The following is a 115,343-nucleotide window of genomic DNA, read 5'->3' on the forward strand; positions in this document are numbered from 1 at the left end:
GTCTCTTGTAATGACGTGCAGACGGCCAGCCTGTTTACGCAACGAGACGACGTCGGAAATGGCAATCCAGTGGGAACGGTGCACCTGCAAGCCTTCCGTGAGGCCTATTTCTTTCAGCGCATCGGCAAAACGCAGCAGAACGAGCTGATGGCCGCGCGTGGTGACGATTTCGGTATAGTGGTCCTGCACCGACAGCCGCAGCAATTCTCCGCGCTTTTGCGGCGGCAGCCGCTCCAGCAGCGGCGCGATGCTTTTCACCTCACCTTTGGCATCTCCATTCGGGTCCGCAACGGCATCCGTTGCCGTTGCGCGTGACTGGCAGGCCGTGAGGTAGCTCAGCAGGCAAAAGATGGCGCAGAGCGGCAGGGCCGACAGGCTGCTTTTCAGAAAGGCAGCGAAACCCATTTCCCTGCCGGAAAAGATTTGGTTCATGATGGAAAGCAGCAGCCCGATGGGCAGGGCTGCCGTCAGCGAGCCGATCATCATGCGTGTCAGCATATTTTCAATGCTGCTGGCAAGGATGGTGTTGGCGAGGATGGAAAAGGATATTGCGAACGTCCATGCGCCAGCCTGAACGATTGTCCAGTAAAGCAGCCGGTCGGCGAAACTCATGGTCTCACTTGTCCCGAAAGGGCCGGTCAGAATGAAGATCGCCAATATGGCAAGGAAGGTCAGCCACAGTCTGCGCGATTGCAGGATGGCGTGCATTTCACGAAGCGTGGACTGCAAAGAGAGGTGATCCACGAAGTTTTCCTGCGGTTGACGCCAATGCGTTTTTCTTTCGCGCATGTTTTGCCGAAGTTAGCGATAATTTCAACCGGGTCAAAACGCTTCACCATGTCACTCCAGCCTTTGCTAGACGCACCGCTTGCCGTGCAATTCCATGTCGCCACCGTTGTTCCGGCCGCGATTCTCGGTGCCTTCATTTTTCTTCGCCCAAAAGGAACCGCCATCCACCGGCTACTCGGCAGGATTTGGGTGACGCTGATGGTCATGACGTCCGTTTCGACCTTCTTCATTCATGAATTGAGGGTGTTTTACGGTTTCAGCCCGATTCATCTTTTATCGATTCTCACCATATATGGCTGTCTGCAATCGGTCCTTTTCGCGCGCAGGGGCGAAATCAGGCGCCATATGAGGATCATGCAGAGTGTTTATTTCGGCGGTATCGTCATCGCAGGCGGTTTCACCTTCGTTCCGGGGCGGATCATTCACGAGGTTGCTTTCGGTGACGGCCAGCCGGGTCTTGTGGTGCTTTTCGCGGGCGTGTTCGTGTTTGCCCTGCTGTCTCTGACCGTCTTCACGCAAAGGCGGCGAGCCTCCTGAACGAATGCACCCACCTCCGCTTTCTTCCGGAACAAGATGTATTATAGTGCCGTTATAAGGTTGCCTGTTGAGGCGACGTTTGCGGAGAGAAAAGCATGGAATGGAGAGGGCGCCGCCAGTCGGACAATATCGAGGATCGGCGCGGCATGTCGGCGGGATCGGGGCCATCCGGCAACGATCCTTTTTCGCGTGGCGGAATGCGCGTGCCGATCGGGCGCCGCGGCGGCGGCATCGGCATTGGCGGTCTTCTGCTGATCCTGCTGATCAGCTGGGTGCTTGGCATCAATCCGCTGACGCTGCTTTCGGGCGGAGACATTTCACTGGATGGGGGCGGTACCACGCAGCAATCCGGCCAGCAGGCGGGCACTCGGCCGCAGGGCCAATCGTCCGACGAGACGACGGCTTTCGTGCGCACCGTGCTGGCTGAGACGGAAGATACGTGGAGCGGCATTTTCCAGTCCGCCGGCGAGACCTATCAGAAACCGACCCTTGTGCTGTTTTCCGGGCAGGTTGCGTCTGCCTGCGGTTCTGCCTCTGCGGCCAGCGGCCCGTTCTATTGCCCTGGTGACCGCAAGGTCTATCTCGACACCAGTTTCTTCAGTGAACTGGACAAGCGTTTCGGCGCGTCTGGCGATTTCGCGCAGGCTTACGTTATTGCGCATGAGGTGGGCCACCACGTCCAGAACCTGACCGGTGTCCTGCCGGAGTTCAACCGCCGCCGCCAGTCCATGAGCCAGGTGGATGCCAACAAGATGTCGGTGCGTGTGGAGCTTCAGGCCGATTGTTATGCCGGTATCTGGGGCAAGTTCACCGAACAGAAGGGAATTCTGGAAACCGGTGACCTTGAGGAAGCGCTCAACGCTGCCCACCAGATCGGCGACGACACCCTGCAGAAGCAGACTCAAGGATATGTGGTGCCTGACAGTTTCAACCACGGTACGTCGGCGCAGCGCATGGAATGGTTCAAGCGCGGCTTCCAGAACGGACGCGTCGAGGACTGCGACACCTTTTCGGCGAATATCTGATAATCAAATGAACGAGGGGGCTTTTCAGCCCCCTTTTTATTCAGCGCATCAACAGCGCCACGGCATACATGCCAAGCGCGAAGATCGTATGGGCAACGAGGTTGAGAAAGCGAACCTTGTTCGGGTTCGGCGTCTTCGATGCCGCCCAGCCGATGCCGAGGCCAGGTTGCAGCAGGAACCAGCCCGCGCCGACCGTGACGATGCCCACGATCCAAGGCTGAATGAAGGACGGCTCTGAAAACCACGAGGCCGGCACTATCAGGGCGAGAATGATGCCGTAGAGAATGCCGACGGCATAATGCGAGACCCAGCCGAGCGCCAGTTCATGCTCGTAAGGTGCGGCCGTCGCTATAGTATCGTGGAATATCCTGCCCTTCGGCACATGCCAGAACCAGCGGCCGACCGGCGCCCAGTTCGGGGCGGACTGGCCAAAAAACCGGTGCAGCACAATCGCCCATATATCCATAAACACGGTGCCACCAACCCCCATGGCAATACCGCGCCAAATCAAATCCAGCATAGATCCCTCCGCAAATCATGATCGACCAAGCTCTAGCTGATCGTGTGAGTGGCGTGAACAGGGTTTTTCGCGTGCTGAGGGCGGACAAGAAAAATGGCCGGATCGCTCCGGCCATAATGAATACTGAAACGTCTCCTCCGTCATGCCGGACTGGATCCGGGGTAACGGTGCGATTGTCTCACCAGTGAGCTATTTTCGGTCTACGCAGCACGCCCATATTCAGCCTGCCGCCGTGTTGCCGTGGCGAGCTGGAACTGCGCAAGCAATTCGTTGAGCGCCGCCGCTTCCGAGGCGAGGCCGTGGCTTGCCGCAGTCTGTTCTTCGACCATGGCGGCATTCTGCTGGGTGCCCTGATCGATGGTGTTGATGGCGGTGTTGATTTCCTGAAGTCCGGTGGACTGTTCGCGCGACGACGTTACGATGGCGTCGATGTGGCGGTTGATCTCCTGGACTTCGCGGACGATGGTTTCCAGCGCCTTGCCGGCATTGCCGACGAGATCGACACCGGATTGCACCTGCGATGTTGAGGCGTTGATCAGCGTCTTGATCTCCTTCGCGGCATTTGCAGAGCGCTGGGCAAGCTCGCGCACTTCCTGTGCGACGACGGCAAAACCCTTGCCTGCCTCACCGGCGCGGGCGGCTTCCACGCCGGCATTCAGCGCAAGCAGGTTCGTCTGGAAAGCGATTTCGTCGATCACGCCAATGATGTTGCTGATCTCCGACGACGATTTTTCGATGCCTTCCATGGCACGAACAGCGTCCTCGACGATGATGCCGGACTGCTCGGCATTGTTGCGCGTGCGGTCGACCAGACGGCCTACCTCTTCGGCACGGCGGGCTGAATCCTTGACCGTCGTGGTTATTTCCTCAAGCGCGGCCGCAGTCTCCTCGACAGAGGCGGCCTGCTGCTCGGTGCGCTTGGCCAGGTCGTCGGCAGACTGGCGGATTTCTCCAGCACCGGCATCGATTGCGCGTGCATTCTGGCCGACTGTGCTCAAGGCAACGTTCAGCTTGGCGACGGAGTTGTTGAAGTCGTCGCGCAAGCGGTCGATGCGGGTCACGAAAGGTGTCTCGATCCGGTAGTTGAGGTCGCCGTTCGAAAGGTGCGTCAGTCCCTTTGCTAGCGAATCGACTGCGAACTGGATGTCGGCCGCGTCTTTCGCCGCCAGTCGTTCGCGGTCGTTGCGCTCCTGTTCGGAAAGCGTGCGGTTCTGTTCGGCGTCGCCTTCAAGACGCAGACGTTCCGTGGCGTTCGATTTGAATACGGCAACCGCCGCAGCCATCGAGCCGATCTGGTCACTGCGCTCCTGGCCGGGAATGGCGACATCGAGATTGCCGGCGGCAAGCCTTTCCATGGCAGCAGTCATCTGCGTGACGGGGCGAACAATGAAACGGCTGAGAACGGTTGCCAGCAGGGCGATCATGATCGCGGCGGCAAGGATTGTCGCGATGGTTGCCGCGAGGCGAAATTGGCCGATCGCGCTGTAGGCGACGTCGGAATCGACAACGAAACCGAGATACCAATCGACCGAGGGCAGACCGGCGACGGGAATGAAGCTGGTGATCTTGCCCTTGCCGTCGATCTCGGTTTGCGAAATCGCGGAAGAAATTGCCGGTGTATCAACCTTGAAGAGATCGGTCAGCGGCTTGTCGACGAATTTCGCATCGGGATGCATGAGGATCTTGCCGTCCTTGCTGACGAGGAAGGCGTATCCATCCTTGCCGGCATCCACCGACTTGATCATCGATACCAGCGAATCCAGCGAGAAGTCGCTACCCGTCACGCCGGCCAGCTTGCCGTTGATGGACACGGGAATGGCGGCAGTGATGATAAGGCCGCCGGTCGACGCATCGCTATAGGGCTCGGTCAGTACTGGCTTGCCGGCCTTGACGGCGTCCAGATACCAGGGGCGCTTGCGCGGGTCATACCCTTCCGGCAATGGCAATTTCGGGAAAGTCGTGAAACTGCCGCTTTCGGCATTGCCGAAATAGGTGGACATGAACTGAGCCGTCAGCACGTCGTTCTGGAGGAACTGCAGCTTGGCGTCGTCATCTGGGAGCTTGGCGAGCGTCTTTGCAACCGTTTCGGTCAGCATGATGCGCCCGTTCAGCCAGTTGGCGATGCTTTGCGCTGCCTGCTTGCCGGACGAATCGATATTTTCCGCCACGGCTTGCGTTGTCACCTGGTGCTGAAGACTGTCGATATAGAAGGAAAAGCCGGCAAAAGCGGCGACGACAAGCGATGACGCCGCAAACAGAATGCGCGTCATGAGATTGGTTTTTTTGGGCAAGCTACACGTCCTTGGAACCAGATGTGCCCATTCGGCTCATCTTGGAAAATAATGGGAAAGACATGCCTCAATGGCGGGAACATTCTGCGTCATGCAGCTTATGGTTTGAAAGAACTTCGCGATATTCTAATGCGTAAAGTGAAATGGTAAAATTCGGCTAAATTTGTTTTATGTCACGCCGTTTCGGCCCAAGTGGACGTAAAATTGCCGTTCTGCGTAAATTTTGATCATTGATCCGCAAAGGTTGCGTGCAGGAAGGGAATATTTTATTCATCACCTGCTGCCATTGCGCAATTCGCGGGCAATGGCCAAAATTCAGGTGAATTACAATGTCTTCGTCGGTTGTTGCAGAAACCGTTCCCTCTGGATCGGGGTCGTGGCTTTCGCATTTCAAGGCTACGCTTGCGCTTGGAATTCCGCTTGTCGGTGCGCAGCTCGCGCAGCTTGGCATCCACACTACAGATATGGTCATCGTTGGTCAGCTCGGAGCTGAGAAGCTGGCGGCCATGGTGCTGGCCGGGCAGTTCTTCTTCGTTGTCTTCATTTTCGGCTCGGGATTTTCCGTGGCCGTGGTGCCAATGGTAGCGCAGGCTTACGGGCAGGGCGATGCGACAGCTGCCCGCCGCTCGCTGCGCATGGGCATGTGGGTTGCAATCGCGTACTGGATTCTTGCCCTGCCGATATTCTTCAACGCCGAGCGCATTCTGGTCTATCTCGGGCAAAACCCCGAAGTTGCGGCGTTGACCGGCCATTATCTCGCCATCGCCAAGTTCGGCCTTTTGCCGGCGCTGCTTTTTTACGTGCTGCGCGGGCTTGTCAGTGCCATCGGCCGTGCCGGTATCATTCTGTATGTCACCATCATCATGTTGGTGCTGAACGGCTTGATGGCCTATGCGCTGGTCTTCGGCCATTTCGGATTGCCGGTGATGGGCATGAACGGCGCGGCCGTCGTCGCCGTCATCGTCAATGCCTTCAGCTTCATCTTCATCGTCGCTTATGTGCAGACGCGTGAGGAAACCAGGAAATACGAGCTGTTCGTGCGCTTCTGGCGGCCGGACTGGCATGCGCTGTTCGAAGTGCTGCGCCTTGGCCTGCCTATCAGCATCACCATCCTTGCCGAAGTGACGCTGTTTGCGGCCGCTTCGATCCTGATGGGACAGATTGGCACCGTGCAGCTTGCGGCGCATGGCATCGCCCTGCAGCTTGCCTCCATCGCTTTCATGATCCCGCTCGGCCTGTCGCAGGCGGCGACCGTGAGGGTCGGTGTCGCGTTCGGTCAGGGTGATTTCAGGAACCTCGTGCGCGCCGCCATCATGGTCTACGCGATTGCCTGCGGCATTGCCGTTTGCGGCGGCATCCTGTTTGCGGCTGTTCCGGAATTTCTGGCGAAGTGGTTTCTTGACGCGAAGTTGCCGGAAGCGGCGGAAGTGCTTGCCTACGCAAGCAGCCTCGTGGTGATCGCCGGCATCTTCCAGTTGGTCGATGGTATCCAGGCTGTGACAGCAGGTTTGCTGCGCGGATTGAAGGATGCGCGCATTCCGGCGATGCTGGCGCTGATTTCCTATTGGCCGATCGGGCTAGCGCTGGCCTGGACCATGGCCTTTCCGCTCGGCTTTGGCGGACGCGGCGTCTGGTTCGGTTTCGTGATCGGCCTTTCGACGGCGGCCGTTCTCCTGACTATACGTTTCGTCATTCTGGTGAAGCGTGAAATGAAAACGGCCCGCTGAAAGCGGGCCGTATATCTTTCCTGATTTTCCGAAGATGTCTCAGCGCTCGGCGAGCGCTGCCTCACCTTGTCTCTCGCGCAGCAGGTTGACGAAGCGGCGGAAGAGATAGTGGCTGTCCTGCGGGCCGGGCGATGCTTCCGGATGGTGCTGGACGGAGAAGACCGGCTTGCCGACGATGCGGAGGCCGCAATTGGTGCCGTCGAACAGCGACGTGTGGGTTTCTTCGACGCCATCAGGCAGCGACTTGGCGTCAACCGCAAAACCATGGTTCATGGAAACGATTTCCACCTTGCCGGTGGTGAAGTCCTTGACCGGATGGTTGGCGCCGTGGTGGCCCTGGTGCATCTTTTCAGTCTTGGCGCCGACGGCCAGGCCAAGCATCTGGTGGCCGAGGCAGATGCCGAAGATCGGCAGGTCGCTGTTGATGAGGTTCTGAATGACCGGTACGGCATATTCGCCTGTCGCGGCCGGATCTCCCGGACCGTTGGAAAGGAAAACGCCATCCGGCTTCAATGCCAGAATGTCTTCGGCGGATGTCTGGGCCGGAACCACCGTGACCTTGCAATCGAGACCGGCGAAGAGGCGCAGGATGTTGCGCTTGACGCCGAAATCCACGCAGACGACATGGTACTTCGCATCGGCTTCATTCAGCGTGCCGTAACCCTCGTTCCAAACCCAAGGCGTTTCCGTCCAGGTGGAGGATTGGCCGGATGTGGCTTCGATGGCGAGGTCGAGGCCGACGAGACCGCTCCATGCCTTGGCTTCCGCCTTCAGCGCCTCGATGTCGAATACGCCGTTGGGATCATGGGCGATCACCGCGTTCGGTGCACCGTTTTCGCGTATCCATGCCGTCAGCGCGCGCGTGTCGATGCCGCAAAGGCCGATGACGCCGCGGGCTTTCAGCCAGGCATCCAGATGTTTGGCGGCGCGGAAGTTCGAAGGGTCGGTGATGTCGGCCTTGAAGATGACGCCGACTGCGCCGCGGCGGGCGGCTGGCGTCAGGTCTTCGATGTCTTCCTCATTGGTGCCGACATTGCCGATATGCGGGAAGGTGAAGGTGACGATCTGGCCGAGATAGGACGGATCGGTCAGGATTTCTTCGTAACCGGTCAGTGCGGTGTTGAAGCAGACTTCGGCCTGTACCTTGCCGGTTGCGCCGATCCCCGTTCCCTCGATCACTGTGCCATCGGCAAGAACAAGCATTGCGGTCGGTTTGCGGGTAGTCCAGGGCGCTGTCTCGGTCATCTCGTTCCGTTTCTGCCGCTTCGCACCCCGCCTCTTGAAAGGCAGGGGGAGAGGGGCCATTTTTTGTCGCAGGCTTCGTGACATAAAGGGGCGCGCGAAAAACTCGCGTTTTGACCCTTCGTTAAAATCTCGTGCAGGTGCCGGAAAATAACGAAAGCTGCTTAAACGGTCAACCGCAGGCTCAAGATTTACGCGGAATTAAACCTTCGCACATTCAAGGGCTTATGCATTTGATTTGCTTGAGCGGGTTTGCTCGGTTATGTCGTTTCGAAAAATAAGGTGGAAAGTTTCCGTGTCGAGAAGCTGCGGAATGCACTTTCCCAAGGAGAAGAAGAAATGATGCGCGACACGTTCGCTAATACTCTGAAAGACGCGCTGAAGGCTCGTGACGCCCGGCGTACATCGACCGTGCGTCTCATCCAGGCGGCCATCAAGGATCGCGATATTGCCAATCGCGGCGTGGGCAAGGACCCCGTCACCGACGACGAGATCATGCAGATCCTGACCAAGATGGTGAAGCAGCGGGAAGAGTCCGCCAGCATCTATGATGGCGCCGGTCGCGCCGAGCTTGCCGCTCAGGAGCGCGAGGAAATCGTCATCATCAAGGAATTCATGCCGGAAGAGATTCCGGCCGAAAAGGTGCGCGAATTGTGCCAGGCCGTCATCAGCGAAACCGGCGCCTCCGGCCTGCGTGACATGGGCAAGTGCATGAATGCGCTCAAGGAGCGTTATCCCGGCCAGATCGACTTCGCGAAAGCCTCCGGCGTCGTCAAGGATTTGCTGAAGTAGGTCTCGCCCGTTCGGAAAAAGTAAAGGCAGGGTAGCCATGGCTACCCTGCCTTTTTGCTGCCGACGAAGGCGCATTTCGGCGGATCAAAATGCGGTCACGCGCAGGCGTTTTTCGGGGGACGTGCCTGCGGGCGTCAGCAGCTTTATGAGAATGTCCGGGCGCTGCCTTTGAATATGTTTTATACCTCCGCGACGGTTGGCTCAAATTACAAAAACATAATTTTTTGTGATGATGCGCTGCCATAAATTTGCCCGAAGCGGGCGACAGCGGCGATGCGGTTTTAGTGCGATGGCCTGTGAATATCGGGTATTCCGGTTCTTTGGGTTTGGTACTGACCCCTTTCTGCGCTTATATGAAAGACTGGCCTCGAACAGGTAACCCATGCGATTTTCCAATTCTTTTCTCGATGAGATACGCGACCGCGTGAACATCTCCGATGTGATCGGCAGACGTGTGTCCTGGGATAAGAAGAAGACCAATACGCCGCGGGGCGATTATTGGGCCTGCTGCCCGTTCCATGGCGAAAAAAGCCCGAGTTTTCATTGCGAGGATCGCAAGGGGCGATACCATTGTTTTGGTTGCGGTGTTTCCGGCGATCATTTCCGGTTTCTCACCGATCTCGAGGGGTTGAGTTTCCCCGAAGCCGTTCAGCAGATCGCCGACATGGCCGGCATCTCCATGCCGCAGCCCGATCCGCAGGCTGAGAAGCGCGAGCGCGAGCGCACCTCGTTGCAGGACGTCATGGAAATGGCGACGCTGTTCTTTCAGGATCAGTTGCAGACCGCGCTTGGTGCGCGGGCGCGGGCTTACCTGCGCGATCGCGGGCTGACTGGGCGCACCATCGAGACATTCAGGCTCGGTTTTGCACCAGATAGCCGCAATGCGCTGAAGGAGCATCTGGCGAGCAAGGGTGTGGCGCGCGAACAGATGGAAGCCTGCGGGCTGGTGGTGCATGAAAACGTGCCGGTTTCCTATGACCGCTTCCGCGACCGCATCATGTTCCCGATCCTGTCGTCGCGCGAAAAGGTGATCGCTTTCGGCGGCCGCGCCATGGCGGCGGATGCAGTGGCCAAATATCTGAACTCCAACGAGACCGAGCTTTTTCACAAGGGCAATGTTCTCTACAATTTCGCCCGCGCGCGGCGCGCCTCGCAGGCTTCCGGTGGGACCGTCATTGCCGTCGAAGGTTATATGGATGTCATTGCGCTTTATCAGGCGGGTGTCGAAAATGCTGTCGCCCCGCTCGGCACGGCGCTGACGGAAAGCCAGCTTGAGCTCCTGTGGAAAATGTCGCCGCAGCCGATCCTCTGCTTTGATGGCGACGGCGCCGGCATTCGTGCCGCCAACCGCGCAGCCGATCTCGCCCTGCCGCATATCAAGCCTGATCGTTCGGTGAGCTTTGCGCTTTTGCCCGACGGAAAAGACCCTGATGATCTCGTGCGGCTGGAGGGGCGTGCGCCTTTTGACCGTGTGCTTTCCGAGGCAAAACCGCTCGCGGCGATGATCTGGAGCCGCGAGACGTCTTCGGTGACTTTCGATACGCCTGAAAAGCGTGCCCAGCTTGAAAGCCGGCTGCGGCAGATCGTTGCCGTCATCGGCGACGAGGCGGTGCGGCGTTTTTACCAGCAGGATATGCGCGACAGGCTGAATGCCTTCTTCCAGCCGCGTTTTCAGCAGGGCGGTTCGCAGGGTGGAAATTTCCGTCGCGATGGCCAGCAGGGTAATGGGCGCGGGTTCCAGAGGAACGCTTCCGGACGGGGTGGAGCCATGGCTGCGCCGGCCAGTAACATTTCCGACCGGCTTACCCAGTCGGGTCTGGTCAGGGGGCACCAGACCAAGCCTTCACTTCGCGAAAGCGTTCTCGCAATCACCATCGTCAATCATCCCGAACTGCTGCTTGAGGAATATGACGAGATCGCCGCGATCGATTACGAAAACCGCGATCTGCAACGCCTGTGGTCGACTGTGCTGACCTTTGCTGCGGAAAGTGCGGCCGAGATTTCGCGGGCAGGGCTGATCGAGCGCCTGTCGCAGCAGGGTTTCGAGGTGCTTTTGAAAACCATGGACCAGCAGGTGCGCAATGCGCGCCTGTGGACGGCCACGGAACAGGCGGCGCTGGAAGATGCGCGTGAGGGATATGTGCAGGCGCTTTCCCTGCACAAGAGGACGAAATCCCTGCTCTGGCAGAAGCGCGAGCTGGAGCGGGAAATAGGCGAGGCGACGGACGACGAACGCGGCACGCTTCTGGTGCGGGCGCTGGCCGAAGTTCAGCTGGAAATCGGCCGAATGGAAAATCAGGAAGCGATCATCGATGGTTTCGGCGTTATGTCCGGCCGGGTAAAGGGTCCGGCTGTCGGCCATGGCTGAGGACTGCGGCCAAGAATAGAAAGACGTGTGGGGTTGCCTTTTGCTGCAAGCGCCCTAAATAGGGGGTAGTCTGGTGATAACTCGCAAAATGCGGCCCTTTTTATGAATTTCCGTGGCTGTCTCGCCCTCAAAGGCTTGACGGGGCGGGAAATAGCGGGAATCACCAATTCAGGAATAGTAAGGTGGAATGAGCCTTGGCGGATAGAAATTGCATGAGCAAGCATTTTCGGGTGCACTGTCTTTGCATTCTGCCTGAGGCTGCCGTGGTTAATCGGCAATTAAAGATCACTCCGTTAGGTGTCTGACAGTGATTCGCTGTTATCAGCCGGATGCTCTCAAGGCGAACGGCGATGCGGCGGAACAGGTGTTAGCGTCAGGGAAAGCGACGAGATAGATGGCAACCAAAGTCAAAGAAAACGAAGAAGCAGAAAACGAACGCGACGGTGCGACGGACGGTCCGCTTCTCGATCTTTCGGATGACGCGGTCAAAAAGATGATCAAGGCCGCCAAGAAGCGCGGCTATGTGACGATGGACGAGCTGAATTCCGTCCTGCCGTCCGAAGAAGTGACGTCCGAGCAGATCGAAGACACGATGGCGATGCTGTCCGATATGGGCATCAACGTTATCGAGGACGAGGATGCCGAGGAAGCGCCGGGCGAAGCCGAAAGCGACGATTCCGATAACGAAGAGTCCGAAGGCGGGGAACTGGCACCTTCCGGCGGTACCGCGCTTGCGACCGCGAAGAAAAAAGAACCGACCGACCGTACCGACGATCCTGTGCGCATGTATCTGCGCGAAATGGGTTCCGTAGAGCTTCTGTCGCGCGAAGGCGAAATCGCCATCGCCAAGCGCATCGAGGCCGGCCGCGAAACGATGATCTCCGGCCTTTGCGAAAGCCCGTTGACGTTCCAGGCGCTGATCATCTGGCGCGACGAACTCAACGAAGGCACGACGCTTCTGCGCGAGATCATCGATCTCGAAACCACTTATTCCGGCCCGGAAGCCAAGGCTGCCCCGCAGTTCCAGAGCCCGGAAAAGATCGAGGCGGACCGCAAGGCCGCCGAAGAGAAGGAAAAGACCCGCAGACTGCGTGCGCCCTCCGGTGACGAGGATGTGACTGACGTGGGTGGCGATGGCCTGCCGCCGGAAGAGGAAGAAGAGGACGACGACGAGTCCAACCTTTCGCTTGCCGCGATGGAAGCCGAGCTGCGTCCGCAGGTCATGGAAACGCTCGACACCATTGCCGACACCTACAAGAAGCTGCGCAAGCTTCAGGACCAGCAGGTCGAGGCTCGCCTTGCCTGCACGGGAACCCTGTCCTCCGGTCAGGAGCGCCGCTACAAGGACCTCAAGGACCAGTTGATCACGGCTGTGAAGTCGCTGTCGCTGAACCAGAACCGTGTCGACAGCCTTGTCGAGCAGCTTTACGATATTTCCAAGCGTCTGATGCAGAACGAAGGCCGGCTGCTGCGCCTTGCCGAATCCTATGGCGTAAAGCGCGACAGCTTCCTCGAGCAGTATCACGGTGCGGAACTCGATCCGAACTGGATGAAGTCGATTGCCAATCTGGCCGCCCGCGGCTGGAAGGAATTCGCCCGCGAGGAAAGCAACACGATCCGCGAGATCCGTCAGGAAATCCAGAATCTGTCGACGGAAACCGGTATTTCCATCGCCGAATTCCGCCGTATCGTTTCCATGGTACAGAAGGGTGAGCGCGAAGCGCGTATCGCCAAGAAGGAGATGGTCGAGGCCAACCTGCGTCTCGTGATCTCCATCGCCAAGAAATACACCAACCGCGGCCTGCAGTTCCTCGATCTCATTCAGGAAGGCAATATTGGCCTGATGAAGGCGGTGGACAAGTTCGAATATCGCCGTGGTTACAAGTTCTCGACCTATGCGACATGGTGGATCAGACAGGCGATCACCCGTTCTATTGCCGACCAGGCGCGCACGATCCGTATTCCGGTTCACATGATCGAGACGATCAACAAGATCGTTCGCACCTCGCGCCAGATGCTGCACGAGATCGGCCGCGAGCCGACCCCGGAAGAGCTGGCGGAAAAGCTGGCCATGCCGCTTGAAAAGGTGCGCAAGGTTCTGAAAATCGCCAAGGAGCCGATTTCGCTCGAAACCCCTGTGGGTGACGAAGAGGATTCGCATCTCGGCGACTTCATCGAGGACAAGAACGCGCTGCTGCCGATCGACGCCGCCATTCAGGCCAACTTGCGCGAGACGACGACCCGCGTTCTCGCCTCGCTGACGCCGCGTGAAGAACGTGTTCTGCGCATGCGTTTCGGCATCGGCATGAACACCGACCATACGCTGGAAGAAGTCGGCCAGCAGTTCTCGGTTACGCGCGAACGTATTCGCCAGATCGAGGCCAAGGCACTGCGCAAGCTGAAGCATCCGAGCCGCTCCAGAAAGCTCAGAAGCTTCCTCGACAGCTAAGCCTTTGCCTGCTTTAAAATTGAACCCGGTCAGTCACCTCTGGCCGGGTTTTTTGTTTCCTGCACTGGCGATCTCTGCGACAAGCCTTATGTGTGAAAACAAAGCGTTCCGCTTTTTCGGAAATGCTCAGGTTCGATTTGGCTCGATAACATGCAACAGGTTTCGGCAAGCAGATGGCGAGGGAAGGGATGGGCGGTGCCCGTCTCCGTGTTGCTGCATCTGGCTGTGGTCGCGATCTTTCTTTTTGAACTGCCCGAACGCATAGCCGAACCGCAGGAGCCGGAAAGCATCAGCGTCGATCTGGTGCCGCCGCCTGAGGAAAAGAAGCCGGAAGAAGCCAAGCCTCCCGCCGCCGAGCAGGCAAAGCAAGAAAAGCCGCAGCCTCCACCGCCGCCGCCCGCTCCGCCGGCAGAGGAGCCGAAACCTTCGCCGCCCTTGCAGGCGACGCTGCCGGCCATCGCCATGCGGCCGGAGGAGACGCAGGCGGACCCAGAGGACAAGCCAGGTAAGGCGGAGGAAGCGGACAAGGCCGAGCCTTCCAAGGAGCCTGAAAGCCAGCCTGAAAAGACGGCTGAGGACAAGCCCGCGCCATCTGCCGCCAACGGCGATCTCAAGGCGTCCGCCGAGCAGGGAGAAATTGCGGTTTCACCCGTCAAGCAAGAGGCTGAGCCGGAAAAGGCGCCTGTGCCGCAGGAGAAACCGGCTGACGAAAAACCTGCCGAGGTGGCAAAGGAGAAGCCCGCGAAACTTCCGGCCGCCAAACAATTATTGTCTTCGTCGCTGCTTTCTCCGGCCCAAAGACGCCAGATGTTTGGTGATTTGCCGCCCCGCCGCCGCATTGTTCAGCTTTGCAGCACGGAGGCTCTGGCGCAAATTCAGGGCGCGGGTTTTGCCGCCCGTGGCATGATACCCTATTCGGATACTGGCGGGAGGATATCGGGGAATTCGATTGATGCTTCCGGCGGCGCATTCAACACCGGCAATAGCTGGCACGATGTGTCTTTTCAGTGCGAGGTCGATCTGGATAACTACGCCGTTACGGCCTTCCGGTTTAAAATTGGGAACGCCTTAACACCGGATGAGGCGAAAAAGCGGGGCTTCACCCGATTTCAATGAAGGTTAGGTTTTTTAAACTTTTGGTTTGCTGACGAAGGTTTCCGTCCGCCACTCCGTCTTCCTCGGGCTTGTCCCGAGGATATGCAACCGACCGATTTTGTAGACGTGTTTAAATCCTTGGGACAAGCCCAAGGATAACGTCGAGTCTGGACATATGTCGGTCAGCAGGGCTGGGAGCTTACACCCTCTCCGTATCCCCGACCAACAGCCCGATACCCGCCATCAGCGCATCCTCGTCGTACGGCTTCCTGATAACAGGCACGTTGCCGAAGTCGTCAGGCACCATGCTGGCATCGGCATAGCCGGTGGCGAACAGGAAGGGGATGCCGCGGCGGTGAAGCTCGCGTGCGACGGCGATGGATGTGTCGGAACCGAGATTGATGTCGAGGATAGCCACATCCGGCACATAGCTCTTCAGCTTCTCGATGGCCATTGCCGAGGAGGTCGCGGTTTCGATTGTCTTGATGCCGTTGTCTTCCAGCATGTTCTCCACATCCATGGCGATCAGCATCTGGTCTTCTACGAGCAATATTTTCAACGTTTCCTCCCGGTTGGACCGTCTGGGTTGTGGTACGGTGTCATCCTCCGTCTTCATCTCGGAAGCTGTCATGACTGCTGAGATATGGCGGGAGGGCAGGAGAATTTCCACCTCCAGTCCATCAGGCAAATACCGAATGGTGCTGCGTCCGCCCAGATCGTAGGGGATGCTGCGGCTGATGAGCGCCGTGCCGAACCCGGAGCGTGATGGTGTGGGCAGCTTGGTAGGCAGAGTTTCGCGCCAATGTATCAGGCAATCGCGGTTTTCGTCGACTTCCCAGCGCAGATCCAGTTTTCCGCCGGTCTGCGCAAGCGCGCCGTATTTGGCAGCATTCGTCGCCAGTTCATGCAGTACGAGGGCCATGACGGAAAATGCGCGCGAATCGAGCGTGACCTGTGGTCCGGCGAGATCAACAATAGCCTCGGCTGAACGGTGCGGCGACAATTCGGCGTCTAGCAGGTCGCGCAACGACCCGCCGCCTTCACCGCGAATGATCTGGTCATGGGCAAAGGACAATGCCTGGATACGACCCTTCAGCGCACCGACATATTCCTGCAGGGTTTTACCCTCCTGCGAGGGATTGCCGACCAGCGATTTGATAATGGCGAGAACGTTCTTGACGCGGTGGTTGAGTTCCTCGTTCAGCATGCGCTGGCGCACTTCCGCGCGCTCCCTTTCGCCCGCCATCAGCTCGCTGTGATGGAATGCGACCTCGACCAACGCTATTCTTGCGGCTTCGGCAATTTCCCGGTCCGCATCGGACCATGGCTGCGCCTGCAGGCGCACGGTCTCCTTCCAGATCGCGAAGCTCTTGCGCGGCGTGAGACGATCGCCGAGCGGACCGGTCTCATAGGATTTTTCCGGGTTGCCGGCCCAGTTCAGGTTCTGCACGATCTCCCTGCGGAAAAACAGCAGATAGTCGTTTTTGACCTGCGACAGCGGAATGGCGAGCATTCCGGCTGCGATATCCGCATAAATCTCCGCTTCCGGTATGGCTTGCGAGATGGCATGGGTTGCCCAGACCCTTCCCTCACTGACAGAGGTTACGAAGCGCGCCAGCCTGGGAATGGCATCCGCGGGCGGCGTTGCGCCGTGGCCGTGCCAGTTGTTGTCCACCCAAAGCCCGACGCCGTCGCATGGCATCAGATCGGCAAAATCCTGGAAACTGTCGATCAGCAGTTCCTCGATGTGCGCGTGATGGGCGGCGAGCCGCAGGAAGCGGTCTAGAGCTGCATGGGCGTGGTTGACGGTATCGAGTTTGCGCTTCTGCTTAAGGACCTGCAAATGCATGGAGAAAAACTCTCCAAACATTTCTGCGGCGATCCTGACTGACATCGTCAGAACGCGTGGCGAATAATGGTGGCAGGCGATAAGACCCCACAGGGCGCCATCGACGATCACCGAAATCGACATGGAGGCACCAACGCCCATATTGCGAAGATATTCGCAATGGATGGGAGAAACGCTGCGCAAATGCGCAAATGACAGATCAAGCGGTTCACCAGACACATCGATGGCGGGCAATACGGGAACTCGTATTCCGCTGGCGTCGGAGATGATGCGCAGTGTGTTTTTAAGATAGAGCGTGCGGGCCTGCTGCGGTATGTCGCTCGCCGGAAAATATTGTCCGAGAAAGCTTTCCAGTTCCGGCTGCTTTGCCTCCGACACGACCTTGCCTGCACCGTCATCCTCGAAACGGTAGATCATCACCCGGTCGTAACCCAAGGTCGCCTTTACCAGCCGGGTTGTTCTCGAAATCAGGCTTTCGACCGTGTCTGCCTCGCGAATGCGGTCCACCATCTTACGTGCGGTGCCAAGCGGCTGGGTCTCGCTCCCCGACGGTTCGAATTCGATGATCGTCGTGGATTTATAGCGGTGGAGCGCAATATCGAAGCTGCGACCATCGCGCAGTTCCATATTGGGCAGCATGGCAGGGCGGGTGGTTCTGCCAGTTACCGTGAGTGCGTTGCGAAGGTCATGGACGAGATTTTTACCAAGCACTTCTTCGGCGGTTCTGCCGTTGATATCGCCATCGACGCGCAAAATCTCGCGACAGTTTTCCGAGTGTCGCAGGACCATGCGCATGGCGTTATCGCAAGCGATCAGGCAGCCGTGCGATTGAATATAACCTGGAATGTGGATGGGTTCGCGGTCGCAATTTGTCAGGTCGACATTATAATCAGTGGATGCCATGAATCTATCTCTCGCACCCTCTGCCTGTCTTGCACTGAAAATAGTTTAGTCGTCCGCAGACGGGAAAGCCTGAATGGTTCATTCTGATAGTGCCAATCCTTCCCCGTTTTTTGCAACCGTGACGCCGGTATTCCGTTCTATTAAAGGCAGCAGCCATGTCATGGAAGCACGCCTTTTCGCCATCAGTTACAATTCGACATGGTCCAACGTTTGCAGTGCCTAATTTGTTCCGAATTTTCTAAAGGAAATAACGTGCCGCAGAAGAAAATGACCATTACCACCACCCACGGGCAGGGGCTCTACGAATTTACGTCCGAGGCCGAGCGCTTTGTGAAGGAGGCAGGCGTGGACGAAGGCCTTTTGACCGTCTTCGTCAGGCACACATCCTGCTCCCTGCTTATCCAGGAAAATGCCGATCCGGATGTTCGGCGCGATCTGGCGATATTTTTTTCCCGCCTCGTGCCACCTTCCGACGATGTCTCCATGCGCTGGGTCGTCCACACGCTCGAAGGCCCTGATGACATGCCTGCTCACATCAAATCGGCCCTGACCGCGGTTTCCATCGGAGTACCGATCAGCGATGGCAGGCTTACCCTTGGCACATGGCAGGGCCTTTATCTTTTCGAACATCGCGACCGGCCGCACCGCCGTGAAATCGTTCTGCATATCTCCCCATGATTCCCGTCAAAAGCCCTGCCTTTTCCTTTCGTTTTCCCGTTAATATCTCTGAACGTCTGCTGAACATGCGGTTCTGTCGGCGTTCAGGCGGGCGGGTCTAGGGTCTCGTCAATCGCCGGGGGACGTCCCTGCCGGCGCAGAAACAAACGGAGTGAGTTCATGTTCAGTACCTTCGCAAAAGCCGGCCTGGCTGCCCTCATCGCCCTCGGCGGAATTTCCGTCACCGCTCCAGCTGCTTCGGCTGGCCCGGATGTTCAGCTCAGAGTTCAGGTTCAGGATGGATACGGTCATGACAGAGGCCGCGGCCCGGGCTGGGGTCGTCCCGATCGTCCTGGTCCGGGTTGGGGCCGTCCTGACCGCCCGCGTTACGGTTGCTCGCCGCGGCTTGCGGAGGAAAAGGCTAGCCGCATGGGTCTTCGCCGCGCGCGCGTTGTCGATGTGTCGCCGCGCCGTGTCGTGGTTGCAGGCTTCGACCGTCGTGGCCCTGACCGCATCTTCTTCGCCAATGAGCGTGGTTGCCCGGTGATCCGTCGCTAAACGGCTGATATTGATCCGCGGAAATCCCCCGCCCTTCGCGCGGATCAAAAAAAATGCCCCTCGCTTGTTATGACAGGCGGGGGGCGTTTCTTTTTGTGGCCTCTCGGGTGGCGGTTGCGCGCAGCCGTTCGGCAAATGCGGGCGGCGGGCAATGCCGCCGCTCCGACTGTTTTATTCGCCCAGGGCGAAGGTGACGTTGACCACCACGCTGTAGCTGTTCTCACCCGAAGCGATCGGCACGCTGTCGGCCTCCTTCGCCATCGAAGCGCGCATCATGGCCTGCGGCACCGGCATGGGGCGCTGCATGTTCTCGCTTATCTGGATCACGCGTCCAAGCTTCACGCCCGCCGCTTCCGTCAGCGTTTTCGCTTTGGCCAGCGCATCGGCAACCGCCTGCTTGCGGGCCTCGGTTACGGTTGCTTCCGGCTTGTCATTGGTGAAGGTAATATCGCCGCCCTGGTTGATACCGAGCTTGACGGAGGTATCGAGTATCTCGCCCAGCTTCTTCAGGTCGCGTACGCGCACGGTCAGTCCGTTGGAAACTTGATAGCCGGTAATTTCCGGTGCAACGTAAACGCCGTCTTTCGGCTCATAATGCTTGTAAAGCGGCTGCACGGAGAAATTGCTCGTCTGCAGGTCGCGGTCTTCGATGGCGGACGCCTTCAGCGATTTCAGAACCTCGGCGAGCGCCTTGGAATTCTCTGTCAGAGCCGCAGCCGCCGTTTCCGCCTGCTTGACGACACTGAATGACAGGATCGCCATATCGGGCGCGATTGCCGACTGGCCTTCGCCGGAAACACTGATGGTTGCTTCGCGCGGAGTGGCATCCTGCGCAAGGGCATTACCGGCAAGCGGCATCATTGCTGCTGCGGTCAATGCACTAAGTGCGAAAAGGCGGGCCTTTGTCGTCGTCATGGTGTTTCCTCGTTGATTGTGTCCCTTTGCAGGGTATTGCCTTAGATTGTGAAGCTAATACGGCAACGGCAGCTTGCGATAGCATCAATGGCTTGTCGGGCCGTAAAAATTACGTTAGAGCGTGACCCACCGGATTCGAACCATTGCGAAGCCGGTGTTTCGGATAATTTTTCCGAAAGGGCCTGTAGCTCAATGGTTAGAGCCGGCGGCTCATAACCGCTTGGTTGGGAGTTCGAGTCTCTCCGGGCCCACCATTTTCCTTATATTTTGAACGAGTTGGTGCGATTCCGTATAGCAAGTCGATACATCATCGATCATTGCGCATTCCTTGGATTTTGCTCATCCAACAAAAAATCCGACCAGCCATTCAGACTGATCGGATTGTTCATTACGGATTTTCAGCTATGGGGTCAGTCGCAGACCCGCATGCTTTCGGTGTGCCAGCCGCCATCATAGGAATTGGGAACGCGGCGGTCTTCGAACCAGCAGCGTGGGCGGGGCGGCGGTGGTGGCTCGTAGTAGCGGGGACCGCTGTTGCCGCCGTTGGCGATTGCGCCGCCGATCAGGCCGCCGATAACGCCTGCAGCCAGTCCGCCGGCAATCGCAGCACCATCATTGTGGCGGCGGTGTTCGCGATAGGGAGGTGGGGGCGGGCCGCCACGGTCGTAGCGCGGACGATAGGGATAGTCCTGCGCGGCAGCGGTGCCGTAGGACGCGAAGACGCTGCCGGTGGCAACCAGCGCGGCAAGGGTTGTAAGAATGATCTTTTTCATCGAGGGCTACTCCATAAGCCTGCTTCGGGAGATAGAGGCTCATTATGCCCGCATGATGGCACGGGCCGGCTGAACGGTCCGTGAATATCTCATTTTTGCGATGTTCACATTTTCCACGTTTTTACAGTCTCAGGGCGAAGCTGGTGCGGCGTTCCGACAAAGAAAAAGCCCGGCACTTGGCCGGGCTCTTTTGCTGACGTTTGTCGACGCTATCAGAACTTCACACCAAGGCCGACCTTGACGGTGCTCTGGTCGAAATCGGTGTTGACGCCGAAGATGTCCTTGTCGCCATAGTCATTGTAGCGATATTCAATCCTGCCGAACACATTGTCGGTGAAGGCATAGTCAAGGCCAGCGCCGACGGTGTAACCGTTGAACGTGGTGCTATCCTTGCCGGCGCCAGGCGTTTCGATGAAGCCGCGCGTCGCTGTCCAGCCGGCGGTACCATAGATCAAGGCACGGTCGAAAGCGTAACCGACACGGCCACGAACAGAGCCCTGCCAGTCGGTGCCGATGTTCACGCCGGCATAGTCATTGTCGTTCCAGTTATAATCGACATCGCCTTCGATACCGAGGACGAAATTATTGTCGAACTGGTAATTGTAACCGGCAAAAGCGCCCAGAATGCCGCCATCGAAACTATCCGACGCGACGGGGCCGCCAGCTGAAAAATCGCCGTTCGCCCAGCCTGCGCCGCCTTGAATACCAAGATACGGACCAGACCAGGTAAATACCGGCAGGGTTTCCTGCGCGACCGGAGGCGCCGGGGTTTCGTAGACGGCATCCGCAGCCATCGCGGTGCTGGCGGACAGGGCCAAGAGTGACGTTACGATCAGCGTTTTCATCGTTTTTCTCCCTGAGCTGATTGACTTCTATAACATATATTAGGTGCATTTAATATGGGTTGGAGATCGGCGGTTCCAAGGGGCACATTGTTCCCTCGAGTTGCCGGCCTCCCTTGCCCAAATCGCGACGTTTTTACCGCCCCGTCATGCTGTTCTGATGCGGCGAACGCCTTCAACGGCGTTTGGTTCCTTTCGCCGCCTTGTCAAAGCGACGGAAGCGGGGTCACGCTTGGTTGTCTTGACAGCGGGGGGCACGACCATAGAGTTGTGCCGGTCTGCGGCAATGCCGGTGCTTCGGCACCTGGATAGGGCTGATGTTGCGGGCAGGAATGGGTAAGGGAGGACAGGATCGCATGCGGGTTAGTTTTCATGGGGGAGGGGCGACGTGATTGTCGGAGCCGTTCTCAGTGCCATTCTTCTTCTCACCCTCATCGCGTTTCCGCGGCACCTTAAACCGGTCGTCATCTGCCTGCTGTTGATCTGGGGAACCACTGCCGCCTTTGTCATTTACGACTGGCAGCGCGGTAGCCAGCGGCTCGACCATGTCATTGCGACGGCTAGCTTCGATGCGGCGTGCACGGATGCGGCATTGCCGATCCGCGTCAGCTTCCGCAACGACAATAATGTTGCCGTGCAGCGCCTGACCTATACGCTTGAAGGGTTCGAGCCTGCCTTCCGCGCCTCCGTCGCCTTCGATCCCTATCAGGTGAGTGAAAGGCGGATCGAGGCCGGGGAGACCTTTGCCGCTTGCCGCTCTTTCCGACTGCGCAACAATGAAACGGTAGATCCGCAACGGCTGGAATGGCGCGTCACCATCGTTTCTGCAGAATTCGATTGAACGGCTGTCGCTGCTTCCGACCCTCACGGTTTCTTGAACATTTTCGGGCTGTCGCCTGAATCCCTTGTTTCGCAAGGGGTTCGTAAAGGTGCCCGCGTCGTTGCCGGCCACGCCGAGGCCGCTTTCGCCGTTGCGGGACTTGTTTTCGCCGATTTGCAATGCCACCTGCCCACCTGTCCGATGAATGTTGCGGGTTTAGGTTTTGCGTATAGTTCTGAAGTTTCTGAAAATTGCCGCCATTGGCCTGGTGGCTCTGCCGGTTCTGGCCGGCGCGCATATGGGCATCGGCCAGCTGACCGGAAATTTTCACGAGGTCATTCCCGGCGAACTTTATCGTTCGGCCCAGCCGAGCGGCAAGGACATCACTGCCTATGCCAAGGCCTACGGCATCAAGACGATTATCAATCTGCGCGATGAAAAGCGTGAAGGCTGGTATGACGCCGAAAGCCAGGCAGCGAAAAACAACGGCGTCCGGCTGGTCGATTATCCGCTGAGTTCAAGCGAGAAGGTCTCGGTGGAGGAAGCGGAAACGCTCGTCGCTGTGCTGCGCAACGCTGAAAAACCGATCCTCATCCATTGCGAACACGGCGCCAACCGAACCGGGCTCGCCTCCGCGATCTATGTGAGCGCTATTGCCGGCAAAAGCGAGGCTGCCGCCGAGTTCCAGCTTTCACCCTATTACGGACATGTGCCGATCCCGGGTATCGGCCGTTATGAAATGTACCAGTCCTGGGATGATTTCGAGGAAACTATCGGATTTTGAGGCGCCTCGATATGCCGACACCCCGGATTTGATCCGGGGTCCAGCATGATCACGTCCGGTATGACGGAGCGTGTCAGATGCTTCATTCTTGCAGCGGCCTCAATAGGAGCCGCCGCCTTCCTTGATCACTTTCGTCAAACTTCCCGTTGCCGGAAATAGCGGGATCAGGCAGGCCTGAAGCGCGTGGTAGATGTCGCCCTTGCCGGGGAATAGCGTGTTGGCTGGAATCAGATTTTCCGTCAGCTCCTCGTGCCAGCCGCCATTGTCGTGGTCGATGAAATTGTTGGCGATCGTGCTCCAGATGCGGCGGTAGCTGTCTTCGTAGAATTCGTCCGCCGGCAGATTTTCGTTGAGGAAGTGGGCTGCACCCGCCGCCTCGCACATGGGCCACCAGAGCTTTGCCGTCTTGTCGGGATTGTCGTGCCAGTCGAGCGTATAAAAGAAGCCGCCTTTTTCGCGGTCCCAGCCAAGCGCCATGGATTGCACGAAGAGCGATTTTGCCGCCACCGGCATCCAGTCGTGGCGGCGTTCGCCCAGCACCCACAATTGCAGGATGAGGCGCGCCCATTCCAGCCAGTGGCCGGGAGTGGAGCCGGAGGGGCGGAACATTTCGTTGCCACGATACTCCTTGTCGAGCGTCCAGTTCTCGTCAAAATGCTCCGGCACGCGGAAATCCAGCTCACCGGCGCGGCGGCGGATGACGAGATCGGCGATGCGTTCGGCCTTTGTCAGGTAATTGCTGTCGCCGGTCGCCTCATAGGCGGCCATCAGCGCTTCGGTCAGATGCATGTTGGAATTCTGGCCGCGATAATTGTCGACGGGTGACCAGTCGCGGTTGAATTCCTCGGCGATAGCGCCGTGTTTTTCTTCCCAGAAACGGGTTTCCAGAACCTCGGTAATATCGGCCAGCATCTTGTCAGCAAGCGGGTGGCCGACAGTTTTGGCGGAGGAAGCTGCCAGAAGCACGAAGGCGTGGCCATAACCCTGTTTGGTGGCGTCCACCGGGCCGCCATCGTTGACCTGCCAGAAATAACCGCCGTGCTCGCTGTCACGATGATTGTCCCAGAGGTAGGTCATGCCGTGGTCGACGATATCGCCGCAGCCCGGTCGTCCGAGCAGGTGGCCGATGGAGAAGCAATGCACCATGCGTGCCGAGGCATGGATGCCGCGCACGGGATCGTTTTTCTGCAGCGGTGCGCCCTTGGCGTCGAGATCGAAGAAGCCGCCGGCCGGATTGACGGCGCGGTACTGGAAGAAGTCGAAAAGCCCATCGGCCTGTTTGACCAGCCACTGGCGATGCCATGGCAAGGTGTTCCAGTTCCGGTTGTTGTGGTCGTCCTCGGGCATTTCGTCCTCCATACGGTTTGCTGCTTCGGCTTATATCCTTGCTGCATAAACCTGTCATCTGTCAGTGAAATTTCGTAGTCTGCCGCAACGACGCAAAGCCATACCTATACCTTGAAGATATATTGACATAAACATATCTTTATGTGACTTGACGGCTTGCGATCTTGCAAATCGAAATGAGGAGTGCGCCCGTGTTTGACGATCTGTTCGGCCCTGAAGGGGCAAAGCGCGACGGCGCGGAAATTTTGCGCGCGCTGCGCCAGGCCGCCAGCGAACGTATCCTCATTCTCGATGGCGCAATGGGCACGCAGATTCAAGGACTGGGGTTTGATGAAGATCATTTTCGCGGTGATCGTTTTATCGGCTGCGCCTGTCACCAGCAGGGCAATAACGACCTTCTGATCCTGACCCAGCCGGATGCCATCGAAGAAATCCATTATCGCTATGCGATGGCGGGCGCGGATATTCTCGAAACCAACACGTTTTCGTCGACGCGCATCGCGCAGGCGGACTACGAGATGGAAAATGCCGTCTACGATCTCAACCGCGAAGGGGCGCAGATCGTCCGCCGTGCTGCCCAGCGGGCTGAGCGCGAAGATGGCCGCCGCCGTTTCGTTGCGGGCGCTATCGGCCCGACCAACCGCACCGCCTCGATTTCGCCTGATGTCAACAATCCTGGTTACCGTGCCGTCAGTTTCGACGATCTGCGCATCGCCTATGGCGAGCAGATCGACGGGCTGATCGATGGCGGCGCGGATATCATCCTCATCGAGACGATCTTCGATACGCTGAACGCCAAGGCCGCAATCTTCGCCTGCGAGGAGCGCTTCGAGGCAAAGGGCATCCGTCTGCCGGTGATGATATCAGGCACGATCACGGACCTTTCCGGCCGCACGCTGTCCGGCCAGACGCCGTCTGCTTTCTGGAACTCGGTGCGACACGCCAACCCCTTCACCATCGGCCTCAACTGCGCTCTTGGTGCAGATGCCATGCGTCCGCATCTGCAGGAGCTTTCGGATGTGGCCGACACCTTCGTCTGCGCCTATCCGAATGCCGGCCTGCCGAACGAATTCGGGCAATATGACGAAACACCCGAGATGATGGCGCGCCAGGTGCAGGGTTTTGCCCGCGACGGTCTTGTCAACATCGTCGGCGGTTGCTGCGGCTCGACGCCCGAGCATATCCGGGCGATTGCCGAAGCCGTCAAGGATTACAAGCCGCGCCCCATTCCCGAGCACAAGCCCTTTATGTCGCTTTCGGGTCTCGAACCCTTCGTGCTGACCAAGGACATTCCCTTCGTCAACGTGGGCGAACGTACCAACGTCACCGGCTCGGCCCGCTTCCGCAAGCTGATCACCGCCGGCGATTACACGGCGGCGCTGGCTGTTGCCCGCGATCAGGTGGAAAACGGTGCGCAGATCATCGACATCAACATGGATGAGGGCCTGATCGACTCGCAAAAGGCGATGGTGGAGTTCCTGAACCTCATTGCCGCCGAGCCTGATATTGCCCGCGTGCCTGTGATGATCGACTCATCCAAGTTCGAAATCATCGAAGCCGGTCTGAAATGCGTGCAGGGCAAATCGATCGTCAATTCGATTTCGCTGAAGGAAGGCGAGGAGAAGTTTCTCCAGCAGGCGCGGCTCGTCCACAATTACGGTGCTGCGGTCGTAGTCATGGCCTTTGACGAGGTCGGGCAGGCGGATACCTATCAGCGCAAGGTGGAAATCTGCACGCGCGCCTACAAGCTTTTGACCGAAAAGGCGGGCCTGTCGCCGGAAGACATCATCTTCGATCCAAACGTGTTTGCGGTGGCCACGGGTATCGAGGAGCACAATAATTACGGCGTGGACTTCATTGAAGCAACCAAGACCATCCGCGAAACCATGCCGCTCACGCATATTTCCGGTGGCGTTTCCAACCTGTCCTTCTCCTTCCGCGGCAATGAGCCGGTGCGTGAGGCGATGCATGCCGTGTTCCTCTACCACGCCATCCAGGTCGGCATGGATATGGGCATCGTCAATGCCGGGCAGCTTGCGGTTTACGACAACATCGATGCGGAATTGCGTGAGGCCTGCGAAGATGTGGTGCTGAACCGCCGCGACGACGCGACGGAGCGGCTGCTTGACGTGGCGGAGCGTTTCCGCGGCACGGGTGAAAAACAGGCGAAGGTGCAGGATCTTTCCTGGCGCGAGCTTTCCGTCGAAAAGCGGCTGCAACACGCGCTGGTCAACGGCATTACCGAATTCATCGAGGCCGATACGGAAGAGGCGCGCCAGCAGGCCGCCCGCCCGCTGCATGTCATCGAAGGGCCGCTGATGGCGGGCATGAACGTGGTCGGTGACCTGTTCGGCTCTGGCAAGATGTTTCTGCCGCAGGTGGTGAAATCCGCCCGCGTGATGAAGCAGGCCGTCGCCGTTCTGCTTCCTTACATGGAAGAGGAAAAGCGCCTGAATGGCGGTGAACAGAACAAGGCCGCCGGCAAGGTGCTGATGGCGACCGTGAAGGGTGATGTGCACGATATCGGCAAGAATATCGTCGGCGTCGTTCTTGCCTGCAACAATTACGAGATCATCGATCTCGGCGTGATGGTGCCGACGACGAAAATCCTTGAAACGGCGATTGCCGAAAAGGTCGATGTGATCGGTCTTTCCGGTCTCATCACGCCATCGCTTGATGAAATGGTGCATGTGGCGGCGGAAATGGAGCGGCAGGGTTTCAACATCCCGCTGCTGATCGGCGGCGCAACGACGAGCCGCGTGCATACGGCGGTGAAAATCCATCCGCGCTACGAACAGGGCCAGGCGATCTATGTCACCGATGCCTCGCGTGCGGTGGGCGTCGTCTCCGCACTTCTCTCCGCCGAGCAGAAGCCAGCCTATATCGACGGCATCCGGGCTGAATATGCCAAGGTGGCGGAGGCGCATGCCCGCAATGAGCGCGAAAAGCAGCGTCTGCCGCTTTCCCGCGCCCGCGAGAATGCGCACAAGATCGACTGGTCGACCTATAGTGTCGTGAAGCCGCAATTCTTCGGCACCAAGGTGTTCGAGACCTATGACCTTGAGGAGCTGTCCCGTTACATCGACTGGACGCCGTTCTTCCAGACCTGGGAGCTGAAGGGTCGTTATCCCGCTATCCTTGAAGACGAGAAGCAGGGTGAGGCCGCGCGGCAGCTTTATGCCGATGCGCAGGCGATGCTGAAGAAGATCATCGAGGAAAAATGGTTCCGGCCGCGGGCTGTTATCGGCTTCTGGCCCGCCAATGCGGTGGGCGACGACATCAGGCTGTTCACGGATGAAAACCGTTCCGAAGAACTGGCGACCTTCTTCACGCTGCGCCAGCAGCTTTCCAAGCGTGACGGACGCCCCAATGTGGCGCTTTCCGATTTCGTCGCGCCTGTCGATAGCGGCGTTGCGGATTATGTCGGCGGCTTCGTCGTCACGGCGGGTATCGAGGAGGTGGCGATTGCTGAACGCTTCGAGCGGGCCAATGACGATTATTCGTCGATTCTCGTCAAGGCGCTGGCCGACCGTTTTGCGGAAGCCTTTGCCGAACGTATGCATGAGCGGGTGCGCAAGGAATTCTGGGGTTATGCGCCCGAAGAAGCTCTTGCCGGCGATGAGCTGATCGGTGAGGCCTATGCCGGTATCCGCCCTGCGCCGGGTTATCCGGCCCAGCCTGATCATACCGAAAAGAAAACCCTGTTCTCCCTGCTCGACGCCACCAACGCGGCGGGCGTGGAACTGACGGAGAGTTATGCCATGTGGCCCGGCTCCTCCGTCTCCGGCCTCTATATCGGCCATCCCGAGAGCTATTATTTCGGTGTTGCCAAGGTGGAACGCGATCAGGTGCTGGACTATGCGCGTCGCAAGGACATGCCGTTGGTAGAGGTAGAGCGCTGGCTCGGACCGGTGCTCAACTACGTACCGGTAAACGGTGCCGAGGAGATCGACAGCGCGGCCTGACGTTTCGGCCACCGTTGTTGCAATAAAAAGCGCGGGTCCTGCCCGCGCTTTTTTGTGTCGTCTTTGGGCTTACGACCTTAAGGCCGCCAGTTCCTCTATGCCGACATGGCTTTCGATCTCGCTGCCGCGCAGATAGAGGTAAACGCCGATGCAGAAGGCGAGGACGGCGATGAACACCAGATACCACGCATGCGCCATTGGATTGACGGCCAGCGCCATCGTTACGCCAATCGGTGTCAGCCCGCCGAAGATGGCATAGGAGACGTTGTAGGCGAAGGAGAGGCCCGAGAAGCGGACCGAGGCCGGGAAGGCGCGCACCATGACATAGGGCACTGCACCCGCCATGCCAACCGACAGGCCCATGACGCCGTAAAGCACGAACATGGTTTCTAGCGATGTGCCGGCATAGCTGTAGAAAGTGAAGGTGGCGATGCCGAAGAAGATGCTGGCGGCGATGAAGAAAATGCCGGAGCCGACACGATCGATCAATGCGCCGGCGATGATGACGCCGAAGATGAGGAACAGCGTGCCGAAGCTGGTGCCTGCTAGCGCCTGCGTCGGTGTGTAGCCATAGAGCTTCTGCAGGAAGGTTGCCGTCATCAGCGTGGTAACGACGATGGCTGCGGACAGAACCCAGGTCAGCAGCGCGGAAATGATCACGCCGCGCATATGGTGCTTCAGCACGAGGCCAAGCGGAAGCTTGTCCGTCAGCGACTTCGACTTTTTCATCTCCATGAAGATCGGAGTCTCTTCCAGCCAGCGGCGCAGATACACGGCAATCAGGCCGAATATGCCGCCGAGCAGGAAGGGAATGCGCCATGCATAGGCCGCCACATCTTCTGCTGAGAAGAGGGAATTGATGGCAAAGGCAATCAGCGAACCGAGCATGATGCCGAACGAGAGGCCGGACGTCAGAAAACCGCAGGCGAGCCCGACGCGGCGAAAGGGCACGTGCTCCGCAACGAAGGTCCAGGCACCCGGCACTTCGCCGCCAATGGCCGCACCCTGCAGCATGCGCAGGACGATGAGCAGTATGGGGGCCGCAACGCCGATGGTGGCATAGGTCGGCATCAGCGCCATGCCGAGCGTCGAAAGCGCCATGAGCAGGATGGAGAAGGCGAAGACGCGTTTGCGGCCATAACGATCGCCATAATGCGCGAGAACGATGCCGCCCAGCGGCCGCACCAGATAACCGGCGGCGAAGATGCCGAAGGTCTGGATCATCACCAGCCAATCGGGCATTTCCGGCGGGAAGAACAGATGGCCGATGACGGTGGCGAAAAACACGAAAATGATGAAATCGTAGAACTCCAGCGCGCCGCCGAGGGCCGAAAGGCCGAGAGTTCTGTAGTCCTGCCTGTTCAGGGGCCGGGCAGCTGCCGGTGTGGTGGTGGGAGACATAAGCCTGCTTCTTTTTCTAATTCACATGTTGCTAATGGGCATGAGGCAAGCGATGCGCGATTTCAAGCCTTATCAGCTCCTAATCGCTCATGAATTTTGATGGACGATCAAGAAAGCGCCGCAGGAAACTGATGTTTTCCAGCTCATCATAAAGACGCTCGGTGATGCCGTTCTCGTCGAAGTAATAAATCGTCGCTTCGGGAATGGCCAAGAGCACCGGCGAATGGGTTGCGATGATCAACTGCCCACCACTATCTGCCGTGTGACGGACGAGGGCTGCAAGCTCCAGCTGCTTTTGCGGTGAAAGAGGACTTTCCGGTTCATCGAGAAAATAAAGGCCGGCGCCGTGCAGGCGCTGCTGCATGATATCGAGAAATCCCTCGCCATGCGAACGCCGGTCTATGACGTTGCTTCTGACGATATGCCTGAAAGTGTCCGGTGTTTCCTCGGGAAAATCTTCGCCTCTTTTCAGGGCTTTTTCCCGCTCCCAGCGAAAGTCATCCAGGGTCTCTTCATTCTGCTTGCGGATGTAGCCAAGCACGTCTTCGGCGCGCATGAACATGCGGATTTTCGGGTATTTCTTGCGGGCGAAATAGAATGCCTTCGCCACGGTTTCCGCATGCTGAAGATAGAGGTCGCCGGCAACCTGTCCATGATTGCCGATGGCATAGGCCGTCATTCCGGCCGCCAGCCCTTCCAGCAGCGTGGATTTGCCGGAGCCGTTATTGCCGGCGAAAAAGGTGATCGGCGTCTTGAATTCGAGGCGTTCCAGCTGGCGCAGCGCCGGAACGGTAAAGGGGTATTCGTCCCTTCGGTCCGGAGTTTCCTTCATGGTCACGCTGTCGAGAAACAGCATTTTCAATCCTCTTTATCGATGCTTCTTTTTCTGTGCGTCCGTTTCCCGCGGAAGAGGAATATATTATATTGGTGTATATTATAAGTATCAAAATTACATCTGTGTATTTTCAAAGTAATTAAATGAATAGTCATCGATTAAATTTTATATTAAGGCGATTGTAGAAATATATCCCGATATTTTTGTATTGCGGGGAAGATATGAATCAGATTGCGCTGGTTTACGTCGCCATCATATTTTTGTTCGCGTCTGCTGTGGATGCCGATGCCAAGCGTTTTCGGTTTTTTGCGGTGCCTGGCTTCAGTCGCGGTGAGACGATCGACAGGGTCTACGACTTGCCCAATCAAACGACTTTCGTGGTGGAAGGGAAGTTCTTTGACCTCGGCTATCTGAACAGCAGTAGTGGCGACGCTTATGTTCTTTATAATGGCGACCAATACGTGAAGTTGGACGAGGTGGGCCTTAAGGGCATTTCCAGTATGCTTGGATTTGACCCTACCGTCGACGACCGCAAAAAACGTGCGGCGGCTTCGGAGGCGGCTGAGCCTATAGGGAGACTGATAGGTGGGTTTGTGCTGCTCGTGGGCCTGTTCGTGCTCCTGCGCAGGGGTATTCGCTGGTACTATCGGTCGGGTAGCAGAAACGCTCGTCTCGAGCGGGAAGATATCGAGGAGGTCGTCGAATTACCGGAACCCCGTCCGCCGACCATACGTCAGCAACGTGCTCCAGTTACCCAGGATTATACGCCCGCTCTCAATGAGGTTGCACCGCCGACCAGAAGACCGGAGGCCGCGCCAAATCGCGCGGGGATGGCAGCACGGCCATTCGGACGCAGGAATCCCTGATGCCGTCTAGACAAACGGCATTTTCCGGGACGTTCCGGCTGTGACTGTTATTCGAACCGGTCGATGATGCTGATGCCACTTTCCTGGAAACGGTCCATGGCGGGAAGGGCGGTGATGGCATCGGAAAGGGTGATGTGGCGGCCGATCAGTTTTTCGGGCGCGAGCTTGCCGCTCTCGATCATCGCCAGCATGTCTTCGTAGCGCCATGCCTGCATGCCGTGGCTGCCGTAAATCTCCAGCTCGTGGGCAATAACCCGGGCCATGGGGATGGCTGGCATGGCGTGATCGGCCAGCATCAGCCCTACCTGAACGTGGCGCCCGCGCCGGCGCAGGTTATTGATGGAATTGCAGCAGGTCTGCGGGTGGCCAAGCGCGTCGATAGAGACATGCGCGCCGCCGCCGGTCACTTCGCGCACCGCCTCCGTGACGTCGGCAACCGAGCGGCTGTTGATGGTGGCGGTTGCGCCCAGTTGGCGGGCAAGTTCGAGCTTGTCTTCCGCAATGTCGATGGCGACGACCTGAGCGCCGAGGCCTGCGCCAATCATGATGGCGGAGAGGCCGACGCCGCCGCAGCCATGTACCGCCAGCCACTCGCCGCCTTTCAGGCGACCCTGGTCCGTCACAGCCCGGAAGGACGTGGCGAAACGGCAGCCGAGACCGGCGGCAGTGGCGTAGCTCATCGTATCAGGCAGATGAACAAGGTTCTGGTCCGCGTAATCGATGGCGACATATTCGGCGAAAGAACCCCAATGGGTGAAGCCGGGCTGGAACTGCGTCTCACACACCTGTTGATTGCCGGAGCGGCATTCATGGCAACGGCCGCAGCCGGAAACGAAGGGAACGGTGACACGGTCGCCTGTCTTGAACCTGGTAACGTTCTTTCCGACCGCGGCGATAACGCCGGCGAATTCGTGGCCGGGGACATGCGGCAGGCGAATATCCGTATCGTGGCCCATCCAGCCATGCCAGTCGCTGCGGCAGAGGCCCGTCGCCTTCACCTCGATGACCACGCCGCCGTCGGTCGGTTCCGGATCAGGCAGGGATGCCACAATCGGGGTCTCGCCGAACAGTTCGTAAAAAAGCGCGCGCATCCTGGCCTCACATTGTCGGTAAGCAGATTTGAATTATACCTGCTCTATCTGCTTCCGACGCTGGAGAAAAGCCATTTAATCTTTGATCACCATAAGATCACCAGCCGCGAATTTAAGCGTTACTTGTTCTCCCAGGGCGGGCGGTGCGGTTCCGGGATCATTGAACATGTCGAAAGACAAGGTCGAACCGCCGAGATCAAGACGGGTTCGGATGACCGAACCCAGGAACTGGCTTGAGGTGACGATACCGGAAATAGCGACGTCTCCCTTCGCGTCAGCGCCGAGAGCTCCTGCTTCCGGGCGCAATGCGAGGGTGATTTTTTCACCGTTTGCAACATCGACCGGCTTGTGGAGGGTCACGTTCTGCTCCCCGACACGAATTGTGCTGGTAGAGGAATCGACGACGGTTGCGTCGATCAGGTTCAGCGTGCCGACGAAGGAGGCGACAAACCGGGTCGCGGGTTTGTTGTAGATATCGAAGGGCGAACCGATCTGGTCGGCGCGGCCGGAATTCATGACAACGATACGGTCGGAGATCGACAGGGCCTCTTCCTGATCGTGGGTCACGAAAATCGTGGTGATGCCGAGCTTTCTCTGGATCTGGCGGATTTCTTCGCGCAGCGATACGCGGATCTTGGCATCGAGCGCGGAAAGCGGCTCGTCCAGCAGAAGCACTTCCGGCTTCGGGGCCAATGCGCGGGCAAGCGCCACGCGCTGCTGCTGGCCGCCTGACATCTGGTAGGGGTAACGATCCGCCAAATGCTCCAGATGGATGAGCTGAAGCATTTCCTTCACGCGTGCATCGATCTCGGCTTTCGGCTTGCCGGCGACTTTGAGCCCGAAGGCGACATTTTCGTAGACGTTCATGTTGGGGAACAGCGCATAGGCCTGAAACACCATGCCGATATTGCGCTGGTTGGGCCTGAGCGTCGTCTGGTCCTTGCCGTTGATGACGATCGATCCGCCGGTCGGGATTTCGAAACCGGCGATCATGCGCAGCACGGTGGTCTTGCCGCAGCCCGACGGGCCTAGAAAGGAGACGAACTCGCCCTTTTCGATGGCCATGTTGAAATCATGGACGACCTGTACGGAGCCGAAGGATTTCTTGATATTGCTAAGTGTCAAAAAGCTCATGAAAATCTTGTCCTCAGGCCTTGGGAGGCGCGCCCTTCTGGTAGCGTGAAACGAGTTGGATCAACCCAAGGCAACCCCAGGTGATGCCGAAGGAGATCACGGCAAGTGCAGCCGGTTCATAGGCGCGGTTGGCGCCAAGCAGCTGCATATAGGGGCCAAAGGCCGGGCGGTTCAAAAGGGCGGCCATGGTGAATTCACCAATGACGATGGCGAAGGTCAAAAACGCACCTGACAGCACGGCGACCAGAACATTGGGCAGGATGATGCGCGACAGAATGGTCGTCCACCCCGCGCCAAGGCTCTGCGCCGCTTCCGTCAGCGTCGAGACGTCGATGGTCCTCAGACCAGTATCGACGGCGCGGTACATGTAGGGCAAGGCTAGCGTGGCATAACCGAACATCAAAAGCAGGTTGGTGCCGAAGGTCGTGCCGGTCAGCGGAAGCCAGCTAGAGGTGTTGTAAAGCCTGATATAACCGAACACGATGACGATGGCCGGGATGACCAGCGGCAGGAGCGTGATGAATTCGATATAGGGGCGCAGGCCCGGCAGTTTTAGGCGGACCCAATAGGCCGTGGGCACCACCAGCAGCACACCGAAAACGATGGTGAAGAGAGCCATCACCACCGAATAGCTGAAGGTTTCCTGAAAACGCGGGTCGGTGAGCACCTTGCCATAGGCGTCGAAGGAATATTCACCGCGGCGCATTTTCAGCGAGAAGTTGGTCATGCCGATCAGCGGCAGGGCGAAATAGAGCAGGCCAAAGATCAGCGCGCCCCAGGCGAAGAATTTCTTCATTTGAGCCACCTTTCGCTACGGGCGCGCAGCCAGATGTAAAGCGCATTGGCAATGCCGGTGACGACGATCATGCCGAAGGCGAGAGCGTAACCCAGATGCGGATTGCCGAGAACGTCGCCGCGGATCTGCGCGAAAAGCAGAATGGGCACGATGTTGAGCGACGAGCCGGTAAGCGCGATCGCGGTGGCCACCGCACCGAATGCATTGGCAAACAGCAGCGACATGGTGCCAAGCAACGATGGCAGGAGGATGGGGAAGGCCACCATGCGCCAATATTGCACGCCGGTCGCGCCAAGGATTTCCGCAGCTTCGCGCCACTCGCGCTTCAATCCGTCAAGCGCCGGCGTGATGATGAGGATCATCAGCGGAATCTGGAAGAACAGATAGGTGACTGTCAGGCCCCAGAAGGACAGGATGTTGAAGCCGAGGAGTCTCAGATCAATGCCGATCTGCGTCTTCAAAAACACGGTGAGTAGGCCGACCGGGCCGAGTGTGGCGATGAAGGCGAAGGCGAGCGGCACGCCGGCAAATTGCGATGCGACGCCCGAAAATGTCAGGAGTGGTCCGCGAATGCGCTGCGGCAGCCCGCCCAGAACCACGGCGGCGGCGACGGCAAAACCAATCAGGCAGCCAAGAGCCGCCGAGGCGAGGCTGATCTTGATCGAAATCCAGTAGGCCGCGAGGATGGACGAGGTGAAAAGCCCGGCGACGTTTTCCAGCGTCAGGCTGCCATCGGGACGCTGGAACGCACCGACCACGATTTTCATCGTCGGAAAAATCAGAAACAGCAGAACAAAAACAGCAAAAGGTACGACGCCTAACCAATGAAGCGGCAACTTTCTGCCCGCATCGGATGGTCCGCCGGTGTTGGTTGATGGCATGCCTGGTCCCCAAACGCCGTTTTCAAACGGTCTGTCTATAAAGTTCTGTATTATCGCACGTCCGGTAAAAACGGAATCGTCAGACGCACTTTCGATCTTTGTTTTGTGCAATTTCCGGGGGTAAAACCTAGGGAGTTTTACCTGAAATGCTGTCAAAGAAGCACCCCGGCTTTTTGAAAAGCCGGGGTGTATTTTTCAAAGGTTACTTCACGTTCGCGCCGACGACGCTGTCCCAGCCGCCGGTAACGGCGGCCTTGTTGGCGTCGACATCTTCGAGCGTCGGGAAGATTGCCTTTTCATAGGCTGCTGCCGGCGGCAGGCTGTCGATCAGTTCCTGCGGAACCTTGCCGGCCTTGACCATCGCGTTGAAGCGGATCGGGTGGCAATAACCCTTCAGCCAGCCGAGCTGACCGTCGTCGGAATAAAGATGTTCCATCCAGAGCTTGGCAGCGTTCGGATGCGGGGCGTAAGCGGAAATGCCCTGAACGTAAACGCCAGCCAGAACGCCTTTTTCCGGAACCACGACTTCCGTGGGCGGGTTGTCGTTCAGCGTCTTCTTCCAGGAGAGCGCGTTATAGTCCCAGGCGACGATGATCGGGGTAGCACCCTGTGCCAGCGTGCCGGCCTTGCCGATGACTGGCAGGAAGTTGCCAGCCTTGTTGAGCTCGGCGAAATATTTCAGGCCTGCCTCACCGGCTTCCTTGCCGGACTTCGCACCGCTGGCAAGACCGGCGGCGAGAACGCCGAGGATAGCCTGGTTGGAAGCGCGCGGATCGCCGGCAAGCGCTACCTGACCGGAATATTCCGGCTTCTGCAGGTCGGCCCAATCCTTCGGCACGTTCTTGACGAGGTCCTTGTTCACGAAGAAGGACATCACGCCGTAATAGTCGCCGTACCAGTAACCTTCCGGATCCTTGACGTTGTCAGGGATTTCGTCCCAGGTGGAGACCTTGTAAGGCTGCAGCAGGCCTTCGGCCTTCATCTGCGGGCCGAAAGCGAGACCGACGTCGACAACGTCAGGAGCCTGCGGGCCCTTGTTGTCCTTGTTCGCCTTTACCGCTTCAACTTCATCGGCAGAGCCGGCGTCGGGGTTGAGTTCGTTGACGGTGATTTCCGGATATTTCGCCTTGAAAGCGGCGATGACGTCGCCGTAACCACACCAGTCGTGCGGCAGCGCGACGGTGGTCAGCATGCCTTCCTTCTTGGCGGCAGCGATCAGTTCGGCGCTTGGCGCAGCGGCAGCGATCGCGGTGGAGGCCATTACCAGAGCGGTGGTGGCAGCAAGCAGTCGACGGCAATGAGAGATCACTTTTTTCTCCTCTTCGTGTTCTCGTATTACGGACGCTGATACGGATTCTGGATGAAGCTAATGTGACGGCTGGATTGCAATTTATTTATCCGGATTCCGTCACTTTACGCCCATTTTCCGCCATCACCCGGCTTTGTGCCTGCAATCGCGGGGTAATCCCATCATCATTCGTGTTGGACAGATATGTTCCCCAGCTTGTTTTTATCCCGCTTTATCGCGCTGGTAGCGATTTCAGGTATCCAATCAGCCGGCGGTTTCCGCGTCAAGCACTGTGCCGGCTACTAATGTTCATGTCCGGTCCGGTCTGCGGAACAGACGCGTCTGCTCGAACAGGCCTTCCAGCGCGTTCATGCGCTCCTTGGTTTCATCCCAGGTGCTGCTCTGCACCGCTTCGATCAGCGCTTCGACGACAAACAATGTAACGACCGATGAATCCCATGCCGAGGGGGCTTCGATCTTCACACGGAAGGTGTGCAGCGCGTGGCGCGCCACCGGCGATGTCCATTGATCCGTGAAAAGAATGATCTGTACGCCGTTTGCCTTCGCCACCTCGGCAAGCGTCGTCATGTCGTGCTCATAGCGGCGGATGTCGAAGATTACCAGCACATCGCCGGCGCTCATATTCAACATATATTGAGGCCAGGCGCTGGAGTTGGACGACATCAGCGTCGTCTTCGGCCGGATCACCTGCATATGCGTGAAAAAATATTCGGCAATCGCGCCGGTGATGCGCCCGCCGACGAAATAGATGCTGCGTTTGCGGTCCGAGAGCAGCCTTGCGGCATTGTCGAAGACCGCGGTGTCGAGATCGCTCAAAGTGTCGCGCAGATTGCCCGTTATGGCGTCGGCGAAACGGTTGAGAATATGCAGACCCGGCGCATTGGTTGCCCAGCGGTCATGTTTGGCAACCGGGCCGGAGATCGTCGCTTCCAGTTCCTGGTGCAGATGGGCCTGAAACTCCGGGTAACCTTTGTATCCGAGCTTCTGCACCATGCGCGCCACCGTCGGCGTCGAAACACCGGCATTTTCGGCAATCGTGGTGATGCTGCCGAGGCCCGAGACGGGGTAGTTGCCGAGAAGGCTCTCCGCCAGCCGTTTTTCCGAACGGGTCAGCGCGTCATAGTGGGCATGGATGACATCCGACACGGTGGCCGTCGTACTGCGCAAATCTTTCCCCTTCCGGTCTTTTTGCCGGTGTATTGGCGAATATAAGCATCTGTGCCAGCTATCGAGTCAATGGGGAAAATGAAGAGAAAATTTCAAAATTCCATTTGACACTCGCGATAATGTGAAGAATTCTTTTCGTCATCGGCGGAATGGCAGGTTTCGGGGCGGGATGCGTGCATGACGGTGCGTTCACGGTTTTTCACGGAAGCGGAAGGACAGGCTGTCGGCGTCGAGAACGCCGCAGCAAAGGGCGACGTCGTTCTGGTCTGCGAACATGCTTCAGCCACCATACCGGAAAAACTCGGTACGCTCGGTCTTTCGCCGGACGTGCTTTCGAGCCATGCGGCCTGGGATCCGGGCGCCTTGGCGGTTGCAAGGCTGCTTTCGCAGAAGCTTGATGCCACGCTCATTCATCAGCGGTTTTCGCGCCTGGTCTATGATTGCAACCGGCCGCCGGAATCGCCTTCTGCCATGCCGGTCAAAAGCGAGATTTACAATATTTCCGGCAATCTCGATCTGAGCGAGGCGGAACGGTTTGCCCGAACCTCGGCGCTTTACGTGCCGTTTCACGACCGTGTCAGTGAGATTATTGCCGAGCGGCAGGACCGCGGCCGCGAGGTGGTGGTGGTGACCATTCACAGTTTCACGCCGGTCTATCACGGTCAGTTCCGTGAAGTGCAGATCGGCATCCTGCACGATACTGACAGCCGGCTGGCCGATGCGATGCTGGTGGGCGCCGAGGGTTCTGCGCTCACGGTAAAGCGCAACGATCCCTACGGTCCGGAAGACGGTGTAACGCATACATTGCGGCTGCATGCGCTGCCGGACGGACTTTTGAACGTCATGATCGAGATCCGCAACGATCTGATCGCCAATGAAGGAGACCAATCGGCAATTGCCGATTTTCTCCACGAGCTTATGGGGAAGGCGCTCTCATCAATCGATGAGTGAGGGAGCAATGGGGCGGCTTATGGTGAAAACACCGCGGCCGACCGTCAATGAGACTGCCGCAATCGACAAAAGCCGGAACGGCATGAAGCGGCAAGGGAACAGCAGATGCGTGCGGCGCAGTGCGGGAAACCTCCCGGGCGATGCCGGAAACTGGGGGCACAATCGGCCAATAACGGCTGGCTGGCTTTTTTTTCTATTAAGGAGAGAAGGGCATGGACGGTTCATCATCAGGCGTCAGCTACAAGAAGGCTGATGCATCCTATTTCGAAAAACGTGGACTATCCCGATACGCGGGCGTGTGGTCGCTGTGGTCGCTTGGCGTCGGCGCGGTCATATCAGGGCATTTTTCCGGATGGAATTTCGGCTTTTCCACCGGCGGCTGGGGCGGCATGCTGGTGGCGGGCATCATTATCGCCATCATGTATCTCGGGCTGACATTCTCGATTGCGGAAATGAGCCCGGCGCTGCCGCACACGGGTGCCGCCTATTCCTTCGCCCGCACGGCCATGGGCCCGTGGGGCGGTTTCGTCACCGGACTTTGCGAGAATGTCGAATATGTGCTGACGCCGGCGGTCGTCGTTACCTTCATCACCGCCTATGTGAACTCCATTCTCGGCCTCGATCCGGCCTATTCACCCTTCGTGTGGATAGCCTTCTACGCGATCTTCCTTGCTCTCAACGTCTTCGGACTTGAGCTTTCTTTCAAGGTCACCCTGGTCATCACGCTGATTTCACTCGGCGTTCTGGTGTTCTTCTGGGTCAGCGCCATTCCGAACATGGATTTTTCGCGTTACGCGCTTAATATCGGTGTCGGACCCGACGGTAAGGCTGTGGAGCTGCCGGAAGGCAACGGTTCCTTTTTCCCATTCGGTTTTTCGGGCGTTCTTGCCACGCTGCCTTTTGCGGTCTGGCTGTTCCTCGCCATCGAGCAGCTGCCGCTGGCGGCTGAAGAATCCGTTGATCCGAAACGCGATATGCCCAAGGGTATCATTCTCGGTGTCATCACGCTGATGGTTTCGGCCTTCATGATCGTGTTGCTGAACCCGTCACTACCGGGCGTCGGCGCCTTTCATCTCAGCTCTTCGCTTGAACCGCTGCTGGATGGCTTCAAGGCGATCTACGGCGATGGCGGCGTGGTGCTGCTCGGTCTCGTGGCGCTGACCGGCCTGATTGCCAGCTTCCATACGATCCTCTATGCGCAGGGCCGCCAGATCTATTCGCTGTCGCGTGCGGGTTACTTCCCGACAGTGCTGTCGATCACTCATTCGAAATACCGGACGCCATACGTTGCCAATATTGCCGGCGCGCTCGTCGGCCTTGCGGTCATGCTCGTCATCTGGTTCTCGCTGGGTGCGGAACAGGGCGGCAGCATCATCGGCAGCGTGCTTTTGAACATGGCCGTGTTCGGTGCGATGTTCTCCTACATCCTGCAGGCGATTTCCTTCATCCTGCTCAGGAAAAATCTGCCGCATATCGAGCGGCCGTTCCGCTCGCCCTTCGGCATTCCGGGCGCGGTGTTGACAATCATCATCGCCATCGTGACGCTGCTCTATCAGATCCAGGATCCGAACTTCACCAAGGGTGTGCTGTGGGTAGCCGTATGGTTTGCGGTTGCGATTGCCTACTTCGCCTTTGTCGGACGCCATCGCCTCATCCTGTCGCCGGAAGAGGAGTTCGCGCTGGAGCACAAGCAGGCTGCCATGGCAGCGGCGGCTGCAAAGGCCTGATGCTCGAACTGACGGGCGGCCGCATACCGGCCGCCTGCTCGCCACATGAAAAGGGATGGACAAAATGACGAGCTATACATTCGACGCGCTGAAGATGGATGTGGCCGAAGGGCGCATCGACACGGTTCTGGCCTGCCTTGTCGACATGCAGGGGCGTCTGATGGGCAAACGGTTCCAGGCGGAGTTTTTCGTTGAAAGCGCCTTTGAGGAAACCCATAGCTGCAACTATGTGCTTGCCACCGACATGGAGATGGAAACCGTTCCCGGTTACAAATCCTCAAGCTGGGAAAAGGGCTATGGCGACTATACGCTGAAGCCCGACCTTTCGACGCTGCGGAAGGTGCCGTGGCTGGAAGGCACGGCGCTGGTTCTGTGCGATGTGCTCGATCACCACACCCATGAAGAAGTGCCGCATTCGCCGCGCGCGCTGCTGAAAAAGCAGGTGGCGCGGCTGGAGGCGATGGGGCTGAAGGCCTATATGGCCACCGAGCTCGAATTTTTCCTGTTCGACCAGACCTTCGATGCGGCACGCGCCAGCGGCTACAGGGACCTGAACCTCGCCAGCGGCTACAACGAAGACTATCATATCTTCCAGACGACCAAGGAAGAGGACGTCATGCGGGCGCTGCGCAAGGGCCTGCAGGGTGCGGGAATTCCGGTCGAGAATTCCAAGGGCGAGGCGTCTCCCGGTCAGGCGGAAATCAATGTGCGTTATGCCGAGGCGCTGACCATGGCCGACCGGCACGCCATCATCAAAAACGCCACCAAGGAGATCGCCTGGTCGAAGGGTAAGGCGGTGACGTTCCTTGCCAAGTGGAACTACAATGCCGCTGGCAGTTCCTCGCATATCCACCAGTCGCTGTGGAGCCTGGATGGCAAGCCGGCTTTCCTCGACAAGGATGGCGAACACGGCATGTCGGATGTGATGCGGCATTATGTTGCCGGGCTTCTGGCGCATGCCAGCGACATCACCTATTTCCTGGCGCCCTACATCAATTCCTACAAGCGGTTCATGGCTGGCACCTTCGCGCCGACCAAGGCGATATGGAGCCTCGACAACCGCACGGCAGGATACCGCCTTTGCGGCGCGGAAACCAAGGGCATCCGTATCGAGTGTCGTGTCGGCGGGTCGGATCTCAATCCCTATCTCGCCATGGCCGCCCTTCTTGCGGCGGGCATTGACGGCATTGAAAATAAACTCGAACTTGAGCCCGCTTTTGTCGGTGACGCCTATGGCGGGAAGGACGTGCGCGAGATACCCAAGACATTGCGCGACGCGACCGCCTTCCTGGACGGATCGAAAATGCTGCGTGAGGCCTTTGGCGACGACGTGGTCGATCACTATGTGCATGCCGCAAGGTGGGAGCAGGAAGAATACGACCGCCGCGTGACCGACTGGGAAGTGGCGCGCGGTTTCGAGAGAGCCTAATCATTACGGGAAAACATCATGACCATGATCCAGAATATCTCGCCCATCGACGGCTCGGTTTATGCCGAGCGGGAGGCGATGTCGCTGGAAGCGGCGCGCGCCGCCGTTTCGAAAGCGCGCAAGGCGCAGAAGGACTGGGCGCGACGTCCGCTTGAGGACCGCGTTCAGCTGGTTCTCAAAGGTGTGGCGCGCCTTAATGAAATGGTGGCCGAGGTGGTGCCGGAACTGGCGCATATGATGGGCCGCCCGGTTCGTTATGGCGGCGAGTTCAAGGGCTTCAACGAGCGCTCCAATTATGTCGCCTCCATTGCCGCGGATGCGCTGGCGCCGCTCGTCATCGAGGAAAGCGGCAATTTCGAACGCCGCATCGAGCGCGAAGCACATGGCGTGATCTTCGTCATCGCGCCGTGGAACTATCCCTACATGACGGCGATCAATACCGTTGCCCCGGCTCTGATGGCCGGCAACACAGTCGTCATCAAACATGCGGCGCAAACGCTTCTCGTCGGCGAGCGGATGGTGCGGGCTTTCGTCGAGGCGGGCGTGCCTGACGATGTCTTCATCAATGTCTTCCTCGATCACGGCACAACCTCGGCGCTGATTTCCGAGGGCCTGTTCAATTTCGTCAACTTCACCGGTTCGGTGGAAGGCGGCCGAGCTATTGAGCGCGCTGCTGCCGGCACCTTCACCGGTCTCGGGCTTGAACTCGGCGGCAAGGACCCCGGCTATGTGATGGAGGATGCTGATCTCGACGCTGCCGTCGATACGCTGATGGATGGCGCGACCTATAACTCCGGGCAATGCTGCTGCGGCATCGAGCGTATCTACGTCAACGAAAACCTCTATGACGCATTCGTCGAGAAGTCCGTGGCGTGGGTGTCCAATTACAAGCTCGGCAATCCGCTGGAACAGGAAACGACACTGGGGCCGATGGCCAACAAGCGTTTCGCCAAGGTGGTGCGCGCACAGATCGCTGATGCCGTCTCAAAGGGCGCCAAGGCTTTGGTCGATCCCAAGCTTTTCCCTGCCGATGACGGCGAGAGCGCTTACGTCGCTCCGCAAGTGCTCGTCAATGTCGATCATTCCATGGAGTTCATGACCGAAGAAACCTTCGGCCCCGCTCTTGGCATCATGAAGGTGAAGAACGACGACGAGGCCATCGCCCTGATGAATGACAGTAAATATGGCCTCACCGCCTCGCTCTGGACGCAGGATGCAGCGCGTGCCGGGCGTATCGGCCGTGAGATCGAAACCGGCACCGTGTTCATGAACCGTGCGGATTATCTCGATCCCGCGCTCTGCTGGACAGGTGTGAAGGAAACGGGCCGTGGCGGCTCGCTTTCCGTTCTCGGTTTCCAGAACCTGACCCGACCGAAATCCTACCATCTGAAGAAAGTCACGAAATGAATATCGTCGCCAACTGGAGCTATCCCACCGCCGTCAAGCTTGGCCGTGGCCGGATCAAGGAACTGGCGGAAGCCTGCAAGACGCTCGGCATCAAGAAGCCGCTTCTCGTCACGGATCGCGGCCTTGCCAATATGGCGATTACCGCGCATGCGCTCGATGTACTGGAAGAGGCTGGGCTCGGCCGGGCGATCTTCGCCGACGTCGATCCGAACCCCAACGAAATCAACATGGAAGCCGGCGTAAAAGCCTATCGCGATGGCGGCCATGACGGCGTCGTCGCCTTCGGCGGTGGTTCCGGCCTCGATCTTGGCAAGACCATCGCATTCATGGCCGGGCAGACGCGCCCGGTCTGGGATTTCGAGGATATCGGTGATTGGTGGACGCGGGCGGACGCCTCGAAGATTGCGCCCATCGTCGCGGTTCCGACGACGGCGGGCACCGGTTCGGAAGTTGGCCGCGCCAGCGTCATCACCAATTCGCAGACCCATGTGAAGAAGATCATCTTCCATCCGAAGCTTTTGCCCGGTGTCGTCATCTGCGATCCGGAGCTTACAGTCGGCATGCCGAAGGTCATCACGGCAGGCACGGGCATGGACGCCTTTGCCCATTGCCTCGAAGCCTATTCGTCGCCGTTCTTCCATCCGATGAGCGCCGGCGTTGCGCTTGAAGGCCTGCGTCTGGTCAAGGAATTCCTGCCACGCGCCTATAAGGACGGCACGGATATCGAAGCGCGCACCAATATGATGGCGGCGGCTGCGATGGGGGCGGTTGCCTTCCAGAAGGGTCTCGGCGCCATTCACTCGCTCTCGCATCCGATCGGCGCTGTCTATAACACCCATCACGGCATGACCAATGCCGTGGTCATGCCTGCCGTCCTGCGTTTCAACCGCCCGGCCATCGAAGACAAGATTGCCCGCGCTGCCGCATATCTCGGCATTTCGGGCGGTTTCGATGGTTTCTATGATTATGTGCTGGAGCTTCGCAAGGAACTCGGCGTGCCTGATAACCTGACCGCCATGGGCATTAAGCCTGACCGCATCGACGAACTGGCGGCAGAAGCGATCAAGGATCCGAGCTGCGGCGGCAATCCGGTGCCGATGACGCTGGAGAATACCAGGAAATTGTTTGAGGACTGCTTTTAAAGGGTAGTTATGGCAGCCATGAGATTTTCAGTTTTTTCGCCATTGCTCGCAGTGGCGTTTCTAAGCCTGCCCCTTGTGGCGCAGGCCGCTTCTTTCAGGGAACTTTCCGGTCAAGGTTACAAAGTCGGAGCTCTGTCGAGCAATAAGGCGGGAATCCGGGGATGGAATTTGTCCAGGGGTTCAGACCGCTATTTCTGTGAAATGCGCGCGACTATGGCGTATTCTGGAAAGAAAGGCATGGTGTCCTTCACCAGCGCCGGACGCATGATTACGCTTGATCGTGCAACCGTTGAGAAAAGGCTGGGCAGTTCCCTGAACTTGCCGAAGTACGAGGATCTAAAAGCCGGCCGCCTGCGCGCGGACGATGTGGGTTCCTGCCGAAAGCTGGGGTGATCAATCAGATGGCAAAAGCCCGCGATTTATCGCGGGCTTTTTGTTGTCCACACAAACGATCTTAGTCTTTTCTTAACCATGTTCGTTAAGGTTATGGAAAGCACCATGATTGGTTCGGTGCATGAATGAGCATGAAACGGCTCTGATCATCAGGGGATATCATGCCTGTCATTACTTTTGCCAACACCAAGGGCGGCGCGGGAAAAACAACTGCCGTATTGCTTCTGGCAACCGAACTTGCCCGCAGCGGCCACCGTGTGACGGTTCTGGATGCCGATCCGCAATTGTGGATTTCCCGCTGGCACGAATTATCAGGCGAGATCGAAAATCTCTCGGTAATTTCGCATTTGACGATGGCGTCTCTCGAGGGGCATATCCGCGAAAACAATGCCAATACCGACTGTTTCATCATCGATCTGCCGGGAGCGAAAAACCCGCTTCTGACCATGGCGCTTGGTATTTCCGACCATGTGCTGATACCGGTGCAGGGCTGCGCTATGGATGCGCGTGGGGCTGCGGAGGTTCTTGACCATATCGAATTCCTGAACCGCAAGATGGGCAAGGCGATCGCCCACTCCATCGTGCTGACGCGGGTCAACGCCATGGTGGCGACCCGCTCGCTGCTGCTCGTCAAAATGCTGCTGGCCGAGAAAAACGTTTCGGTTCTGAATACGCCCATTGTCGAAAGAGCGGCTTATCGCGATATCTTCGATTATGGCGGAACGCTTCTCTGTCTCGACAAGGACAAGGTCAGCAATATCGACAAGGCCGTGGAGAATGCGAAAGCATTCGCGAGCGAGGTGCTAGGCCTTTTGCCGAAACGTCTATCGCGGTTCGGTACGCAACCCGCGCGCTTTTTCACCCGCAAGGCGGCTTGAAAACACTGCCAATGCCCGGACTGCTGGAGGTGCGGGCATTATTTTTGCTTGATTTGGAAATGATCATTTCCTATATTGCGATCATGACCGATACCAGCCACACCAATTCCCCGGAACAACGCCATCGCGGCAGGCCGCGCGAGTTCGATATCGACCGCGCGCTTGATGGAGCAATCCGTGTTTTTTCTAGGCGCGGGTATCACGCCACCTCTGTCGGTGATCTTACCGATGCGATGGAACTGGCGCAGGGCAGTCTCTACAAGGCTTTCAAGGACAAGAAATCCATCTTCATCGCGACGATGGAGCGCTACAGGACCTTGCAGACGAAGCGGTTTGAAGCCGCCGTTGCCGGTTTTGATACCGGTTACGAGCGTTTGCGAGCCGGCCTGATGTTTTATGCGGAACGGTCGCACGGTGCCACCGGTTCGGATGGATGCCTCGTGGTTGGCGCTGCCGCCGATCTCGCCGCACTGGACGACGATATCGCTGTCGTGGTCGAGCGGGCGGTGAAGGCGAGGGAGCGGATCGTTGCCCGGCTGGTGGCTGAGGGGCAGAGGGATGGTTCCGTGCAGTCGAAGACTGATCCCGATGATCTCGCCAGAGCGATGTTGTGCATGATGTACGGCATGCGGGTGGTGGGAAAGACCGGGCGCAGTTTGGAAGAGATGACGGCCGTGGTGGATATCGCCCTGAAACTTGCCGAATGATTTTGTGGTTATTTAGGAAACATTCGTTTCCATATTGGAGAAAATGATGACGACGCGTGTAGTTGAAGGGGAGGATGTTTACGAAACATCCATTTCCCCGGCCCTGACTTTTCTACTGGCTACCGCCTGCGGACTGATTGCGGCTAATCTTTATTATGGCCAGCCCCTTGCCGGCATCATCGGGGCGGAGCTTGGCCTGTCTGCCGGCGCAACCGGTCTGATCGTGACCCTGACGCAGATCGGCTACGGCGTCGGCCTGCTGTTCGTCGTGCCGCTTGGCGATCTGGTCGAGAATCGCAGGCTGGTCGTCAGCACCGTTTCGATGGCGGTGCTTGCGCTCCTAGCGGCGGCTTTTGCCCCGCATGCGGCACCTTTTCTGATTGCGGCCTTTCTGGTCGGTATCAGTTCGGTCGCGGTGCAGGTTATCGTTCCCTATGCGGCGCACATGGCGCCGCACGCTGTTCGAGGGCGGGTAGTCGGCAATGTCATGAGCGGATTGATGGCGGGTATCATGCTGGCGCGCCCGGTCTCCAGCCTCCTGTCGGAAGTGGTCTCCTGGCGCGGTGTGTTCCTGACGTCGGCTGGCGTCATGGCAATTCTCGCCGTTGTGCTCTATCGCCTTTTGCCCGTTCGTGTGCCTGAGGCAAGGCTGGGTTATGGGGCGTTGATGGCCTCCATGGGCAGGCTTGCCGCCCATACGCCTATCCTGCGGCGGCGGGCGATCTATCACGCCTTCCTGTTTGCTGCCTTCAGCCTGTTTTGGACAACGACGCCGCTTTATCTGAGCGGGCCGCATTTCAATCTCAGCCAGGGCCAGATTGCGCTGTTTGCCCTTGCCGGTGCAGCAGGCACCGTCGCCGCTCCGATTGCGGGGCGCATGGCTGACCGGGGCTGGACCTATGCCGCTACTTTTGCCGCGATGGTGGCAGCGGCGCTGTCATTCGCCGTCACGCATCTTGCGCCGGAAGGATCGCATCTGGCACTTGGCATTCTCGTGGTCTCCGCCATCGTTCTCGATTTCGGCGTCACCACCAATCTGGTGCTCGGTCAGCGCGCCATCTTCACGCTCGGGGCGGAATTCCGCAGCCGTCTGAACGGCGTCTACATGGCGACATTTTTCATGGGCGGTGCGATTGGCTCTGCCGTCGGCGGCTGGGCCTATTCCGTCGGGGAATGGGGTGCTGCGTCCTGGGTCGGCTTTGCTCTACCAGCGGCAGCGCTGCTTTACTTCCTGACTGAAAAGCGCGGATAACATTCATCAACGAAAAAGCCCGGCGGAATGACATCCGCCGGGCTTTTGCAATTCGTCTTCGCGGTCAAACCTATTCCGCGAATTCCACCACGACGCCGGGGCGGACCATTTTTGCCAGCTCCGTCGCATCCCAGTTGGTGAGGCGGATACAGCCGTGGCTGTTGGTCTTGCCGATCTTCGAGGGTTCCGGCGTGCCGTGGATACCGTAGGTCGGTTTGGAAAGGGCAATCCAGACCGTGCCAACTGGGCCGTTTGGACCGGGCGGAATTTGCAGGATCTTGTCGTTCTGGCCCTGCCTGAAGTTGATCTTCGGATTGTAGGTGTAACCCGGATTAAGCGCAATGCGCTCGACCGTGTGCGTGCCGCTTGGCGAAGGCGTGTCGGTAGAACCGATGGTGGCGGGATAAGCGGCGATCAGAGCGCCATCCTCTCCGTAAGCGAAGACCTGCTTGATGCCCTTATGCGCGACGATGCGGGCCACCTGTCCCTTTTTGGGTTCCCCGGGATTGACGACCTTGATGATGGTGCCGGGCACGGAGAAATCGATGCCGGGGTTCAGTTCTTTCAGATAGGTCTCGTCCATGTGGAAGCGTTCGGCCAACGCCTCCGACGTGGAGGTGAAGGAGAGGGCGGGTAGCTGCGACTTCTCGGCATAGTCATCCGGAATGGAGGCGACATAGGGGCCGGCTGCATCGGCTGCGGTGATCGTATAATCGACGATCGGCATGCCGCCGGAGGCGCGCAGACGCTCGAGAATGTCCTCGGAATTGTTCGGGTCGAGCTTTTCGCCGGTCATGTCCTGCCAGGCGGCAATCGCCTTGTTGACGTTGTCGCCCATCTTGCCATCGATCACGCCGGGCGAGATGCCTTCGCGGTCGAGGAAGGTCTGAAGTGCCACGATCTCCTGGCGAGACCTGTTGACCGGTGTGGTGACGGGCGTGTGGCGCTCGATCAGGTGCTGCGGCTGCGGAACGGCAGCCGTGGTGCTTTCTTCGGGCATCGGCTGGTTGAGCGGCGCGCTTTCGACAGCGCCCGGGCCGGGAACCGAGCCGGTATAGACATCGTCGCCGGAACCATTGCCGCGATATTCGCGGTAATCGCGCACGCTTCCATTATCCTGATAACCGTAATCGCGCTGCGGCTCACGATATTCACCGCCGGGGGCCGGGGGATAATAGGTGGTGTCGCGTTGCTGTACCTGTTGCCGCTGCTGATAGCCTGACGGCATTTCAGTGGCCAGCAGATTGCCGTACCGGTCATAAAATACCGTGCGGCCCATATTGTCGCGACTGATGACGATGTCGCCACGTTGGGGCACGAAATCGAGAACACGGCCATCCGGCGTCACCAGAACCGGCTGTTCCTGATAGCCATAACGCTGCTGCGCGCCAGCCTGTAGAGGCGCGCAAACCGCCGCCAAGGCAATCGCCAGACCCAGAGCTGCGTTAACAAACTGTTTCACGATTCTGCTATCCCTTACTTCGTTCACCGATAAACACACCGTAATCTTGACCCTATTGTGAAAAAGGTGAATTCACGGTTAAAGCAATCTTAATTTACGTCACGGTTAGTAGCGTTTCCGTGATTATTGCGCTTTTACTGCCACAGGGAGGTTGTCTTGCGTTCGTTTCAGGCCGGCAAATCGCCACGCATTTTCCTCGATGAAACCTCCGTTTTCGATATTGGCGCCTGTGTTGTCGATGGTATCGACATCGCGCCCGGCCGTGCCATTCCAGATGATGGCGATCCGCGCATCGACCATTCGCTGGAAGGCTTTCTGTTCACCTGCGGTCCCGATCATATCCGCCATCCCGAACCGATCGGCGGTGAGGGCGAGGGGCGTCGATATCCTTTGCATGGGTCCTTCTCCGCGCATCCCGCCAAGATAGTTGCCTTCGACGTTCATGAGTCCAATGCATTGGCGCGTGCCGAGGTTCCCGTGAGCCTTGCCGATGGCGGCACGGCCCTTCTCGAGCGGACATGGCGCATCGATGGCGAAAGCGGCGAAGTGAGCCTCGATGACCGGATCGTCAATACGAGTTCGCGGCCGATCCCGGTCTTTCTGATGTACCACATGAATGTCGGCGCGCGGCTGTTTGACGAGGCCGTTCGGCTGGAAGGTGCCATGCTCGATGGCGGTGGTCATGGCTGGCGCTTTGGCGAGGAGCCAGGCACGGTGTTCTGTGTACCCGCCGGTCAGGACGAATGGGCGGAAATTGCGCTCGGTCCGATTGCCGCAATTGGCGGCAAGACGCTGAAAGTACGTTTCGGCACGGAGACGTTGCCCCATCTGCAGATGTGGCGGAACCAGAAGGATCCGGCCAATGTGCTTGGCATCGAACCGGTTTCGCACCGCTGGGTGGGGCGCGGCGAGCTTGAGGCCGCCGGCGAGTTCAATATGCTGCAGCCGGGCGAAAGCCGCTCCTATGGTCTTCGCTTTTCCATCCTCTGAATAGGCGACTGAATGGTGTACCGAATGAAGGCGCCGCATCATTGACGCAAGAGTTTTGAGCCCTTACATCGGATGCGGATTTCAGACAGTGGCGACAGCGTGCCAGCGGCGCCAAGGCGCCGGTTTAAGCGGAGGCATTATTATGGATATCAGGCGCATAGACGACGAATATTCGGTCACGGGACAGATCAGCGTTGCCGATCTCGACGAGGTCAAGGCGCTCGGCTTCAAGTCGATCGTCTGCCACCGCCCTGACGGCGAAGAAGAAGGCCAGCCGCTTTTCGCCGATATTGCCGAGCGTGCCGAACAGCTTGGCCTGACCATCGTGCATGTACCGGTTGGCCGCTACGGCGTCGATGCGGATGCGGTTACCGGCATGGTGGATGCGCTTGACGAATTGCAGCGCCCGATGCTCGGCTATTGCCGTTCCGGCGCGCGCTCGACCGCGATCTACGAAAAGACCCACCACCTGCGCGGCTGATTTTCCGCGGATAATTCGATTTTCTAAAGCCAATCAACAGGAGTTTTCCATGACCATCAAGCGTATCGAACCGGGCAAGCGCATGAGCGGCGCCGTCATCCACGGCAACACCGTTTATCTGGCCGGCCAGGTCGGTGAGGGCGTGTCCGTGACCGATCAGAGCAAGTCGGCGCTGGCTGAAGTCGATCGTCTGCTGGCCGCTGCCGGTTCAGACAAGTCGAAGATCCTGCAGACCATCATCTACCTCTCCGACATGTCCACCTTCGGCGAAATGAACGCCGTCTGGGAAGGCTGGATCGACCCGGCAAACCCGCCGGCCCGCGCCACCAGCGAAGCGGCGCTTGCTACTCCGGACTACAAGGTTGAGTTCATCGTTACCGCTGCTCTCTGAGTAACGGTTTGATTTTGAGAAAGGCCGGGTTGCGGAATGCAGCCCGGCCTTTTTTGTTGGGAAAATTCGAAACGCTCGTTTTGTCATCCTCGGGCTTGCCCCGAGGATCCAATCACGTATCGCAAATTGATAGGTAGCAGATGCTCGGAACAGGCCCGAGCATGACGGAGGAGAGGCGATTGTCTCAGGTTTGTGAATCGCTTGCGCCCTTCATTTCAGAAGCTAAGCAAGCGCCTTCTCAAGCTGCTTCAACGTCTTCACCCGTTCTGCAAACCACAGCCGTGCCAGGTCGTTGGCTGAGGCGAGGTCGATACCATCAGGGTCTATGGAAGTGATTTTCCAGCGTGCGGTTTTCGCACCCGCAAGAGCGGCCAGCCGTGATGCCTCGCCCTTGATGGCGTTGAGGCGCGCGGCCTCGTCTGCTGCCGCAGCCATCAGCTGTTCCGCGCCGGAAAGGTCACTGCGCAGATCGGCAGGTGTGATGTTGCTGGCGTTGCGGGCAGGGCCACCATTGATCTGCACGCCCTCTGTCCGCAGCCGGTAGAGCCTTGTATCGGGAAGAGAGAGGTAGAGTTTTGCCTTGGGATAGCGGTCGATGTAGCGCTGTCTGGCAAGCGGCACTTCTTCCGGATCGATCAGTTCCGCCTTGCCTACCAGTGTCAGCCGGGCCAGCGTAAGCGCGTCACCCTTGCCGAAGGGGGCAAGTGTCAACGAGATACGCGGGTCGGCCTCCATGTTTCGGGCATGCAGCGTCAGGCCCGCCGCGAAGAAGAACGGCGTACCATCCGGCTCGATCCCGATATTGGTGGCGGTCGTATAGGGATAACCGCTGACCGGGTCGACGGTCGCGAGCGCCGCAGTGCGGGATGTGTGCAGGACATCGCGTGCCACGCGCACGGCCTCGAATGGCGCACCAGCCGAAGGTTCGATCTTTGCGCCACGTGGGGTGATGACGGGAGGGGCTGCATCCGGCATGTCGTTTCCTAACCTGTATGTTCTAGTCAGGATTTACACCATGCCGGAGCCATGTCCATGCGCAATATCAGGTCCGGCTTCTGATCTGGGTCAGCGTGCGGGTTGGCGTGATCGCTTCGGCATCCAGCTTCACCTCGATGATGGCGGGCTTGCCGCTTGCCCGGGCGCGTTCGAAGGCGGCGGCGAAGTCTTGCGTTTTTTCGACCGTTTCGCCGTGGCCACCATAGGCCTTGGCGAAGGCCGCGAAATCCGGGTTGACGAGATCGGTGCCGCTGACGCGGCCGGGATATTCCCGCTCCTGATGCATGCGGATCGTGCCATAGGTGCCGTTATTGACCAGCACGGTGATAATAGGCAGTCCATACCGCACGGCGGTGATGAATTCCTGCCCATGCATCATGAAGCAGCCATCACCGGCAAAGCAGATCACCTCGCGCTCGGGAAACAGGTGCTTGGCGGCGACAGCCGCCGGCAGGCCGTACCCCATCGAGCCGGAGGTCGGCGCCGATTGAGTGTTGAAGCGGCGGAAGCGGTGGAAGCGGTGTACCCAGGTGGCATAGTTGCCCGCGCCATTGGTGAAGATGGCATCATCCGGCACGTTGGCCTCGATCCAGTCCATGATCGGACCCATCTGCACCGCGCCCGGACCGGTCTGCGGCGGTGTCGACCAGGTGAGGTAAGCCGAATGCATGGTGGCCGTGCGGTCCGCCCAGGCGGCGTTATCGGGGAGCGTTACGGAAGAAAGGGCGGCGACGAAATCATCCGGTGAGGCGCAGATTGCGAGATCGGGGCGATAGACGCGGCCAAGCTCTTCGGCTTCCGGGTAGATGTGGACAAGTTTCTGCGACGGGTAGGGAATGTCGATCAGCGTGTAGCCGGAGGAAGGCATTTCCGAGAGGCGACCGCCGAGCAGCACCACGAGGTCGGCTTCCTTGATTTCCTTCGCCAGGGCCGGGTTGATGCCGATGCCGACATCGCCCGCGTAAGATGGGCTCAAGTGATCGAACAGCATCTGGCGACGGAAGGAGCAGCCGACGGGCAGTTTGTTCCTTTCGGCAAAAGCCGTGAAGCTTGCGACGCTTTCTTCGGACCAGCGTGTGCCGCCGATGATGAAGATTGGCCGCTTGGCCTCGCCCAGCATTTTTGAGAAAGCGGCGATCTGCGACGGGCCGGGATGCGCTTCGACCGGGGTATAGGGCTTTGCCTCGGGGGCTTCAACCTCTTCAACCAGCATGTCTTCGGGTAACGTCAGCACCACGGGGCCGGGGCGGCCGGAGGTGGCGACGGCAAAGGCGCGGGTGACGAATTCCGGAATGCGGCGCGCATCGTCGATCTCGCCCACCCATTTGGCGAATTCGGTAAAGGCGCGGCGATATTCCACTTCCTGAAACGCCTCACGCTCGCGGGCTTCGCGCTGTACCTGGCCGATGAACAGGATCATCGGAATGGAATCCTGCCTTGCGATATGCAGGCCGGCCGAGGCGTTGGTTGCGCCGGGACCGCGCGTTACCATGCAGATGCCGGGTTCGCCGGTCAGCCTGCCCCAGGTGTCGGCCATCATGGCAGCGCCGCCTTCCTGGCGGCAGACCACGGTTTCAATGCCGCTTTCATAGAGCGCGTCCAGCACCGCCAGATAGCTTTCACCGGGAACGCAGGAAACGCGGGAGACGCCATTGGCTTTCAGCGCTTCGACGATCAGTTGTCCGCCTGTTCTTTTCATTCCGGTTGCTTTCATGGCGTCGTGGTCCTTTCGATGTTTTCCAGTTCGGCCAGCACTTGCGCCTGATGCTCGCCAAGCTTCGGGCTCGGGCGTTCGTAACGCAGCGGCGTCTGTGACATGATAATCGGTGTCCGCACACCGGGGATGACGGTGCCATCCTGCGCCTCGAGATCAACACGCAGGCCGCGTGCCTGAACCTGTGGATCGGCGAACATTTCCTCGATGGAGTTGATTGGCCCGGCCGGTACGGCGTTCTGCTCGCAAGCGGTCAGAAGATCGCGCTTCTGCCATTTCAGCGTTTCGGTGGAAATGATCTGCCGCACCTCTGCCTTATGCGCCACGCGCGCCTTGTTGGTGGCGAAACGTTCGTCATCGGCGGTCGCCTCGATTCCGAGGATCTTGCAGAGACGGCGGAACTGGCCGTCATTACCGACGGCCAGGATGAGAAAACCATCCTCTGTCGGCATGACCTCGTAGGGTGAGATATTCGGATGGGCGTTGCCGAGCCTGACGGGGGCATTGCCGGAAATCAGGTAATTCATATTCTGGTTGGCGAGCACGGCCGACTGCACGTCCAGAAGCGCCATGTCGATATGCTGGCCTTCACCTGACCGCATGGCGTGGATCAGCGCGGCCTGAATCGCTGACACGGAATAGATGCCGGTGAAGATATCGGCAACGGCAACGCCCGCCTTCATAGGCTGACCGTCGGGTTCGCCGGTGATCGACATGAAGCCGGACATGCCCTGCACGATATAGTCGTATCCGGCGAAATCGGCATAGGGCCCGGTCTGGCCGAAGCCGGTGATGGAGCAGTAGATCAGCTTCGGATTGAGAACCCTGAGACTCTCATAGTCGAGGCCATATTTGGCAAGCCCGCCGCGTTTGAAATTCTCGATGACAACATCGGCGGTGCGCACGAGCCGCCGTACCAGTTCGCAGCCTTCCGCCGTCTTGAGATCGGCGACGATGGAGCGTTTGCCGCGATTGGTGGCATGGTAATAGGCGGCGGAGAGGTTTTCACCATCTGCGCTTTCGACAAAGGGCGGACCCCATGCGCGGGTATCGTCTCCACCTTCAGGGTTCTCGACCTTGATGACATCCGCACCCATATCGGCCAGCATCTGCCCCGCCCAGGGACCGGCCAGAACACGCGCCAGTTCGATGACGCGAATGCCGGATAGTGGCGGTTTCCTGTTCGGCGTTTCGGTCATTTGTCCCCCGGTGGTTTCTGCTTGCCGGTTTATAGACGTCTCTCCGCATTGCCGCATGTGATTTTATCTCATGGACTTATTCCGTTTCGGCAAAGGCTCGTCAGTTGCCAACGATGCGGCTGCACCAGGCGGCGAAATCCGCAGCCACGGCTTGCCAGCCGATCTCGTTCAGGGTTTCGTGGCGCATGCCCCGATAGATCGTGTGCTCTACATGGCCGAAACCCGCTTCGCGGAAGCGTTCGGCAAGCCAGACGATCTCCTTGCCGTCATTGGTCGCGGCATCCTGATCGCCGCTGACAAGCAAAATCGGCAGCGTCTTCGGCAATCGTTCGATGAGCCTCGGCGCACGATAGGACAATTCAAAGACATCCTGCCACAGGGAGACGCTGGCCTCGAACTGGCAAAGCGGATCCTCCACATAAGCGTCCACCGCTACCCTGTCATGGCTCAGCCAATCCGCATGAGTGCGTTTTTCCGGCATTCTGGCATTCCAGGCACGGAAGGTTGCTTTGGGCAGGATGGCGCTCGGCACATCAGAGCCTTTCAGCATCTTTTCAAGGCGCAGCACGATCTGTGCAAGACGGCCCATGACACCGGGATTGAGGTTGGAATTCCAGATGGACAGACCATCAAAGGCATCCGGATGGCTGACGGCGGTGTTGAGCGCCACGAGGCCGCCCATGGAATGGCCGAACAGGATGACCGGCAGGCCGGGATGTCTTTCGCCGACCATCCGGCGCATCGCCATGACATCGGCAACGACCTTCTCGGCGCCGTCCTTCCAGGCGAAGCGACCGAGAGGCGCATCGGCAGCCTTTGTGCGGCCATGGCCACGATGATCGTGGGCATAGACCTCGAAACCCTGCTTTGCCATGACATCGGCAAAACGGCGGTAACGGCCGGCGTGCTCCACCAGGCCGTGGCAGATCATCAGCACGCCGCGCGCCGGAGAAAGGGCAGAGGGCTGGTGGCGAAAGGCGATGGATGCGCCTGATGGAGCGTCGAGCCTCTCAATCCGGCTGAACGTCAAGTCATCCGTCGTCTCATTCATGCTTTCGCCCGTGCCTGCCATGGTATCCCTTGTCATAATCATGGGGTCATAATCGTGCCAGAGGTTGCCCCAAGGTCCTATTTACCCTACATAGCGGCAAATTTCCCGATACGTACTCTTTAAAATCCGATGTGGAGCATTCGCTACAATGGCACGTCAATTCATCTATCACATGGCCGGGCTGAACAAGTCCTATGGCGCGAAGAAGGTTCTTGAGAACGTCCATCTCTCCTTCTATCCCGATGCCAAGATCGGTATCCTCGGTCCGAACGGTGCCGGTAAGTCGACCGTTTTGAAGATCATGGCCGGTCTCGACAAGGAATATACCGGTGAGGCCTGGCTCGCTGAGGGTGCGACGCTCGGTTATCTCGAGCAGGAGCCGAAGCTCGACGAAAACAAGACCGTGATGGAAAACGTCATGGAAGGTGTGGCGAGCAAGACGGCAATCGTCGACCGCTACAACGAGCTGATGATGAACTATTCCGACGAAACGGCGGATGAGGGCGCAAAGCTTCAGGACATCATTGACAGCCAGAACCTGTGGGATCTGGAAAATCAGGTCGAAATGGCCATGGATGCGCTGCGTTGCCCGCCTGGCGACTCGGCAGTAACCGGCCTTTCGGGTGGTGAGCGTCGTCGCGTGGCGCTCTGCAAGCTGCTGCTTTCGCAGCCTGACCTGCTGCTGCTCGACGAACCGACCAACCATCTTGACGCCGAAACCATCGCCTGGCTCGAAAAGCACCTGCGCGACTATCCCGGCGCCGTGATGATGATCACCCACGATCGCTACTTCCTCGACAACGTCACCGGCTGGATTCTCGAACTCGACCGTGGCCGTGGTATTCCCTACGAAGGCAACTATTCCGCCTATCTGCAGGCAAAAGCCAAGCGCATGCAGCAGGAATCCCGCGAAGACGCCTCGCGCCAGAAGGCCATCAGCCGCGAACAGGAGTGGATCGCTTCCAGCCCCAAGGCTCGCCAGACGAAGTCCAAGGCGCGTATCCGCGCTTATGACGAACTGGTGGAAGCCGCTGAAAATCGCCGTCCCGGCGACGCGCAGATCGTCATTCCGGTCGCAGAGCGTCTGGGCCGCGTCGTTATCGAGGCGGAAAACCTCACAAAGTCCTATGGTGACCGGGTTCTGATCGAAAACCTCACCTTCAAGCTGCCTCCGGGCGGCATCGTCGGCGTCATCGGCCCAAACGGTGCGGGTAAAACCACGCTGTTTCGCATGATCACCGGTCAGGAAAAGCCCGATAGCGGTTCGGTGACCATTGGTGAGACCGTGCACCTTGGTTACGTCGACCAGAGCCGCGATACGCTGGCGGGTGACAAAACCGTCTGGGAGGAAATCTCCGGCGGCAACGACATCATCAAGCTCGGCAAGTTCGAAACGAACTCCCGCGCTTATTGCGGCGCCTTCAACTTCAAGGGCGGCGATCAGCAGCAGAAGGTCGGCAACCTCTCCGGTGGTCAGCGTAACCGCGTTCACCTTGCCAAGATGCTGAAGGCAGGCGGCAACGTGCTGCTGCTCGACGAACCGACCAACGACCTTGATACGGAAACGCTGGCAGCGCTCGAAGAAGCGCTGGAAGCCTTCGCCGGTTGCGCCGTTATCATCAGCCACGATCGCATGTTCCTCGACCGTCTGGCCACTCACATCCTCGCCTTCGAGGGTGACAGCCACGTGGAATGGTTCGAAGGCAACTTCGAAGACTATGAAAAGGACAAGGTCCGTCGTCTCGGCCCGGAAAGCATCAAGCCCGGCCGCGTCAGCTACAAGCGCCTGACGCGCTAATCCTGTTCTCGGATCACTTCAGAAAGGCCCGCCCAAAAGCGGGCCTTTTTTGATGCAATAAATGGGGCTTAAGGGGAGAGCGTGGCAAATTGCGCTTGCATCTCGCGTGACGCCGACATAAAGATATCTTTATATGTTGATTAGATTGCAAGGTGCGGCAGACGTGGCGTTCGGTTTGGATAAATTGGTGGATCTCTTGAAGGCGGCCGGCGAGCCGACGCGCTTTCGCTTGCTGGCGCTTCTGGCGGCCGGCGATCTGACCGTCACCGATCTCACCGAAATTCTCGGCCAGTCGCAGCCCCGTATTTCCCGTCATCTCAAGCTTTTGACGGAAGAGGGGTTGATCGAGCGCTATCAGGAAGGCGCCTGGGCCTATTTCCGCCTGCGGCAGGATGGAGAGCCCGCCGTTGTTATCAGGCAGCTGCTGGGCGCCGCATCGCCCTCTGACGCCGTTCTCCAGCGCGACAGCGAACGCCTTGCCACCGTCAAGCGGGTAAGGGCGGAGCGGGCGCAGGATTATTTCAGCCGCAATGCCTCCGCCTGGGACGAGCTGCGCCGCCTGCATGTGAGCGACGAGGCCGTGGAAGGGGCATTGCTGAAGCTGGTCGGAACCACTCCGATCGACTCGCTGCTCGATCTCGGTACTGGCACGGGCCGCATCCTCCAGCTTCTGAGCGGTATCTATCGCCGGGCAATCGGTGTCGATGCCAGCCGCGACATGTTGTCGGTGGCGCGCTCAAATCTGGACAAGGCAGGCGTGGTCAATGCATCCGTTCGCCATGGCGATATTCTCAACCTGCCGCTGGAAGGCCAGGATTTCGATCTGATCGTCATCCATCAGGTTCTGCATTTTCTCGACCAGCCGGAGATAGCGCTTTCCGAAGCCGCCCGCATGCTGCGTCCCGGTGGCCGGCTGATCGTCATCGATCTTGCACCCCATTCCTTCGAGCATCTTCGCGACGAGCATGCGCATGTGCGGCTCGGCTTTTCGCATCCGCTTATGGATGAATGGCTGAAAAAGGCCGGGCTCGTGCTCGACCGTGCCGTCGATCTTCATTCTGAACGGGCGTCCGATGAATCCTTGGACGTCACGATATGGGTTGCCCGCGACCAGCGGCTGCTGATGGCAGACGATGTGGTGCAAGAGGCCGTTTTACTTGCTGCCGGGAGGGCATGATATGTTGAGGTCGGAAACCGCGCGCCACAATGGCGAAATCCGGGGGGATATCCGGTTATCTTTCGAGTTTTTCCCGCCCAAGAACCCCGAGATGGAGAACCAGCTCTGGGAAACGGTTGCCGAGCTGAAGAAATGGGATCCGGATTTCGTCTCCGTCACCTATGGCGCGGGCGGTTCCACCAAGGCGCCGACGCTGGATGCGGTGCGCCGGATGATCGGTGACAGTCATCTGCCGACCGCCGCGCACCTGACCTGCGTTGATGCCAGCCGTGACGACGTGCATCAGGTCGTTGAAGAGTTTCGCAATGCTGGCGTTCGCCATTTCGTGGCGCTGCGCGGCGATCCGTCGACCGGTATCGGCACGGATTACAGGCCGCATCCGCAAGGTTACGAGAATGCTGCCGCCCTGGTGAAGGGGCTACGCGATATCAGCGATTTCGAGGTTTCCGTTTCTGCCTATCCCGAAAAGCACCCGGAGAGCGCCAGCGATGCGGTCGATATCGATATGCTGAAGCGCAAGGCGGACAATGGCGCAACGCGGGCGCTGACGCAGTTCTTCTTCGATAATGACGTGTTCGAGCGCTACATGGAGCGGGTTACGGCTGCGGGCATCACCATTCCGGTCGTTCCGGGTATCATGCCGATCCAGAATCTGACCCAGCTCAAGCGTTTCGCCGGCCGCTGCGGTACCAGTGTGCCCAGTTTTCTGGATGAGCGTTTTGCAGGTTATGATGACGATCTCGAGGGACGCGCCCGCGTTGCGGCGGAAGTTGCTGCCGAGCAGATCGCCGATCTTCAACGGCGCGGTGTCAACGAGTTCCATCTCTACACCATGAACCGTGCGCCGCTGGTCGATGCGGTGCTTGAGAACCTCGGTCTTGAGCGTTTGCGCCGCAGCGCCGCCTGATTTCAGATATCCCATTTACGACAGGAAAAAAGCGCAGGCCCGACAGGACCTGCGCTTTTCAAACTCGTGTCATCTACGGTTCTTTTCTGCGTTTGGTCTTCACGTCTCGTCAGATGAAAAGCATCATCGCTACGAACAAAAACGCCAAACCGACTGCCAAGGCATTGAGAGATTTTGTAAGTCCCATGGGTGCCTCCTGTTGTTGACAGGTTCGATAATATGACCGTTTTGTGGCACTTGAAAAGCGGTTTCTGTGATGCGGTGCAGCATGCTTTGTGGCCGCTTAAAAAGTAACTTCTGTAATTCGTTGAAAATAAAAGATTATTTTCTCATCACGCAGTGCTTCATATCTTTAAAAAAAGTAAATGACCGGGGTGTTATCCCCAGTCATCCGGTCGAGATTAACAGTTTAAGCCTTGATTCCGGCCGATAGATTAAAGGCCCGAAGGTGCGATTAACACAGGTTAAAGCGCCTGGAGAAGTGCCTGGGTCGGCCATCCATCCGCAGGGATTCCGAGACGCTGCTGTTCCTTCTGGATGGCGACGCGGGTGCCGGAACCGAGAATTCCGTCCACCTTGCCAACATCGTGGCCGCGCGCTTCAAGCTTGGTCTGCAACTCTTTCATCGTCGCGTCATCGAAGCCCGGATCGGGATTGCCCTTGTTATAGACAGGGGCGCCCATCAGACGGTTGGCGAAATAGGCAGCCGAGGTCGTGTAGATGAACGACTGGTTCCATTCCAGATAGATGTTGAAGTTGGGATAGGTGAGGAAGGTCGGTCCCTTGCGGCCCTGCGGCATGATGAGGGCTGCGGGCAGCGAGGCGAAATTTTTGTTACCATCGCGCGGGGTCACGCCGAGGGTAAACCAGTCACCGGCGGTGAGCGAACCGCCGAGGCCGGATTTCTCCCAGGGAAGGTTTTCCGGTACGGAAACTTCCTGCATCCAGGGTTCGCCCTTCTTGAAACCGAGGTGCTGGATGAATTTCGCCGCCGTGAGGATCGCATCCGGTGCGCTGCTCTTGACGTTGACATGGCCATCGCCATCACCATCGATGCCGAAGGCGATGATGTCCTTGGGCAGCATCTGTACCTGGCCGATTTCACCGGCCCATGCACCCGTGTTGGACGTGGGGTCGAGATCGCCGTGCTGGACCATTTCGATGAGGGCCAGCAATTGCGGACGGAAGAGTTCCGGGCGGCGGCAATCATGCGAGAGGGTCACCAGCGCGTTACGGGTGTTGAAATCGCCCTGGACAGCACCGAAATCGGTCTCCATGGCCCAGAAAGCGGCAATGACGCCAGCCGGTATGCCGAATTCGTTCTCGGCACGGGCAAAGGTCGATGACAGCTCCTGCAGCTTCTTGCGGCCGATATCGAGACGGGCCTGGCTGACGGTGCGCTGGGAAAATTCGAGGAAGGTCTGGCGGAAGACGCCCTGTGCGCGGTCACGTGAAAGCACTTTGGGGTCTATCTGCGCGCCGGCTAGCGCCTTTTCGATGGCAGCCGCCGGAACACCCTTGGCAGCGGCCTCAGCCTTCACGCCCTCGAGAAATGCGCCGAGATCACCGCCGCAGGCAACCTGCTTTGGATCGTCAGGCGAGGCCACAGGCGGTGTGGCAAGGGCGGAGCCGGTGGAGAGAAGCGACAGAGCGGCGGCAAAAATGATGCTGCGCGACCGAAAAGTGGGCATGGGAATTTCCTCGATAGGTTGTTAGCCCGCTTTACCCACATGTTTGCGACAAAAAAACGGGTCCAGCGATCTGCCGGTGCAGAAGAACGCCGATTTTTCGAATGTGTTGCTTCTTGGCCGTATTATTTGGCCGAAGCGATCCATTTCCGCCAGTTTTTCTCACTTCCGGCGAAGACATTGATGTCGGTCGGGCCGTTGACGCCGGGCACGACGCCGGTGGCCGTATATTGCCAGAAGGCCCACTGCCGGTCTTCGTAAATCTTGGCGGGATGCGCGGCGACGGAGCGCACCCAGAAATGGTAATTCTTGAACTGGCCAACGAGGTTGTCGCGGTGGAAGTCGACCGAGGTGTAGATGATCGGGCGCTTGCCGTAGTGGGCCTCGAGGCGGTCGAGGAAACGCTGCATCTCGGCACGGACGATGCCAGGAGCCGGGCGCGTCTTGCAGGTGGGGGAGGAGGGGTTCCATTCCACATCGAGAACCGGTGGCAGGGTGACGGCTTCCTTTGGCACGTTGCTGATGAACCAGTCGGCCTGAGCGTCCGCCGTCGAGCAGAAATAATAGAAATGGTATGGCGCGTGCAGGATATCTGCCGCCGCCGCACTGCGCCAATGGTCGCTGAATTTCGGATCGATGCGGTCTGAGCCTTCGGTGGCCTTGATGAAGACGAAGGAAACGCCGGATTTGCGAACGGTCCGCCAGTCGACGTCGCCATTCCATTTGGACACGTCGATACCATGCACCTCGTGGCGATGCGGGTTGTTCGTGCCAAAATCCTGCGGGTCGGTATCGGAGAATTTCGGCTTGGAAACAGACGCGGTTTCAAGCAAGTCATAGCTCGTGGACGTACAGCCGCCGATCAACAACATAGCCGACAAAAGTGCCGATAGACGCAGCCGCATTGGAACCCTGATGAATTATTGTTGCCCATCCACGGCCGCAAAATGGCGCGCCGCATCTCCCGATTTACCCATAACATGGTAAACAAGCCGTTATGGCAAGAGGCAGTGGCCTTTTTTCGGCTCGCAAGTCGCTGAATTCCAAGAGATTTGCGGTCTTTCAGGCGAGCGAAATGCCTGAGCACCTCACTGGCGTATACTTGTAGGACCGTCGGCTGGCAGCGTCTCGCCCGCATTTGCAGAGGCGAGGCGCCGTAACCCTTGAAGATCAGGCGTCTGCCAGAATGCGGCTGACTTTTGGCTGCACTTCGGCGACCGGAAGCGTGATGATGGCCCGCCAAGCGTAACCCCGGGCAATCTCCTCGAATTCGAGATTACCGTCAAAACGGCCTGCCATGTTGGCCAGAACGTAACGGAGATTGGCGCGGGGCGTGACGTGGAAGCGGGTGAGCCATGCCTGCAAAAGTGCGCGGAACCACTTGGGCAACTGTTCCTGCTGGCCGAAATCGACGATGTGCAGCGAGCCGCCGGGCTTGAGAGCTGTCAGCGCCTGTTCGATCGCCTTTTCCCAGTCCGGTATCATCGAAAGCGCATAGGGGATCATGACTCGGTCGAAACCGTCCGGCTGACCGAATTCTGCGGCGCGGAAAGCGGTGGCGTCGGCCACGCGCAGAACGGGGCGTTCCGTCTTTCCGGTAAAATTCTCGGATGCGGTCAGCAGCATTTCGGCGGAGATATCGAGACCGAACAGTCTTGCTTCCGGAAACTTGCGGCTGGCCAGCAGCAGGTTGCGGCCGGTACCGCAGCCGACTTCAAGCAGCGTGCCACCCTTGGGCACGTCGAGGCCGGAAATGGTCCTGTCGCGGCCCAGAAGGTAATATTTGCGGGTAATATCGTAGATATGCCGCTGGTGGCGATACATGCGGTCCATCAGGCTCGCATGCGCCTCATCCGCAAGGCCGACATTCTCGCCGATGGTTTTCATGCCAGAGCCCTCTGATAGATATGGAAGCCGCCATAGATAGCCGAACGGTCCATGGCGTTGAGCTCATTGGAGCGTTCCTCTAGATAGATCCACTGGTTGCGTATATCGGCCGAGAGACGGCCTTCAATCACGCTCTTTTCGGCGGCGGTGCGGAAGATGACGCGGGCGCCGGGAGCGGCGGTGCGGCTGATCTGCGACCACAATTCGTTGAGCTGCACGTCCGTCATCCAGTCCTGCGCATCGAGCAGAATGTAGCGATCGACGCCGTTTGCCGGCTTTTTGGAAAGCAGCTCGGTATAGGTGGCGTGGTGCACGGCAACGCGGGCGGTGTTGTCGCGGATCGTCTCGTAATATTCCCGCTTGAGATAAGCGGGCAGGGCACCCTCATGCGGCTCGGGATAACGGCGCGCGAAGGCCTGCCAAGCGAAATAATTGTCGCTGAGCGGAAAGTTGCAGGCAAGCTTTTCCAGCCGCTCCTTGAGGACGGAGGCGACCGTGCCGTCGTTGGAAAGGCTTGCCAGCTCGTCATATTGGCGGGGCGGAATGCCAAGGCCGAACAGCGAACTTTTTCGCTTGGTCAGCCAGCGCACCACCGGCTTGTCGAACAGCGGTGCGACCTTGCTGTCGAAGAACCGACGCTGTTCATCCAGCGTGCGGCTATTGGCCATTTCGGTCAGCTTGACGCCGTGCAGGCGCGCCATAAGGTGGCCGGCGCCGATGAAACGGCCGAGCAGACCGGTGCGGTATATGTTCCTGTCGAATACCGAGATGCGGCGACGGCCGGATAGGGTGCGTTTCGACCAGTAGGCCTTGGTCGTGTCGTCGAGATGGTCGGCGATGAATCGGTCGTAGCCGTGACTATTGCTGCGCGTATTGGCGCGGCCGAACTGGCGAACCACATCCTGATGGGCCGGGAGATGGCGGAAGGCGGCAAGCTTCAGTTTGTTGAGGGCGATGTGATGCGGGTTAAGATCCACCACATCGATGCTGGCAGGGTTGCGGGAGAGGTAGGCCAGCATGTTGCAGCCGCCCGAGCCGATGGTGACGATGCGGTGGCCTTCAGCAAGCTCCATCGCTTCCATATCGATTTCCGGGTCTTCCCAGATTTGCGGATAAACCAGACCGGAAAAGAGAACCCCGAAGAACCGTTCGGAAAAACCGCTTTTCGAGAGCGCCTTGTGCTGGAGCAATGCGGACTTCAGTTTCGTATTCTTGCTGAAGCCGGTCTTGGGTGCCGCACTCGTCATATGTTCACCTCTCAATAGATTGAGAGGCGTCTACAGTCACGACGCTACAGTTTGATGACAGGGGTTGTGGGCCGACGTAACGAATCGAAAAGGCGGTGTGAAACCAACTCAGGTCTCAAGCTTAGATTTGGATGCGACGTCATCCTCGGGCTTGTACAGAGGATCCAACCACATATCGTAAAATCAAAAGCTTGCAGATCCCAGGGACAAGCCCGAGGATGACAAAAGTGACGTGCTCGACGTTTTTAAGAAAAGCTGCTTTGCTGCATTGCAGTCCCGGTGCTGCTCAAAGGCTTACTTGCGCAGAACGTGCAGCATGCCCTTGCGCTTGGCATCGTAATAATAACCGCGTGCATAAAGCCTGACAGCATTGTCCCGGTTGTTGTCGGCAACAAGCCAGGCGCCGCTCAGATATTTGACGGCATATTTGAGGTTGGTTTCGGCGTCGAACAGGCCAGAGGCGGGGCCATCAAAGCCCATGGAGCGGGCCGTGGCGTGCTTGATCTGCATCAGGCCGAAGTGGCCGCCATTATAGGCGCCGGGATTGTATCTGCTTTCACGCTGCACCACGCGATGCACCAGATCTTCAGGCACATTATACATGACAGCGTATTTCGAAATAAGCCCGCTCAGCTTTTCACGTCCGGCCGGCGCGGATTTGTACGGCGCCGTCATCGTTTCGTTCTGCCGGATAGCGGCAAGGGCGGCGTTGGTCGGGCCGGCTGCATAGGCCAGAACCGTGCTGTCCGGCTTCGGCAGGGGAATGACTTTGCGTTCCGCGGTCAGTTCGGTACCGATCGACGGCGTTCCGGGCGGCGGCGGTGCGGGCGGGAAGCTGCCCTTGACGGCAACCACCTGCGGCAGGTCGGCGGCAGAGTTGTGGGCCGCCGGTTTCGCGGCGGCACTTGCGGTTTCGATCGCTGCGGCTGCCGGCGTTGCGGCGTGCGGTGCAAGTGCCGCAGCCGTCGTCGGCGCGGCTGTCGTTACCGTTGCCTGCGCGACCTCTGTCTGTTGTTGCTGCGGCTGCATCTGGGTTGGGCTTGCCACTGCCGCTGCAATTTCGGCTGCCGGCGGCAGCGCCACGCGGCCACCCTTGACGGCGGCGACGGTTGGAAGCGATTCGGGCTGGGAAGAGGCTGCCACGTCAGTGGCATGTGCTGCCGGTGCGGCGGCATCAGCCGGGGTACCAGCCGTTTCCGACTGTGCGGAGGCTTGTGCCGGTGCGGTTTGGTTGACTGCGGCTATTTTCGGGCCGTTCGGCCCTTCCTTTGCGGCATATTCGACGCTCGTGCATCCGGCCAAAGCCAGTGCAAGGCCCACCGTGGAAGACAGAAGAAGTGCGCTTCTTCCGCGGAATTTTGCCGAATTTCGCATGTTGCCGCCTTCGTTATGCCTGTCTGTCGATACCCCCGCGTCGAGCGAAGCAGGCAGTGTCCCGTCGAGCCTTCATTAACCTATTGTAAGGATAGCGGCAAGCCGGGACGTGGCATCGCGGTTTTTCAGGCGGCGATGCGGCGGTATCCGGCGCTGACGGCACGGCCAGAAATGAAGTGAGTGCGGTATTTCGGCCGGATTTTTTTGTTGCCGGACATGCGGCGCACCAGTGCCAGCGTGGAGCCGGCAAAGAGTGCCTGCGCTGCCAGAATGCCAAGTGCCAGCAACAGGATTGCGGCCTGCGCTACGGCCAGCGTTTCGACCGCATTGCCGGAGGTGGAAACGAATTGCGGCAACAGTGCCAGGAAGAACATGAAATAGCGCGGACGCAACGCTGCAATGGCGTAGCAATCACGGAAAATGCCGCTGGATGATTTGCCGGGCAGATTGTCATTGTCTGCATTGGCTGCCTGGGCGGCGGGGGTGGCAAAGTTCCATAACAGGAAAAGAATCAGCCAGCCGATACCCGTCCACTGAACGATTTCCACAAAGGCATGCGGCAGATAGGCAAGGCCAGCCGCTGGAATCGCAGATATCGTCATGGCTGTGACGATGCCAAGCGCGCCGCCAGTGATAGAGGCAAACACCGTTTTTCTGCCGCGGATAGCGGCATAGGAGGCGACAGAGAATACAAGGGGAGAGGGAAGTGCGAACACAACGGCACATGCTGCACAAAAAACCAGCCACGCCTGTCCAGACATTCTCTTCCTCCTTGCCCTCCCTGTCGCCGCTTTCTCCAGCCTATCGTAAAATTAGGCCGCTGTGAACGGTTGACCGACGTGTTCCATCACTTCGGTAAACCATTTTGCAGACAGGTCGAAATGCTTTCCGCCCTTGATACGCGGAAACTCGATGGTCCGCAATTTACCCTTTTGGTCTTCGTCGTGGCCGGTGACGCCCGAGACCTTGTTCAGCGCGCTTTCGACGGCAAGATCGACCATGCCCTGGATGAGGCGCAGATCGTCGCCATTGGCGGGAGCGGAGCGGGCGAAGTAACCGGATTTCTGGACCATGGAGCGTTCGGCGCCGATGAGGCCGGCGAATTGCTTCTGGAACCAGCCGCCGACATTGATGGTGTCGATCTTCACATGGCCGAAGGCATCGCGCTTGACGGCCTCACCGGCGGCTTCGCGTTCGGCAACGATGGAATCGAGCCCCGCACCTTCGGAAACGAACAACGTGACGTAGCCGTGTTTGTCCATGATCGCCTTCAGCCGTTCGGCTTCCGCTTCGATGTCAAACGCCATTTCCGGCAGGTAGATGCCGTCTATGTTCTTCATCTGCGTGTTCATCATCAGGCCTTCGACATATTCATTGCCGTTGGTCTTCTGGATGTAGGCGCGGGCGGTCGCAGCCGTCAGCCAGCCGCAATGGCGGCCCATGACTTCGTGGATGACAAAGGTCTTCGGCGCAGCACTTTGCTCGTTGCTGACATTGTCGAAGAAGGAAGCGCCCACTTCGGCCGCGGTCCATGCGCCGAGCGACTGCCTGATCGGAACCACGTCGTTATCCACGGTCTTCGGCAGCCCGACGACGGTCAGATCGTAACCGTTGGCGCCGAGATAGGCGGCAAGGTCGGCGGCCGTCGTGTTGGTGTCGTCGCCGCCAATGGTGTGGAGAATGGTGATGCCGTCGGCAGCCAGCCGTTCGGCGGCAACGCGCAGCGGATTTTCACCCTCTTTCACCAGCCCGCGCTTGGCACAATCGGCAGCGTTGGTGAGCTTTACGCGGCTGTTGCCGATCGGCGATCCGCCATAACGGTGCAGCAGATGCGCCTTTTCGCGCATGTCCTTGTTGATCTCGATCCGGTCGCCCAGAAGCACGCCCTGATAGCCGGAACGATAGGCCACAATGTCAATATCAGGCGCGACGTCGCTATAACGCTCGATCAGGCCGCCAACGGCTGAAGAGAGACAGGGAGCAAGGCCACCCGCGGTCAGCATTGCGACTTTCTGTTTGGCCATTGTGGCTCCTTTGCTTGGATAGAAAGATATGTCTGGCAAATGGATGCGACAGCCACGTGTAGGTGTAAAGTGAATTTATCACGAAAAATGCCGATTTCTCGCGGCTTTTCAGCAGCTTGGGCAAAGAAGCCGAATATAATCGTTTCAATCGCCTCCAACCTTGCACCAGGCTTCGCCGTCTGTGGAAAACCGTTGCTCTCCCGTTTGCCGCCCCCTTGCTCCTGAAGAAAAACTGTCGCAAAAATGAATAAAAGTTAATGCCGCAGCGGCGCCGCGCATATTGCATTCACGGCGATATGCCGTCATGCTTGGCGTCATGATGTTCGATTTCGCCTGTTTGCATATTTCATCCCTGTGGGAACGGCTGCTCGGCGCGATCGGTGACGCGGCAGGCAGCACGCTCGGTCGCGTGGTGGAGGCGATCCGCACCCTTTTCGAGGGAGATCCGGAGACCCGCCGCAAGGTTTCCTTTTCCGTGGCCATTATCGCGCTGTCGGCAAAGATGGCAAAGGCCGATGGTGTCGTGAACGATGCCGAAGTGCGCGCCTTCCGGCAGATTTTCGATTTTCCTGAAGAAGAGGCCAGAAACGTTGCCCGCCTTTATAATCTCGCACGCCAGGACGTTGCGGGATACGAGGCCTATGCCGAGCGTCTTGCCGGTCTTTGCGGATCAGGCCATGACAATTGCGAGATGCTGGAAAGCGTCATCGATGGCCTGTTCCACATCGCCAAGGCAGACGGCTTGATCCACGAGCGGGAACTGGCGTTTCTCGGCCGTATCGCGGAAATCTTCCATATTACCGAAGATCATTTCGAAACGATCATGGCACGGCACGTTCATATGGATGGGCGCGATCCCTATCGTGTGCTTGGCGTTTCGCCCTCGGACGACTTTCTGGATATCCGCAAGCGTTACCGTTCACTGGTTGCCGAGCACCACCCGGACAAGCTCATCGCGCGCGGTGTGCCTATGGAATTGCACGCTGCCGCGAATGAGCGTATGGCGGCTCTCAATGCCGCCTATGAGGCCATCGAGAAAGAACGCCGCGTCGCATGAGTGAATTTCTGCCGGATTTCAACCCGGATTTCGGGGGCGCAACCATTGCGCCTTCTCCCAACCATGGCGAAAGACAGGGCGTGGCGGGCCCGGATATCATTCTCCTGCACTATACCGGCATGACGACCGCCGATGGCGCCCTTTCGTGGCTCTGCAATCCCGAAAGCCAGGTCTCCAGCCACTATTTCGTTTTTGAAGACGGGCGTGTCATGCAGCTTGTTGCGGAAACACGCCGCGCCTGGCATGCGGGCAAAAGCAGCTGGGCGGGGGAGGCGGACATCAATTCCCGCTCCATCGGGATTGAAATCGCCAATCAGGGCCATCCGGGCGGCCTGCCGGAATTTCCGGAAAAACAGGTAGCTGCCGTCATCGAATTGTGTCGCGATTGCGGCCAGCGGTGGTCTATCGCCCCTGAAAGGGTGCTTGCGCATTCCGATGTGGCGCCGATCCGCAAGGTTGATCCGGGTGAAAAATTCCCATGGGACATCCTGTCGCGGCACGGTGTCGGTCATTGGGTGGAGCCTGCGCCGATTCGCGGCGGACGTTTTTTTCAGCGCGGCGATCACGGCCAGCCGGTGGAAGCGCTCCAGTCCATGCTATCCATTTACGGATATGGCGTTGAAATAACAGGCGCATATTGCGAAAAAACAGAAGGTGCCGTGGCCGCCTTTCAGCGGCATTTCCGCCCGGCGCTGGTGGATGGTATCGCGGATTTTTCCACGATCGACACGCTGCATCGGCTGATTGCCAGCCTTCCGAAATTTTCGGCCGTTTGAACGCCGTTTCTGGAAAAGCCTTCCCCGTTTCCCGGTCGCGCAAGTCGATTTTTTTGTTGTGCCACAGTTAATCCGCATTGAGGAAGTCTAAGAGCCGCTGTGGACGCGGTGCTGTTCTTCAGGGGAGCTTGCCGTCAATATCAATCAAGGAGACTGGACGGTAGAAGGTCGTAATCGACTTTCCGCGCGCTGGACGTTTTTATCGTTTCATTGTTCCGGTTATCCGATCTGGAGACTATTTCAACAGATGAACAGAGTTTTTGTTGCTGTCGCAGCGGGCGTTGCTATGCTCGTTTCGCAGGCGGGGATTGCTTTTGCCAAAGACGAGGACGTCAAGACCAAAACCGTGACGCTGGGGACCTTCTTCCGTACGCCCGGTTATCCCGTTCCCGAAAAGAGCCTGCCTTCGTCGCTCAAGAACGACTATTCCGATCTGATCGTCAAATATGCCAAGCGTTACGGCGTCCCCACCAATCTGGCCCATGCCGTCGTTTCTGTAGAAAGCAAGTTCAACCCTAGGGCTCGCGGCAGCGCAGGCGAGGTCGGGCTGATGCAGATCAAGCCGGCAACGGCGCGCATGATGGGCTTTCGCGGCACGACCAAAGCCCTCTTCGACCCCGAGACCAATATTCGCTGGGGCATGCAATATCTGGCAACCGCACACCAGCTTGGCGGCGGTGAGGTTTGCAGCACGATCCTGCGTTACAATGCCGGCCACGGCGCCACCCGCATGAACCCGGTGTCCAAGCGTTATTGCGGCAAGGTCCAGGCGCTTCTGGCCAGCTGAGATCCTTTGCTCAAGCGTGTCGTGATGTCTCAGATTGGCGATAAGCTTTAAGTTCTTGTTTTATCACATCTCGTTATTGCAAAACCGCTGCACGCTCTTGCGCGGCATGTTTCGGACGTCACGAAAATCGATTCCGGTTTTTGCGTTCATGCTGTAGTCAGGAGCAAACCTGATGCGGAGCATGACATGCCGGATTTCAAATATATCGTTGTCGGTGCCGGAATGATGGGTGCGGCGGCAGCGAGGCACCTTTCGGCGCAAACGGATGGCGTGGCGCTGATCGGGCCGGATGAACCCGCCGATCGCAAGACCCATAACGGTGTGTTTTCAAGTCACTATGACGAGGCGCGCATCACCCGTGGTTTCGATGGCGATCCCGTCTGGGCGGAGCTGGCGCAACGCTCCATCCGGCGCTATGCCGAGATCGAAGCAAAAAGCGGCATCCGTTTCTTCATCGAAGCGGGCTGTCTGTTTACCGGAAACGGCAAGGGGCTTGCCGGAGACTACGTTTCGCGAGCCTTGGTCTCGACCGACCGTCTCGGTCTTGGCGTGGAAACGATCGGAAGCGATGCGCTGGCTCCCCGGTTCCCGATGTTTTCCCTGCCGTCGGATCACGACGGTTACTTCGAGGCGCACAATGCCGGCCACGTCAATCCACGTGCGCTTGTGAGGGCGCAATGCACGATTGCTGCTGCGCAGGGCGCGCGACTGATCCGCGAGACGGCGGTGCATGTTCACGATACCTCCCAAGGTGTGAAAGTTTCCACCAGGGAAGGGGCCGTACACACGGCCGAAAAGGTCATAGTGGCCGCTGGCGGTTTCACCAACATGGCTGATCTTCTACCTTCCCCGGTCGATATGGCGGCAACGGGCCGCACCATCGTGTTTTTCGAACTCGACGAAGCAAGGCAGGCCCTCTTCGGCTCTATGCCCTCGACCATCGTGCTGGCGGAGACCGAGGACGATATCGTCTATATTCTGCCGCCTGTGCGTTACCCCGACGGCAAGGTCTATCTGAAGATCGGCGGTGAGAGCGAAAAGGGCAGGCTGGAAACGCTGGCCGAAGCAGTCGGCTGGTTCCAGTCCGACGGCACGCCGGGCGAAGTGGAATTCCTGACGAAGCGGGCGCTATCGCTCATGCCGGAACTTGCGGGCTGCCCCGTGACCTCTGGTTCCTGCGTCGCATCCATTACCCGTAGCGGTTATCCATATATCGGCTATACGCAATCTTCCAATATTGCGGTTCTGACCGGTGGCAATTTCGTTTCCGCCAAGTCTTCCGACGAAATCGGGCGGCTAGGCGCGGTGCTGCTTCTGCATGGCCAGCTGACCGAGAGTGATTTTGCCGCCGAAATGTCGCCCGTTTTTATCTGACATTCAGCAGCGAAGCGGCTACAAAATCGCGGCTGTATTAGAGCGGATTGAGGCGAAGAGGGCGGCATGTCGGGACATTTCAAATATATCGTTGTCGGTCGTGGCATGATGGGTGCTGCCGCCGCCCGCCATCTGGCGGAAAACACCGAAGGTGTGGCCCTGATCGGCCCCGGTGAACCTGCCGACATCAAGTCACATCCGGGTGTTTTCGCCAGCCATTATGATGAGGCGCGCATTACCCGCACCATTGATGGTGATGCGGACTGGGCGCTACTCGCCAACCGCTCGATCGCGCGCTACACCGACATCGCGGCAAGGAGCGGCGTGGAATTTTACGCTCCCGTCGGCTGTCTGATGGTTGGGCCTGAACGCGGTTGCGACAATCCCTTTGTCGACAACGTCTGTGAGGCAGCGGCGCGTCTGCGGGTTTCCACGGAAATGCTTGACGACGCAGGTCTGAAAAGCGCCTTTCCCTATTTCTCCTTCGAGCCGGGCTGCGAGGGCGTGTTCGAAAAGGACAACGCCGGTTACGTCAATCCGCGCGCGCTGGTGAAGGCGCAGAGCGTTCTGGCAGACAAAGCCGGCGTTACGCTCATCGACGATATAGTCGTCTCGACGCGGGAAGAGGTTGGCCGTGCACGCGTCGAGACGGCCTCGGGCGCGGTTTATACGGCAGACCGGGTGCTGGTCGCTGCGGGTGGCTTCTCGATCACGAAGGATTTGTTGCCGCAGCCCGTCGCTCTCAATGTCTATGCGCGCACCGTCGCCTTCTTCGAGGTAGAGGAGGCGGAGCTGGGACAATATGCGGGCATGCCGTCGTTGATTTACGAGCCGCGCGACACGACGAAACATATCTATCTCCTGCCGCCCGTCCGTTATCCCGATGGCAGGTTCTATCTGAAAATCGGCGGCGATCCCGATGATAAGAAGCTCGATAGCGATCCCGAAATTCGCGCATGGTTCCGTTCCGGCGGGCGCGAAAGCGTTCGCGACCATCTCTCCGCCATCGTCGGGACCTTGGTGCCATCCATCGACCGGTCGCGCATTTCCACGGCCGCCTGCGTGGTGTCCAAAACGCCGGGCGGTTATCCGGCCATCGGCTTTACGACGTCACCGCGCATTGCGGTTCTGACTGGCGGCAACGGTACGGCGGCCAAGAGTTCCGACGAGATCGGGCGGTTAGGCGCCCTGTTGCTGCGGGATGGAAAAATTGGCAACGATGCCTATGCAACGGATTTCAAGCCTGCATTTCTTTGATCTTCCGTTACGCTTTTCGGTGGCTTTCGCCAAAGAACATGGGTATTGACGCCATGCCAGTTGGCTGGGCAGCCGCGCTTTACCAATGTCGAAAGACGGTAAGGTGAGGAAAGTCCGGGCTCCACGGAAATACGGTGCCGGATAACGTCCGGCGGGGGCGACCCCAGGGAAAGTGCCACAGAGAGCAAACCGCCATGCCTGGCATGGTAAGGGTGAAAGGGTGGGGTAAGAGCCCACCGCGCCGCTGGTGACAGTGGTGGCAAGGTAAACCCCACCGGGAGCAAGACCGAATAGGGATGACACGGGGCGCGGGCGAAAGCCTTCGTCTACAGCCGGTTTCCGGGCCCGTCATCCGGGTGGGTTGCGAGAGGCGGCATGCAAATGCAGTCCCAGATGAATGGCTGCCACGTTCCGGGTCAAACCGGGGCCATACAGAACCCGGCTTACAGGCCAACTGGCGAATTTCTTTTCCATTCCGCAGGCGAGCGCCGCGGCAGGAAATATCCATTTCATTGTTTTAAAAAAGAAAAACGGTGGTTTTACCGTGCCTTCGTGTGCCGTGAAAAAGCATCATGGGGTGCGAAGTAAACCATTCGTTAAACTTAACGGCTTATGAATTTCCGATGCGGAGTCGGTATCGTGCCGGCTTCTCCCATTGACGCCCATAGTGTCCCATGGTATCCCAAATGCACACCACACTGGGTCGTGTTTTTGACCCGCAATCGCTGAAACGAGTGAGGAGCCTGCAACGGGCTGCTGCAGGGCATGTCGCCCTGACGCTTGGCGATGTGTCGTGCGTACCGGTGTTGTCTGTGGGGCGGATGATTCGCTTTGCGGAATGCGGTTTTGGCGAGTTGAGTAATGGACCGCTTTTTATCGAACGTAACGAACAGGATCGACGCCAAGGGGCGCGTTTCGGTTCCGTCTCCGTTTCGTTCGGTGCTGGCACAGCGTGGGATTCAGGAGCTTTATTGTCTTCAGGATTTCGCGTTTCCGGCAATCAGTGTCGGCGGTCCGGATTTGCTGGAGCGCTACGAGCGGCAGATCGCGTCTATGGATGCCTTCTCGCCGGAGGCGAACGCAATGTCGCTGCTGGTACACGGCGGCGGCGTTTTCATGAAGCTCGATCAGGAAGGTCGGTTGATGGTGACGGATTTCGTCCGGGAATTTACCGGCATATCCACGGATGTCACCTTCGTTGGACGAGCGGATCATTTTCAGCTTTGGCAACCGCAGGCGTTTTTGGCGGCGCAGGCGGCAGCAAGAGCGGGGCGCGGTTTTTCGGCTGCACGCCCCGCATAGGACGGGGACACGGAATGGCGGCGAATTCTGGCGGGCGATCTTCTGATGCCGGTGAGGGACCTCAGCGTCACATCCCGGTCCTGCTTCGCGAAGTGATCGCTGCGCTCGAACCCGCATCCGGCAAGGTCATCCTCGACGGCACTTTCGGCGCCGGTGGCTACACCCAGGCAATTCTCGATCAAGGTGCCAATGTCATCGCGCTTGACCGCGATCCGAACGCGATCGCCGGCGGCCAGGCCATGGTTGCTGCAAATGGCGGCAGGCTTACCCTCATTCAATCGCAATTTTCCGATCTGGCAAGGCACGCGCCGGAAGGCGGTCTTGACGGCGTGGTTCTCGATATCGGCGTTTCCTCCATGCAGATAGACGAGGCCGAGCGCGGTTTTTCCTTCCAGAAGAACGGTCCTCTCGACATGCGCATGTCCAGCTCCGGCGTTTCGGCGGCGGATGTCGTCAATCGCGCCAAGGTCGGCGATCTCATCCGCATCTTCGGTTTTCTCGGCGAGGAAAAGCAGCCGGGCCGCATCGCCCGCGCCATTGAAAAGAGGAGGGCGGAAGAACCCTTCCGCACCACGCGTGATCTGGCGGGCCTCATTGAAATCGTTACGCCGCGCAAGGCTAAAGACAAGATCCATCCCGCAACACGGGTGTTTCAGGCGCTGCGCGTTTTCGTCAATGACGAACTCGGAGAATTGGCGCAGGCCCTGTTTGCTGCCGAGCGGGCCTTGAAGCCCGGCGGCCGGCTGGTTGTTGTCACGTTCCATTCGCTCGAAGACCGCATCGTCAAGAAATTCTTCTCCGAACGTTCCGGAAAGGCGGCGGGTTCCCGCCATCTGCCGATGGTGGAGGACAAGCCCGCCATTTTCGAAAATATCGGCAAGCCGATGGTCGCTGCAAGCGACGAGGAGGCAGAGATCAATCCGCGGGCCCGTTCGGCCAAGCTGCGCGCCGGCCTGCGCACGGCGGCACCTGCCCGGGCGGCAGATTTTTCAATTTTCGAACTTCCCGATCTCGCCAGCCTTGAAAAGATGGGAGGCTGATATGCTGCGCACATTCGATGTCGTGTTGATGGGTGTCATGGTCGCTGCGGCGGTGGTGACCTATTCGATCAAGCACAAGACCGATCTCAAGCTGGAACAGGTCCGCAAGCTCGAGACCGAAATCAAGCTCGAAAAAGACACGATCGATCTTTTGCGGGCCGACTGGGCACTGCTGACGCAGCCGAACCGCCTTCATCGTCTCGTGAATGCCTATCAGGACGAGCTTGGCCTTTCGCCGACGCTGCCGACACAATTGGCGCAGCCGCGGGAATTGCCGATGCTGCGCTCGCAATTGCCGCAGCCGCCCGAGCCGGAAGGCATGAGCGTTGCGGATGTCATCGCCGCCGCCGTCAACGGCTCCAAGCCGGGCGCTACGCTTGGCGGAGCTGCCAAGAAGAAATCACCGCCCGCCGGCCAGATTGCCGCCAATGGCGCTCCTGTTCCAACACCGCGGGCGCGTGTTTCCCGCCCCACGGCGGCTCCGGCTCCTGCCGTCGCCGCTGTCGCAGGCGATGAAGATGGCGAAATGGATGAAACCATAACTGGATCGGTGGACCGCTGATGTCTTTTCTCTCCCGCGTCATGGTTCTGAAGAGCAAGGCTCACTTTTCCGCCAGCACCACCGGCATTCACACTGACCATGCTGCTTTCGAGGGCGCTCGCAAGAAGAGGGCGGCCCAGGCGAAAAGCCGCGTCGGTCTCATCATTTTCGGCTTCATCGCCTTTTACGGCGTCGTGGGCGGCCGTCTGGTGCAATATGGCCTTGCCGAGCAGGAAACGGTTTCGAGCATTGCCCCTGCCGACCGGCTGATGGCGTCGCGTCCCGATCTTCTTGATCGTAACGGCGAGGTTCTGGCGACCGATATCCGCACTGTCTCGCTGTTTGCAGAGCCGCATCGCATCGTCGATATCGACGAAGCCATCGAGAAGCTGCGCACTGTATTGCCAGATCTCGACCAGCGCGGCACCTATCAGAAGCTTTCCTCCAATTCGCGCTTTCAGTGGCTGCGCCGTCAGTTGACGCCGAAGCAGCAGAGCCAGATCCTGGCGCTCGGCATTCCCGGTGTCGGTTTCCGCCCGGAAAAGCGCCGCTTCTACCCTGGCGGGCCAACAGCTGCCCATGTTGTCGGTCACGTCAATATCGACAATCGCGGTGTTGCCGGAATGGAACGTTACGTCGACAGCCAGGGACTGGCCGATCTGACGGCGCTCGGCATGACCAGCGATCAGCCGCTGGAGCCGGTGAAGCTTTCCATCGATCTACGCGTCCAGTCCATCGTGCGTGAAGTCGTGACCTCGGCCATTACCAAGTTCCAGGCGATCGGCGCGGGGGCTGTGGTTCTGGATGTGCATACCGGCGAAGTGCTCGCTATGGCCTCCGTGCCGGATTATGATCCGAACAACCCGGCAGAAGGTGCCAAGGAGGGATGGCTCAACCGCATGTCGAACGGCACGTTCGAAATGGGCTCCACCTTTAAATCCTTCACCATTGCCATGGGTCTCGATTCGGGTCGCGTCCGCCTGGGCGATATGTTCGACGCGCGTTATCCGATCCGCATCGGTGGCTTCACTATCAAGGACTTCCACGGCAAGGGCCGCATGCTCTCGGTGCCGGAAATTTTCCAGTATTCGTCGAACATCGGTACGGCAAAAATCGCTGACACCGTGGGTACCGAAGGACACAAGGAATTCCTGACGCGGCTTGGCCTTCTAACGCGCATGCAGACCGAACTGCCTGAAGTGGCGCTGCCTTCGCAGCCCCGCGAATGGAAGAAGATCAACTCGATCACCATTTCATTCGGCCACGGCGTTTCAACAACGCCGTTGCAGACAGCAGTTGCCGGTGCCGCGCTCGTCAATGGTGGGAAGTTGATCGAGCCGACATTCCTGCCACGCACGCGCGAACAGGCGGATCAGGTGGCAAAACAGGTGCTGAAGCCCGGCGCCAGCAAGGATATGCGCTTCCTGTTCGAATGGAACGGTGTCAACGGTTCTGGCCGTAATGCGCGCGTCGACGGTTTCAATGTCGGCGGCAAGACCGGTACGGCTGACAAGGTCGTCAATGGCCGTTATGTGCATGACAAGAACTTCAATGCCTTCCTTTCGGCCTTCCCGATGGACGACCCGCAATATGTGGTGCTCTCCTTCATCGACGAACCGAAGACGGACAAGGGCAATGGCGCGGCACTTGCAGGCACCTCGGCTGCGCCGATGGTGCACGATATCATCAGCCGCACAGCGGCAGTGCTGGGCGTGAAGCCGAAGTTCGGCAAGGATGGCTCGGCCTTGCTCGTGTCTTATTGATTGTTAGAGCTTATGGTGTTCCGGCGAATCGCGCCGGGGGGACAAGACGGACACAGTCGATGAATTTGCGAGATATATCCGGGACGGCGTTTCCGGAATTGAATGAATTGCTCCTGTCTGAGATAGGGGCAATCGAAATCGGGGGAATTACCGCAGACAGCCGCAAGGCTGCGCCCGGCAGCTTGTTCGTGGCGGTTGCGGGAACCAAGGCGGATGGCGCGGCCTATGTGAAGGACGCGGTCGCCAAGGGTGCGGTCGCCGTCGTTTCCGGGCATGCGGTGGATGCCGATGTGCCGGTCCTCGCTGTCACTGACCCGCGCCTCTACCTTTCGCTCGCCGCTTCCCGTTTTTATGGAAAACAGCCGGAAACCATGGTCGCCGTTACCGGCACCGCGGGAAAGACCTCCGTTGCCTCCTTCGTGCGGCAAATCTGGGCTTTCGCTGGCCATGCCGCCGCCCAGATCGGCACGACGGGTGTCATCGCTCCCGGCCGCGAAGATTATGGCGCGCTTACCACACCGGATCCGGTGACGCTGCATGCGCTTCTCGCCGAGCTTGCTGCCGAAGGTGTGACCCATGCAGCCATGGAAGCTTCGAGCCACGGCCTCGACCAGCGTCGCCTTGATGGCGTGAAGCTCGCTGCGGCCGGTTTCACCAATCTCGGCCGTGATCACATGGATTATCACCCGACAATCGAGGACTATATGGCCGCGAAGATGCGGCTGTTTGACACGCTGATGGAAAAGGGCGCGCCAGCCGTCATTTTTGCCGACGACCCTTGGTCGGATAAGGCCATTCGCGCCGCCGCGGATGCAGGCCTCAATGTGCGCACCGTTGGCCGGAAGGGCGATTATCTGACGCTGAAGCGTGTAGAGCATTTCCGTCACAAGCAGCTGATCGAAGTGCACCATGACGGCGTGATCCACGAAGTCGACATTCCGCTGGCCGGCGATTTTCAGGTAGCCAATGCTCTCGTCGCCGCCGGTCTTGCCATGTCCACCGGCGTTTCCGCCGCAACGGCCATGAAGGCGCTTCAAAAGCTGATCGGTGCTGCCGGTCGCCTGGAACTTGTGGGCCAGACGAAGAACGGCGCGCTTGCCTATGTGGATTATGCCCACAAGCCGGATGCGCTTGAAAATGTTCTGACCTCGGTCAGGCCCTTCACCTCCGGCCGCATCATCACCGTCTTCGGCTGCGGCGGCGACCGTGACAAGGGCAAGCGCCCGATCATGGGCGAAGTGGCGACACGTCTTTCCGACATCGTCATCGTTACCGACGACAATCCGCGCTCGGAAGACGCTGCAACGATCCGTTCCGAAGTCATGGCGGCTGCGCCGGGTGCGTTGGAAATTGGCGACAGGGCAGAGGCGATCCGTCATGCGGTGTCGCTGCTTTCGAACGGCGATACGCTGATCGTCGCGGGCAAGGGGCATGAAGAGGGGCAGATCGTCGGTTCCGTGACGCTGCCGTTTTCCGATCATGAACAGGTGCGTACCGCGCTGGAAGGATTGAAGATTTGAATTGGTTATGGACAGTCGCCGACATGATCGCCATCACGGCAGGGCGTCCCGTCGGGAACCTGCCGACCGGTATCACCGGCATTTCCATCGACAGCCGGACTGTGAAGGCTGGTGAAGCATTTTTCGCCATCAAGGGCGATAGGGTCGACGGCCATGACTATACCAGTTTTGCTGTCGCCAATGGTGCGGGCCTGCTGGTAGTCGCCGAAGGCAAGCTGCCGGCCCTCGGCCGCCTGACCGTGCCCATGATTGTTGTGGAGGATGTCCTCGCGGCGCTTGGCAAGCTCGCCATTGCGGCGCGTGAAAGGACCACGGCGCGGATCATCGCGGTGACCGGTTCTGTAGGCAAGACGACGACGAAGGAAATGTTGCGGCAGGCTCTGGCGCCTTCGGGCCGGGTTCATGCGGCGGTGGCGTCCTTCAACAATCACTGGGGTGTGCCGCTGACGTTGGCGCGCATGCCCGCCGATACTGAATTCGGCGTTTTCGAAATCGGTATGAACCACTCCGGCGAAATCCGTCCGCTGGTCAAGATGGTACGTCCGCATGTCGCGATCATTACCACCATCGCGCCAGCTCATTTGGGCAATTTCAAGAACATAGAAGAGATCGCGAGCGCCAAGGCGGAGATATTCGAAGGGTTGGAGGAGGGCGGCTTCGTCATCCTCAACCGTGACAACGCCCAGTTCGAGCAACTTGAAGAAGCGGCGCAGGACCAGGGTATCGAGCATATCCTGACCTTTGGGCAGCATGCCAAGGCCGATTTCCGGCTGGCCGATTTCGAAAGCACGTCCACGGGCTCGACCATCTGGGCGATCCTGAACGGCGAAACGAGCGAATTGCACCTGAATATTCCCGGCAGGCATATTGCCGATAACGCCATGGCGGTGCTTGGCGCTGTAGCCGTTACCGGCGCCAATCTCGACCGCGCTTTCGAAGTGCTCGGAACGCTCGAGGCAGTCAAGGGGCGCGGACAGCGCCATCGCTTGACGATTGAAAGCGGCTCCTTCCTGCTGATCGATGAGAGCTACAACGCCAACCCCGCCTCCATGCGGGCGGCGATTGCCGTGCTTGCGGAAACAGAAACGCAGGGTTATGGCCGTCGCGTTGCCGTTCTCGGCGACATGCTGGAGATGGGTGAATTCTCAGCCCAGCTACACGAGGAACTGGCCGGACCGCTGCTAGCCGGTGGTATCGAACATGTCTGGCTGGCTGGGGAGGCGATGGCCGCCCTTCGCGATGCGCTTCCGGACAGTGTAACTGTCATCTGGTTCCCGACGACAGCTGAACTTGCCGATTTTGCCCTGCAATGGGTGCAACCGGGCGATGCGCTGATGGTAAAATCGTCACTTGGGCTGGGTTTCGGCAAGATTGTCGCGGCACTGCTTGACAAGTATCCGGCATTCCCCGAGACGGAACGCCAAGTCTGAAATAGCCTTTTGAAAGGGCAATTATGCTGATCTGGCTCGTCGAACTGTCGGATAAAATTCAAGTCTTCAACCTCTTCCGGTACATCACCTTCCGGGCGGGTGCGGCGATGTTCACCTCTGCGTTGATCGTCTTCCTTTTCGGACCGGCGATCATCAATTCGCTGCGCGTGCGCCAGGGCAAGGGCCAGCCGATCCGTGCCGACGGGCCGCAGACGCATTTCAAGAAGGCTGGCACGCCGACCATGGGCGGGCTGATGATCCTTGCCGGTATTCTCGGCGGTTCGCTGCTCTGGGGTGACCTGTCGAACGTCTACGTCGTCGCCGTTCTGATGGTGACGCTCGGCTTCGGAGCTATCGGCTTTTACGACGACTATCTCAAGGTGACGAAGCAGAGCGACAAGGGCTTTTCCGGCAAAGCCCGTCTCGGCATCGAATTCCTGATTGCCGCGATTGCCGTGTTCTTCATGATGAAGGTGGCGCTTGCTTCCGCACCGCATGGCGGCACGCTCGGAAGCTCCATCGCCTTTCCGTTCTTCAAGGAACTCGTGATCAATCTCGGCTATTTCTTCGTGCTGTTCGGTGCTTTCGTGATTGTCGGCGCCGGCAATGCGGTTAACCTGACCGACGGTCTCGATGGTCTCGCCATCGTGCCTGTCATGATTGCAGCCGCCACCTTCGGCGTGATTGCTTATCTCGCCGGTAACGCGGTTTTCGCCAATTATCTGCAGATCAACTTCGTGCCCGGAACGGGTGAGCTCGCTGTCATCGTCGGCGCGGTGGTCGGGGCTGGTCTCGGCTTCCTGTGGTTCAACGCGCCGCCCGCCGCCATCTTCATGGGTGATACGGGTTCGCTGGCGCTCGGCGGCCTCATCGGCTCCATCGCTGTCGCCACCAAGCACGAGATCGTCATGGTCATCGTCGGCGGCCTGTTCGTGATGGAAACGCTCTCGGTCATCATCCAGGTTTTCTGGTTCAAGCGCACCGGCAGGCGCGTTTTCCTGATGGCGCCCATCCACCATCATTTCGAGAAAAAAGGCTGGACGGAAAGCCAGGTGGTCATCCGTTTCTGGATCATTTCCGTCGGTCTGGCGCTGCTCGGCCTTGCTACGCTGAAGCTGAGGTGAGCGATGATCCCGGTCTCGTCGTTCAGAGGTAAGAAGGTCGCGCTTTTCGGGCTTGGCGGTTCGGGCCTCGTCACGGCCCGGGCGCTGGTTGCCGGCGGGGCGGATGTTGTTGCTTTCGACGATAATCCCGACAGCGTCGCCAAGGCTGAGGCCGAAGGGATAACGACGGCTGATCTTCGAACGATAGACTGGCATTCCTTTTCGTCTTTCGTGCTCGCACCCGGCGTGCCGCTAACGCATCCGAAGCCGCACTGGTCGGTCGATCTTGCCCGGGCGGCGGGTGTCGAGATTATCGGCGATATCGAGCTTTTCATTCGCGAGCGCCGAGCGCATGCGCCGGATTGCCCCTTCATCGCCATCACCGGCACGAACGGCAAATCCACGACGACCGCACTGATTGCCCATATCCTCAAGGCTTCGGGCCGCGATACACAACTCGGCGGCAATATCGGCACTGCGGTGCTGAGCCTCGATCCGCCGAAAGCGCAACGTTTCTATGTCGTTGAATGCTCGTCCTACCAGATCGATCTGGCGCCGACGATCAATCCGACGGCCGGCATTCTGCTCAATCTGACGCCCGACCATCTCGACCGGCACGGCACCATGCAGCATTATGCCGATGTCAAGGAACGGCTTGTGGCGGGCAGTGGCACGGCAATTGTCGGCGTTGATGACAGCTATTCCACGCTGATCGCCGACCGCATCGAGCGTGCCGGCGTGAAGGTGGAGCGCATCTCCAAGCGCAATGTCGTTTCCGAAGGTCTTTATGCCGAAGGCAGCCGCATCCTGCGGGCGCATGGGGGCAAGTCCTCGCTGCTGGTCGATCTCGACGGCATCCAGACGCTTCGCGGCAGCCACAATACCCAGAATGCAGCGGCTGCAATTGCCGCATGCCTTGCCGTCGGCGTTTCCGAAGAGGACGTTCGCGCAGGTCTCAAGTCCTTCCCCGGCCTAAAACATCGCATGCAGCCGGTCGGTCGGCGCGGCAATGTCACTTTCGTCAATGACAGCAAGGCAACCAATGCCGATGCCGCAGCACCGGCCTTGTCGAGCTATGAGCGCATCTATTGGATCGCGGGCGGTCTGCCAAAGGCCGGCGGCATTGCCAGCCTTGCGCCCCTGTTTCCGCGCATCGCCAAGGCTTATCTGATCGGCGAGGCGGCGGCGGAATTTGCAGCGACGCTCGGCGAAGCCGTGCCTTATGAAATATCTGGCACGCTGGACAAGGCGGTGCAGCATGCGGCGGCGGATGCGGAAAAAGATGCGACGGCCGGCAGTATTGTGATGTTATCCCCGGCTTGCGCAAGCTTCGACCAATATAAGAACTTTGAAATCAGAGGTGATTCGTTCGTCGCGCAGGTTGCGGCGCTCGATGGCGTGACGATGCTCGTTCACTCTGGAAAAGGGGGCTGAGGCCATGGTAAGCCGAGTTGATCGCGGTCCGGTCGCGGAATGGTTCTGGACCATCGACCGTTTCTTTCTGGCGGCGTTCATCGCGCTGATGGGCATCGGCTTGATGCTGTCATTTGCGGCATCGCCGGCGGTTGCCGAACGCATCGGTCTCAACAGCTTCTTCTTCGTGGAACGTCAGGCGATGTTCATGGTGCCTTCGCTGGCGATCATGATCGGTCTTTCCTTCCTGTCGCCGCGTCAGGTCCGGCGCGTGGCAGTGATGATGCTGATCGCGTCGCTGCTGATGATGATTTTCGCGCTGTTCTTCGGTATCGAGGTCAAGGGTGCACGGCGCTGGATTTCCATCGGCAGCTTCTCGATCCAGCCATCGGAATTCATGAAACCCGCCTTCGTCATTGTCTGCGCCTGGCTGTTTGCCGAACGTGCGCGCCACCCCGAAATTCCCGGTAACCTCTTTGCTATCATCACCTTCGGTATCGTGGCGGCACTTCTGATTGCCCAGCCCGACTTTGGCCAGACCATCCTGACATCGGTGGTGTGGGGCGGCATGTTCTTCATGGCCGGTGTTCCGTGGTTCTGGATCATCGTGCTCGGCGGCCTCGGCGTTCTCGGCATCGTCTCCGCCTATCTGCTCCTGCCGCACGTCGCCGGCCGTATCGACCGTTTCTGGACCGGTGAGGGTGATACCTTCCAGGTGGATACGGCGCGCGAGGCGATCATTCGTGGCGACTGGTTCGGTCGCGGCCCGGGTGAGGGCATCGTCAAGCGTATCATTCCCGACAGCCATACCGACTTCATCTTCTCGGTGGCGGCGGAAGAATTCGGCATTGTTTTCTGCATGTTCCTTGTGGCGATCTTCGCCTTCATCGTGTTGCGCGGCCTCTCGCACGCCTTCAGGGAAAAAGACGATTTCTGCCGCTTTGCCGTGGCCGGTCTGGTCCTGCAGATCGGCATGCAGTCGATGATCAATATCGGCGTTAATCTGGAGCTGATGCCCGCCAAGGGCATGACGCTGCCACTGATTTCCTATGGTGGTTCGTCGATGATGGCGATCTGCGTCACGGCAGGCTTCCTTCTGGCGCTGACACGCCACAGGCCGGAAAAGAGGGCGCAGGAGCGCAGCTTCTTCCGCGTCGGTTCCGGCGTTCCTGCGGAGTAAATGATCATGAGCAAGGGTATTGTTCTGCTCGCCGCCGGGGGTACCGGCGGCCATGTCTTTCCAGCCGAGGCCTTGGCGCACACGCTGAAAGCGCGCGGCTATCAGGTGCATCTGGTCACCGACAGCCGCGCCGAGCGTTATGCGGGCAAGTTTCCGGCGGAAGAGATTCACGTCGTTCCATCCGCCACCATCGGTTCGAAAAACCCGATTTCCGTGGCGCGTTCGCTGTGGAAGCTGTGGACAGGGCTGCGTTCAGCGCGCCGGCTGATCACGAAGCTGAAGCCGGTTGCGGTCGTCGGCTTTGGCGGTTATCCCACCGTGCCGCCGCTGCTTGCCTCGACCGGGCTTGGTGTGCCATCGATCATTCACGAGCAGAATGCGGTGATGGGTCGAGCCAACAAGGCGCTGGCGGCCCGTGTGAAGGCGATTGCCGGTGGTTTTCTGCCGCCCGCCAACGGCCAATATTCCGACAAGACGGTTGCGACCGGCAATCCCGTGCGCCCGGCGGTGCTGGCGGCGTCAGAGATACCCTATACGCCTTCGCAGACCGGCGAGACGTTCCAGCTCGTGGTTTTTGGCGGCAGCCAGGGAGCGCAGTTCTTTTCCAGCGCGGTTCCGGCGGCGATCTGCCTGTTGAAGGACGAACAGCGCAAGCGCATCGTCGTGACCCAGCAGGCGCGCCCCGAAGACAAGGACAGTGTGATCTCCTCGTATCAGAAGCTGGGCGTGAAGGCGGATGTCTCGCCTTTCTTCGGCGACATGGCCTCCCGCATCGGTGAGGCCGATCTGGTCATCAGCCGTTCGGGTGCGTCGACGGTATCGGAGCTTTCGGTGATCGGCCGACCCTCGATCCTCGTGCCTTATCCGCATGCGCTGGATCACGATCAGGCGGCCAATGCGGCAGCGCTTTCGGCAGCCGGCGGTGCAAGCGTTATCAGGCAGTCGGAACTGTCGCCGCAGAAGCTCTCCGGCCTTCTGTCCTCGGCGCTGTCCGAGCCGGATCGGTTGTCCGCAACGGCGGCGGCGGCCAAGGCGACAGGAAAACCGCACGCGGCGGATGTACTGGCCGATCTGGTCGAGGCGATTGCGAGCGGAAAGTCCGTACAGGAATTCAAGAAGAACATTGAAGGAGTTGAGGCATGAAGATGCCGAAAGCCATAGGCCTTGTCCATTTCATCGGCATAGGCGGGATCGGCATGAGCGGCATTGCCGAAGTGCTTCACAATCTCGGTCATCGCGTACAGGGCTCCGACCAGGCCGACAGCGCCAATGTGCAGCGCCTGCGCGACAAGGGCATCGAGGTCTTCGTCGGCCACACGGCGGATAATCTCGGTGATGCCGAGGTCGTGGTCGTTTCCACCGCGATCAAGAAGAACAATCCGGAGCTGATCGCCGCGCGGGAAAAACACCTGCCGATCGTTCGCCGTGCCGAAATGCTGGCCGAGTTGATGCGTTTCCGCAACGCCATTGCCATCGGTGGCACGCACGGCAAGACCACCACAACTTCGATGGTCGCGACCCTGCTGGAAGCCGGCAATCTCGACCCGACCGTCATCAACGGCGGTATCATCAACGCCTATGGCACCAACGCCCGCATGGGCGAGGGCGAGTGGATGGTGGTGGAGGCCGATGAATCCGATGGCACATTCCTGAAGCTTCCGGCCGATGTGGCCGTGATCACCAATATCGACCCGGAACATCTTGACCACTACGGCAATTTCGACGCCGTGCGCGCTGCTTTCCGGCAATTCGTGGAGAATGTTCCGTTCTACGGCTTTGGCGTCATGTGTCTCGACCATCCCGAGGTGCAGGCTCTGGTTGGGCGTATCGAAGACCGTAAGGTCATCACCTATGGTGAGAACCCACAGGCCGACGTGCGGTTTTCGAATGTGCGCATCGATGGCACGCGGTCTATCTTCGATGTGGAAATTCGCCGGCGCCGCACCGGCAAGATATTCTCCTTCACGGACCTCGTCCTGCCGATGCCCGGTCGCCACAATGTTTCGAACGCAACGGCCGCGATTGCCGTCGCCAATCGTCTCGGTATTTCGGAAGCGGACATCAAGAAGGGCCTCGCCTCCTTTGCCGGCGTCAAGCGTCGTTTCACGCTGACGGGCGAAGCCAATGGCGTGCAGGTCTTCGACGATTACGGCCACCATCCGGTTGAGATCAAGGCTGTGCTCGCGGCTGCGCGCGAAGCCTGCAAGGGCCGCATCATCGCCGTGCATCAGCCGCACCGCTACAGCCGCCTTTCCAGCCTGTTCGATGATTTCGCGCATTGTTTTAACGATGCCGATACGATTATTCTTGCTCCGGTCTATGCAGCGGGCGAAGATCCGATCGAGGGCGCAAGCTCGGAAGCGCTGGTCTCCGCAATCAAGGCTGCCGGCCATCGCGATGCCCGTTTTCTCGAAAAACGGGAAGATCTCGCGTCAGTGGTTGCAGGCATTGCGAATCCGGGCGATTTCGTGGTTCTCTTGGGGGCCGGAAATATCACGCAATGGGCGGCAGCGCTGCCTTCGGAATTGAAGAGCATATCAGGAAAGTCTGAATGAGACAGGTCGATGGGGTTAAATTGCTGGGGAGGCTCGGCGACGGGGTAAAGGAATTGCGGGGACGTCTGACACCGGATGCGCCCATGGACCGCGTGACGTGGTTCAGAGCCGGCGGTCTTGCGGAAGTCATGTTCCAGCCGCACGATACCGACGATCTGGTTACATTCCTGAAAATCCTGCCGGAGGACGTGCCGTTGACCGTGGTCGGTGTCGGCTCGAACCTTCTGGTGCGCGATGGCGGCATTCCAGGTGTCGTCGTCCGTCTTTCCGCCAAAGGTTTCGGCTCGGTGGAGCTTTCGGGTGAAAACCGCATCAAGGCAGGCGCGATCTGCCCGGACAAGCATATTGCCGCGATGGCCATGGATAATGGCATTGGCGGTTTCCATTTCTATTACGGTATTCCCGGCTCCATCGGCGGCGCGCTACGCATGAATGCGGGCGCCAACGGCGGTGAAACGCGTGAGCGTGTCGTGGAGGTTTATGCGGTGGACCGTCAGGGCAACCAGCATGTGCTCTCCAATGCGGATATGGATTACAGCTATCGCCACTCCGGCGCCGATGCTGGTCTGATCTTCACCGGCGCCCTGTTTGAGGGTTATCCGGAAGACCGCGCGAAGATCCGCGCCGATATGGACGCCGTGCGTCACCACCGCGAAACCGTGCAGCCGATCCGTGAACAGACCGGTGGATCAACCTTCAAGAACCCCGAAGGTCATTCCGCCTGGGAACTGATCGACGAAGCGGGCGGTCGCGGTCTGGTCATCGGCGGTGCGCAGATGTCATCGCTGCATTGCAATTTCATGATCAATACCGGCCATGCGACCGGTTACGATCTGGAATATCTGGGCGAGACCATTCGCAAGCGCGTGTTCGAGAAGTCGGGCATTCGGCTGGAGTGGGAAATCAAACGGCTTGGGCTTTTCATGCCGGGTCGTGAAGTGGAGCCCTTCCTCGGCGCCTGAAAATTTCGATGCCTCGCGATTGCCATGAGCAACTGCGTTAGCCGTTTCATATCTCTCCTGGCAGCACCAAGCGGCCAGGAGTTTTTGTTTCATATCACCCTTGGCGACGGGTAACGGTCGATCAATAGTTTTTATCTATAAGCAGTATTTAGATTACGGGAGAGGCAGCGTTGCGCCACTCTACTGCTTGGGTGATATTTATGAGCATTTTCATTGCCGATCGCGTAAGCGGACAGCTGTCACGTTTTATAAGCGAACTCGTCGCGATAACGACTTTCACCGTGGCGACACCGGATGGATGGCGTCGGCTTGACCCGGTACAGTCATCATTTCGATTGGCTTGCCTGATCGCTTCCATAGCCGCCGTTATCTGTGTCGTTGCGATCCTGACGATGGCGCAGTTGGACCTGGTCTCGGACTTGAGCAATGGGCTCACGATCGGCCTGGTCCTTAGTACGACAATCTCTTTCACCGTCGGTTTTTTAATTTGCTGGCTCAATGCGAGGCAGATGCAGTTACTGATCCAGTCACACGAGCGTTTTGCGCAGCTCAGCCAGACTGATGCTCTGACAGGTCTTCATAACCGGCTAGGTCTTTATTCGAATTGCGTTCACCTGAGTACGCCATATTGCGTCGCATTTATCGACATTGATCATTTTAAGTCCGTGAATGACAGCTACGGCCATTTGGCTGGTGACATGGTTATCTCCAGTGTTGCCAAGACAATTCGGGAAGGTTTCGATGAAGCTGCTCATGTGGCGCGGATGGGCGGTGAAGAGTTTGTCGTCGTCCACACCCTTGCCCCGGACCGGTTCCTGGAACAGTGCGAAGGCGTCCGTGAGAAGATCGCGACGACAACGGTTCATTTTCAGGATTTGCAGATCAGTACCACCATCTCGATAGGTGTGGCCTTGCGCGGGAACAGGGAGATTTTCGAGAAGGTCATGCACAATGCGGATATGGCGCTCTACGAGGCGAAACGTAGCGGGCGTAATCGCATCTGTTCGTCGGGCGCGAAAGGTGGCCGTCAAATTATCGCTTGAGGATCATCACAAACGAAAAAAGGCCGCGAAAGGTGATTTCGCGGCCCCGATCTTTTAGTGGCTTGTCGCTCAGACTTCATCCTTGCGGGACAGAAGAATGCAGGCGAGCGTGATGAGGGCGGATACGCAGAGGTAATATCCGACATATCCCATGCCGTAATTCACCTGCAGCCATGTGGCGATGTAGGGTGCCAGCGATGCGCCGAAGATGCCGGCCATGTTGAAGGTGATGGACGAGCCGGTGTAGCGCACCCTTGTCGGGAAGGGGGCGGCAAGCGCCGTTCCAATCAGGCCGTAGGTCATGCCCATCAGCGTCATCGCAAGAGCCGCGAAGATGAAGATCGAACCTTCGCCGCCTGTCATCAGGGTAGGCAGCAGGAACGAGAACAGGCCGATCAGCACCGTCGTCAGGATCAGGATTTCGCGACGGCCGAAGCGCTCAGCGAGCTTGCCGGCGATCGGGATGAAGATGCCGAAAACGATGGAGCCCATGATCTGCACTTCGAGTGCGTCGAGGAACGGGATTTTCAGAACCTTGACGTTGTAGGACAGCAGATAGGCGGTACCGATATAGAACAGCACGAAGGTAGCCAACGCTACGAAAGTGCCGAGCGCGAGGCTGCGCTTGTGGTTGCGGAACAGTTCCACGACCGGCACGGCAACACGTTCTTCCTTTTCGATCGCCTTCTGGAAGGCTGGCGTTTCGGTGATCGACAGACGAACCCACATGCCAACCGCGATCAGGATGATCGAAGCGACGAAGGGAATGCGCCAGCCCCAGCTCAGAAGCGCTTCCTGCGACATGAAGTGCAGCAGGATCCAGAAGACGCCGGAGGAGAGGAACAGACCGACGGGCGCGCCGAGCTGCGGAAACATCCCGTACCAGCTGCGCTTGCCGGGAGGAGCGTTTTCCGTGGCGAGCAGGACCGCGCCACCCCATTCTCCGCCAAGACCGAAGCCCTGACCGAAGCGGCAAAGCGCCAGCAACAGAGGTGCCAGAACACCGGCTGTCTCATAGGACGGCAGAAGGCCGATCACGACCGTCGATACGCCCATGGTCAGCAGAGCGGCGACAAGCGTAGCTTTACGGCCGACGCGGTCACCATAATGGCCGAAAACGACGGCGCCGAGCGGGCGGGCGAAAAAGGCGATGGAGAAGGTGGCGAAGGATGCCAGAAGTGCCGTCATCGGATCATTGTTCGGGAAGAACAATGTCGGAAACACGAGCACTGCGGCCGTGGCGTAAACGTAAAAATCGAAAAACTCGATGGTCGTGCCGACCAGGCTGGCAGTGAGAACTCGTGCAGGCGAATTTGTCTTTACAACGTTCGAATTGCCAGCTGTCGGCGATACCTGAGATACCGCGTCAGTCATGGTTTTGGTCCCATTTTTGGATGATTGCATGTCATGCCTTGGGAGGCATTGACTGCGTTAACGCAATTTTTGTTCTTTTGGAATGCTAAAAAAGAAATAATGCGGACAATGTGATCGGCTGGCGCGACAGGCACCGCAGCGTGTGCGAGGACGCAGTCTCAAGATTGAGAGACTGATTCAGGCGACGGATTTAAAATGCTGAAACGTCAGATAATTTTCGCTGGGGAAAAGCATCATCCGTTAACGTTTTCGCCTTGTCTTTATCAGGGATAGAAGTGTGCGGCACCCTCGTTCTATTTCCGATCATTGAAAACCTGCATGTTGCAATCCGTCCAACTCTCTGATTCCAAGGAGGTAATTCGGATCGATGCTGATTCTTTAATGGAACTGGCATGTTGGGCGCGGCGGTTAACGAAAGTAAACGATTCATTAACCTTAATGGCGTTTAACTGATCTCAAGGATCATGTGCCAGAATCACCGTTCGTCAAATTCGGTTGGTTCCGGTGCGGATCGTAGCGGAGATTTGGTGTCAGAGGTATCGATGGGCGGCAAGCACGTAGCTGTTCTTTTGGGTGGGTTTTCGTCGGAGCGGCCGGTCAGCCTCTCGTCCGGGAACGCTTGCGCGCTCGCCCTTGAGGGCGAGGGGTACAAGGTCACCCGGGTCGATGTGGGGCGCGATATCGCCGCCGTACTCGGCGAGCTGCGCCCGGATGTCGCCTTCAATGCGCTGCATGGCCCCTTCGGTGAAGACGGCACCATTCAAGGCATTCTCGAATATCTCGCCATTCCCTATACCCATTCCGGCGTGCTCGCTTCTGCACTTGCCATGGACAAGGCGCAGGCCAAGAAAGTGGCTGCGGCTGCTGGCATTCCGGTGGCTGACGAACGCGTCATGAACCGGTTCGAATTCACCAGCGAACATCCGCTTGCGCCGCCCTACGTCGTGAAGCCGGTGCGCGAAGGCTCTAGCTTCGGTGTGGTGATCGTCAAGGAAGACCAGTCGCATCCGCCGCAAATCCTTACCTCGTCCGAATGGCGTTACGGCGATCACGTCATGGTCGAGCGTTACATCCATGGTCGCGAACTGACCTGCGGCGTGCTCGACGGCGAGGCGCTAGGTGTGACGGAAGTGGTGCCGCTGGGTCACAATTTCTATGATTATGACGCTAAATACGCAGCCGGTGGCTCAAAGCATGTCATTCCGGCAGAAATTTCACCAAAAATTTACCAAAAAATTCAAACACTGGCGGTTATGGCGCATCGGGCGATCGGGTGCCGTGGCGTAAGCCGTTCAGACTTTCGTTACGACGACCGCTTCTCAGAAGATGGCGAAGTTATCTGGCTTGAAGTGAATACGCAGCCGGGCATGACGCCGACCTCCCTGGTGCCGGAAATGGCGGCCCATGCTGGCCGCTCCTTTGGTAACCTTGTCAGCTGGATGGTGGAGGACGCTTCGTGTTTGCGGTGACCGGCAAAAAGTCGACGGCAAAAAAGCGCGAGCAATTCGTGGCGACGGCAAATGCCGACGATCGCAGGGTGCTGCCGCGTCCGCTGCGTCGTTTCGTGCGTTTCGGTGTCAGCCTTGCGACCGGACGCATCCACATTCCCGCCCATACCGGCACGATTTCGGCTGTTGCCTTTTACGCGGTGATCGGGCTTTACGGCATGTCGCTTGGCGGACATACGAATATCGTCACCCAGACCACGACCTCGGCCGCCGGTTTTGCGGTTGAGGACGTCAAGGTATCCGGCAATTTGCAGACATCGGAAATCGAAGTCTTCCAGCTTCTCGGCCTTGACGGCAGCACCTCCCTGATTGCGCTTGATATCGATGCGGCACGCCGCAAGCTCGTCCAGCTTCCCTGGGTCGAAGATGTTGATATCCGCAAGGTCTACCCGAAGACGGTTGAGGTTCGCCTGAAGGAGCGTGAAGCTTTCGGCATCTGGCAGCATGGCACGGAACTGTCGCTGATCGAAAAAAGCGGCAGCGTGATCGCGCCGCTGCGTGACAATAAATTTGCCGCCCTGCCGCTGTTCGTCGGACGCGACGCGGAAACGGGTGCTGCCGGTTTCGTAGGGCAACTGGCTGATTGGCCGGAAATTCGCAACCGCGTTCGCGCCTATGTTCGCATTGCCGGCCGCCGCTGGGATCTGCATCTCGACAACGGCATCGTCGTCAAGCTGCCGGAAGAGAACCTGCCGCAGGCACTGCAATTGCTGGCACGGCTCGATCTCGAGGAAAAGGTTCTGTCGCGTGATGTCGCTGCCGTCGATCTGCGTCTGACGGACCGCACCACGATCCAGTTGACCGAAGGCGCAGCAGAGCGCCGCCAGACGGCGGTAGATGCACGCACGAAGGCACTCAAGAAAGCGGAGAAGAACACATGAGCTTTTTTGGTTCTTCCCATTTCGGCCTGCCTCGTCTGAAGCCGCTGTCTTCCAAACGCAGCCACATCGTCTCGGTGCTCGACATCGGCTCGACCAAGGTCGTTTGCATGATCGGACGGCTGACGCCGCGCCAGGAAAGCGAAATCCTGCCGGGTCGCACCCACAAGGTGGAAATCATCGGCATTGGTCACCAGCGCTCGCGCGGTGTGAAATCCGGCGTGATCGCCGATCTTGACGCGCTCGAAGGCGTGATCCGTCTTTCGGTGGATGCGGCCGAGCGCATGGCAGGCCTGACCGTCGACAGCCTGATCGTCAATGTTTCCGCCGGCAGGCTGGCAAGCGACATCTATACCGCGAGCATCGATCTCGGCGGACAGGAAGTGGAAGCAAGCGACCTGCGCAAGGTTCTGGTGGCGGCGAGCCAGCAGTCCATGCGTCAGGATCGGGCGATCCTGCATTCGCTGCCAACAGGCTATTCGCTGGATGGCGAGCGCGGCATTCGTGATCCGCTGTCGATGTATGGCGATCTTCTCGGTGTCGACATGCATGTGGTGACTGTCGAACGCACGGCGCTGAAGAACCTCGAGCTTTGCGTCAATCGTGCGCATCTTTCGGTCGAGGGCATGGTGGCGACGCCCTATGCCAGCGGTCTTGCGGCATTGGTCGATGACGAGGTCGAGCTTGGCTGTGCGGCCATCGACATGGGCGGCGGCACCACGACGATCTCGGTTTTCGCCGAAGGCCGTCTCATTCATACCGACGCGATCGGCCTTGGCGGCCATCACGTTACGACAGATCTTGCACGAGGCCTCTCGACACGAATCGAAGATGCGGAGAGACTGAAGGTGGTGCATGGTTCGGCTTTGCTGAATGGCGCGGATGAGCGCGACATGATTTCGATCCCGCCGATTGGCGAAGATGATCGCGATCAACCATCGCAAGTTTCAAGGGCACTTGTTACCCGCATCGTGCGGGCGCGTATCGAAGAGACGCTGGAATTGATCCGTGATCGTATCCAGAAGTCCGGCTTCAGCCCCATCGTCGGCAAACGTGTTGTCCTGACGGGCGGCGCGAGCCAGCTGACGGGGCTGCCGGAAACGGCACGGCGCATTCTTGCCCGCAACGTTCGTATCGGCCGCCCCATGGGGGTTGCGGGTCTTCCGGTTGCGGCAAAGGGACCGGCATTTTCAACCGCATGCGGACTGATGATCTATCCGCAGGTGGCGGACATCGAAATTCATGCGGCGCAAGGCGGAATGTTCTCGCCGTTTGGTACGGGTAGCGGCCGGATAGCCCGGGTAGGGCAATGGCTGAAAGAGAGTTTCTGAGTAGCCTCGTGGCGTGAGCCTGAGGTTTCCAAGTTGAGTTTTCAAGAATCGGCCAGCGGGGCGATGCGGCCAGAGAAAGAAGGAATGGTAAAATGACGATACAGCTGCAAAAGCCTGATATCACCGAGCTGAAGCCACGCATCACTGTTTTCGGTGTGGGCGGCGGTGGCGGTAACGCTGTCAACAACATGATCACGGCTGGCCTCCAGGGTGTCGATTTCGTCGTCGCCAACACGGATGCACAGGCTCTGACCATGACGAAGGCAGACCGGGTCATCCAGCTCGGCGTCAACGTCACCGAGGGTCTCGGTGCCGGTTCCCAGCCGGAAGTCGGACGCGCCGCCGCTGAAGAATGCATCGATGAGATCATCGATCACCTGAACGGCACCCACATGTGCTTCGTCACGGCCGGCATGGGAGGTGGTACCGGAACGGGTGCTGCACCTGTCGTCGCACAGGCTGCCCGCAACAAGGGCATTCTGACGGTCGGCGTCGTTACCAAGCCTTTCCATTTCGAAGGCGGTCGCCGCATGCGTCTTGCCGAACAGGGCATCGAGGAACTGCAGAAGTCCGTCGATACGCTGATCGTCATTCCGAACCAGAACCTCTTCCGCATTGCCAACGACAAGACGACCTTTGCCGATGCCTTCGCCATGGCTGACCAGGTTCTCTATTCCGGCGTTGCCTGCATTACCGATCTGATGGTGAAGGAAGGTCTCATCAACCTCGACTTCGCTGACGTTCGCTCGGTCATGCGTGAAATGGGCCGCGCAATGATGGGTACTGGCGAAGCTTCCGGTCCGGGCCGTGCGATGCAGGCTGCGGAAGCGGCAATCGCCAACCCGCTGCTCGACGAAACCTCGATGAAGGGCGCACAGGGCCTCCTGATCTCCATCACCGGCGGTCGCGATCTTACCCTGTTCGAAGTCGACGAAGCGGCTACCCGTATTCGCGAAGAAGTCGATCCGGATGCCAACATCATCCTCGGCGCAACCTTCGACGAGGCACTTGAAGGTCTCATCCGCGTCTCCGTCGTCGCGACCGGCATCGACCGCGTTGCGGGCGTTGGCGAACAGAACATTGCCGATATGCGCGCCGCAGCCGCCAAGCCGCTTATCCGTCCTTCCGCGGCCGTTGCTCCCGCTCCGGCCGCAGTTCAGCCTGCACAAGCAGTATCGCAGGCACCAAAGACCGTAGACCAGATCGCCCAGACCATCCGTTCGGCGGAAGCCGAAATGGAACGTGAACTTGGTTTCGCAGCACACCAGCAGCCCTCTCAGGATTTCCGTCCGCAGAGCAAGCTGTTTGCATCCGCTCCGGCTGAAGCACCGGCAGCTCTCCGTCCGGCACAGCCGGTTCAGCAGGCTGCTCCGGCACCTGTTGCCCCGGCACCGGTCTATCACGCGCCGGAACAGGTTGCCGCTCCGCGTCTGCAGCAGCCGCAGGCTCCGGTCTATCAGGAGCAGGCTCCTGTTGCCCGCCAGCCCGAGCCTGTCCGCATGCCGAAGGTCGAGGACTTTCCGCCGGTCGTGAAGGCCGAGATGGATCACCGTGCCCACGCAGCTCCTGCAGCCCAGGAAGAGCGTGGCCCGATGGGTCTTCTGAAGCGCATCACCAACTCGCTTGGTCGACGCGAAGAGGAAGAAGTTCCTTCCGAAATGATGGATGCGCCGAGCATGGCGCCGCAGCAGCGCCGCGCACTTTCGCCGGAAGCCAGCCTCTACGCTCCGCGTCGTGGCCAGCTTGACGATCACGGTCGTGCGACGCCTTCTTCGGCAAGCCACCATGACGACGACCAGCTGGAAATTCCGGCGTTCCTGCGTCGCCAGTCCAACTAACAGCGATTCCGTTCGCCTCTCCAAACGCCCGGGTCACACGACCCGGGCGTTTTGTTTTATTGTGCGTTATTAACAGTAAATTAATTCATCTTTTCAATGGCTTGTGCGTGTAACAATCCGAAACGAACAGTGATTTGTCCTGGCACTTTCATGTGCGTATGTATGAGGCTGGGTAAGGGAAAACATTGACCTTGCCGGTTGTTGAAACCGGCTTGAAAAACTTGAACGGCGCTGAATATACGGCGCGGTTTTCAAAACAAGGCATATACGCATGACTATCGGACTGCTCGGATTTCAGACGACTATCGCAAATGCTGTTCAGCTCAAGGGCATTGGCGTGCATTCCGGCAATCCGGCTTCGATGACGTTCCAGCCCGCAGAAGCCGGAACGGGCATCGTGTTTCAGCGCCTTCATGAAAATGGCAGCGTAACCGAGTTGAAGGCGGTGTCTTCCAATGTCGGCAATACCGATCTGTGCACCGTGCTCGGCCGCTCGCTATCCCAGTCAGTGGCAACGGTCGAGCACGTCATGGCCGCCATCTACGCCATGGGCCTCGATAACCTCGTCGTTGAGGTCGACGGTCCGGAAGTGCCGATCATGGACGGCAGCTCTGCGCCATTTATCGATGCGATCGAATCGGCTGGCATCAAGAACCTTGGTGTGAAGCGCCGCTATATCCGCGTCATCAAGCCGGTGCGCATCGATTCGGGTGCGTCCTGGGCGGAATTCCGCCCTTACGACGGCACGCGGTTCGAGGTCGATATCGATTTCGACACGCCACTGATCGGCAAGCAGTCCTGGAAGGGCGACCTGACGGCGGATACGTTCAAGAACGAGCTTTCGCGCGCCCGCACCTTCGGCTTCATGCGTGACGTGGAGCGCCTGTGGGCTGCCGGTTACGCACTCGGCTCTTCGCTTGAAAACTCTGTTGTCATCTCCGACGACAACAGCGTCATCAACATGGAAGGCCTGCGTTATGCCAAGGACGAATTCGTTCGCCATAAGACGCTGGACGCCGTGGGCGACCTGGCACTTGCCGGTGCGCAGTTCATCGGTTGCTATCGCTCCTATCGCGGCGGCCACAAGGTCAATGCCAACGCGCTGAAGGCTTTGCTGAGCGACCGCTCGGCCTATGAGATCGTGGAGGCTCCGGCCGCCCGCAACCAGGTACGTGCCCGCGAATTCGTTCCGGTCAACATGCCGGAATTTGCACCCTGGTCCGCTTGAGTTTGTTGCAGGCTATTGATTGACAGGAAAAGCCGCTCCGTTTCGGGGCGGCTTTTTCACGATGAGGGGCGGGATGTTTTGTCATACCGCCTGATATTCATGCGATTGCATGGGCCGATGCCATAAAAATGCGTTAATGCATCATCATTGCGTTGCCCTGCAGATGCTTTTATGGCTAGAAACGCCAGTGCAAAGCCGATGCTTATGTATTTGCGCGGGAAGTGGGAACTGTCGAATGAAGCATGTAGGGTCTGGTGCAATGAAGGGTACGATGCGGGGGATCGCCGTTTCGTTGATGTTGGTCGGTGCGAGTGTTGCCGTCACGGCCTGCCAGTCCGATCCGGATATCGACATTACCAAGCTCGGCGTCGAGACCGATCCGCCAGACGTTCTGTACAAGCAGGGGCTTGCCAACATGAACGCCGGCAACATGACGGAAGCCTCACGCAAGTTCGAGGCGATCGACAAGCAATATCCCTTCACCGAATGGGGCCAGAAGGCGCTTGTGATGCAGACCTTCATCGCCACTCGCACCAACAAGAACGACGTGGCCATCGCGTCGGGCAGCCGCTTCCTGCGCCAATATCCGCGCTCCAAGGATGCCGCCTACGTTCAGTACATGATCGGTCTTGCCTATTCGAAGCAGATTTCCGACGTGACGCAGGACCAGCGCGCCGCGCAGCGCACGGTCGAGGCGATGAGCAAGGTGGTCAACGACTACCCTGATTCGGAATATGTCGCTGACGCGCAGGCCAAGATCCGTTTCGCCCGCGACCAGCTCGCTGGCCGCGAAATGCAGGTCGGCCGTTATTACCTTGAGCGCAAGGAATATCTCGCCGCCGTTTCGCGTTTCCGTATCGTCGTCGAGCAATACCAGAACACCAACCAGATCGAGGAAGCGCTGGCCCGTCTGACGGAATCCTATTATGCGATGGGTCTTTCCGACGAGGCGCAGACTGCGGCCGCCGTTCTCGGCAACAACTATCCCGACAGCCAATGGTATGCGGATTCCTACAAGCTGCTGAAGGGCGGTGGGTTGGAGCCGCGTGAAAACAAGGGGTCCTGGATTTCGCGCGCCGGCAAGAAGCTTATCGGCGCCTGAGACAGGGCATAGGCCATGCTGGTCCAGCTCTCGATTCGTGACATCGTTCTGATTGAAAGGCTCGACCTCGGCTTTGAGGCGGGCCTTTCCGTGTTGACGGGTGAGACGGGCGCGGGCAAATCCATTCTGCTTGACAGCCTGTCGCTGGCCCTCGGGGGCCGCGGCGATGGCGGTCTGGTGCGCCACGGGGAAGAGAAGGGACAGGTCACTGCCACTTTCGAAGTTCCGAACAGCCACCCCACACGGCATCTCCTGCGCGAAAACGGTCTGGATGACGATGGCGACCTGATTTTCCGCCGCGTGCAATCCGCAGACGGACGCACAAAGGCCTATATCAACGATCAGGCCATCAGCGTGCAGATGATGCGTCAGCTGGGGCAGCTACTGGTCGAAATTCACGGCCAGCACGACGACCGCGCTCTTGTCGATACCGATGCCCACCGCACGCTGCTGGATGCTTTTGCCGGGCTGAGCGACGATGCCCGTGCCGTTCAGGGTTTCTACCGCACATGGAAGGACGCCGAGCGGGCGTTGAAAACCCATCGTGCCAAGGTTGAGGCTGCTGCCCGAGAGGCGGACTATCTGCGTTCCTCCGTCGAGGAGCTTGAGGTGCTCTCGCCGCGCGACGGCGAGGAGGAGGAGCTTGCCGAACGTCGGGCGGTGATGCAGAAATCCGAACGTATTGCCGGTGATATCGCCGAAGCTAGCGAGTTCCTGAACGGCAACGCCTCGCCAGTGCCCATGATCGCATCCATGATGCGGCGCCTGGAACGCAAGAGCCACGAGGCGCCGGGATTGCTGGAAGACACCGTGCAATTGCTGGATGCCGCGCTCGACAGCCTTTCCAACGCGCAGATGGAAGTGGAAGCCGCACTTCGCCGCACCGAGTTCGATCCACGCGAGCTGGAGCGGGTGGAGGAACGGCTGTTTGCGCTACGCGCCGCTGGACGCAAATATAATGTCGCGGTGCCTGATCTGCCGGCGCTTGCGGAAAAAATGGTCGCGGATCTCGCCGACCTCGATGCGGGCGAAGAAAAGCTCGGCAAACTTGAAGCCAATCTCGGCGTTGTGAAAGCCGATTTCGACCACGCGGCCAAATCGCTTTCCGAAAAACGCCGCAATGCGGCGAATGCGCTTTCCGAAGCTGTCATGGCGGAGCTTCCGGCGCTCAAGCTGGAGCGGGCACGTTTTACCGTCGAAGTCAGCTCCGACCCGGAGCAAGCGACGGCTGACGGTATCGACATCGTGGAATTCCACGTTCAGACCAATCCTGGAACGCGGCCCGGCCCGATCATGAAAGTCGCTTCTGGCGGCGAATTGTCCCGTTTCCTGCTGGCGCTTAAAGTCGCGCTGGCTGATCGTGGTTCGGCACCGACACTGGTGTTCGACGAAATCGACACGGGCGTTGGCGGCGCTGTGGCAGATGCCATTGGCCAGAGGCTGCGTCGTCTGTCGAAAACCGTGCAGGTTCTGTCCGTCACCCACGCGCCCCAGGTGGCCGCGCGGGCGGCCACGCATCTTCTCATTTCCAAAGGCCCCTCCGGCGACGGCACCGAGCGCATCGCCACGCGTGTCGCTACCATGGAGCCGAAACATCGCACCGAAGAAATCGCCCGCATGCTTGCCGGTGCCTCGGTGACCGATGAGGCGAGGGCTGCCGCCGCCCGCCTGCTTGCCGCCAAGGATTAACGGCTGACGGCAACCGCCACGCCGGAGCCGATCATGACGCCGCCCGCAGCCCGGTTCACCCTGCGGACGATTCTTGGCTCACGCAGCAGCTTTCTTGCCCGCACAGCCAGAACCACATGAGCGCCGATCACAACCGCCTCCACCACGACGATGACGGATGCCAGCGCCAGAAGGTGATCGACCGTCAGCGAGGCGCCGACAACGTTCGGTAACAATGCCACGTAAAAGAGCGGCATTTTCGGATTTCCGAGATTGAGTGCGGTTCCCGTGGCGAATATCGAAAGAAGGCTATGGCGGCCATTCATGGGTTGCAGATCGGGAACCACAGGTTCCGCTGTCCAGAGTTTGAAGCCCATCCAGATGAGATAGGCCGCGCCGCCATAGCGCAGCACCGCCATCACCGTTCCCATTTCGGCGGCGAGGATCGACAGGCCGAGGGCTGCAAGCGTGAGGAATATCAATATTCCTGCCACGGTTCCGGCCCCATAGGCGAGGCCGGAGGCGGCACCATGGGTGATGGTGCGGGCGACGATCGTCATATTGTCCGGGCCGGGGCTGGCCGCGAACACGAAGAAGGCTGCTGCAAAGGCAATGAGGGTGGTGAGTTCCATGGGGGCTCCGGCTTCTGTTTCATCCGGATGCTCAGAATAGCGGATTCCCGCCTGTTGAAAAGCGAGGATGGTTTTGCGTTTGCCAATAATTCGCTAAAAGCATTGCAGATTCATCCGTGAGGCTTCTTCCATGTCGAAAGACCAGATTCCCGTCGAAAACCTGACCGAGCTTGAGGCCTCTTCCGAGCTGGCATTTCTGGCAGCCGAGCTTTCCCGCCACGATGCGCTTTATCATGGCAAGGACGCGCCGGAAATTTCGGACGCGGACTACGATGCGCTGAAGCGGCGCAACGATGCCATAGAGGCGGCTTTCCCGGCGCTGGTGCGGGCCGACAGCCCTTCGAAGAAAGTCGGCTTCACGCCGCTTCCCACCTTCGCGCCCATCGTGCATGCGCGGCCGATGCTGTCACTCGACAATACGTTTTCTGAAGGTGATCTGCGCGATTTCGTCAGTTCGGTTTACCGCTTCCTCGGGCACCTGCCGGATGATTCGATTGCCTTTACCGCCGAGCCGAAGATCGACGGACTTTCCATGTCCATCCGCTACGAGAACGGCAAGCTGAAGACGGCGGCAACACGTGGCGACGGCACGACGGGCGAGAACGTTACCGCCAATATCAAGACCATCAAGGAAATTCCGAACCAGCTGCCTGCCGATGTACCCGATGTGGTGGAGGTGCGCGGCGAGGTCTATATGGCCAAGAGCGACTTCATGGCGCTCAATGCCCAGATGGAGGCCGATGGCAAGCAGACCTATGTGAACCCGCGCAACACGGCCTCCGGTTCGCTGCGCCAGCTTGACGCCAATGTGACGGCGAAACGCAAGCTGCGGTTCTTTGCCTATGCGCTTGGCGAGGTCTCGAATGGCGGCCAGCCGACGCGGATTGCCGACACGCAATATGGTATCGTCGAGAAATTCCGGGAATGGGGTTTCCCGGTCAATCCGCTGATGAAGCGATTCACGTCTGCCGAACAATTGCTTGAACATTATAATGAAATCGGTGTCGCGCGACCCGATCTCGATTACGATATCGACGGCGTGGTCTACAAGGTCGACCGGCTTGACCTTCAGGAACGGCTGGGTTTCCGTTCGCGCAGCCCGCGCTGGGCCACCGCACACAAGTTTCCGGCCGAGCAGGCCTTCACCACGGTCGAGAACATTGAAATCCAGGTAGGGCGCACCGGCGCGCTGACACCGGTTGCGCGTCTCACCCCGATTACCGTCGGCGGCGTCGTCGTCACCAATGCGACGCTACACAATGCCGATTACATCGAGGGTATCGGCAATAGCGGCGAGCGCATTCGGCCCGAGGATCATGATATCCGCATTGGCGATACTGTCATCGTGCAGCGTGCAGGCGATGTCATTCCGCAGGTGCTGGATGTGCTTCTGGAGAAGCGCCCGGCTGAGGCGGTGAAATATGCGTTTCCGGAGAAATGTCCTGTGTGCGGCAGCCATGCGGTGCGGGAGCGCAATGAAAAGACCGGTAAGCTCGATTCGGTCACGCGCTGCACCGGCGGTTTCGTCTGCCGGGCGCAGGCGGTCGAGCATCTGAAACATTTCGTCTCACGCAATGCTTTCGATATCGAGGGGTTGGGTACCAAGCAGATCGATTTCTTCTTCGAAAGCGAGGATCCGGCCCTCTCCATCAAGACCGCGCCTGATATTTTCACGCTGAAGGCGCGGCAGGAGGCATCGCATCTTACCAAGCTCGAAAACATAGATGGTTTCGGCAAGGTCAGCGTCAAGAAACTGTTCGATGCCATCGATGCCCGCCGCGAGATCGATCTGCATCGGTTGATCTTCGCTCTCGGCATTCGTCACGTCGGTGAAACCACGGCGAAGCTTCTGGCGCGTTCCTATGGCACCTATGAGCATTTCGAGGAAGCCATGAAGGCGGCAGCCGACCCGGCGAGCGATGCCTGGGCCGAACTCAACAGTATCGATGGCATCGGCGAGGTCGTGGCGCGCGCCATCATCGAATTCTACAAGGAACCGCGCAATCTCGATGTCATCGACCGGCTGATACGGGAGCTGCGGCCGAAGGAGGCCGAGAAGCCCTCGACCGAAGGCAGCCCGGTGGCGGGCAAGACGGTGGTCTTTACCGGGTCTCTGGAAAAATTCACGCGCGACGAGGCCAAGGCCCGTGCGGAAAGTCTGGGCGCGAAGGTGGCCGGTTCCGTATCAAAGAAGACGGATATTCTGGTGGCCGGGCCGGGGGCAGGTTCCAAGCTTGCCAAGGCGGCGGAGCTGGGCGTTCAGACCATGGACGAGGACGAGTGGCTGGCGCTGATCGGTGGCTGAAGCACCGTCATCGCCTCGTTGTTTTGCGCCGCTATGGGTCTCATCCTGAAACGGGGAACGGGACATGGATGACCGCATCGTCATCTCTACGCAGCAGGTTCGAGCGCTGATCGCAAGCCAGTTTCCGCAATGGGCGGAGCTTGATGTCAGGCCGGTGGAACTGAGCGGCTGGGATAATCGCAGCTTCCGCCTTGGTGATGATATGCTCGTTCGCCTGCCGAGCGCTGCGGGTTATGTCGCGCAGGTAGAGAAGGAGCATCGCTGGCTGCCGAAGCTTGCGCCTCTTTTGCCTCTTCCGATCCCAAAGCCATTGGCGATTGGTGAGCCGGGACAAGATTATCCGTTTCCATGGTCCGTTTATGGCTGGCTTGAAGGCGAGCCTCTCGCCCGGCATCTTGGGCATATAGATCTCGCAACAATAGCCGTCGACGTAGCAGCGTTTTTGAAATCCCTGCAGGGCATCGATGCGACGGATGGTCCGTTTGCGGGCGAGCACAATTTCCACCGCGGTGGGTCGCTTGCAGTCTATGACGGCGAGGCGAGGGCGGCGGCGTTGCGCCTTGTCGATGAGGTCGATCAGAGGCTGGCCACGGAAATATGGCAGCTTGCTCTTTCGAGCAGCTGGCAGGGCCAGGGCGTTTGGGTGCATGGCGATATTGCCGAAGGCAATCTGCTTGTAAGAGATGGCCGCGTCTCAGCCGTCATAGACTTCGGCAGTTCCGGCGTCGGAGACCCATCTTCCGATCTCATTCTGGCATGGAACGTGCTCGACGCCGAAAGCCGGAACGTCTTTCGCCAGGCGATGGATCTCGACAATGCCACATGGCAGCGCGGGCGCGGCTGGGCGCTGTGGAAGGCGTTGATCACGCTTGAGGCTCAACGTGGACGTGATGAGAAACTGGCCGAATGGTCACGTCGGACCATTCGGGAAGTGATTGCCGATCATTTGTCCGCCTGAAACATCAGCGCAGACGTGCCATGACGTAGGCGTCGACATATTTGCCGTCGCGATAGGCATCGTTGCGCAAGGTGCCCTCGCGTTCGAAACCGAGTTTCTCATAGAGCCGGAGGGCGGCCAGATTGTCGGTGAAGACATTCAGTTCGATGCGACGGATATCATGCCAGTTATCGGCCGCGTCGATGAGTGCCGTCAGAAGCCTTGAACCGACGCCCTTTCCGGCGAAATCGTCGTGAACGGACATCGCAAGATCGGCGACATGGTACTGTCTGCCCGCTCTGCGGTATAATCCGGCGTTACCAACGAGTTTTCCGTGCCACTCCGCGACGATGACGATGTCGGTAGGGGCTCGGTTTTCTATCGATTTTCTCGTCTTTTCAATCGTCTGGAAAGGCTGCCGAAGGGTGCCGTGCCGGACGCCGGGAAGGTTGAGCATTTCCGTCAAGGCTTCGACGTCTTCAAGCCGGGTCGCACGCAGGACAACGTCCTTTAGATCAAATGGCTTGTTTGTAATATCCGCTGGTTTCATGTTCAGGCCTGTCTCCTTGTGGCGCGTTCGGAGCAGGCGTGACACCCCTGCTCTTATCGGCAGGGGTGGATGTTGATCGCTCAGTGCGCGGACATGCCTTTCCCTGCCGGTTGACCGGTCATCGTCATATGGCGGGTGGTCGTCGTTTTGATAGCGATCATGATGGCGAGAATGCTTTTACGAACTGTCACTGTCAAGCGGGTGCCTTGCGCAGGAAATCTCTTAGTTTTGCCGGCAGCCTGCCGTCAATCGCGGCAAGGCCGGCGGCAATCATCGCCATTCCAGCGAAGTGCTTGATTTCCAGCTGTTCTCCGAGAATGAGCGAACCGAGAAGGATGGCGCTGACGGGAATGAGGAAGGTGACGAGCGCGAGATTGGTGGCGCCGGCAGTTGCAAGGATGCGAAAGAAGATGAGGTAGGCCAAGGCCGTGGACAAGAGCGCGATACCGATGAGTGCGCCCCAGGTGCCGAGGCTCGGCATGGCAAGCGTCCAAGGCTTGTCAATGAGGAGCGCGGCGGGGATCAGCATCAGTGTCGAGGACGATATCTGGCCGGTGGCGGTCATCAGTGGCGGCACGCCCATGGCCTTGAAGCGGCGGCCGAATATGCCCGCGAAAGAATAGGAGATAGCTGCGCCGAGAATGGCAATCTGACCCCAGAGGCCGGAGATCGCACCGCCAAAGGCTGCCGGGCCGATCATCGTCGCCACGCCGGCAAAACCGATGAGAACACCCGCCAGCTTGTTGCCCGTCATCTTCTCGTCGGCTGTGAGGAAATGGGCGACGATGACGGTAAAGAGCGGCGTCGTCGCATTGAGGATCGAGGCCAACCCGCTGGCAATATGGGTCTGGCCCCAGACGATCAGGCAGAAGGGAATGATGTTGTTGAGCAGGCCCATGCCGAAAAAGGCGCGCCATACGGCCCATTGCCGTGGCAGATGAAGGCCCATGATGCGGCAGACGATCAGCAGTGCCGTGGCAGCGAGGCTGACACGCAGCGTGACGATGGTGACCGGCGGCAGTTCCTTGACGGCAATGCCGATGAAAAAGAACGATCCGCCCCACAGCAGCGAGAGCGCCACAAGCATCCCCCATTCGCTGGCATCCATCTGTTTTTGTATTGCCACCTTCGTCTCTCCCACCGCTGGAAAATTGAAATAGTCACAGAGAACGCCACGTTCAGCCACCCGATATCGGTTGAGTTTACCTCAATCAGTCGTCTGGCAATCTTGGTTCCGTCCGCGCCCGTTGCATCTATTTACTCCTCATATTATGTTGTTTTCAAACGATAGTTTCTCGTCGGATAATTGAGCTCAGCTAAACCATGGTTGCAGAACTCCCTTCCTTGAAAGGATTGCAGGCCTTTGAGGCTGCGGCGCGCTACCGCAGTGTCACGCTTGCCTCCAACGAGTTAAACGTCACCCCCGGCGCGGTCAGCCTGCAAATCCGGGAGCTGGAAGCCGGCCTTGGCGTGCAGCTGTTTATCCGCAAGCCGCGCAGCATCCAGCTGACGAGGGAAGGGGAGCGGTATTACGGTTCCCTTCGCACCGCATTCCGGATGATGCGCGAGGCGACGGCGGAACTGACGGCGCGATCAGAGATTACGGTCTTAACGTTAAGCTGCACGCCAACTTTTGCGGTGCAATGGCTGATGCCGAGATTGCCCGGCTTTCAGCAACAACATCCGCAAGTGGATGTTCGTATCAGCGTGACGAACCGGCTGGTGGATTTCTCAAGGGACGATGTCGATCTGGCCGTGCGTCACGGTTTTGGTCGCTATGAAGGGTTGGAAAGCATCCGATTCATAGACGACAGCACCTTGCCGGTCTGCTCACCACAACTCTTTGAAAAATATGGCCCGCTTCGGGTGGCCGGTGATCTGAAATGCGTGCCGCTTCTGCACGATGAAAACCGCAACGAGTGGCGGCGCTGGCTGGAAACGGCGGGCGCTACAGAGGTCGATGCTTCCGGGGGCACCGTGTTCATCGACAGCAACGGCGCGCTGGATGCGGCCAAGGCCGGGCATGGTGTTGCGCTGACGCGGCGATCGCTTGTTTCCCGCGAACTTGCCGAGGGAGCGCTGATAGCTCCCTTCGGCACGGACATTGCCAGCACGCTTGCCTATTTCCTGGTTTATCCACGGCGCATGCTTGATAATCCCGATCTTGTGAGGCTGCTTGACTGGATGCTTGCGGAAGCGGGATCTACCGAAGCCGGTTCTCTTTGACGCCAATCCGGTCTATGCCGGAATGAAACAACGGGAATCACTCTTGAAAACCATCGCCATCGATTTCGAGACCGCCAATGAGGAACGGGGTAGCGCCTGCTCCATCGGGCTTGCGTGGATAGAAGACGGTGAGATCGTTCGCGTCGAGGAACGGCTCATCCGGCCGAAGGACATGCGGTTCTCGCCCTTCAATATTGCCGTGCACGGTATTCGCCCTGCCGATGTAGAGGATGCGCCGGAATTCCCTGATGTGATGGAGGAATTCATCGACGATTTCCACGGCGCCACGATGATTGCCCACAATGCCGCCTTCGATTTCAGCGTCATGCGGGCTTCCTTCGATAAATACCGGCAGTCCTATCCTGATCTTTCCTATCTGTGCAGCGTCAAGATTGCCCGCCATGTCTGGCCGCAGCTGGCGTCGCACAAGCTGAATGTGATTGCCCATCACCTTCAGTTGCGTTTCGTGCACCATAACGCCGCCGAAGATGCTGTCGTCTGCGCTGCGGCATCGATTGCGGCGGCCAGGGCGTTGCGCGTTGACCATATCCGCGACCTGCCGGAAAAGATCGGCATGGTTGCCGGCCGTCTCACTTCCACGGGCTATCAGCCTTGCAGCATGAAAAAACGTGTTGTCTCGCGGGTTGCGTAACCGTTCCCCACACCTATGTCTGAAGTAGCATAACGGAGAACATGCGATGACGATGAAAACGCTCTCGGGTTTGTTTGCAGGCTTTCTGGTGTTGTTTCCGGTGACGGTTGCGCATTCGGAGGTCGTCGGTAAGGTCGGTGTCGATTGGATCGGCAACGATATCGTCATCGAGGCGATTGCCGATCCCAAGATCAAGGGCGTGACCTGCCATGTCACTTATTTCGATCGTGGCGTCATCGACCGGCTGAAAAATGGCAATTGGTTTGAGGACCCTTCCAACAACGCCATTTCGTGCAGCCAGACGGGACCGGTCGAAATCGGTGATATCGATCTGTCGAAGGGCGGTGAAGAGGTTTTCCGGCAGGGCATGTCGCTGGTGTGGAAGAAGCTGGTCGTCAGTCGCGTTTACGACAAGGCGAATGACACGCTGATCTATCTGGTCCATGCGCGCGAGCTGAAGGATGGCTCGGCCAAGATGGCGATTTCGACGGTGCCTCTCTATAACCAGCAGGTGACGTGGGAAAAGGGCAAGCCTTGAGGCTTTGCCCTTGGTACTGCTGACACCATAATTCACCCGCGACGTCATCCTCGGGCCTGTCCCGAGGATACAATCACGTATCGTAAAATCGATAGGTTTTAGATGCTCGGAACAGGCCCGAGCATGACGGAGGAGAGGTTTCCGACCCTGCCGTACCCCTCAGGGCAAGCTGTGGAACCTGCGCGTTATGTTATCAAAACCTCACCGGCTCTATTAAGCCGCTTCGCGCGCCAGCTCGTCGGCAATCACGGTGTCGAGGTTGAGGAAGCACACCATGCTCTTTTCCAGCGCCACGATGCCGCGGCAGAAGTTGCGCTGTTCTTCGGGAATGATGTCGGGCGCGGGCTGCAGGTCTTCGGAGCGGATGGTCATCATGTCGGAGACCTGTTCCACGAGAAGTCCCACCAGCTTGCCGCCGATATCGGTGACGATGATGGCGGAGCGCTCGGAGGGTTCGGTCATTTTCATGCCGAGGCGGCCCGCCATGTCGATGACGGGGATGACGGCGCCGCGCAGGTTGATGAGGCCGAGAACATAAGGCGGCGTGTGCGGCATCGGGGTAACCGGCGCCCAGCCGCGGATTTCGCGGATCGCCATGATGTCGATGCAGAATTCCTGACCGCCGAGATGGAAGGAAACGATTTCGAGATATGCGCCGGATTGCTTGATGGCGTTGGACATGACGGCAGGTTTCCTCTGGCGGCTCTTAGGCAGGCCCATGCATGATTGAGCTTTATGCGGTGGCCGGAATGGACCGGGAGACATCATGTCGGAACTTAAAAACCGCTATGGCCATATTGCACAGCAAGATTTTAAACTTTCCCTAACAATTGGCGGTGCCGCGCTCGCAAAACCCAGTATTTTGGCGGTTTTCGTGCCGGTGCAAACAGGTTATAACAGACGCATGAACGCACTCGTTGCCAATCCGCTGAAGTTTATTCTTGCAAGCCTTGCGGTAGCGGCCTCGCTTGCCGTCGTGCTTCTTGCCTTTGATGGCTGGGTGCGACACGGCACGGATATTTTCCTCTCCGCCGTGCAAAGCGGCATCGCCTGGTGTCTGTAATCTGCCGTCCCGTCCCGGCTTTGTGACAAATCAGCGCGGTTTACGCAAATACGCCCAGTTGATTTGCCGTCGCCACCGCTGTTCGTTATCAGACGATAGAGGCCCACGTCATGCGGCCGGCCTTCGGGGGTAGGATTAGGACAATGAGAAATATTCGCATCGTATTGTGGGCCGTGGTTGTCGTTCTTGTCGGTGTCGTCAGCTGGTTGACGCTCGAAATGACGAAGACCCGTGAGGAAATGGTGGAAACGGCCTATGGCGTGCCGTTCGAACTCACGGCGCAGAACGGTCAGCCGATCACCGAAAAGGCGTTTCAGGGCAAGCCCACGGCGCTCTTTTTCGGTTTCACCCATTGCCCGGAAGTCTGCCCAACGACGTTGTTCGAACTGAACGGCTGGATGGAGAAGGTAGACCCGGCCGGCGACAAGCTGCAGGCCTATTTCGTATCCGTAGACCCCGAGCGCGATACGCCTGAGCTCATGCAGCAATATGTCTCCAACGTCTCGAAGCGGATCACCGGCATCACCGGTCCGGCCGACAAGATTGCCGAAACGCTGAAAGGCTATCGCATCTATGCCAAGAAGGTGCCGGTCGATGACAAGGATCCGAATGGTGACTACACCATGGATCACACGGCTTCCGTGATCCTGCTTGACGCCAATGGTCGTTTTTCCGGCACCATCGCCTATGGCGAGAACCCCGATGTTGCCGAGCAGAAGCTCCAGAATCTGCTGAAGGGCTGAACGAGACGGCATAATTGTGCCTGGCTTATTGGACTGGCGGAGGTTTTGTGGCAAAGGCAAGCCTTAAGAACCTTAGCTAGAGAAAGCAGCCTGCCGTGAGCGAAATCCGACTTTACGTCACCACGACCGAAATCAAGGCCGGTGAAATCCTCGATCTCATGTCGGACTATTTCGGCGAGGAGGATGTCGCGATCGCCACCACCGAGGTGGATGAGAAACGCGACATCTGGGAAGCTTCGGTTTACCTGATGGCCGAGCAGGAAGACGAATTCCGCGAGCGCATCGACACCTTGCTGGCTCCCGCCTTTCCCGGCCTCGCCATCGAAAAGGAGATCGTTCCCGACATCGACTGGATCGCCAAGTCGCTCGAGGGGCTGAAACCGGTACGGGCAGGGCGCTTCATCGTTCACGGCGCGCATGATCGCGATAAGATCAAGCCCAACGATCTGGCCATCGAGATCGAGGCCGGTCAGGCTTTCGGCACCGGCCATCATGGCACGACAGCCGGCTGCCTTGAGATGATCGAGGATGTTCTGCGGGCGCGGACCGTGCGCAATGCGCTCGATCTCGGCACCGGCAGCGGTGTATTGGCAATTGCCGTGCGCAAGATGCGCCATATTCCGGTACTCGCAACGGACATTGATCCCATCGCGGTTCGCGTGGCCAGGGAGAATGTGCGGCTGAACGGCATCGTCTCCGGGCTGGCGCTTGAAACCGCTCCGGGTTTCCACTCCGACGCTTTCCGCAAATACGGCCCGTTCGATCTCATCATCGCCAATATTCTGGCGCGGCCGCTCATCAAGATGGCGCCGCAGCTTGTCACGCATCTGGCGCCCGGCGGCACCGTCATCCTGTCGGGAATTCTCGCATCGCAGCGCTGGAAGGTGCTTGCGGCCTATAATGGCGCGCGGCTCTCCCACGTCCGCACCATCTGGCGCAATGGCTGGGTCACGCTGCATCTGCGCAAGGACTGACGCTTTAGCAGCATCCGTTTCCGGACAAAGAAAAGGCGGCGCTTTCGCGCCGCCTGAAAACCCGCGAGCACATTGGAGGAGAATCGCTCAAGCGGGTCGACGTATTCCTGTTCCTGCGCGGTGGAGGGAGGATCGCCGCGCCCGAAGTGATCAGAATACGTAGCTGGACTTTGCGGTGCGGCGAAGTTCGGCGCGGTTCATGCCGAGCGCTTCGAGCGACTTGTCGTCGAGGTTAAGCAGGGCTGCGTTGACATGACGGCTGACCTGACGCTCGCGTGCTTCAATGACGCGATCGAAAGCGGTGCGGAGGAAAGATTTTGCCATTGCTTCAAATCCTTGTTTGCCAGGAGAGTGTGTCTCTCGCTGTGTTGGCTTGAAGATAAGCGATGTGTTTTTGTTTGGTTAGGGGTCTTGCTTCAAGGTAGATATGCGTTTTTCGCATGTCTGCGGCTTTTCAATATTACTTATTTTGGGAAAATTGCTCAATTTAGCGGCGTCTTTTCTCGGCCTTTGGGGTAAATGGCAGCGCGCGTGCCTGTCGTAATGGTTAATGGCACATATGGCTTGAAACCGGGTTTGCCGGCATGGCATTGTCGTTGCGCGCCAATGATTTGACGGCGTTATCGACCAGCTTTCCTCATGACAGTTCCCGAAAGATGCCCATGTTCCAGACCTTCGAAAACAAATCCGCGCCGCAATTCGGCAAGGCCCGCGTCGAGGCGCTGCGTGCCAGTTTCGACGTCCTTGGTATCGATGGTTTCCTGGTGCCGCGTGCCGACGAATATCAGGGCGAATATGTACCTGAATCATCTGAGCGTCTGTCATGGCTTACCGGATTTACCGGCTCTGCCGGCATTGCGCTGGTAACGCGCGCAGAGGCGGTGGTGTTTGTCGATGGCCGGTATACCACGCAGTTTAAGTCGCAGGTCGATCAATCGGTGTTCAGCGGTGGTGATTTGGTCGGTGCCCCGCCTTCCGTCTGGTTGTCGGAGCACGGGGCTGCGGGCTTTCGGCTCGGGATCGATCCATGGCTGCATACCGGCGCTGAATTGAAGCGGCTGGAAAAGGCGCTTGCGGGGAAGGGCGGTTCCGTCGTCCTGCTCGAAAACAACCCGCTCGATGCGCTGTGGCACGACCGCCCGTCAGAACCGCTGGAGCCTGTCGTCATCCAGCCGGAAGCCTTCACCGGCAAGCTGGCGAAGGAAAAGATCGCCTCGCTGGCAGAGACGGTGTCTGCCAAGGGAGCCGATGCACTGCTGGTGACAGATCCGTCTTCCATTGCCTGGATTTTCAATATTCGCGGCAACGATGTGCCGCACACGCCGCATCCGCTTGCCCGCGCCATCATCTATGCGGATGGCAAGACCGATATTTTTCTCGACAAACGCAAGACCGGTATCGAGGCCGAGGCCTATCTGGCACAGCTGGCGATGCAATTGCCGCCATCGACTATCGCCGATCGTCTGCACGCCATTGCCAGCGCCAAGGGCCGCGTCATGGTGGACGCCGATCTGACGCCTGTGGCGCTGACAGGGGCGATTACGGCGGCGGGTGGCACCTTGATCGAGGAGGCCGATCCCGTCCGCTTGCCGCGCGCGTGCAAGAACGCGGCGGAGCTTGCCGGCTCGGCAGCGGCACATGTGCAGGACGGCGCGGCTATGGTTGAATATCTGTGCTGGCTGGATCGTCAGCAACCGGGCAGCGTTACCGAAATCGCGGCCGTGAAGGCGCTGGAGGCTGCGCGCGCCAAAGTGGGGCAGTCTCTCCAGAATCCTCTAAAGGACGTGTCTTTCGATACGATTTCGGGCGCGGGCGAACATGCCGCCATCATCCATTATCGCGTCACCACCGATACGGACCGGACACTTGGCGATGGTGAGATGTTCCTCGTCGATTCCGGCGCGCAATATGTCAACGGCACCACTGACATCACCCGCACCGTGGCAATCGGCAATGTCCCGGAAGATCAGCGGCGTTTCTTCACGCTGGTGCTGAAGGGCGTGATCGCCATCAGCGACGCACGGTTTCCCAAGGGAACGCGAGGTTGCGATCTCGATCCCCTGGCGCGTATCGCGCTGTGGAAGGCCGGTGCGGATTATGCTCATGGCACCGGCCACGGCGTCGGCTCCTATCTTTCGGTGCATGAGGGGCCGCAGCGTATTTCTCGGCTTTCGACGCAGGAACTTCTGCCGGGCATGATTCTGTCGAATGAGCCCGGTTATTACCGCCCCGGCGCTTTTGGCATCCGCATCGAAAACCTGATCTATGTGCGCGAGGCGGCGGAAGTCGCGGGCGGCGATCAGCCGATGTTGTCCTTCGAGACCCTGACCTGGTGCCCTATCGATCGCAGGCTGGTCGTCACGGCACTTTTGACCGACGACGAACTGGACTGGCTGAATGCCTATCACGCCGGCGTTCTGGAAAAGCTCTCGCCTTTGATCGCGGATGAAGAGGTGAAGGCGTGGCTTGTTGCGGCCACGCAGCCTCTGGAGCGGAGCGCTTAAAGGATAGAAAAGTGCCTGATGGCGACGACGATGGCCCAGCCAATGGCCAGCATCGTCAGGCCGGGGAAACGCAGGCAGACCAGAAGAGCGGCCACCATGGCGATCTTCACCTCGTATCCGCCTTCAAAAAAGGCGGGTGCGACAAGGGTTGTCAAAACCGCCACGGGAACGGCGTTCAATCCCGCCTCCATGCGCGGCGGGATGGATTTCATCCGCGTCATCAGAACATAACCGCCGATGCGGGTAAGATAGGTGGCGACGGTGGCGAGCGCGATCAGGATCATCGTGTCGGCGTGCAGCAGATCGCTCATCGCGTTTCCACCTTGCTTTCAGAATTGGCCTCGCCGGTTGGTTTCGGCGGATAGACGACTGCAACGAGAATGCCGGCAAGCGCGCCGAGGCTGACATGCCAGGGCGAGCCGACGATGTGATAGGCAACAGTTGCGCCAAGAGCGCTTGCCAGCATCACCGGGTAAAAATTCTCCCGCTGGCGGAAGCTCAAAACCATGCCCATGAAATAGATCGGCAACAGCACATCAAGGCCGATGGCTTTCGGGTCGCCGACGAGATTGCCTAGCGATGCGCCGACAATGGTCATCACCAGCCACAGAATATAGATCGGCGAGGCGAAGCCCATGTACCAGGCGAAACCGACCACGCCGGTGTTTTCGTATTTCCTGACCGACTCGGCGAATTGTGGATCCACCAGCACGAAGAACCCGATGGCCTTTTGCAGGAAAGTCCAGTTGGTTATCATCCTAGCAATGGCGGCCGAATAGAGAATATGGCGAAAATTGACGGCAAACACCGATAGAACGATCAGCCAGGGGGCTACTTTCTGGCCGAATAATTCGATGCCGACCAGCTGGCTGGCACCGGCATAGACGGTGCCGCTCATGATCGTCGCTTCGGCGACGCTCAGCCCGTTATCGACCGCGACCGCGCCGAACAGCGCGCCAAAGGGAGCGGCGGAAAGGGCGATCGGAAAGCCGCTTTTGAGGCCTTCGCGGAAATCTGCATTGGACATTGTTCAGGAACTCCTTGCCCGCCGCTCTATCGCCGTCCCGGCCGGCTGGCAAACAAATTGCATGAATGGATCGATTGATTCCCTTGAAGCTTCCGTTACGGTAACGCCGATACGCGACGTCGGACGGAAGGCCTCACCCGGTTTTGCTCCCCGCCCAAACGATTGAATAATGGAGGATCAATGCTGGAGAAGCAGGACAGGGCCGTGCTGGCCGCGCGTGTTCGGGAGTATCTGGCCCGGGAGACCGAAACCGAGATCGGCTTGCTGCAGGCGGAAATCTTCGTCGACTTTCTGGCCGAAGAAGTCGGATATGTCTTCTACAATCAGGGGCTCAAGGATGCGCATGCCGCGATCCTGCGGCGTCTGGAGGATGCGGCAGGCGATATCGACGTGCTGGAGAAGCCGAGGCTGCGATGACCGGCCCTCAGTCGCGCAAAATGTCGCGGCTTTTGAGGATGGTGGCGCCTTTTTCCCGCATGGCCGCAATCGACGCCTGTATACCTTGGGGATCGATGCCGCGGCTGGCATCCTCGATGAAACGAACCTTGACGCCAGGCAGCATGTCGAGGGCATCGAGCACCGAGAAACTGACGCAATAATCGGTGGCGAGCCCGCATATGTCGAGCTGGGTTACGCCTTGGCGTGTCAGATAATCGGCAAGACCTGTCGTTGCCCCCTGATCATTGTCGCGAAAGGCGGAATAGCTGTCGACGGCGGGATTTTCGCCTTTCTGCTGGATATAGTCGAAAGCCTCCGTCTTGAGGTCGGGATGGAATTCCGCATCCGGCGTGCCCTGCACGCAATGGTCCGGCCACATCATCTGCGGTTTGCCGGAGAGTTCACCCATATCGAACGGCTTCTTGCCGACATGCTGCGAGGCAAAGCTGCCGTGATTTTCCGGGTGCCAATCCTGCGAGGCGACGATCAGATCGTAACCGCCATTGTCGATCAGGGCATTGGCGACGGGCACGATCCGGTCGCCATCGGCGACAGCCAGATTGCCGCCCGGACAAAAGCCGTTCTGGATATCGATGAGCAGCAGCGCCTTCATGATTTGCCTCCCTTATTTCCGGCAGGATGCCAAGCCGGCAGCAACGGATCAAGTGCCCTTACCAGTTTTGTATGTGCTTGACGGCTGATGGCATAGATTTGCTCCGTCGCA

At 58.8% G+C, this 115,343-nt stretch carries 101 protein-coding genes, 1 tRNA gene and 1 other RNA gene (1 of these 103 only partly in view); 65 read left to right on the forward strand and 38 right to left on the reverse strand.

Annotated elements, in window-relative coordinates; all coding sequences use genetic code 11:
• Window positions 1-789, reverse strand: the 5' portion of a protein-coding gene (locus tag AB4Z23_RS09625) for a LytTR family DNA-binding domain-containing protein (RefSeq protein ID WP_065687156.1). Its footprint begins 78 nt before the window's first position; the window shows 789 of its 867 coding nt (coding positions 1-789); the start codon lies at window positions 787-789; its stop codon lies beyond the left edge, outside the window.
• 48 nt (window positions 790-837) lie between these two features.
• On the opposite strand from AB4Z23_RS09625, the gene AB4Z23_RS09630 reads away from it, so the two are divergent.
• On the forward strand, window positions 838-1,326 hold the full coding sequence (locus tag AB4Z23_RS09630) for a DUF2306 domain-containing protein (protein WP_112496402.1): 489 nt from the start codon (window positions 838-840) through the stop codon (window positions 1,324-1,326).
• Window positions 1,327-1,421: 95 nt separating this feature from the next.
• A complete protein-coding gene (gene ypfJ, locus AB4Z23_RS09635; protein WP_003513383.1) occupies window positions 1,422-2,351 on the forward strand; it encodes a KPN_02809 family neutral zinc metallopeptidase in 930 nt (309 codons plus the stop codon).
• A gap of 40 nt (window positions 2,352-2,391) precedes the next feature.
• Here ypfJ and AB4Z23_RS09640 read toward each other — a convergent pair whose 3' ends face one another.
• Both AB4Z23_RS09640 and mcpU read right to left on the reverse strand, forming a co-directional pair.
• Window positions 2,392-2,871, reverse strand: a complete 480-nt coding sequence (locus AB4Z23_RS09640; RefSeq protein ID WP_038491718.1) for a DUF2938 domain-containing protein — start codon at window positions 2,869-2,871, stop codon at window positions 2,392-2,394.
• Window positions 2,872-3,071: 200 nt separating this feature from the next.
• Window positions 3,072-5,162 (reverse strand): methyl-accepting chemotaxis protein McpU, encoded by a 2,091-nt coding sequence (mcpU, locus tag AB4Z23_RS09645; RefSeq protein ID WP_013636557.1) that lies wholly within the window; start codon window positions 5,160-5,162, stop codon window positions 3,072-3,074.
• 329 nt (window positions 5,163-5,491) lie between these two features.
• On the opposite strand from mcpU, the gene AB4Z23_RS09650 reads away from it, so the two are divergent.
• Entirely contained in the window at window positions 5,492-6,889 is a 1,398-nt protein-coding gene (locus AB4Z23_RS09650) for an MATE family efflux transporter (RefSeq protein ID WP_003513377.1), read from the forward strand.
• 39 nt (window positions 6,890-6,928) lie between these two features.
• On the opposite strand, the gene carA is transcribed toward AB4Z23_RS09650, so the two are convergent.
• Window positions 6,929-8,134, reverse strand: coding sequence for a glutamine-hydrolyzing carbamoyl-phosphate synthase small subunit (gene carA / locus AB4Z23_RS09655; RefSeq protein ID WP_003513375.1), 1,206 nt, complete (start codon window positions 8,132-8,134; stop codon window positions 6,929-6,931).
• A 339-nt stretch (window positions 8,135-8,473) separates the two neighbouring features.
• On the opposite strand from carA, the gene AB4Z23_RS09660 reads away from it, so the two are divergent.
• The 4 genes from AB4Z23_RS09660 (at window position 8,474) to AB4Z23_RS09675 (ending at window position 14,856) form a co-directional block, all read left to right on the forward strand.
• On the forward strand, window positions 8,474-8,923 hold the full coding sequence (locus tag AB4Z23_RS09660) for a GatB/YqeY domain-containing protein (protein WP_026330775.1): 450 nt from the start codon (window positions 8,474-8,476) through the stop codon (window positions 8,921-8,923).
• A 382-nt stretch (window positions 8,924-9,305) separates the two neighbouring features.
• Complete coding sequence (gene dnaG / locus AB4Z23_RS09665; RefSeq protein ID WP_003513370.1) at window positions 9,306-11,291, forward strand: DNA primase; 1,986 nt, start codon at window positions 9,306-9,308, stop codon at window positions 11,289-11,291.
• A 394-nt stretch (window positions 11,292-11,685) separates the two neighbouring features.
• Window positions 11,686-13,740, forward strand: a complete 2,055-nt coding sequence (gene rpoD, locus AB4Z23_RS09670) for an RNA polymerase sigma factor RpoD (RefSeq protein WP_003513359.1) — start codon at window positions 11,686-11,688, stop codon at window positions 13,738-13,740.
• Window positions 13,741-13,935: 195 nt separating this feature from the next.
• Window positions 13,936-14,856 (forward strand): DUF930 domain-containing protein, encoded by a 921-nt coding sequence (locus AB4Z23_RS09675; RefSeq protein WP_162696512.1) that lies wholly within the window; start codon window positions 13,936-13,938, stop codon window positions 14,854-14,856.
• A gap of 178 nt (window positions 14,857-15,034) precedes the next feature.
• On the opposite strand, the gene AB4Z23_RS09680 is transcribed toward AB4Z23_RS09675, so the two are convergent.
• Entirely contained in the window at window positions 15,035-17,587 is a 2,553-nt protein-coding gene (locus tag AB4Z23_RS09680; RefSeq protein WP_421477151.1) for an HWE histidine kinase domain-containing protein, read from the reverse strand.
• Window positions 17,588-17,839: 252 nt separating this feature from the next.
• Here AB4Z23_RS09680 and AB4Z23_RS09685 point away from each other — a divergent pair, with 252 nt between their 5' ends.
• Together AB4Z23_RS09685 and AB4Z23_RS09690 are read left to right on the forward strand one after the other, a co-directional pair.
• The gene (locus tag AB4Z23_RS09685; protein ID WP_038491704.1) at window positions 17,840-18,265 is read left to right on the forward strand and encodes a secondary thiamine-phosphate synthase enzyme YjbQ; all 426 of its coding nucleotides are present in this window, start codon (window positions 17,840-17,842) and stop codon (window positions 18,263-18,265) included.
• A 159-nt stretch (window positions 18,266-18,424) separates the two neighbouring features.
• A complete protein-coding gene (locus AB4Z23_RS09690; RefSeq protein ID WP_003513350.1) occupies window positions 18,425-18,802 on the forward strand; it encodes a hypothetical protein in 378 nt (125 codons plus the stop codon).
• Between the two features lie 171 nt (window positions 18,803-18,973).
• On the opposite strand, the gene AB4Z23_RS09695 is transcribed toward AB4Z23_RS09690, so the two are convergent.
• Window positions 18,974-19,717, reverse strand: coding sequence for an SIMPL domain-containing protein (locus tag AB4Z23_RS09695; RefSeq protein WP_112154043.1), 744 nt, complete (start codon window positions 19,715-19,717; stop codon window positions 18,974-18,976).
• Window positions 19,718-19,895: 178 nt separating this feature from the next.
• On the opposite strand from AB4Z23_RS09695, the gene AB4Z23_RS09700 reads away from it, so the two are divergent.
• Window positions 19,896-19,971: transfer RNA gene (locus AB4Z23_RS09700), tRNA-Ile, on the forward strand.
• A gap of 156 nt (window positions 19,972-20,127) precedes the next feature.
• On the opposite strand, the gene AB4Z23_RS09705 is transcribed toward AB4Z23_RS09700, so the two are convergent.
• The gene (locus tag AB4Z23_RS09705) at window positions 20,128-20,490 is read right to left on the reverse strand and encodes a hypothetical protein (RefSeq protein WP_003513347.1); all 363 of its coding nucleotides are present in this window, start codon (window positions 20,488-20,490) and stop codon (window positions 20,128-20,130) included.
• Between the two features lie 212 nt (window positions 20,491-20,702).
• Window positions 20,703-21,335, reverse strand: a complete 633-nt coding sequence (locus AB4Z23_RS09710; RefSeq protein ID WP_003513345.1) for an outer membrane protein — start codon at window positions 21,333-21,335, stop codon at window positions 20,703-20,705.
• 385 nt (window positions 21,336-21,720) lie between these two features.
• Here AB4Z23_RS09710 and AB4Z23_RS09715 point away from each other — a divergent pair, with 385 nt between their 5' ends.
• Together AB4Z23_RS09715 and AB4Z23_RS09720 are read left to right on the forward strand one after the other, a co-directional pair.
• A complete protein-coding gene (locus tag AB4Z23_RS09715) occupies window positions 21,721-22,173 on the forward strand; it encodes a hypothetical protein (protein ID WP_003513344.1) in 453 nt (150 codons plus the stop codon).
• A 202-nt stretch (window positions 22,174-22,375) separates the two neighbouring features.
• Window positions 22,376-22,936 (forward strand): dual specificity protein phosphatase family protein, encoded by a 561-nt coding sequence (locus AB4Z23_RS09720; protein WP_421416599.1) that lies wholly within the window; start codon window positions 22,376-22,378, stop codon window positions 22,934-22,936.
• A gap of 99 nt (window positions 22,937-23,035) precedes the next feature.
• On the opposite strand, the gene AB4Z23_RS09725 is transcribed toward AB4Z23_RS09720, so the two are convergent.
• Window positions 23,036-24,295 (reverse strand): AGE family epimerase/isomerase, encoded by a 1,260-nt coding sequence (locus AB4Z23_RS09725; protein ID WP_162995195.1) that lies wholly within the window; start codon window positions 24,293-24,295, stop codon window positions 23,036-23,038.
• 179 nt (window positions 24,296-24,474) lie between these two features.
• Between AB4Z23_RS09725 and metH the strand changes: the two genes are divergently transcribed.
• Window positions 24,475-28,248, forward strand: a complete 3,774-nt coding sequence (gene metH / locus AB4Z23_RS09730; RefSeq protein WP_019565253.1) for a methionine synthase — start codon at window positions 24,475-24,477, stop codon at window positions 28,246-28,248.
• 69 nt (window positions 28,249-28,317) lie between these two features.
• On the opposite strand, the gene AB4Z23_RS09735 is transcribed toward metH, so the two are convergent.
• Window positions 28,318-29,649, reverse strand: a complete 1,332-nt coding sequence (locus AB4Z23_RS09735; protein WP_441360073.1) for an MFS transporter — start codon at window positions 29,647-29,649, stop codon at window positions 28,318-28,320.
• 79 nt (window positions 29,650-29,728) lie between these two features.
• Window positions 29,729-30,505 (reverse strand): AAA family ATPase, encoded by a 777-nt coding sequence (locus AB4Z23_RS09740; RefSeq protein WP_112682246.1) that lies wholly within the window; start codon window positions 30,503-30,505, stop codon window positions 29,729-29,731.
• Window positions 30,506-30,705: 200 nt separating this feature from the next.
• Here AB4Z23_RS09740 and AB4Z23_RS09745 point away from each other — a divergent pair, with 200 nt between their 5' ends.
• A complete protein-coding gene (locus AB4Z23_RS09745) occupies window positions 30,706-31,350 on the forward strand; it encodes a hypothetical protein (protein WP_421477155.1) in 645 nt (214 codons plus the stop codon).
• 47 nt (window positions 31,351-31,397) lie between these two features.
• Here AB4Z23_RS09745 and AB4Z23_RS09750 read toward each other — a convergent pair whose 3' ends face one another.
• The 6 genes from AB4Z23_RS09750 to AB4Z23_RS09775 all read right to left on the reverse strand — a co-directional run bounded on the left by AB4Z23_RS09750 (window position 31,398) and on the right by AB4Z23_RS09775 (window position 37,728).
• Entirely contained in the window at window positions 31,398-32,441 is a 1,044-nt protein-coding gene (locus AB4Z23_RS09750; protein WP_013636543.1) for a zinc-dependent alcohol dehydrogenase family protein, read from the reverse strand.
• A gap of 75 nt (window positions 32,442-32,516) precedes the next feature.
• Window positions 32,517-33,575, reverse strand: coding sequence for an ABC transporter ATP-binding protein (locus AB4Z23_RS09755; protein WP_003513332.1), 1,059 nt, complete (start codon window positions 33,573-33,575; stop codon window positions 32,517-32,519).
• 13 nt (window positions 33,576-33,588) lie between these two features.
• Complete coding sequence (locus tag AB4Z23_RS09760; protein ID WP_003513330.1) at window positions 33,589-34,371, reverse strand: ABC transporter permease; 783 nt, start codon at window positions 34,369-34,371, stop codon at window positions 33,589-33,591.
• Window positions 34,368-35,252 (reverse strand): ABC transporter permease, encoded by an 885-nt coding sequence (locus tag AB4Z23_RS09765; protein ID WP_003513327.1) that lies wholly within the window; start codon window positions 35,250-35,252, stop codon window positions 34,368-34,370. The genes AB4Z23_RS09760 and AB4Z23_RS09765 overlap by 4 nt, the downstream gene beginning before the upstream one ends.
• A 202-nt stretch (window positions 35,253-35,454) precedes the next feature.
• Window positions 35,455-36,561 (reverse strand): ABC transporter substrate-binding protein, encoded by a 1,107-nt coding sequence (locus tag AB4Z23_RS09770; protein WP_003513325.1) that lies wholly within the window; start codon window positions 36,559-36,561, stop codon window positions 35,455-35,457.
• Window positions 36,562-36,849: 288 nt separating this feature from the next.
• Window positions 36,850-37,728, reverse strand: coding sequence for a MurR/RpiR family transcriptional regulator (locus AB4Z23_RS09775; protein ID WP_003513323.1), 879 nt, complete (start codon window positions 37,726-37,728; stop codon window positions 36,850-36,852).
• Window positions 37,729-37,905: 177 nt separating this feature from the next.
• Between AB4Z23_RS09775 and AB4Z23_RS09780 the strand changes: the two genes are divergently transcribed.
• The 9 genes from AB4Z23_RS09780 (at window position 37,906) to AB4Z23_RS09820 (ending at window position 47,614) form a co-directional block, all read left to right on the forward strand.
• Complete coding sequence (locus tag AB4Z23_RS09780) at window positions 37,906-38,679, forward strand: N-formylglutamate amidohydrolase (protein WP_421416608.1); 774 nt, start codon at window positions 37,906-37,908, stop codon at window positions 38,677-38,679.
• Window positions 38,680-38,891: 212 nt separating this feature from the next.
• Entirely contained in the window at window positions 38,892-40,406 is a 1,515-nt protein-coding gene (locus AB4Z23_RS09785; protein WP_003513319.1) for an amino acid permease, read from the forward strand.
• A gap of 64 nt (window positions 40,407-40,470) precedes the next feature.
• Complete coding sequence (locus AB4Z23_RS09790; RefSeq protein ID WP_013636540.1) at window positions 40,471-41,835, forward strand: glutamine synthetase family protein; 1,365 nt, start codon at window positions 40,471-40,473, stop codon at window positions 41,833-41,835.
• Window positions 41,836-41,853: 18 nt separating this feature from the next.
• A complete protein-coding gene (locus AB4Z23_RS09795) occupies window positions 41,854-43,242 on the forward strand; it encodes an aldehyde dehydrogenase family protein (protein WP_421477157.1) in 1,389 nt (462 codons plus the stop codon).
• Entirely contained in the window at window positions 43,239-44,384 is a 1,146-nt protein-coding gene (locus AB4Z23_RS09800; RefSeq protein ID WP_003513312.1) for an iron-containing alcohol dehydrogenase, read from the forward strand. The genes AB4Z23_RS09795 and AB4Z23_RS09800 overlap by 4 nt, the downstream gene beginning before the upstream one ends.
• A gap of 9 nt (window positions 44,385-44,393) precedes the next feature.
• On the forward strand, window positions 44,394-44,777 hold the full coding sequence (locus AB4Z23_RS09805; protein WP_112496394.1) for a hypothetical protein: 384 nt from the start codon (window positions 44,394-44,396) through the stop codon (window positions 44,775-44,777).
• A gap of 161 nt (window positions 44,778-44,938) precedes the next feature.
• Window positions 44,939-45,655, forward strand: coding sequence for a ParA family protein (locus AB4Z23_RS09810; protein ID WP_025594072.1), 717 nt, complete (start codon window positions 44,939-44,941; stop codon window positions 45,653-45,655).
• Window positions 45,656-45,714: 59 nt separating this feature from the next.
• Window positions 45,715-46,362 carry a TetR/AcrR family transcriptional regulator gene (locus AB4Z23_RS09815; protein WP_210248663.1) on the forward strand — a complete coding sequence of 216 codons (648 nt, stop codon included), beginning with the start codon at window positions 45,715-45,717 and terminating at the stop codon, window positions 46,360-46,362.
• 46 nt (window positions 46,363-46,408) lie between these two features.
• Window positions 46,409-47,614: an MFS transporter gene (locus AB4Z23_RS09820; protein WP_035198628.1), complete on the forward strand. Its 1,206-nt coding sequence runs from the start codon at window positions 46,409-46,411 to the stop codon at window positions 47,612-47,614.
• Window positions 47,615-47,684: 70 nt separating this feature from the next.
• On the opposite strand, the gene AB4Z23_RS09825 is transcribed toward AB4Z23_RS09820, so the two are convergent.
• Complete coding sequence (locus AB4Z23_RS09825) at window positions 47,685-49,076, reverse strand: L,D-transpeptidase family protein (RefSeq protein ID WP_035198627.1); 1,392 nt, start codon at window positions 49,074-49,076, stop codon at window positions 47,685-47,687.
• Between the two features lie 156 nt (window positions 49,077-49,232).
• Here AB4Z23_RS09825 and AB4Z23_RS09830 point away from each other — a divergent pair, with 156 nt between their 5' ends.
• The 3 genes from AB4Z23_RS09830 to AB4Z23_RS09840 all read left to right on the forward strand — a co-directional run bounded on the left by AB4Z23_RS09830 (window position 49,233) and on the right by AB4Z23_RS09840 (window position 50,938).
• Window positions 49,233-50,066, forward strand: a complete 834-nt coding sequence (locus AB4Z23_RS09830; protein WP_441360074.1) for an aldose 1-epimerase family protein — start codon at window positions 49,233-49,235, stop codon at window positions 50,064-50,066.
• Between the two features lie 142 nt (window positions 50,067-50,208).
• On the forward strand, window positions 50,209-50,547 hold the full coding sequence (locus AB4Z23_RS09835) for a TIGR01244 family sulfur transferase (protein ID WP_003513297.1): 339 nt from the start codon (window positions 50,209-50,211) through the stop codon (window positions 50,545-50,547).
• Between the two features lie 49 nt (window positions 50,548-50,596).
• Complete coding sequence (locus AB4Z23_RS09840) at window positions 50,597-50,938, forward strand: RidA family protein (RefSeq protein ID WP_003513295.1); 342 nt, start codon at window positions 50,597-50,599, stop codon at window positions 50,936-50,938.
• A gap of 222 nt (window positions 50,939-51,160) precedes the next feature.
• On the opposite strand, the gene AB4Z23_RS09845 is transcribed toward AB4Z23_RS09840, so the two are convergent.
• The 4 genes from AB4Z23_RS09845 to AB4Z23_RS09860 all read right to left on the reverse strand — a co-directional run bounded on the left by AB4Z23_RS09845 (window position 51,161) and on the right by AB4Z23_RS09860 (window position 55,919).
• Window positions 51,161-51,913, reverse strand: coding sequence for a HugZ family pyridoxamine 5'-phosphate oxidase (locus AB4Z23_RS09845; protein WP_441360075.1), 753 nt, complete (start codon window positions 51,911-51,913; stop codon window positions 51,161-51,163).
• 67 nt (window positions 51,914-51,980) lie between these two features.
• Window positions 51,981-53,648: a thiamine pyrophosphate-binding protein gene (locus tag AB4Z23_RS09850; protein WP_065659179.1), complete on the reverse strand. Its 1,668-nt coding sequence runs from the start codon at window positions 53,646-53,648 to the stop codon at window positions 51,981-51,983.
• Window positions 53,645-54,847, reverse strand: coding sequence for a CaiB/BaiF CoA transferase family protein (locus AB4Z23_RS09855; RefSeq protein ID WP_003513290.1), 1,203 nt, complete (start codon window positions 54,845-54,847; stop codon window positions 53,645-53,647). The genes AB4Z23_RS09850 and AB4Z23_RS09855 overlap by 4 nt, the downstream gene beginning before the upstream one ends.
• A gap of 100 nt (window positions 54,848-54,947) precedes the next feature.
• Window positions 54,948-55,919, reverse strand: a complete 972-nt coding sequence (locus AB4Z23_RS09860; RefSeq protein ID WP_421477242.1) for an alpha/beta fold hydrolase — start codon at window positions 55,917-55,919, stop codon at window positions 54,948-54,950.
• 127 nt (window positions 55,920-56,046) lie between these two features.
• Between AB4Z23_RS09860 and ettA the strand changes: the two genes are divergently transcribed.
• The 3 genes from ettA (at window position 56,047) to metF (ending at window position 59,780) form a co-directional block, all read left to right on the forward strand.
• Complete coding sequence (gene ettA, locus AB4Z23_RS09865) at window positions 56,047-57,696, forward strand: energy-dependent translational throttle protein EttA (protein WP_003513287.1); 1,650 nt, start codon at window positions 56,047-56,049, stop codon at window positions 57,694-57,696.
• Window positions 57,697-57,859: 163 nt separating this feature from the next.
• Window positions 57,860-58,873: an ArsR/SmtB family transcription factor gene (locus AB4Z23_RS09870; RefSeq protein ID WP_019565268.1), complete on the forward strand. Its 1,014-nt coding sequence runs from the start codon at window positions 57,860-57,862 to the stop codon at window positions 58,871-58,873.
• Window position 58,874: 1 nt separating this feature from the next.
• Window positions 58,875-59,780 carry a methylenetetrahydrofolate reductase [NAD(P)H] gene (gene metF / locus AB4Z23_RS09875; RefSeq protein WP_013636527.1) on the forward strand — a complete coding sequence of 302 codons (906 nt, stop codon included), beginning with the start codon at window positions 58,875-58,877 and terminating at the stop codon, window positions 59,778-59,780.
• Window positions 59,781-60,244: 464 nt separating this feature from the next.
• Here the strand turns inward: metF and AB4Z23_RS09880 are convergent, their stop codons facing one another.
• From AB4Z23_RS09880 to AB4Z23_RS09910, 7 genes are all read right to left on the reverse strand, one after another.
• A complete protein-coding gene (locus AB4Z23_RS09880) occupies window positions 60,245-61,471 on the reverse strand; it encodes a lytic murein transglycosylase (RefSeq protein WP_003513276.1) in 1,227 nt (408 codons plus the stop codon).
• A 122-nt stretch (window positions 61,472-61,593) separates the two neighbouring features.
• Window positions 61,594-62,373: a glycoside hydrolase family 25 protein gene (locus AB4Z23_RS09885; protein ID WP_035251825.1), complete on the reverse strand. Its 780-nt coding sequence runs from the start codon at window positions 62,371-62,373 to the stop codon at window positions 61,594-61,596.
• A gap of 265 nt (window positions 62,374-62,638) precedes the next feature.
• Complete coding sequence (locus AB4Z23_RS09890; RefSeq protein WP_013636524.1) at window positions 62,639-63,355, reverse strand: class I SAM-dependent methyltransferase; 717 nt, start codon at window positions 63,353-63,355, stop codon at window positions 62,639-62,641.
• Entirely contained in the window at window positions 63,352-64,602 is a 1,251-nt protein-coding gene (locus tag AB4Z23_RS09895) for a DUF3419 family protein (protein WP_065702344.1), read from the reverse strand. Before AB4Z23_RS09895 ends, AB4Z23_RS09890 begins: the two co-directional genes overlap by 4 nt.
• Before the next feature lie 294 nt (window positions 64,603-64,896).
• Window positions 64,897-65,976 (reverse strand): lytic transglycosylase domain-containing protein, encoded by a 1,080-nt coding sequence (locus tag AB4Z23_RS09900; RefSeq protein WP_038491642.1) that lies wholly within the window; start codon window positions 65,974-65,976, stop codon window positions 64,897-64,899.
• A 125-nt stretch (window positions 65,977-66,101) separates the two neighbouring features.
• Window positions 66,102-66,737, reverse strand: coding sequence for a LysE family translocator (locus AB4Z23_RS09905; protein ID WP_421477159.1), 636 nt, complete (start codon window positions 66,735-66,737; stop codon window positions 66,102-66,104).
• Window positions 66,738-66,788: 51 nt separating this feature from the next.
• Window positions 66,789-68,000, reverse strand: a complete 1,212-nt coding sequence (locus AB4Z23_RS09910; protein WP_003513264.1) for a pyrophosphate--fructose-6-phosphate 1-phosphotransferase — start codon at window positions 67,998-68,000, stop codon at window positions 66,789-66,791.
• Window positions 68,001-68,316: 316 nt separating this feature from the next.
• Here AB4Z23_RS09910 and AB4Z23_RS09915 point away from each other — a divergent pair, with 316 nt between their 5' ends.
• From AB4Z23_RS09915 to AB4Z23_RS10005, 19 genes are all read left to right on the forward strand, one after another.
• On the forward strand, window positions 68,317-69,057 hold the full coding sequence (locus AB4Z23_RS09915) for a J domain-containing protein (RefSeq protein ID WP_013636520.1): 741 nt from the start codon (window positions 68,317-68,319) through the stop codon (window positions 69,055-69,057).
• Window positions 69,054-69,833, forward strand: coding sequence for an N-acetylmuramoyl-L-alanine amidase (locus AB4Z23_RS09920; RefSeq protein ID WP_038491639.1), 780 nt, complete (start codon window positions 69,054-69,056; stop codon window positions 69,831-69,833). Before AB4Z23_RS09915 ends, AB4Z23_RS09920 begins: the two co-directional genes overlap by 4 nt.
• A 247-nt stretch (window positions 69,834-70,080) precedes the next feature.
• Window positions 70,081-70,620, forward strand: a complete 540-nt coding sequence (locus AB4Z23_RS09925; protein ID WP_003513258.1) for a lytic transglycosylase domain-containing protein — start codon at window positions 70,081-70,083, stop codon at window positions 70,618-70,620.
• A 186-nt stretch (window positions 70,621-70,806) separates the two neighbouring features.
• Window positions 70,807-71,994, forward strand: coding sequence for an NAD(P)/FAD-dependent oxidoreductase (locus AB4Z23_RS09930; RefSeq protein ID WP_421477163.1), 1,188 nt, complete (start codon window positions 70,807-70,809; stop codon window positions 71,992-71,994).
• Window positions 71,995-72,060: 66 nt separating this feature from the next.
• On the forward strand, window positions 72,061-73,251 hold the full coding sequence (locus AB4Z23_RS09935; RefSeq protein WP_421477165.1) for an NAD(P)/FAD-dependent oxidoreductase: 1,191 nt from the start codon (window positions 72,061-72,063) through the stop codon (window positions 73,249-73,251).
• A gap of 56 nt (window positions 73,252-73,307) precedes the next feature.
• Window positions 73,308-73,713, forward strand: an RNA gene (gene rnpB / locus AB4Z23_RS09940) — RNase P RNA component class A.
• Window positions 73,714-74,112: 399 nt separating this feature from the next.
• Window positions 74,113-74,553 carry a division/cell wall cluster transcriptional repressor MraZ gene (mraZ, locus tag AB4Z23_RS09945; protein WP_003513235.1) on the forward strand — a complete coding sequence of 147 codons (441 nt, stop codon included), beginning with the start codon at window positions 74,113-74,115 and terminating at the stop codon, window positions 74,551-74,553.
• Between the two features lie 14 nt (window positions 74,554-74,567).
• The gene (rsmH, locus tag AB4Z23_RS09950) at window positions 74,568-75,593 is read left to right on the forward strand and encodes a 16S rRNA (cytosine(1402)-N(4))-methyltransferase RsmH (RefSeq protein ID WP_013636514.1); all 1,026 of its coding nucleotides are present in this window, start codon (window positions 74,568-74,570) and stop codon (window positions 75,591-75,593) included.
• Between the two features lies 1 nt (window position 75,594).
• On the forward strand, window positions 75,595-76,155 hold the full coding sequence (ftsL, locus tag AB4Z23_RS09955; RefSeq protein ID WP_003513232.1) for a cell division protein FtsL: 561 nt from the start codon (window positions 75,595-75,597) through the stop codon (window positions 76,153-76,155).
• Window positions 76,155-77,897: a peptidoglycan D,D-transpeptidase FtsI family protein gene (locus tag AB4Z23_RS09960; RefSeq protein ID WP_003513230.1), complete on the forward strand. Its 1,743-nt coding sequence runs from the start codon at window positions 76,155-76,157 to the stop codon at window positions 77,895-77,897. Before ftsL ends, AB4Z23_RS09960 begins: the two co-directional genes overlap by 1 nt.
• Window positions 77,898-77,956: 59 nt before the next feature.
• Window positions 77,957-79,417 (forward strand): UDP-N-acetylmuramoyl-L-alanyl-D-glutamate--2,6-diaminopimelate ligase, encoded by a 1,461-nt coding sequence (locus tag AB4Z23_RS09965; protein WP_421477167.1) that lies wholly within the window; start codon window positions 77,957-77,959, stop codon window positions 79,415-79,417.
• Window positions 79,414-80,847, forward strand: coding sequence for a UDP-N-acetylmuramoylalanyl-D-glutamyl-2,6-diaminopimelate--D-alanyl-D-alanine ligase (locus AB4Z23_RS09970; protein ID WP_026330779.1), 1,434 nt, complete (start codon window positions 79,414-79,416; stop codon window positions 80,845-80,847). The genes AB4Z23_RS09965 and AB4Z23_RS09970 overlap by 4 nt, the downstream gene beginning before the upstream one ends.
• A gap of 23 nt (window positions 80,848-80,870) precedes the next feature.
• The gene (gene mraY, locus AB4Z23_RS09975) at window positions 80,871-81,971 is read left to right on the forward strand and encodes a phospho-N-acetylmuramoyl-pentapeptide-transferase (protein WP_003513226.1); all 1,101 of its coding nucleotides are present in this window, start codon (window positions 80,871-80,873) and stop codon (window positions 81,969-81,971) included.
• Window positions 81,972-81,974: 3 nt separating this feature from the next.
• A complete protein-coding gene (gene murD, locus AB4Z23_RS09980; RefSeq protein WP_421477169.1) occupies window positions 81,975-83,384 on the forward strand; it encodes a UDP-N-acetylmuramoyl-L-alanine--D-glutamate ligase in 1,410 nt (469 codons plus the stop codon).
• A 4-nt stretch (window positions 83,385-83,388) separates the two neighbouring features.
• On the forward strand, window positions 83,389-84,543 hold the full coding sequence (gene ftsW, locus AB4Z23_RS09985; protein WP_003513223.1) for a putative lipid II flippase FtsW: 1,155 nt from the start codon (window positions 83,389-83,391) through the stop codon (window positions 84,541-84,543).
• A 6-nt stretch (window positions 84,544-84,549) separates the two neighbouring features.
• Window positions 84,550-85,686, forward strand: a complete 1,137-nt coding sequence (gene murG, locus AB4Z23_RS09990; RefSeq protein ID WP_111803818.1) for an undecaprenyldiphospho-muramoylpentapeptide beta-N-acetylglucosaminyltransferase — start codon at window positions 84,550-84,552, stop codon at window positions 85,684-85,686.
• The gene (murC, locus tag AB4Z23_RS09995; RefSeq protein ID WP_038491615.1) at window positions 85,683-87,098 is read left to right on the forward strand and encodes a UDP-N-acetylmuramate--L-alanine ligase; all 1,416 of its coding nucleotides are present in this window, start codon (window positions 85,683-85,685) and stop codon (window positions 87,096-87,098) included. Before murG ends, murC begins: the two co-directional genes overlap by 4 nt.
• The gene (gene murB / locus AB4Z23_RS10000; protein ID WP_003513214.1) at window positions 87,095-88,060 is read left to right on the forward strand and encodes a UDP-N-acetylmuramate dehydrogenase; all 966 of its coding nucleotides are present in this window, start codon (window positions 87,095-87,097) and stop codon (window positions 88,058-88,060) included. Before murC ends, murB begins: the two co-directional genes overlap by 4 nt.
• A gap of 200 nt (window positions 88,061-88,260) precedes the next feature.
• Window positions 88,261-89,103, forward strand: a complete 843-nt coding sequence (locus AB4Z23_RS10005; protein ID WP_236759533.1) for a GGDEF domain-containing protein — start codon at window positions 88,261-88,263, stop codon at window positions 89,101-89,103.
• Between the two features lie 69 nt (window positions 89,104-89,172).
• On the opposite strand, the gene AB4Z23_RS10010 is transcribed toward AB4Z23_RS10005, so the two are convergent.
• Window positions 89,173-90,477 carry an MFS transporter gene (locus tag AB4Z23_RS10010; RefSeq protein WP_025594039.1) on the reverse strand — a complete coding sequence of 435 codons (1,305 nt, stop codon included), beginning with the start codon at window positions 90,475-90,477 and terminating at the stop codon, window positions 89,173-89,175.
• Window positions 90,478-91,019: 542 nt separating this feature from the next.
• On the opposite strand from AB4Z23_RS10010, the gene AB4Z23_RS10015 reads away from it, so the two are divergent.
• The 7 genes from AB4Z23_RS10015 to recN all read left to right on the forward strand — a co-directional run bounded on the left by AB4Z23_RS10015 (window position 91,020) and on the right by recN (window position 100,051).
• The gene (locus AB4Z23_RS10015) at window positions 91,020-91,946 is read left to right on the forward strand and encodes a D-alanine--D-alanine ligase (RefSeq protein ID WP_003513211.1); all 927 of its coding nucleotides are present in this window, start codon (window positions 91,020-91,022) and stop codon (window positions 91,944-91,946) included.
• Window positions 91,934-92,866 (forward strand): cell division protein FtsQ/DivIB, encoded by a 933-nt coding sequence (locus AB4Z23_RS10020; RefSeq protein WP_421477172.1) that lies wholly within the window; start codon window positions 91,934-91,936, stop codon window positions 92,864-92,866. The genes AB4Z23_RS10015 and AB4Z23_RS10020 overlap by 13 nt, the downstream gene beginning before the upstream one ends.
• Window positions 92,863-94,194: a cell division protein FtsA gene (gene ftsA / locus AB4Z23_RS10025; RefSeq protein WP_003513208.1), complete on the forward strand. Its 1,332-nt coding sequence runs from the start codon at window positions 92,863-92,865 to the stop codon at window positions 94,192-94,194. The genes AB4Z23_RS10020 and ftsA overlap by 4 nt, the downstream gene beginning before the upstream one ends.
• A gap of 92 nt (window positions 94,195-94,286) precedes the next feature.
• Entirely contained in the window at window positions 94,287-96,032 is a 1,746-nt protein-coding gene (ftsZ, locus tag AB4Z23_RS10030; protein WP_065659193.1) for a cell division protein FtsZ, read from the forward strand.
• 271 nt (window positions 96,033-96,303) lie between these two features.
• The gene (gene lpxC / locus AB4Z23_RS10035) at window positions 96,304-97,260 is read left to right on the forward strand and encodes a UDP-3-O-acyl-N-acetylglucosamine deacetylase (RefSeq protein ID WP_003513204.1); all 957 of its coding nucleotides are present in this window, start codon (window positions 96,304-96,306) and stop codon (window positions 97,258-97,260) included.
• Window positions 97,261-97,495: 235 nt separating this feature from the next.
• Complete coding sequence (locus AB4Z23_RS10040) at window positions 97,496-98,362, forward strand: outer membrane protein assembly factor BamD (protein WP_003513201.1); 867 nt, start codon at window positions 97,496-97,498, stop codon at window positions 98,360-98,362.
• 15 nt (window positions 98,363-98,377) lie between these two features.
• On the forward strand, window positions 98,378-100,051 hold the full coding sequence (gene recN / locus AB4Z23_RS10045) for a DNA repair protein RecN (protein WP_065687185.1): 1,674 nt from the start codon (window positions 98,378-98,380) through the stop codon (window positions 100,049-100,051).
• Here the strand turns inward: recN and AB4Z23_RS10050 are convergent.
• Window positions 100,048-100,662: a LysE family translocator gene (locus tag AB4Z23_RS10050; protein WP_421477174.1), complete on the reverse strand. Its 615-nt coding sequence runs from the start codon at window positions 100,660-100,662 to the stop codon at window positions 100,048-100,050. The genes recN and AB4Z23_RS10050 overlap by 4 nt on opposite strands.
• A 130-nt stretch (window positions 100,663-100,792) precedes the next feature.
• Here AB4Z23_RS10050 and ligA point away from each other — a divergent pair, with 130 nt between their 5' ends.
• Both ligA and AB4Z23_RS10060 read left to right on the forward strand, forming a co-directional pair.
• Window positions 100,793-102,967: an NAD-dependent DNA ligase LigA gene (ligA, locus tag AB4Z23_RS10055; protein ID WP_421477176.1), complete on the forward strand. Its 2,175-nt coding sequence runs from the start codon at window positions 100,793-100,795 to the stop codon at window positions 102,965-102,967.
• Between the two features lie 64 nt (window positions 102,968-103,031).
• The gene (locus tag AB4Z23_RS10060) at window positions 103,032-103,925 is read left to right on the forward strand and encodes an aminoglycoside phosphotransferase family protein (protein ID WP_421477178.1); all 894 of its coding nucleotides are present in this window, start codon (window positions 103,032-103,034) and stop codon (window positions 103,923-103,925) included.
• A gap of 4 nt (window positions 103,926-103,929) precedes the next feature.
• Here the strand turns inward: AB4Z23_RS10060 and AB4Z23_RS10065 are convergent, their stop codons facing one another.
• Complete coding sequence (locus AB4Z23_RS10065) at window positions 103,930-104,454, reverse strand: GNAT family N-acetyltransferase (protein WP_113291175.1); 525 nt, start codon at window positions 104,452-104,454, stop codon at window positions 103,930-103,932.
• Between the two features lie 193 nt (window positions 104,455-104,647).
• Window positions 104,648-105,580 carry a DMT family transporter gene (locus AB4Z23_RS10070; protein WP_025594031.1) on the reverse strand — a complete coding sequence of 311 codons (933 nt, stop codon included), beginning with the start codon at window positions 105,578-105,580 and terminating at the stop codon, window positions 104,648-104,650.
• Window positions 105,581-105,777: 197 nt separating this feature from the next.
• On the opposite strand from AB4Z23_RS10070, the gene gcvA reads away from it, so the two are divergent.
• The 3 genes from gcvA to AB4Z23_RS10085 are packed head-to-tail and all read left to right on the forward strand — an operon-like array spanning window position 105,778 to window position 107,870.
• On the forward strand, window positions 105,778-106,680 hold the full coding sequence (gene gcvA, locus AB4Z23_RS10075) for a transcriptional regulator GcvA (protein WP_421477182.1): 903 nt from the start codon (window positions 105,778-105,780) through the stop codon (window positions 106,678-106,680).
• A gap of 43 nt (window positions 106,681-106,723) precedes the next feature.
• Complete coding sequence (locus AB4Z23_RS10080; RefSeq protein WP_013636498.1) at window positions 106,724-107,332, forward strand: 3'-5' exonuclease; 609 nt, start codon at window positions 106,724-106,726, stop codon at window positions 107,330-107,332.
• A gap of 46 nt (window positions 107,333-107,378) precedes the next feature.
• Window positions 107,379-107,870, forward strand: coding sequence for a CreA family protein (locus AB4Z23_RS10085; RefSeq protein WP_003513184.1), 492 nt, complete (start codon window positions 107,379-107,381; stop codon window positions 107,868-107,870).
• 213 nt (window positions 107,871-108,083) lie between these two features.
• Here AB4Z23_RS10085 and AB4Z23_RS10090 read toward each other — a convergent pair whose 3' ends face one another.
• Window positions 108,084-108,551: a chemotaxis protein CheW gene (locus tag AB4Z23_RS10090; RefSeq protein WP_003513183.1), complete on the reverse strand. Its 468-nt coding sequence runs from the start codon at window positions 108,549-108,551 to the stop codon at window positions 108,084-108,086.
• Window positions 108,552-108,636: 85 nt separating this feature from the next.
• Here AB4Z23_RS10090 and AB4Z23_RS10095 point away from each other — a divergent pair, with 85 nt between their 5' ends.
• The 3 genes from AB4Z23_RS10095 to AB4Z23_RS10105 all read left to right on the forward strand — a co-directional run bounded on the left by AB4Z23_RS10095 (window position 108,637) and on the right by AB4Z23_RS10105 (window position 110,650).
• Window positions 108,637-108,933 carry a hypothetical protein gene (locus AB4Z23_RS10095; RefSeq protein ID WP_236762109.1) on the forward strand — a complete coding sequence of 99 codons (297 nt, stop codon included), beginning with the start codon at window positions 108,637-108,639 and terminating at the stop codon, window positions 108,931-108,933.
• A gap of 143 nt (window positions 108,934-109,076) precedes the next feature.
• Window positions 109,077-109,676 (forward strand): cytochrome oxidase assembly protein Sco, encoded by a 600-nt coding sequence (sco, locus tag AB4Z23_RS10100; RefSeq protein ID WP_003513179.1) that lies wholly within the window; start codon window positions 109,077-109,079, stop codon window positions 109,674-109,676.
• Window positions 109,677-109,771: 95 nt separating this feature from the next.
• Window positions 109,772-110,650: a 50S ribosomal protein L11 methyltransferase gene (locus AB4Z23_RS10105; RefSeq protein WP_003513177.1), complete on the forward strand. Its 879-nt coding sequence runs from the start codon at window positions 109,772-109,774 to the stop codon at window positions 110,648-110,650.
• A gap of 150 nt (window positions 110,651-110,800) precedes the next feature.
• Here AB4Z23_RS10105 and AB4Z23_RS10110 read toward each other — a convergent pair whose 3' ends face one another.
• Complete coding sequence (locus AB4Z23_RS10110) at window positions 110,801-110,974, reverse strand: hypothetical protein (RefSeq protein ID WP_003513176.1); 174 nt, start codon at window positions 110,972-110,974, stop codon at window positions 110,801-110,803.
• Between the two features lie 338 nt (window positions 110,975-111,312).
• Between AB4Z23_RS10110 and AB4Z23_RS10115 the strand changes: the two genes are divergently transcribed.
• Window positions 111,313-113,154 (forward strand): aminopeptidase P family protein, encoded by a 1,842-nt coding sequence (locus AB4Z23_RS10115; RefSeq protein WP_441360076.1) that lies wholly within the window; start codon window positions 111,313-111,315, stop codon window positions 113,152-113,154.
• Here AB4Z23_RS10115 and AB4Z23_RS10120 read toward each other — a convergent pair.
• Both AB4Z23_RS10120 and AB4Z23_RS10125 read right to left on the reverse strand, forming a co-directional pair.
• Window positions 113,151-113,465: an AzlD family protein gene (locus AB4Z23_RS10120; protein WP_065659200.1), complete on the reverse strand. Its 315-nt coding sequence runs from the start codon at window positions 113,463-113,465 to the stop codon at window positions 113,151-113,153. The two genes, AB4Z23_RS10115 and AB4Z23_RS10120, sit on opposite strands and share 4 nt — an antisense overlap.
• A complete protein-coding gene (locus tag AB4Z23_RS10125) occupies window positions 113,462-114,181 on the reverse strand; it encodes an AzlC family ABC transporter permease (protein ID WP_065659201.1) in 720 nt (239 codons plus the stop codon). Before AB4Z23_RS10125 ends, AB4Z23_RS10120 begins: the two co-directional genes overlap by 4 nt.
• A 180-nt stretch (window positions 114,182-114,361) precedes the next feature.
• On the opposite strand from AB4Z23_RS10125, the gene AB4Z23_RS10130 reads away from it, so the two are divergent.
• Window positions 114,362-114,598, forward strand: coding sequence for a DUF2164 domain-containing protein (locus AB4Z23_RS10130; protein ID WP_003513169.1), 237 nt, complete (start codon window positions 114,362-114,364; stop codon window positions 114,596-114,598).
• Between the two features lie 7 nt (window positions 114,599-114,605).
• On the opposite strand, the gene pncA is transcribed toward AB4Z23_RS10130, so the two are convergent.
• Complete coding sequence (pncA, locus tag AB4Z23_RS10135) at window positions 114,606-115,232, reverse strand: bifunctional nicotinamidase/pyrazinamidase (protein ID WP_013636493.1); 627 nt, start codon at window positions 115,230-115,232, stop codon at window positions 114,606-114,608.
• Between the last annotated feature and the right edge of the window lie 111 nt (window positions 115,233-115,343).

It is taken from the genome of Agrobacterium sp. MCAB5 (assembly GCF_052114365.1).
Taxonomy (GTDB): Bacteria; Pseudomonadota; Alphaproteobacteria; order Rhizobiales; family Rhizobiaceae; genus Agrobacterium; species Agrobacterium tumefaciens.

Coding starts and splice junctions, on each gene's coding strand:
- AB4Z23_RS09630 (WP_112496402.1), top strand. CDS start 838: ATGTCACTCCAGCCTTTGCTAGACGCACCGCTTGCCGTGCAATTCCAT.
- ypfJ (WP_003513383.1), top strand. CDS start 1,422: ATGGAATGGAGAGGGCGCCGCCAGTCGGACAATATCGAGGATCGGCGC.
- AB4Z23_RS09640 (WP_038491718.1), bottom strand. CDS start 2,871: ATGCTGGATTTGATTTGGCGCGGTATTGCCATGGGGGTTGGTGGCACC.
- AB4Z23_RS09650 (WP_003513377.1), top strand. CDS start 5,492: ATGTCTTCGTCGGTTGTTGCAGAAACCGTTCCCTCTGGATCGGGGTCG.
- carA (WP_003513375.1), bottom strand. CDS start 8,134: ATGACCGAGACAGCGCCCTGGACTACCCGCAAACCGACCGCAATGCTT.
- AB4Z23_RS09660 (WP_026330775.1), top strand. CDS start 8,474: ATGCGCGACACGTTCGCTAATACTCTGAAAGACGCGCTGAAGGCTCGT.
- dnaG (WP_003513370.1), top strand. CDS start 9,306: ATGCGATTTTCCAATTCTTTTCTCGATGAGATACGCGACCGCGTGAAC.
- rpoD (WP_003513359.1), top strand. CDS start 11,686: ATGGCAACCAAAGTCAAAGAAAACGAAGAAGCAGAAAACGAACGCGAC.
- AB4Z23_RS09680 (WP_421477151.1), bottom strand. CDS start 17,587: ATGGCATCCACTGATTATAATGTCGACCTGACAAATTGCGACCGCGAA.
- AB4Z23_RS09690 (WP_003513350.1), top strand. CDS start 18,425: ATGTTCAGTACCTTCGCAAAAGCCGGCCTGGCTGCCCTCATCGCCCTC.
- AB4Z23_RS09695 (WP_112154043.1), bottom strand. CDS start 19,717: ATGACGACGACAAAGGCCCGCCTTTTCGCACTTAGTGCATTGACCGCA.
- AB4Z23_RS09705 (WP_003513347.1), bottom strand. CDS start 20,490: ATGAAAAAGATCATTCTTACAACCCTTGCCGCGCTGGTTGCCACCGGC.
- AB4Z23_RS09710 (WP_003513345.1), bottom strand. CDS start 21,335: ATGAAAACGCTGATCGTAACGTCACTCTTGGCCCTGTCCGCCAGCACC.
- AB4Z23_RS09725 (WP_162995195.1), bottom strand. CDS start 24,295: ATGGAGGACGAAATGCCCGAGGACGACCACAACAACCGGAACTGGAAC.
- AB4Z23_RS09735 (WP_441360073.1), bottom strand. CDS start 29,649: ATGTCTCCCACCACCACACCGGCAGCTGCCCGGCCCCTGAACAGGCAG.
- AB4Z23_RS09740 (WP_112682246.1), bottom strand. CDS start 30,505: ATGCTGTTTCTCGACAGCGTGACCATGAAGGAAACTCCGGACCGAAGG.
- AB4Z23_RS09745 (WP_421477155.1), top strand. CDS start 30,706: ATGAATCAGATTGCGCTGGTTTACGTCGCCATCATATTTTTGTTCGCG.
- AB4Z23_RS09750 (WP_013636543.1), bottom strand. CDS start 32,441: ATGCGCGCGCTTTTTTACGAACTGTTCGGCGAGACCCCGATTGTGGCA.
- AB4Z23_RS09755 (WP_003513332.1), bottom strand. CDS start 33,575: ATGAGCTTTTTGACACTTAGCAATATCAAGAAATCCTTCGGCTCCGTA.
- AB4Z23_RS09760 (WP_003513330.1), bottom strand. CDS start 34,371: ATGAAGAAATTCTTCGCCTGGGGCGCGCTGATCTTTGGCCTGCTCTAT.
- AB4Z23_RS09765 (WP_003513327.1), bottom strand. CDS start 35,252: ATGCCATCAACCAACACCGGCGGACCATCCGATGCGGGCAGAAAGTTG.
- AB4Z23_RS09780 (WP_421416608.1), top strand. CDS start 37,906: ATGACGGTGCGTTCACGGTTTTTCACGGAAGCGGAAGGACAGGCTGTC.
- AB4Z23_RS09785 (WP_003513319.1), top strand. CDS start 38,892: ATGGACGGTTCATCATCAGGCGTCAGCTACAAGAAGGCTGATGCATCC.
- AB4Z23_RS09790 (WP_013636540.1), top strand. CDS start 40,471: ATGACGAGCTATACATTCGACGCGCTGAAGATGGATGTGGCCGAAGGG.
- AB4Z23_RS09795 (WP_421477157.1), top strand. CDS start 41,854: ATGACCATGATCCAGAATATCTCGCCCATCGACGGCTCGGTTTATGCC.
- AB4Z23_RS09800 (WP_003513312.1), top strand. CDS start 43,239: ATGAATATCGTCGCCAACTGGAGCTATCCCACCGCCGTCAAGCTTGGC.
- AB4Z23_RS09805 (WP_112496394.1), top strand. CDS start 44,394: ATGGCAGCCATGAGATTTTCAGTTTTTTCGCCATTGCTCGCAGTGGCG.
- AB4Z23_RS09810 (WP_025594072.1), top strand. CDS start 44,939: ATGCCTGTCATTACTTTTGCCAACACCAAGGGCGGCGCGGGAAAAACA.
- AB4Z23_RS09815 (WP_210248663.1), top strand. CDS start 45,715: ATGATCATTTCCTATATTGCGATCATGACCGATACCAGCCACACCAAT.
- AB4Z23_RS09820 (WP_035198628.1), top strand. CDS start 46,409: ATGACGACGCGTGTAGTTGAAGGGGAGGATGTTTACGAAACATCCATT.
- AB4Z23_RS09835 (WP_003513297.1), top strand. CDS start 50,209: ATGGATATCAGGCGCATAGACGACGAATATTCGGTCACGGGACAGATC.
- AB4Z23_RS09840 (WP_003513295.1), top strand. CDS start 50,597: ATGACCATCAAGCGTATCGAACCGGGCAAGCGCATGAGCGGCGCCGTC.
- AB4Z23_RS09845 (WP_441360075.1), bottom strand. CDS start 51,913: ATGCCGGATGCAGCCCCTCCCGTCATCACCCCACGTGGCGCAAAGATC.
- AB4Z23_RS09850 (WP_065659179.1), bottom strand. CDS start 53,648: ATGAAAGCAACCGGAATGAAAAGAACAGGCGGACAACTGATCGTCGAA.
- AB4Z23_RS09855 (WP_003513290.1), bottom strand. CDS start 54,847: ATGACCGAAACGCCGAACAGGAAACCGCCACTATCCGGCATTCGCGTC.
- AB4Z23_RS09860 (WP_421477242.1), bottom strand. CDS start 55,919: ATGGCAGGCACGGGCGAAAGCATGAATGAGACGACGGATGACTTGACG.
- ettA (WP_003513287.1), top strand. CDS start 56,047: ATGGCACGTCAATTCATCTATCACATGGCCGGGCTGAACAAGTCCTAT.
- metF (WP_013636527.1), top strand. CDS start 58,875: ATGTTGAGGTCGGAAACCGCGCGCCACAATGGCGAAATCCGGGGGGAT.
- AB4Z23_RS09880 (WP_003513276.1), bottom strand. CDS start 61,471: ATGCCCACTTTTCGGTCGCGCAGCATCATTTTTGCCGCCGCTCTGTCG.
- AB4Z23_RS09885 (WP_035251825.1), bottom strand. CDS start 62,373: ATGCGGCTGCGTCTATCGGCACTTTTGTCGGCTATGTTGTTGATCGGC.
- AB4Z23_RS09890 (WP_013636524.1), bottom strand. CDS start 63,355: ATGAAAACCATCGGCGAGAATGTCGGCCTTGCGGATGAGGCGCATGCG.
- AB4Z23_RS09895 (WP_065702344.1), bottom strand. CDS start 64,602: ATGACGAGTGCGGCACCCAAGACCGGCTTCAGCAAGAATACGAAACTG.
- AB4Z23_RS09900 (WP_038491642.1), bottom strand. CDS start 65,976: ATGCGAAATTCGGCAAAATTCCGCGGAAGAAGCGCACTTCTTCTGTCT.
- AB4Z23_RS09905 (WP_421477159.1), bottom strand. CDS start 66,737: ATGTCTGGACAGGCGTGGCTGGTTTTTTGTGCAGCATGTGCCGTTGTG.
- AB4Z23_RS09910 (WP_003513264.1), bottom strand. CDS start 68,000: ATGGCCAAACAGAAAGTCGCAATGCTGACCGCGGGTGGCCTTGCTCCC.
- AB4Z23_RS09915 (WP_013636520.1), top strand. CDS start 68,317: ATGATGTTCGATTTCGCCTGTTTGCATATTTCATCCCTGTGGGAACGG.
- AB4Z23_RS09920 (WP_038491639.1), top strand. CDS start 69,054: ATGAGTGAATTTCTGCCGGATTTCAACCCGGATTTCGGGGGCGCAACC.
- AB4Z23_RS09925 (WP_003513258.1), top strand. CDS start 70,081: ATGAACAGAGTTTTTGTTGCTGTCGCAGCGGGCGTTGCTATGCTCGTT.
- AB4Z23_RS09930 (WP_421477163.1), top strand. CDS start 70,807: ATGCCGGATTTCAAATATATCGTTGTCGGTGCCGGAATGATGGGTGCG.
- AB4Z23_RS09935 (WP_421477165.1), top strand. CDS start 72,061: ATGTCGGGACATTTCAAATATATCGTTGTCGGTCGTGGCATGATGGGT.
- mraZ (WP_003513235.1), top strand. CDS start 74,113: ATGGACCGCTTTTTATCGAACGTAACGAACAGGATCGACGCCAAGGGG.
- rsmH (WP_013636514.1), top strand. CDS start 74,568: ATGGCGGCGAATTCTGGCGGGCGATCTTCTGATGCCGGTGAGGGACCT.
- ftsL (WP_003513232.1), top strand. CDS start 75,595: ATGCTGCGCACATTCGATGTCGTGTTGATGGGTGTCATGGTCGCTGCG.
- AB4Z23_RS09960 (WP_003513230.1), top strand. CDS start 76,155: ATGTCTTTTCTCTCCCGCGTCATGGTTCTGAAGAGCAAGGCTCACTTT.
- AB4Z23_RS09965 (WP_421477167.1), top strand. CDS start 77,957: ATGAATTTGCGAGATATATCCGGGACGGCGTTTCCGGAATTGAATGAA.
- mraY (WP_003513226.1), top strand. CDS start 80,871: ATGCTGATCTGGCTCGTCGAACTGTCGGATAAAATTCAAGTCTTCAAC.
- murD (WP_421477169.1), top strand. CDS start 81,975: ATGATCCCGGTCTCGTCGTTCAGAGGTAAGAAGGTCGCGCTTTTCGGG.
- ftsW (WP_003513223.1), top strand. CDS start 83,389: ATGGTAAGCCGAGTTGATCGCGGTCCGGTCGCGGAATGGTTCTGGACC.
- murG (WP_111803818.1), top strand. CDS start 84,550: ATGAGCAAGGGTATTGTTCTGCTCGCCGCCGGGGGTACCGGCGGCCAT.
- murC (WP_038491615.1), top strand. CDS start 85,683: ATGAAGATGCCGAAAGCCATAGGCCTTGTCCATTTCATCGGCATAGGC.
- murB (WP_003513214.1), top strand. CDS start 87,095: ATGAGACAGGTCGATGGGGTTAAATTGCTGGGGAGGCTCGGCGACGGG.
- AB4Z23_RS10005 (WP_236759533.1), top strand. CDS start 88,261: ATGAGCATTTTCATTGCCGATCGCGTAAGCGGACAGCTGTCACGTTTT.
- AB4Z23_RS10010 (WP_025594039.1), bottom strand. CDS start 90,477: ATGACTGACGCGGTATCTCAGGTATCGCCGACAGCTGGCAATTCGAAC.
- AB4Z23_RS10015 (WP_003513211.1), top strand. CDS start 91,020: ATGGGCGGCAAGCACGTAGCTGTTCTTTTGGGTGGGTTTTCGTCGGAG.
- ftsA (WP_003513208.1), top strand. CDS start 92,863: ATGAGCTTTTTTGGTTCTTCCCATTTCGGCCTGCCTCGTCTGAAGCCG.
- ftsZ (WP_065659193.1), top strand. CDS start 94,287: ATGACGATACAGCTGCAAAAGCCTGATATCACCGAGCTGAAGCCACGC.
- lpxC (WP_003513204.1), top strand. CDS start 96,304: ATGACTATCGGACTGCTCGGATTTCAGACGACTATCGCAAATGCTGTT.
- AB4Z23_RS10040 (WP_003513201.1), top strand. CDS start 97,496: ATGAAGCATGTAGGGTCTGGTGCAATGAAGGGTACGATGCGGGGGATC.
- recN (WP_065687185.1), top strand. CDS start 98,378: ATGCTGGTCCAGCTCTCGATTCGTGACATCGTTCTGATTGAAAGGCTC.
- AB4Z23_RS10050 (WP_421477174.1), bottom strand. CDS start 100,662: ATGGAACTCACCACCCTCATTGCCTTTGCAGCAGCCTTCTTCGTGTTC.
- ligA (WP_421477176.1), top strand. CDS start 100,793: ATGTCGAAAGACCAGATTCCCGTCGAAAACCTGACCGAGCTTGAGGCC.
- AB4Z23_RS10060 (WP_421477178.1), top strand. CDS start 103,032: ATGGATGACCGCATCGTCATCTCTACGCAGCAGGTTCGAGCGCTGATC.
- AB4Z23_RS10065 (WP_113291175.1), bottom strand. CDS start 104,454: ATGAAACCAGCGGATATTACAAACAAGCCATTTGATCTAAAGGACGTT.
- gcvA (WP_421477182.1), top strand. CDS start 105,778: ATGGTTGCAGAACTCCCTTCCTTGAAAGGATTGCAGGCCTTTGAGGCT.
- AB4Z23_RS10085 (WP_003513184.1), top strand. CDS start 107,379: ATGACGATGAAAACGCTCTCGGGTTTGTTTGCAGGCTTTCTGGTGTTG.
- AB4Z23_RS10090 (WP_003513183.1), bottom strand. CDS start 108,551: ATGTCCAACGCCATCAAGCAATCCGGCGCATATCTCGAAATCGTTTCC.
- AB4Z23_RS10095 (WP_236762109.1), top strand. CDS start 108,637: ATGTCGGAACTTAAAAACCGCTATGGCCATATTGCACAGCAAGATTTT.
- sco (WP_003513179.1), top strand. CDS start 109,077: ATGAGAAATATTCGCATCGTATTGTGGGCCGTGGTTGTCGTTCTTGTC.
- AB4Z23_RS10110 (WP_003513176.1), bottom strand. CDS start 110,974: ATGGCAAAATCTTTCCTCCGCACCGCTTTCGATCGCGTCATTGAAGCA.
- AB4Z23_RS10115 (WP_441360076.1), top strand. CDS start 111,313: ATGTTCCAGACCTTCGAAAACAAATCCGCGCCGCAATTCGGCAAGGCC.
- AB4Z23_RS10120 (WP_065659200.1), bottom strand. CDS start 113,465: ATGAGCGATCTGCTGCACGCCGACACGATGATCCTGATCGCGCTCGCC.
- AB4Z23_RS10125 (WP_065659201.1), bottom strand. CDS start 114,181: ATGTCCAATGCAGATTTCCGCGAAGGCCTCAAAAGCGGCTTTCCGATC.
- AB4Z23_RS10130 (WP_003513169.1), top strand. CDS start 114,362: ATGCTGGAGAAGCAGGACAGGGCCGTGCTGGCCGCGCGTGTTCGGGAG.
- pncA (WP_013636493.1), bottom strand. CDS start 115,232: ATGAAGGCGCTGCTGCTCATCGATATCCAGAACGGCTTTTGTCCGGGC.